The organism is Flavobacteriaceae bacterium, assembly GCA_014075215.1.
Classification (GTDB): Bacteria; Bacteroidota; Bacteroidia; order Flavobacteriales; family Flavobacteriaceae; genus Polaribacter.
On record CP046177.1, the window covers coordinates 2,592,912 to 2,708,254 of the forward strand.

Below are 115,343 nucleotides of genomic sequence, written 5' to 3' on the forward strand. Positions count from 1 at the left end.
TTTTCAGTAATGTGTACTTCCACATAATCACCTATGTCTACATAAGACGTGCTTTTGTCGCTAAAAACAATGCATGTATCATCAAAATTACTATCAATAAGCGTGTTGACTTCTTCTTTTTTATGAGTATCCAAAACTTTCATTTTAAAATAACGACATTGTTTGGATTGTTTCCCAGTCTTTAAATCTTCTAAAGGTACAGACTCTGCCATTACCGCTACGTTAGATTGTTTTTGACTGCCTCTGCCTCTTTTAAGCTTTTGTCTGTCGGATTCTTTTGTTGCCACAGTAAAGTAATCTTGATCAAACTCAATCATATCTTCAAGGTCGTATAAATTATCTCGTTTTCCCATAGCCGAACGTATTCTGTGCATAAGAGACCATATAGTGGTATAACGTGTATGGTTGAGCTGACGTTGTAATTCGGCAGCAGAAATACCTTTTTTACTAAAAGTCATAAATGCCATAGCGAGATACCAAGTACGAATAGGTAAATTGGAGTTCTCCATCATAGTACCGCTGCGTAGAGTAGTTCTAAAACCACAATAAGAACATTGCCACATCCATTTAGACTTTAACCAATAGTGCTTTTTTGATTGACATTTTTTGCAAATGACTCCTTCTTTTGAACGAGCCAACTTCATATGTGATTTACAGGAAAACTCATCTGGAAATTGTTCAATAAAATGTAGTAAATTCATAATTCTAAACTTTATATTAAGATACGAATTTTTAAATTAGTGGCATAATTAAGTGTAATCAATTAAATTTATAATTATCAAAAAGCCGGTAGTAAAGCTCTCAAAGTTAAAAATATAAACTTTTACACTTTCCAACTTTTACACTTTCTAACTTTTTTGTTATGAATATTTGAAACATTCACTTAGTTTTGGATTTATAAAGATTTTTTATGAAAAGCCGACAACTATATAAAATAAAATTCCTATGAAAAAGAAATCAGCATTGGTTTTGGGAGCCGGCGGGTTTATAGGCAGCCATATGGTAAAGCGGCTGAAACATGAGGATTATTGGGTGAGAGGAGTCGATTTGAAATACCCCGAATATTCTGGTAATATTGCGGATGAATTTTTGATTGAAGATCTTAGAAACCCTTTTCGGATCAAAGAAATACTCGCCTACGAATCAAAGAAAGGAAAACAGGTTTTTGATGATATCTACCAATTTGCAGCTGATATGGGAGGTGCAGCGTACATTTTTACGGGAGACAACGATGCGGATATCATGCACAATTCGGTGGTGATCAATCTCAATATTTTAAACGGACAGAAGGAGCTAAGCCGGATACATCAAAAAAATAACACTACGATTTTTTATTCCTCTTCGGCTTGCATATATCCTCAGCAGAATCAAATGGATCCTGCCCGTCCGAATTGTGCCGAAGATACTGCATATCCTGCCCATCCGGACTCGGAATACGGGTGGGAAAAGATATTTTCCGAACGTTTGTATCTGACGTATGCCCGTAATTATAAAATACCCGTCAGAATTGCCCAATATCATAATATTTTTGGCCCTGAAGGTACCTGGAAAGACGGAAAAGAAAAAGTACCGGCTGCTATTTGCAGAAAAATCGGTCTTTTGCCCAAAGAAGGAGGAACCATTGAGATTTGGGGAGACGGACATCAAACGCGCTCTTTTTTATTCATCGATGAGTGTATAGAGGCTACCCGAAAGTTAATGAATTCCGATTTTCAAGGTCCGGTGAATATCGGATCGGAAGAAAAGGTATCTATTAGAGAACTGGTTCGGATTGTTGCCAAAATTGCGGGAAAAAAGATAGTTATCAAACCTGTTTTAAATGGCCCGGTTGGCGTAAAGGGAAGAAATTCCAATAACGACCTTATACGTGAAAAATTACAATGGGATTATACTCAAACCCTGGAAGAAGGGATAAGAAAGACATATGATTGGATCATTCAACAGATTGATTCGGTAACTAAACCACTATGGCCTTCAAGTCCATAGGTTTCTTAAAAGAATGAAATTCTTATTCCAAAATAATATTATCCATATCAGTATTCGAAGAATCTCGATGATGCTCAAGATATTCTTGTACCATCTCATCAGTAATGTTTCCTGTACTCCAAACGCCATAACCAATAGCCCAAAAATGTCTACCCCAATAACGTTTACTCAATTCTGGATATTCTGCTTGAAGTCGTCGAGATGTTCTTCCCTTCAAGCGTTTAACAATATCACTAATATTTTGAGACGGTCGGTATTCGATGTGAATATGTACGTGATCCTTGCTTATCACCCCTTTAAGAATTCGTACACCCTCAGAATCGCAAACTTGTTTAACCAAATCTCGGCAACGTTTCTGAATGTCACCTTTGAGAACATGATAACGATATTTTGTAACCCAAACTATGTGCGCAGTAAGCCAAGATACAGTATGTCCAAGTCGCATTTGTTCTTTCACAATTCAAAGATACAAAAGTGTGTAGCAACTGAAAGTCTTGCACTGAAAGTGCATAGTTTCAACTAACGATTGAGACCAATGAATGAGGTAATCTGCAAAGCGGTTTTTGCATGATAAAAACCGGTTGATTTTGCCAGTCTGTTTTATCTTTCGTATAATTTACTTTGGTCGCTCCGTATGGGTAGGCTACTATATCCAGTATTTTGAATAAATGATTTTCTATATATTCCTTTGAATATGCTCTATGTCCGTTTCCAACCAACACATTATTTACGGCTACAGGAACTCCAATTACAGCAATGCCCTCGGTTACTAAAACATTAAAAATTTCATTCATCGTGTTAAGATCTCCTTCCGGATCAATGGGATCTCCATACCTTCCCAGTCCATTGTGTTCAATACTGGAAAAAGAGCATACAATATCATATGTTTCCGGTGGAGGAAGTGGTTGTTTTAGCCGATCTAATACCTTAATATCCTTACCGTCATAGGAAATAGTTCCGTACTCTATTGTCAGTATTTCTTTTGCTTTGTATGCCAGAAGGATACACTCAAGCCAGGGACTTACACTGCCAATAACCATTGTTTTTTTTCCTTCGACTTGAATTTTGTCAAATGCAGCGTAATGTTGAAGTACTGAACCGCGATACCCTTCACAGCTATAATCATTTTTGCTCTTTGCCAATGCTCTTAATTCTTTCACCATTTCCTGAGTCCAAACTCTTTGGTATAAACCATACTCGTTTCGGGGCATATATTTACAACAAACCAAAGGTAGCTGTAAAGGGTGTATACCATAGCAGTCATCACACAAACTTTCAGCGTTTATCACTTCAAATTTTTTATAGAATTGGTTTTTGAGTTGTCTGGGAAGATGATCTATACGAACAGGCACTTCTATTATATCTCCCTCTTTATAATCTATTGAACGGATACATGAAATTATTTGTGCTTTCACTTTATCAAGTAGTTTCGCTGTCTTTTGTTGAAGTGATTTTTTCAGCAAAACAGGGTTTTTAAAAATCACCCGTGGTTGTATTGCAATGGCTCTTATACGGAAAAGTATGATTCGCAATCGTTGGTATTTTCTTGGGAAAACGTCAATTTCTGCTTCCAATTGTGAACAAACCGTCGTATCATGATAATAAAAATGAGGTTTATCAACTTTTCCGGTTTGAATTTGAAAAGCATAAAGATCGATTCCTGTTTCTACAAAAACACGAAATTCAACTTTGTAGCCGATATATGTACTACTGTCAAAATACAAAGTTGCTTTTTTGATTTTTGTATCTGTAAACTCCAAAAAACACTCTTCGGCTTTGATAAAATCAAATGTATTATCTTCTTTTCTTTTTGATAAATTGATATCGAATTTCCCGGCATATGTTCCTTTTTTATTTGTAGTTATATATGAAAGTTCAACGGCATAAGTCATTGCTTCCATGATTTCAATATAGGGCCCGTAGACAAGAAAACCGGAAAACCCTTTGGATTTAACGCCTGTCAGACTGTTGGAGAAAGCTGTATCATGGGGCATGTCTTTACAAAAAAAGTATAGTTTTTCATATCTGTATACCGACTTATTACCTCACTGCCGGACTGCATGAATCGGGCAGCCAAAGCCCTCAATTTTACATGTATAAAAAGTTTACTCTTTTTTAAAAACACTGTCCTGTTTTTTATAAAAATAATTGTTGATAATCTTTTTTAAAGAACTCGTTTCTTTTTTTACTTCAGGGGTTTTGATATTGAACTCATTTAAACTTTTTCAATTTGCTAAAAAATGAGTGTTTTTAGCTCTGTTTTTATCTTTTTTTCCTTCCGTAGCGGCTGCTATGCAACTCAAAAAAGCTTTCAACATATCTAAAAACTTCTAATGTTCGCTTAAATCCAAAAAGTTTAAATGAGTTCATTGTTTGTTTCTTTTGTCCTGATATGAAATGCATTTAATTGATATCCTTTTTCTACCCTCACTCTAAATTCTGCTTTGTAGCCTATATAATCCCGGGTGTCAAATTGTAATGCGACACTTCTGATTTCTTTCTTTGTGGTTGTTAGATCACACGTATCGATCTCAACAAATATTACTTTGCCGTTTTTACCTTCTTTTGAAAGACATATATCAAACTCTCCTGCTTTTGCTCCCGTACTTTCCATGGTTAAATAAGAAAGTGTTACGGAAAGCTTCATGCTTTCTTTGATAGCTATATAAGGGCCATAGACCAGGGTTCCTTTACTTCCCGTAGATTTTTTCCCATATTCATAAGAGAAGGGAATATCGTGCTGTAAGCGGTCGCAATGAAAAATATGGTTTCGTAAATTGGGTTTGTTTTCGATAAAAGCATCGGTATAGTTTGACAGGATTTTAGTTAAAGTCGGCAACTCGGGATAGGAGTTTTCCGTATCAATAACTAACAAGAGGTTTAAAAATTCCTGGGAGTGAAACCACGTTGTCTCGGAGCAAGCCAGACCTAAAAAAATATTTTCCCCTTCTTTAAAAAAACAGGTAGGATCTATAATACCAAATCCTTTTTGACTGATCTGATTGAAAAAATCTAAAAAATGAAAGGTAGGAGCCTGACCATTTTGATTGGCCCATAAAAAAGGCAGGTGCTTATATGGTTGCGCAGAAGCCCTGCCCATTCCTAACAATGTTTTTCCTTCTACAATAGCATTGGAACCTCCTCTAAACATGGTATGATTGGTATAATGAGCAGAAAGTTGAAAATCAGTATGTACACGATCTACAGGAATTAACCGATACGTTTTATATCTATTTCATAAATACTGAAAGGGCTTAGCTCATGTACTATAAAGAATCAACCTTCTTTTAGAAAAGGTCGCCGGTTTTCCCCCATTCAAATCCGTCATCTGCTTTTAAAGGATGTAACGAGTCGTCTTTTTCTACATATAAAAAAGCAGGGTGTTTGGCTTCTCCATAGCCGATCACATAAGCATAAGCCCGGACGCCGTCACTTACCATTCTGGGATCGGCTCCCAAACCAATGTATTTTTTTTGAGTTCTTCTGAGACCTTGCGGAGTGAGTTCGTACTCACATTTGTATAGTCTGGCAATTTTAGATGCTTTTAACCTTCGTTTGTGAAAGGTTTCTATATACATTTCACCATGAAGAGAGATATATTTGCTTCCTACTTTGCAGAAAGCATAAAAGATGTCAAAAAGCTCGTTGTATGCTCCCCAATATGAATTTTTCCAAAGTACTTTTGCGGGAACATTTTTCAGTCGATCTATCATTTCCGCAACTGTCAGATGTTTTTTTTCATCTTTAGTATACGAACTTATTCCGTTTTCGATTTCCTCGATTTCCACCTGGATTCCCAGTGTTCTGGGATCATTCGAATGGAAGTGTTTCTTTGCAGAAAATGTCTTTTCCGTAAACACATAAACGGAAGTATATTCTTCTTGATGAAAAGTATACCGGCGTGAAACCGGTTTCCTGTCAAGGGTAATCTCCTCCGAATGATTATTGGAAAAGATCATTATCGTATTGGTTTTGTGAGGACCTGAGTTCTTAAAAGTAAGTTGTAATTTAACGGTTTTTTGATTTTTGACTTGAAGAAAAAAATCATGCCCGAAACACCAATTATCGGGAAAGTGAGATAACGAATTTATAATACCTGTACGATCTTTTGTTTCCTTGGTTCCGGATCCATGATAACAAGTGTATGTATTTGTCATACAATAGGGCTGTATGTAATCTAAAAATCCGGAATCGTTAAAGCACAGGAGATCTTCTACAAAATGTCCTGCCTCGCAAATCACTGTAACTCTTTATTGGAATTAATGAGTGCGACAATCTTTCTATCAAAAAAAGGTATTCAAATAAAGCATCGATTTCATCAAAAAGTGCTTTCCCTCTCTTTTCTACGGTCAATGTTCTCTCTTGTACATTTAACTCAATAAAAACTACAGGCCGGTGCTTTTCTATGGTTTTGCGGGCTCCTCTGAGTACGAATGTTTCCCAGCCTTCAACATCCACTTTCAGGATTTTGATAGCTATATTTGGGTTATTTTTTGCCAGGTATGTATCCAGAGAAATGGTTGCTACTTTTTCGGTATGAGATGCATTTTTTACTTTTTCAGAACTCACAAAAGAGCCTCCCACATTATCGCCAAAAGGAACATGGATCGTTTTTAATTGATTGTCAACATATCCTACAATTTGTCTCTCGGTAATAATGTTGATGAATTTATTTTTTTGTACGTTTTGGACCAGATGTTCGTACATCACAGATAATGCTTCAAAGGCAATTACGATACCTTTGCTTTGAAGATGTGCTAATACTACAGTGATTATCCCCACATTTGCTCCGATATCGATAGCAACTTTGTCGGAGCTGTAGTATGTAGAAGCCAGTTCCATATATTTTGTGAGCCAGGGCTCGTATTTGCCGTCTTTCGGAACCAATGAATTCATGTTCATGTCGTCAGTGCCTAAAGAAAGCTGAAAACGCTTATTTTTGAAGCTAATTTTTCGGATATTTCTCTTATTCAAAATAGGTTTTGGTTTTTATTTCGTGATTTGTACAGGATCTTTTAGCATATATTCTAAATAGCTATCCACCACTTTATGACTGTTGTCTTGTTTGATAACTCTACCATGTTCTATCCAAATGACCCTGTCAGAGACATCTCTTACAAGGTTGGGATCGTGGGTGACCAAAACCACTGTTTGGTCAGAGTTCATTTTTTCTTTGATCAACTGTTCGGATTTTAATTGAAAATCAATATCACCCACTCCTAAAATTTCATCAATTAACAAAATATCCGGTTCAAGGTGATAAGCAATGGAGAATCCCAATCTTGCCCTCATTCCCGAAGAGTATGTAATGAGTGTATTGTGAACCGCATCACCAATACCTGACATTTCTATAATGGCATCCGTTTTTTTGATGATCTCTTTTTTGGAAAAACCATTAAAAAGACCACTCAAAACAATATTCTGAATCCCGCTCAACTGCTCTGAGAACCCAAGTTCTATAGACAGTAAATTTATACTTTTACAGTTTCGTATGATGCTTGCCTCATCAGGCGTTATAATATCGGATAACAACCTCAGTAAGGTACTTTTACCGGCTCCGTTTCTACCAATAATTCCAAGTGTTTCTCCTTTGCGAACGTTAAAAGAAATACGGTCAAGTACGCTTTTCTTTTTTTTAGAAAAAAATACTTTCCCGGTTCTGTATGAGAAAGAAATGTCTTGTAATACCAGATGATGTTCCATATTATTATCTGAAGAGTACTTTGGGTACTTCTTTGTCTAAGCGCCTGTGCGCAATAAATCCCAGTATACCAAAAAAAATGATAAATAGGAAAATATAAAGAATACTTTGCATATGAAGCGGTTTGTTATATATTAAAATATCTCGATACAGATTTATAAGCAGTGCAAAAGGGTTTAATAAAAAAATGTCCTGATAGGCTTCCGGCATCGTTTTAAAATCATAAAAAGTTCCGGAGCCAAACATGATAACTTGCAATAGCGTGGTGATGATGTGTTTTAGATCTAAAAAATAAGGGACAATAATAGCTACCAGATACACAATCGATGCAATGAGCAAAAACTGGAGTAAAAGCAAGATAGGTAAGAACATCCACATAATATTGGGATATGATTCGCTTACCAACAGAACAAGTATCAAAACAACCCAGACAAAAAGCTCTTTAACTGCATCCTGAATAATGGAAACTGTGGGAAAAAAATATTTGGGAATATAGGTATCTCTTATTATCTGCCTGCCCTTTATAATAGATTCCATTCCGTTGCTGACAGATTTGCTAAACCAAAACCAAGGGATAATGCCACAGAATAAGAAAGGAATATAATCAGGTGTGTTGTTTCCTCCGGAGAATACCCCAAAAACTGCGTATAAAATAAAGAAATGCAGTGCCGGTTCCATAATCCACCACAAATAACTTAATGCGTATTTATGTACTTCGGCTTTTAAGTTAGACCTCACACTGTAGAAAACAAGTTCTGTAAATGGTTTGTTTTTATCATCTCTTTAAGAATTTTAAAAATCGAAGCGCAAGATTATAGAACATGCTTGCTCTTATTTTTATGACTTTATCATTAAATAAACTCAAACATAGGAAAATAGCGGTAGCTATAAAATATAATCTGTGGTGTATCCTGTAGAGCCTCACCAATACATATCCTGCATTTTGTTCTATATCATTAGATTTTTGAGGGCTTTCGGCATCGTGAATTACACACATCATTTTTAAAACTTTGTCAGATTGTTTTTTCCAAACAGATGGTCCCGCTAACATATAATCCCGGGCATTTTGACCTATTTTTTTACCGGAACGGATGATTTCGAAAGCTTCTTTAATTTGTTGCTTTATCAAGTTTATATCTCTTGATTCAAAGTCAATTAAAAATCCGTTGTGGCCATGATAAATATATTGATCGTGTGTTGAGTTTCTGTTGGCAAATACGATACAACCTAAGCTCATCGCTTCTAAAAAAGCCATTCCAATCCCTTCGGACTCTCTTGGGGCCAGATAATATCTGGAAGAAGCAATTAGTTTTTTTAAATCTTCTTTATGATCAAACCTATGGATGTTGAGATAAAACCGTCCGGAATCCTGAAAACATCCTTATTCATATCATAGGCATCCTGTCTGTCGTGTACGTGAATTTTTTCTACATAAGGAGAAAAAACATCTGCAATGGTGGCTTCGGCTAACGAACTTTCCGGACGGCGAAGCCAATAAAAAAGAGTGTTCTTTTTTTTGTTCTCCTTATCAAATTCAGGTACTTCCGGATAGTAGTTAAGCTGATATGAAACAATGCCGATATCAATGCATATTTTGTGAAGTTTTTTAGAAAAATTGAAAAGATAGGTTTTGTCGAGTATTTTAAAATAACTTTTCGGAGCGGTTCCGCAACCGTCATACATGGGGAATACAACGACTCTCAACCCTTTTGAAATCAACCAAGGAGCCAGCTGTTCCATTTGCCATAATACAAAAACAGAGCGGGAGTGTATTTCAAATAGCGATCTGATATGTTGTAAGCTTACATTATCTGTAATGACATCTACAGTAAAAATTTTTTCAAAAAGATGCTTCATGAAGTTTACCGATCCCGAAACAATATGATCTTTATGACAAATTAAAATGATATGCTTCATCAAAACTGCGTTTGTAATTTGTAAAAGCTTTTTCCATTTTATTTCTTCTGTCATCAGGATTCATTGCCAGTATTTTTTCGAGACATTGTAATACATCTTGTTTGGTCTCATATAGCCAACCGGAAGACCAGTTATTGATCTCTTCGGCAAAACCCGCTCCTTTTTTAGCTAGTACCGGAATTTTGTTTTCAATGGCTTCATAATGAATTCCGGATCCTCTAAAATGATAGACATTAGGATCATAAGGCAACAGGATTAAATCTGCCCGACTGTAAAGTGCTTCTATCATTTGCCTGGATAAAACAGCTTCCGTCAACTCAATATTCGCCAATTGTTTTAATTTCTTCCTGTATTTTCCGTTATAGTATTTGTTTTGTTTTTTCATATCCTGAACCACTATTTTTACGGTTGGAAATTCAAATAAAATTTCTTTCGCCAAATGAAAAATATCGAAATATCCTTTATCTGCTCTGTTAGACCCCGGAAGTAAAATAGTAAATCCCTGTTCGGTATTTTTACGGATCAGTCACAAAAGTTGTGTGTGAGTTCAGATGAAGATTAATTGTTAATTGAAGATTGAATGAAGTGTGTCTTTGCGAGTGAAACGAAGCAATTAGGGATCAGGGTCAAAAGTTTTGTGTGGATTGAATTAAAGTTTTGATCTTTGTAAAAAAAAACAGAGATTGGAATTATCCTTAGACCTTTTAAAATTCATCTTACCTGAGATGCTCGTAGAACATTTTGATTTGGTAAGACACACTCATCGAAATGAGGAACTTCATTTGTATTTTGAAGAGCGTAATGTTGTTCCTAAAGAAGTCATAAATCCTAATGTAATTGCTCATGGTTTCCACAAAGAGATTACTATTGAAGACTTTCCTTTGCGTGGAAACACTGTGTATCTTCACGTAAGGCGACGTAGATGGTTAGATAAAGAGACTAGGCAAATCATTCAAAGAGATTGGAATCTAGTAGCTCAGGGAACTCGCATGACAGGTGAGTTTGCTGCTTTTTTAAAAGAGATTAGTCGATACTGAGAAGAGTGATTGCAAAACCATTGCAAGAATCTATGGCGTGAATGGGAAGAAGTTCCAAAGGCAGTATCGAGATTATTTGAGTGAGTTTAAACAGTGGAAGGAAAAGTCTCATGCCAAAGAGTGGTTGATCTTCCCTGAGAATATAGGAACTCGATTATCTATCGACGAAGTAGCCTTATCAAAAGGAGAACTCTACACCATCGTTACCAATAAAAAAGCTAAAGGAAAGAAAGGAAGTATTGTGGCGATCATAGCTACTACCAAAGCAGAACCTATTATCAAACACCTATTTAAAATCTCATCTGCGAAAAGAAACAAGGTCAGAGAAATTACCCTAGATATGGCGAACTCCATGAAGCTGATTGCCAAACGGTGTTTCCCCAAAGCCATACAAGTAACCGATAGATTCCATGTACAGAAACTAGCTCTAGAAGCACTTCAAGAAATTAGGATCAAACATCGATGGGAAGCCATAGATACAGAAAATGAACGGATCAAACTTGCCAAAACCAATAACAAAGAATATTACCCTGAAATATTAGAAAATGGAGATACCATAAAGCAACTCTTGGCTAGAAGCAGATACTTACTCTACAAAGCACCAAGTAATTGGACAGAAGATCAAAGAGTAAGAGCTAACATCCTCTTTAAAAGATATCCTGATATCAAAACAGCTTTTAAGCTCGTACAAGGACTTAGAAATATCTTCAACACAGCAAACTCAATACAAGTCGCTTATACAAAACTAGCGCATTGGTATAAAGATGTAGAACAAACAGCATACAAGGCTTTTAATACCATAGCAAACTCTATCAGGCTTAACTATAGATCAATATTGAATTACTTCATTAATAGAAGTACTAATGCAGCGGCAGAATCTTTCAATGCCAAAATCAAAGCCTTTAGATTACAATTTAGAGGGGTCAAAAACACAGAATTCTTCCTCTATAGATTAACTACAATTTTTGCATAAACACAACAATTAGTCTTGATCCATTTTTACGCTTTCTTTTTTTAGGGCGAGTTTTTTCTTCCAGAGGAAAAGGTTCAGCTTCCTAATGTTACGGAGAAAGTTCTCTTTTCGGGAAGAAAAGTAAGGAGGTATGGTGTTTTTGAATGTAGTGCTCCTTGGGATACTACATATGCTTTTTTTCCATCACTGACCACACGGGGATCATTGCCCGAACAGAGTATTTCCTCAGATACTATTTTCTTTGTGTCATTGCCCTGATATTTTGTGAGAATGATTTGACTTATCGTATCGGATTCATTTTTTGGCCAGTCATCATAAGAAAAAAGCTGATGCCTTCTATGAACCGAATACAGGTGTTCTTCCATAAAGAAAAACGAATAAAAGCAATCTGTAAGCTCTCCAACTTGCGAAAAAGATTCGTTAATTTTTATTAACCTCATTAATGTGTCCGGATCAAAAAAGCCTTATACGTACCGGTTTCTAATTTATGAAATACTGAATATCATTAACACCCGAAATTTTAAACGCTGGATCGTTTCACTACCAGAGTAAAGACGATAGACAAATTGAAAATCAAATCGCCTTGATCCTTATGTCTAAAAACACGGTGGCCTCATGTTCAGCTTTCGGACGATTACGACTGAGTATATAATTATTTAATCGACTAGTTGCCTTTTACTTTTATGCTAAATGACATCTCCACTAAGTCATTAATAATTTTATCTTCTAAAGAAGGAAAAAATCTCTTGGATCCGTATTTTACATTAAAATCAGCTCTGTCTATGGCAAATGTATCGCTTTTAAATATTTTGGCTCCTTCTTCTGTTAATGTAGCCGGAATGGTAATGCTTTTTGTTACGTCTTTGATCGTCAGATTTCCCGTAACTGCCAAGGTGTCTTCTTTTTGTTCTACAGAGGTAATGATAAACCTGGCCGTAGGAAATTTTTCAATATCAAAAAAGTCATCGGAACTCAAGTGTTTTACTAATTTTGCTCCGTAGTCAGGACTTAAATCTTCGTTTTTAATAGAAGCCATATCTATGACAAAATCACCTGATGTGATTGCTCCGTCTTTTATGATAAGGGAACCTTGTTTTAAAGATACGGTTCCATGATGCGACCCTCCGGATTTGGAACCTTTCCACGTTACTAATGAGGCTGTTATATCTACATTATTAACAGTCTCTGTTTTTTCAACTTTTACTTCTTCTTTTGCTTCAATTTTGCCCTTTTTCTCTCCTTTACAGGCAGAAAATAAGATAAAAATTACGATAACGGTAGCGATTGCTTTTTTCATTTTAATTGTGTTTATTTAGGTTATTATTTTTATTTTTTTCAATGTTTTAAACAAGTTAAGAACCTTTCCAACTTTGTAACTTTTTTACTTTCCAACTTTAAACCATATCATATACCTTTTAATCGTTTCCAAAAATCTTTAAGACCATCATTGTCCGTTTTATTACCTCCAAAAGGTATCACATCATATCTTTCATTTTCTCTTTTTACTAAAGGAAAAGTAAAGATTGCAGAATCAGAATTCTTAGGATCTAAAAAAGGATATCGCAAATCCGTATATATGATTTGGGATAGCGAATCCATATCAGATAACCTGTAATATTCATTGCTAAACCATCGCATGGTTTTAATATCCGGATGATTGACATCCAACAGGTGGTGATTCTTGGAAATGGTAAGAATAGTATCTGCCCTGGTACGGGTATCCAATAAAGAATAAAACCCTACATGGTAAGCATCTTCACTTTCGGCAATGCCATACCATAAAATAGCATTTGCAATAGTAGGTTGTACACTAAACCTGTGAAAAGCAATATTTGCTTCCTGAAAAGATTTTTTAAAAACAGTATCTATATATAATTTGTTACCTATGGTAAATAGCATGTAAAAAGAACTGATGTAGATACCGGCTTTTGCCCATTTCCTTCTTTTAGGGTTTATTCTTCTAAAGAATAAGGTAGCTACAATGCAAATCAAGAGAGGGAAAGTATACAAAGGGTCAACAACAGAGATTGTATTAAATGCCACTCTATAGTCAGAAAACGGTAAGAACAACTGCGTGCCGTAAGGCGTAAAACAATCTAAGACAGGATGTGTAAAAATAGACAAAAAGAACAGCCAAATCCAATCTTTAAGAGTGGTCGTATTTTTCCTCTTCCCGGAATTATAAGATTCGTAAACGATAAATCCGATAATCAAAGAAGCAATAACAGCAAATACAATAGAATGCGTAAAACCCCTGTGAAAAGCAATTTTATCTATCTCGTTGGTATAAAATACATTGCCAATGATCACATCCAGATCAGGTATAGTGCCCCCAATAGCACCAAATAAAACAGCTTTATTGCCTATTTTTTTACCGAGTGCTACTTCTCCGCAAGTGGCGCCTAACACTACCTGAGTTAACGAATCCATCTACGCAAAATTAAGAAATCTATTTGTATAACTAACCGTAAAATTGTAACATTACGGAATTAAAACAAGTACTATGCAAGACGATAAGAACGTGTCGGAGATCAAAATAGAAGATCAAAAAATAATCATACATAAAGAGCTTTCCATATGGGAGGTCTTGATTCCCGTTATTGCTTTGGTGGGGATGCTTGCATATAATGTCCTTTTTGTCTTCAAAGATGACGCGCTAAGTGGCAGTAACCAATTTATTTTATTGTTAGGAGGGGCAGTAGCCGCTATAGTAGGTCTCAAAAATAAAGTTTCTTTTTCCGGGATGATGGAAGAAGTTGCGGAGAATATAAAATCTACATCCAGTGCCATTTTGATATTATTAATGGTGGGTGCTTTGGCAGGAACCTGGTTAATCAGCGGTATTATACCGGCCATGATTTATTATGGATTACAGCTATTGAATCCGACTTTTTTTTTAACAGCGTGTTTAATTATCTGTGCGGTAATATCAATCGCTACAGGGAGTTCCTGGACAACTGCAGCCACTGTGGGTATTGCGCTGGTTGGTATTGGTGAAGCCCTGGGAATTTCTTTGGGCATGACAGCAGGCGCAGTATTATCAGGTGCTTATTTTGGAGATAAAATGTCTCCGATGTCCGATACTACCAATTTGGCACCTGCGATGGCAGGAACAGACTTATTTACACATATCAGATATATGGCATATACAACGGTTCCTACTTTTATCATCACCGTTTTGGTTTTTATCCTTATAGGGTTTACCGTAGATCCCATAGGCCAGGCCGATACAAATCTGATGTTACATGATATTGATAAGGCATTTCATATTACTCCGTGGTTGTTTGTAGTTCCTGTAATCGTCGTTTTTTTGATCGTGAAAAAAACACCGCCGTTAATTGCATTATTAGCAGGTACTTTATTGGCAGGAATTTTTGCTTTACTGTTCCAATCTCACGTAGTTGCTCAAATTACGGGGGCTACGGAACTCACTTTTAATACAGCATACAAGGGAATTATGCAAGCCATTACGGTAAAAACCACAGTAGCTACTGATAATGCTACTTTACAAGGGTTATTTACAGCCGGAGGAATGGTAAAAATGCTGAATACTATCTGGTTAATTTTATGCGCTATGGTTTTTGGAGGTATAATGGATGCGATTGGGGCATTAGCAAAAATAAGTAGTTTTATGTTGCACCTGTTCAATTCCATATTTGGACTGTTTGCCAGTACGGTATTTACCTGTATAGGATTAAATATCACAGCTTCTGACCAGTATTTGGCTATTGTCGTTCCGGGGAAGATGTATGCAAAAGCGTATAAAGCTAAAGGCTTGGCTCCGGAAAATCTGAGCAGAACCCTGGAAGACTCAGGAACGGTGACCTCGGTATTGGTTCCCTGGAATACCTGTGGGGCTTACCATTCGGGGGTATTAGGAGTAAATGTAGGCGAATATTTTGTATATGCCATATTTAATTGGTTATCACCATTTATGACTTTACTAGTTGCAGCATTTAGAATTAAGATAAAACAGTTAACAACTAAATAAACCAATTCCAGACCAATCCGAATCGAATGACAAAATCGCGATAGGGGTAATTAGGCGCAGAGAAATAGTTCTTTTTACTAAAATTTGAGGTGACATTATCTATTTTAAAATAAATGCGTGTTCTCCGCACCTGCGAATTAAAAAACAGATCGAAAGTGGGGTATCCAATGTCAGTTGTGTTCTGTAACGTAAACTCTGCTAACAGAGGATTGTAAGCATTTGCTTTGTATTTCGTGAAATAATTAAGTGTAACTCCAATTTGCATTTTTACCGGTTTTCCTTTAAACCAATAATCCGTATAATAAAGCGTATTTCGGGTCACAAAACCGGGAACTCTAAATACGGCACTGCCGGTACTTACATTTTGATACATCAACGTATTGTGTAAGGCAAATTTTCCGTATTTAAATTCATTAGACGCCTTTACTTTGAGGTAGCTGATATTTTCCGAAGATTGCTGAGGCATATTCTGATCATCAAAATACGTATAGTTTTCTATATTAGCAAAATTTACCGAAGCATTGACCCACTTGGAGGCTATGGAAAAACCAATATTTCGGGTATTCACGTCATTGAAGTTATTTTTCCAATTATAATCGTTATAAGTACTGTGATGTAATAAGAAATTAAAATCAGGAGACTTGGAATTGACTAAAAATGATACTTTGACAGTAAATATACTATCCTTTTTATATTTGGCTTCTCCAAACAAATGACTTCCCCCTAATTTGCTGTTGCCGGGAGTTGTCGAAGCATTTGCATTTAAACTGAAATTTTTGATTTTTGCCCGCCAATCAGCCCCGAAACCTACGGCACTTCCTTTTAATTTTAGATCATTAAAGGTAGCAGTAGCATTATAATTTATATCATATCCGTAGTCAAAACCGGCATAATTAGATTGTATTCTAAATTTCCCAAGTATATATTTGGAATTGAATTCTAAAAAAAATTGATTGTACAAAAACGTATGTTTAACCGTTTCGTCAACAGCTGTTGTTGTACTTGCGGTTCCAAAAAAGGAAGTAGGAGTATTTTCCGTAAACCGGTACGATTTATTTTCGCTCTTGAAAATATGCCCTAGTTTTAGATTCGAAAAATCTTTCTTCCCGAGCGTATCTTTTGATGAAAGCAATTTAAAATCATGCTCCAGGTAAAACCGGTTACCTTCAAATAGGTTCTCCGTATTATTGAGGTTCACATCCAATCTACCTCTTTCCGAGAAATTAGGGTCATTAGAAATAAAAGCATTCAGTGATGTTTCGGTTAGACCACCGCTTTCTTGATTTAGTAAATCCTGAGAAGTAACATGTGCTCTAACAGTATATTGACTCTCTTTGGACTCATAATGAAAAGTGGATCTGAAATTTCCTTGACTTGCCAGAGAGCGCCTGTACTGTCCTAATGACCGAATACCTTTGTAAGCTATTGAAACATTGAATCTTTTTGAGAAATTTAGGGTAAAAAGAGCATCTAAAACCTGCCCTTGTTGTAGCCCTGTTCTATACAAAATTTCAGTTGTAGGGGTAGGAACCTGATAATATGTAATTTCTTTATCCCGAATATAAAAAAACTGTTTTGCGCTTCGGCCAATATCCGGATAAGGAGATATGGTGTTGAAATGATATCCCAACGTATTAAAAGTTTGCCCTTGATTGTGAAATGGCAGTAACTCAAAATGATCTTTTCTTAAAAAGTTAAACCTGTATTCTTTTTTGATAGTTAAGGTAGTATCCACATAAGTGGTATCATTGTGAAAAGAAACTATTTTATAATCAGTATACTTTGTTTTGCCACTTAAAGTAACTTTAGTTTCATTAGAAAAAGTAGAATCTCTTTGATTAAATATAGCATCTTCTTTATTGTTGATCTTTACACCAGGCCCCAATTTTTTTTGTGCATGGCTATCGTGATAGGATGCTAAAAAAAATGAGATACTAAAAACAATTAAACATCTTTTCATTCCAATAATTCATTGAAGCAAATGTAAACTTTTCACATGTTAAATTTTTCCGAAAACTATATTTTTTATATTTGAAAATGTTAAAAACTAATTTTAGTGGTTTTAAAAACGAAGCAGGAACAGATGAAGCAGGAAGGGGTTGTTTGTGTGGGCCTGTAGTAGCTGCTGCTGTTATTTTACCTGAAAATTTCAGGCATGAATATTTAAACGATTCAAAGCAATTATCGGAGCAAAAAAGAGAGGAGCTAAGAACTGTTATAGAAAAAAATGCAACTGCCTTCGGAGTTTCTTTTATCCATCATGAAGAAGTAGATGAATTGAATGTACTGCAAGCTTCCATAACAGGTATGCATCGAGCTATGGAATCGTTAAAAATAATTCCGGATTTTATCATCGTAGATGGAAATAAATTTAAGCCTTTTAAGAGGATTCCTTATCAAACTATTGTAAAAGGAGATGCCAAATATGTAAGTATTGCTGCAGCGTCAATACTGGCAAAAACCTATAGGGATGAGTTTATGAAAAAAATTGACAAAGAGTTTCCTGTATATAACTGGAAAAAAAATAAAGGATACCCTACACAGGAACACCGGAACGCTATCTTAAAATACGGTATCACAAACTACCATAGGAAATCTTTTAGACTATTGCCGAACCAGTTACAATTAGATCTCTAGTTTGTATAAGAACTTACCTCAAAAATATCTTTAAAATGAAATATCATTTTTTCTTTTACCTCATACAAATCAATTTTTTTTCCTAGTTCCATTGCTAAAGAAGTCACTGCTTTACCCTGTATTCCGCATGGGACAATATGATCAAAATAACCAAGATCCGTATTTACATTTAGAGCAAATCCATGCATGGTTACCCACCTGCTGCTGCTAATACCCATAGCGCATATTTTTCTGGCAAAAGGAGTTTCCACATCTATCCAAACACCTGTTTCTCCTTTACTCCTGTCTGCCACAATATCATATGCTGCTAGTGTTCTTATGATAACCTCTTCCAAAAGGCGCAGATATTGGTGAATATCAGTAAAAAAGTTCTCTAAATCTAAAATAGGATACCCTACGATTTGTCCCGGGCCGTGATAAGTAATATCACCTCCTCTGTTTATTCTATAAAAGGCAGCACCCTTTTCTTTTAATTGATTTTCGCTTACAAGTAAATTTGAAAAATCCCCGCTTTTTCCTAATGTGTACACATGAGGATGTTCCACAAATAAAAAATAATTTGGAGTGGTATTTTTAACTTTATTTTTTCGGTTATCTTTCTTTATGGAAATGATATGGTCTAAAAGTTGAGTTTGATACTCCCAAACACGGTGGTAATCTTTTAAGCCTAAATCTTTTAGCTGTACTTTTTTATTCATAAGCGTATTGCAAAAATAACGATTAATTGTGCCTGGAAATATACAGTTTAAAGTTAAAAAGTTCCAAGTTTGTACGTTGAGGATTTAACATGCCTGAATAAGGTTGCCTTTTATGTTTTCAATTTTTTACTGACAATACTTAATATAAAGTACAATAGCCCCAATTTTGGAGCTATTGTATTTATAAATCGTTATTTTACTGTTAGTTGCATTCCGGTTCAACAGTGAAAGTGTAATTTTTATCGTTCACTTTTGTAATACTTGGTTCTCCTCTGTGATCGGGTTTATAAGCAGCACCGGTTCCCAAATCAACACCTATCCCTATAATCCCCCAAGATATCACACTTAAGATGAAATTTCCTGTTCTAAATATCTTGTGGTAAGTTTTGGTGTATTCTTTACAATTTCCATCTTTTACTTTAACTTCCAGAGGTCTGTTTCTATGGTATGTTCCTGTTGCAGTACCTTTACCTGTTTTCTCTCCGTTTACATAAATATCAGCATTAGGATGGTTTTTGGCAATAATGGTAGCATTGTACTTGCTTCCTCCAAATATAACACCGCAACTCGAAGCTGTAACAGAGATTAAAATTGAACATAAAAGAATGGTAAGTTTTGTTTTCATAATGGTTAAAATGTTTAGTTATAGTTTTTAAATTAACAATAAATGTAAAAAAAGAGTGCTTCATGAGATAATCCTCTTTTTGTATAAACCTCTTATTTTACTAGGAAAATAGCAAATCTTTTAGGCTCCTTTAAGAACTTTTATTTCCTTGTACATTTAATTTGTTTTCGCTTTCAAATGTATTCAATTTTTACTTTACATCAAAGTAATTTTGATAAAATCTAACGACTCAGGTAATTGAAAAAAAAAAAAAAGCTGTTTTTAGATAGTTCTAAAAAGAATTTAGTTATATTTGAGATTTATATAAAAATTAAAATTACCTTCTTATGAGATTAAAATTACCCTTTTTACTGTTTATACTACTTATATCAAGTGTTGTATATGCACAGAAAAACGCATGGAAGAAAAGTACTTCCGAAGGATATCTGAATACGATATCGATAGATAGATTACATCAAGATAAATCCGAAGTATTTGTTTTGAATGATACTGAATTTAAAAGTCAGTTAACAGGTTCTCCGTTAAGAGGTAATACATCAAACAGGACATCATCTAATTATGTATTGATTCCTGAAGAGCAGGGTCATTTTCTTAGGTTTCAAGTGTATGAGGCTCCTGTTTTTTCACTTTCCTTAGCAGCTAAATACCCGGATATCAAATCGTATGTGGGTTATAATGAACAAGGTGCTTTATTGCGGATGAGTATCTCTCCCAAAGGAGTACACACAATGATTACTTATAAAGACCGTCCGGCTACCTTTATGCAACCTGTCAAAGGAGAATTAAATACCTATATCGTTTATAACAGGGAGTCAAAACACGGATTGGAGACAGATCGTTTTATCTGTTCGACAAAGGATGAGATTGATAGAGATGCATCGAGGGAGGTTTTAACATCCCGTGAAGCCAATGATCAAACGTTAAGGAAGTTTAGAATGGCAGTATCGGTAAACGGAGAATATACGACTTATCACGGAGGGACAATAGCGGGTGCTTTGGCCGCAATTAATGTAACGTTGGCCAGGGTAAATGCGGTTTTTGAAGCAGATATGGCAGTTACCTTTGAGCTGGTAGATGCAGATGAACTGATATACACGGATGCGGCGACAGACCCCTATTCTGATAATTTAGCTAACTGGAATGCAGAATTGCAAAATACCTTAAATAATACCATTGGTAATGCAGCTTATGATATTGGTCATATGTTTGGAGCTTCCGGAGGAGGAGGTAGTGCAGGTTGCATCGGATGTGTTTGTGTAGATGGGCAAAAAGGAAGTGGAAAAACATCTCCTGCAGACGGAGTTCCTGAGGGAGATACTTTTGATATTGACTATGTGGCTCATGAGATAGGCCATCAAATGGGAGCGAATCATACTTATTCACATAGTACGGAAGGAACAGGGGTCAATGTAGAGCCCGGTTCGGGGTCTACCATTATGGGTTATGCAGGTATTACTTCCTCGAATGTACAGCAAAATAGTGATGCCTATTTTCATTATGTAAGTATTAAGCAGATACTGGACAATCTGGTAACGCAGACTTGTTGGCAAGCCAATTCACCTTTAAGTTTAACAAATAATCCTCCCGTAGCGAATGCGGGTTCGGATTATACGATTCCTCAAGGAACAGCTTATGTATTAAGAGGTGCTGCAACGGATGCGGATAGTGGAGATAATCTGACTTACAATTGGGAACAGAATGACAGTGGTCAGGTAACCAGAGGTCAATTTGGCCCTACCCGTACCATAGGCGCACAGGTACGTTCGTTGCCTTCTTCGGGTAGTCCTGACAGATATATTCCAAAGTTGAGCAGGGTGATAGCGGGTCAACTGACAGAGACGAATCCTAATTCGGGAGATGCCTGGGAGACGGTTTCCACAGTAGCAAGAGATTTAAACTTCGCATTAACGGTACGAGACAGAGCTCCTACGGCTACGGGATTACACGGTCAGTCGAGTTATGATTTAATGGCCATTACGGTAGATGCTTCGAGTGGCCCTTTTACGGTAACGGCACCCAATACAGCTGTTACCTGGGAACGGGTACTACACAGACCATTACCTGGGATGTGGCAAATACAACGAGTACTTCCGGGCCTGATTGCCAGAATGTAAATATAAAATTGTCTACGGATGGCGGAGTGACATTCCCGGTTACGTTGGCATCTGATACTCCAAATGACGGGACACATTCGGTAGTGATTCCGGAGATTCCGACCACTACTCAAGCAAGAATTATGGTAGAAGCAGCAGACAATATTTTCCTTGCCGTAAGCACCACTAATTTTACTATTAACTTAGCATCGCCAACCTTTTTTATAACCAATACAACAGGAGATCTATCCGGATGTAATTCGGGAGGAGGATCTGTAGTGTATACCTTGAATCTTAATTTTGTCAATGGTTTTTCGGAAACGGTTACTTTTTCAACAACAGATCAACCAAGTGGTTCAACAGTTACGTTTAATCCCGCATCTGTAAATGCAGATGGAAATGTAACGATGACGGTAAGTAATCTGGACGGAGTAGCTGGACAAGACTATACGATAGTTGTCACTGCTACATCGACATCCGTAACCAGGAATTTGAATGCGGATTTAAAAGTTTTTTCAAGTACATTTTCAGCACTTAATTTGACATCACCGGCAGACGGACAAATGGGAGTTCCATTAGATCCGACGTACATCTGGAATGCTGATTCCAATGCTACATCTTATGATGTAGAAGTAGCAACAAATATGGGCTTTACCAACATAGTGAGTAGTGGAACCGTGACAACAAATTCCTATTGGGGAACTTCATTAAATCAGGCAATAACCTACTATTGGAGGGTAAAACCTAAAAACAGTTGCGGTGAAGGAAATTTTTCGTCCGGAAATACGTTTACAACTCAGAATTGCCTTCCATGTACATCTGTGGCCAATGGAGCAACACCAACGAGTACAACAAGAGTGATTTTTAACACCATAGATCAATCTTCCGGAAAAGATAACGGAGGCTATAGTGATTATAGTAATATTAGTACCGATGTAAGAGCCAACGAAACACATAATGTATCTGTTTATGTGAATACAGGAGGGGAATTTACAGTAAAAACAAAGGTATGGATTGATTGGAATCAGGATTGTGATTTTGACGATGCAAATGAAGAATACAATCTGGGCAGAGCCAGTAATGTAACCGATGGACTAACGACTTTTAGCCCGGTAAGTATGACAATACCCGGTGACGCTTTAATTGGTCATACGGTTATGAGAGTTTCTACCAAGGCCAGTTCTAACCCTCCGACATCTTGCGAAAACGGAGCCAATGGAGAAGTAGAGGATTATACAATTAATGTTGTGGATGCTACGGCATCTTTGGAAGATGTTACTTTTGAAGGATTTAATTTATATCCAAACCCATCCAATGGAAACTTTACCTTAGTATTTGATACGGTTTCCTCTGAAAATGTTCAATTACAGTTGTTTGATATCACCGGCAGATTAGTGAGAGAAATACCATATGAGAATGTAGGTGCCAGATTTTCCGAAAATATATTCTTTGGCAATACATCTAAAGGATTGTATTTACTGAAAATCAAAAACGGATCGAAACAAACGACTAGAAAATTAGTGATAGAATAAATGTTATAGAAACATTCAGAGACCTTTGCAGAATTGATTTGACAAAAAAGTTCGACGCCCGAAGAACATTTTCAACCGGAATAACCTATTGGTTTTGAGGATTTAAAATTTTCGGGAAGGAAGAAATTTGAAGCCAAATCAATTTCAATACGGAATATATCACTATTTTGCAAAGGTCTCATTATTTTATTGCTCTTGTTGGTATTGAATTAATAATTATTTTTTGAAATGTCTATAGAAGTTACAAAAGTTTCCAAGAGATATGGTACTCAAGTAGCCTTAAATGAAGTTAGCTTTTCGTTAAAAAAAGGAGAGATTGTTGGTTTTTTAGGTCCTAACGGAGCCGGAAAATCTACCATGATGAAAATTTTAGCAGGATTTTTAAAATCTTTTGAAGGGAACATATCTGTAAATGAAATAGATATAACAAATGAACCTATCAGGGCACAGAAATATATTGGATACCTTCCGGAACACAATCCGCTATATTTAGATCTGTATGTAAGAGAGTACTTAGCGTTTCAGGCGCGTATTTATAAAGTACCTCAAAAAAAAATAGCACATGTTGTTGAACAAGTTGGTTTAAATCCGGAAGCTCATAAAAAAATAGGACAACTTTCTAAAGGGTATCAGCAAAGAGTAGGTTTGGCAGCGGCCATAATACATGATCCTGATGTGTTGATTTTGGACGAACCTACAACCGGACTGGATCCTAATCAACTAATGGAAATTAGAGCATTGCTAAAAAAACTGGGAAAGAAAAAAACAATTTTATTTTCCACGCATATTATGCAGGAAGTAGAAGCTATCTGTGATAGGGTTATTATTATAAAAAAAGGAACCATTTTAATGGACAATGTTATTTCGGATTTGAAAGAAAGTAATCAACAAGCTATAGAGGTAACATTCGACTATAAAGTAGAAAAACAACTTATTCAAAAATTACCCAATCTCATATCATGTGAAAATGATTTTAATACTACCTGGCAACTATCTTTTGAATCGGGAGAAGATATGCGTCCTGTTATTTTTGATTTCACCCGGAAAAACGGGTTAAAAATATTAGAATTAAGCTCTAAAAATCAAAACCTGGAAAATATATTTACCGAGCTAACTGCTTAACGAATTATTTTTTATTGTAAACCTGAGTTCGATTTAACGTATGTTCATGAGCAGCTAGGTCTTTTGAGGTCTTGATTTGCTGACTATTTTTGGTTGATAAATAGATTATACAATGAACCGATATAGTAAAGAAGAGAAGCAGACTCATATTTCCTTGTGGCAAGAGAGTGGACTATCCAAGTTACAATACGGTAAAGAATTAGGCATTACCTACAAGACCTTTTTGCATTGGTATAGCAAGTCCACTTTGTGAAATACAAATCCGTAGTACACAAAACTGAACTCAAAAAATTAAACCCCACCAAAATAGCCCTCCTCTGAATTAGTAGCTGCAATGTGGGTTAACAGAAATGTTAAAACCGTATTTTTTTATCTAACCCTATTTGTACTTAATTTGGATCAAGCAAAAAATCTAGAAGTAAATAAATTTCATCGCTCTACCGTTCAAATTTTTGAACAATAACAATCTGTATCTTCTTGTGAAGTTGATTCTTTATTTCGTAATGGCCCTGCTTCCCAAAGAAAACTTATAACCAAATTGAAATTGATAAAACGCAGAATTGTCCGAATTTCCCATGTAACCATAGGTATTGAGTCTTACAAAGATCGCTTGATTGGGATTTTTATTAGGATGATAGGAAATTTCCGCTTGATTATGAAACACGGGAATTCTTTCTTCAGGAAAATCACTAATTGATTCAAACGTATTAAAATCCTTAAAATTATGCCAAGTCCAATCCATCTTGTAGACAAAACTAAAGTTATTGTATCTTTTTAATTCGATACCCCACCCAAAACCAAGAGCTAATGATTTAGCGGTAGATGTCATCGTGTCATTTACCTGTAGCCCTGTAATCTGATAATCTGCCAAACCTCGAATGTTGAGTTTTAAGGGGTTATTTTTATAACTAAACGAGAGCATATTTGCCTCAATTCCCATCGTTAAAAAACGTTTTTCAATCAACTCAAAAGAATTTTGCGAATCTAGTTGTACATTTTGAATGTGATCTTAAAAACGAGAATACTGAACATTGGTGTGAATATTGGGTAGTACCTGAAATTGTGTATCTTTTAACCCAAACAGATTGAAAGGAAATATACGAGGGAACCTATATGGGAAAGGAAATACATAAAACTTTGCGCTCCCCTCGATTTGTACCAAACCGTTTTCAGACTCTCCAAAAGTAGATAAAAAATCGGTATAGGCTCTTAGCTCGACAATCTTATCCAAATAGGTCTTTTCTTTAATTTTATATCGAACTGAATTATTTTTATTAGTGGGAATTTTTTTTTCATCTAATTCTGGAAATTTTAAAACCAAATCGTGAGGGATGTAATTATTTCCGATTCCATAATGATATGTAAAAACATCTCCCATAAGAATAACCCGTTCAAAGAATCTATCTCCAAAAAGGGATTTTTTACTCTGAAGTTTACTTTTTTCAGTTTGTCTGTAGTAAAGAAGCCTTTTGTTAGCTTTTTTATGAAAATTCAAAATACTTACCCCCACAACACTCTGAAAAACATGAACCTCTCCTAAATATTTTATATAGGCTTTGACATCTATAAAAACCCCGTCCCTGATTTCCAACTCTACTTTTTGCAGTTTATAGGTCGCTACATCTCGTTCTTTGTTTTTTATAATTTCTTTAAACCTTCTTTTAGGGATTTTATAAAAATAAAATTCTTGGTTGTATTTGGGGATAACAATATTCCCGATATAACTATCTTTCCCTTTATTTTTAAGCACTTCATTTAGTATTTGACCTTGAATCGTTGTCTGATCAAAAAGGGTATCTTTAATGATCTTTCCACGTCCAAAATAACTATAAGTAACTTCCTTTTTTTCTTCATTCTCAAAGGGCTTCTGATACTGAAACCACTTTTTTATCGAATCTTTTTCTAGATATTGGCTACAATAGCTTTCGTTTTTTTCAAAATCCTTAAAAATACTGAGCAACTTATCAAAATTAGCCTTTTTATTTTTCTCTAGTGCACTTAATAGTGAATCCTTCTTCTTTTTATCAGACCTTTCAAGTTGTTCTATCTTATACAAATCTTTTGTGTAAATGCCCAACTGCTTCTCATATTTTTTTGCAATGGATTTGATAGAATTTTCACAGACTTTTTTCTGTAATAATGCGATTGTATCGATTTCTATTTTTATTTCCTGCGCGAAAGAAACCATAGAGAATGATACTAAAAAAAGGAGAACAAATTGTTGTTTTTTCATGACTAGGGGATTATCAATTAATAAAAAAGGTAACTCAAATCTTGAGCCATTCAAATATATATATTTTTTCACTAGCGTCCAAAAGTTTGATACAAGACCGCTGCGCTTCAAGACATAAGAATTAAGACGCATTGATTTTCAACCAGTTAAAATAATAATTGGCTCTAGTTTAAAATTGCGTTGATATTAATTTTTGATACTTCAATCCAATATTTTGATATTTTTGATACGCATTAATATGTTCTGACACTTTATTTACAAAGGCATTGAGTTTATCGTTTCTATATTTTAATTTTTCTTTGATGCGATACCAGTTCAAATATTGTTGCAAGTATTTGGTAGATACTCCCCAAAACTTGTTATCTATCCATTTCTTAACTCTGTTATGAGTTGAGTTGACATGTTGTATATGATACACTTTGTTTTTGACACGTTGTTTTATGACGCCTTTTAGAGTGTGATGCTCTATTTTATTGTCTATTGCAAATCCTTTGTAGCTTAGATGTGTGTCCCTACATAAAATGGCTTTACTTGCCTTTATTCTGCTGCCAATAGCATTTACAATATCTATTTTCTTTAATCTTCCCATAGTGGCTACAGTAATATCTGGATTAGATGTTCTATCTTGGGTTACAATAACAGCTACTTGATCATTACTGATGCCTTTGGTTTTAGAGCTACCACCACGTTTTCTTGATTCCCGATGATTTACTGGTCGCCCTTTTTCTGAATTTAAAAAGAAGGTCTCATCACTTTCTGTAATGCCTGTAAAATCATCTTTATCGTTTTCTGATAATGGGACTAATATCTTATGAGGCCAGTCAAAAGCCGTTTTCTTGTTTATCGATAAGGCTACTTTTATCTTATCTAAGCTCTTTTCTTCTAGCATTAATTCAAGGTAGTCATCAATCTTGTCCTTATGTTGCAAACCTGCCATCCAAGTACCTGTGTATTCTGTAAAACTGCGTTTGCAGGATTTACACTTATAGCGCTGAGAGCCTTTGTCAATACCAAATTTTACATACTTTGGATGCCAGCAATGGGCGCAACAACCTAACTTATTGTCTAATAAAAAACGCCTAGATTCTTGGCTTCTTACCGTTGGAACTGAATCTTTTGGTGATGTTGACAATTCTTTTAACAATTCCTGCTAAGTACATGACAAAAATTTAGTCAAGTTCATATTGTTTTGATTTACAGGGTTTAATAGCACAGAAGCGATATAATCTAATCCATATTTGAATATGCTTTTAGCCATTCTTCCATGCTTTTTTATTTTGATAGGCTTAATCTGATGTAAATATATACCAACTTTGTAACACCATACGAAAGCCATCATTACAAGCAGTACTAATTTTTCAATACGCTTAATATCTTGCAGGTGTGTGTTTTCAATATCAAAGCCACTGGCTTTCATTGCTTTAAAACACATCTCTATCTGCCATCGTTCTTTGTATTGTTCAAAGGCCTTATCAGGAGCGTTGAACGATACAATGATTAAGAAATCAGGCTTTCCATTTTTTGGGTACAACTTGCATCCGGAAAGGAAACAAAGCTGACCATTAACACGTACAATTTTAGGATAATACACAAACTCATTGATCTTATGTGGATTAAACAAGTGAAATACTTTGATGGTTTTGTTCTTATCAGGAAGCTCTACCTTAAAGTTGTTTCGAATGCGGATATAATATTTGATTCCATTTGTATTCAAGAAATCCAACCAATGATTACCTACAAACTCTCTATCGGCTACAATGGATTTAATAACATCTTTGCCAAAAAGTCTTATGAAACGATTCACAAGATCAATACGCTCCTGACTGTTAGAGTTCCCTGGCTTATCTAACATAGTAAATAACAATGGGAAGGCAACACCTTTATAGACAACTCCCAACACGGCACCGTCAATTAATAAGCGTGTAATAAATGGGAAGGCAACACCTTTATAGACAACTCCCAACATAAAAATGTTGATGTTGGTCTGACCAAACTTCCAATTGGTCCTATCAATACTCAAGATCAATCCCTCTTGCTTAGGAAGGAGACTAAATATAAGACGAGCGATCAAATCTCCATCCAACGAATAATCAGCAATAAATCTTTGAATACGTCTGAGTGATGACTTCGAATCTACTGAGGTCTCAAAAGCGTTGGCTACCTTTTCAAAGGTAACTGTCTGTACCTTACAGAGGGCGATAATGAAATGTGATATGAGTTTGATTCTTGCCAAATTGATCTTACCTTGGAAATGAGAACTTAAAACTGAATTTAATTCACTACTTTTAGTGGAAGCATTGGTTTTTTTCATTAGAAAAATGAGTGATGTTATTCTTCTAATATACTGAAAATCAATGCTTTATTTTAATTATTTAACATTTAATTTACTGATAATCAATTAATTATATTTTTTGTCATGTACTAAAGTTTTTAACTATAAATAATATACTTAAGCAATAAATTAAGGTTTTATAGATTTTATCCGGTACAACAAATGACCCTTTACTTTAGTCTTCTTTGGTTTAACCCCGGTTTTTAACATACCCTTAACAATTTCTTTATTTAAAAAAGCCAATGAAACCTGTCTTTTGCTGCCTGTTTTTAAAAGGTTTTGCCATTTCTGTTACATTATTTTCAAACAAACTAAAAAAACCTTGCTGATTTGTTAAAAATAGGGCTCTTTCTTGCAGGGTAGCTATATATGGCCTATCTTTGGATCAAGCAAAAAGTTTGTGGAGTAGGTTAATTTTTTAGAGTTTTGGTTTAAAAACTCAAATGCATACACAAGAGCTCCTGAAGCATTTTTTACCCGAAGGTATTTTAGATTACTTTGAACTTAAAGAGGTAAAAGATTCAACGAACAAACTTACTTTGGTTTTAGAAGAAAAACCTATACAACCAGATGAGTTATCTCATCGTAAATTACATTCCAAAGGATTTTACCCAGTAGTAGATATTCAAGATTTTCCAGTACGTAACAAGGCTTGTTTTTTACAAGTAAAACGTAGACGATGGTTAGATGTTGATACCTCAGAAGTATTCTCAAGAGATTGGAATTTGGTAGCAAAGGGCACCACCATTAATTTTTCAAATCCTTGATAATCAATATTTTATCAAGGATTTTTTATTTAAGGACGGAAAGTGAGTCGAAAAATATTGGATCAAGACTAATTGTTGTGTTTTAGGCAAAAATTTGTGTTAATCTGAACAGGAAGAATTCTACATTTTTAACACCTCTAAACTGCGCTCTAAAGGCTTTAATCTTAGCATTAAAAGATTCAGCAGAAGCATTTGTACTCCGATTGATAAAATAATTGAGTATTGACCGATAATTTATAGAAATTGTATTTGCTATTGTATTAAAAGCTTTAAAACCAGATTTTTCTACATCATTATACCAATGTGCTAGTTTTGTATATGCAATTTGTATTGATTTAGCTGTATTGAATATATTTCTAAGGCTCTGATTTAAGTTAAAAGCCTTTTGAATATCAGGATATTTTTCAAAAAGTATTTTGCTTCTTAGATATTGATTTTGTGTCCATTTTTCAGGAGATTTATAGAGTAAATATCTACTTCTAGCTAAGAGTTGTTTTCTAGTGTCCCCATTGTCAAATATCTCAGGTTGATACTCTTTACCTTTTGTTTTTGCTAACTTGATTAGGTCATTTTCTAGGTCTATTGCATTCCATCGATGTTTTATTCTAATATCTTGTAGCGCTTCTAGAGCTAGTTTTTGCACATGGAATCTATCAGTTACTTGTATGGCCTTAGGGAAACATGTTTTGGCTATATTTTTCATAGAGTTCGCCATATCTAGTGTAATTTCTTTGACTTTGTTTCTTTTTTTAGAGGATATTTTAAGTAACTGTTCTATAATGGGTTCTATCTTAGTGCCTGCAAAAACCCCTACAATAGCTCCTTTTTTACCTTTGGCTTTTTTATTGGTAATAATGGTGTAGAGTTCTCCTTTAGACAATGCTGTTTCATCAATAGATAAATAAGCACCTATATTTTCAGGAAAAACATGCCACTCTTTAGCATGTTTTTTTTGTTTCCATTGTTTAAACTCACTTAAATAATCACGATATTGACGTCCAAGTTTTTTACCATCAACTCCGTAAAATCTACCTATAGTTCTACAATCACTGGTTTCTCTATCTACTAATTTCTTTTAAAAAAGCAGCGAACTGCTCTGTCATTCGAGTCCCCTGTGCTACTAAATTCCAATCTCTTTGTACAATTTGTTTGGTCTTCCTATCTAACCATCTACGACGTTTAATGTGAAGATATACTGTGTTGCCTCGTAATGGAAAGTCTTGAATGGTAAGCTCTTTATGAAATCCGTGAGCTATCAAGATACGTTCTGATTCTTCTTTGGGAACTATGTTACGTTCTTCAAAATACAAATGCATCACTTCATTTTCAACACTATGTTTTGACAAATCAAAATGTTCAACTAACAACTCTGGTAAAATTAATTTTAGTAAATCTATATAAGTATCCAACCTCCTTTTTTTACAAAGATCACAATACTATTTTAAATTCACACACAACTTTTGAGATTGATCCAAAATATTGATGTTATTTCTGTCTATTTGGCTTTATTTGATGCTATTATCACTTTCAACTACTCACTCATATGGGCTTATTGAAATAGAATAACTCTTTCGAGTTATTTCCAGTTCAACAAGCATTTCATCACCAATACTCCCTAAAATGAGCCGATTAAATTTGTTTTATCGCTCAAAATATGATTAAATTTGAGCGATACTCATTAAAAATACAGCTCAAATGACAAACATCCTCTGGAATTGGCTACTTAAAAATTGGCCTCAATTCACCTATGACAAGAAAGTTCTTGTGGAATTAGAACAGGTATTTATCCAAAATAGTGGAACAGTAGTAGGTGCATTAAAGCATATTGCTGATGATTCTAAAGATGATTTGTTAGTAGAAATATTGAGTGACGAGGCTATGAAGACTTCGGAAATTGAAGGCGAATTTCTAAATAGAGATAGTGTCCAATCTTCAATAAAAAAGAAATTAGGATTATCCTTTGATAATCGAAAAGTTCCTCCCGCAGAATTTGGTATTGCAGAAATGATGGTCGATTTATATCAAAATTACGACAAATCATTATCACATAATCAACTCTTTGAATGGCACAAAATGATTACCAACGGGAGACGTGATTTAACAAATATCGGAGCATACAGAACACATACTGAACCTATGCAAGTTGTCTCTGGAAGTTACAACAAACCCAACATACATTTTGAAGCACCTCCTTCATCTCAAATTCCGCGAGAAATGGAGCAATTCATTAGATGGTTTAATGATGTACATACGAAGAAAAATGAGTTAGATATGTTTCCACTTATTAAATCGGGAATTGCACATCTTTATTTTGTAAGTATTCATCCTTTTGAAGATGGAAACGGACGTATTGGGCGTGCTATTGCTGAAAAATCTATTGCGTTAAGTACCAAGAAGCCAACGTTAATTTCACTTTCTCATACCATAGAAGCCAACAAAAAAGATTACTATACTTTTTTGGAGAATAACAATAAAACCTTAGAAATTACGGATTGGCTCACATATTTTGGAAAAACGATTGTAGATGCTCAAAAAAATACATTAAAACAAATTGATTTTCTCATTGAAAAAACCAAGTTTTTTGACCGCCATACAACTCAATTAAACGACAGACAATTAAAAGTCGTTAAACGCCTTTTTGAGGCAGGATATAGAGGTTTTAAAGGCGGGTTAAGTGCTAAAAATTATGTAAAAATCGCCAAAACGTCTGAATCTACTGCAACCAGAGATTTACTAGATTTAGTTAAAAAAGGAATTTTGATTAAAACAGGAACGTTTAAAAGCACTCGTTATTCATTAAATATCAAAAAAGTTTGATAATTGAATCTAGGGAAAGTTATTACTGTTTTTAGAACAAAAACCAAATACTGATAAGAACATTAATAACTCCTATCTCCTATAATTATAAGCATCTGTCACATCCCCGTCTAAATCACAATCATCATCAAAATAGGCATCAAAACTAACTGTAAATGAAATATCGTACATATAGCCTTTAGAATAAATATCTACTACTAAATCATCACCATCCATTCCGTAATCTCGCACTTCAAAATCACCTTTACTTGAAACAGTAAAACTTGCTGCACTACGAATATCAGACCAATTATGCCTGACCAGTTTACGCACTTTTGAAGTAGAAGGTTTACAGCTAGGTGTTGGAGCTACATAAGTAGTATTTGAAGATTCTTTGGATGATTTTTTGCAAGAATTGAAACTAATAAAAAAAAGTACTAATAGGATTGAATATATTGATTTCATAAGATGTTGTTTGATTAGTTTTTAATTAAGCGTTTTACAGAAGATCCTCGATTGCCATATATTTTTAAAAGATATATACCTGATGAAAAATGGTTTAATGAGATATCTATACTATTTGATTCTATGCTTTTTATGGTTTGCACTTTTGCCCCTAACAATGTATAGATTTCAATACTCTTAAGAATTTCATCTGCTTGTATAGATACTATATTGCTTGTTGGGTTTGGGTAGATTGAAAGATTTGATAGTTCTTGTTCTTCTATACTCAAAGTCACAGCATTACTTGCTGGACTTAAACTATTAGACCATCTTTCATACACTCTAACCACATAATTATTATTAGGCAAATTTGTTATGATTTGACCTAATGTAATTGGACCAGCAATTTGAGCACCTGAATTTGAATTAGTTGCTTCATAAACATAAACTTCATAATCTCCTTTAGTAAAATATAAGTTTTGATAAGTAGCACTTGTTGTATTTGGAAATTGCATATTATAATCAGATAGGTTAGTTACGTTTATTTTTCCATTTATCACAGTAATTTGTGGTATTGCTGGCACTCCTCCAGTGCTTTCTTCACGCAAATAATTCATATGATTTTGATAATGTGTAAATATTCCTGTAGAGGTATTATCAAAACTCATATTAGTTCTTCGAGACAAACTATGTTCTACAACACCACATCCAAAAGTGGCTTCTTGCGTTGCTGGCAATATATGTCGTGAGTTTGAATTAATAGTGCCTATACGATTTACTAAATCATTAGTGTTATCCATCTTTTTAACAGGGATATCATAATGTGCCGAAAAATTATCATTGGTGTCAAATTGATTTATTGTTAAAAAACCACTTCCGCCATTTGCAATATCATAACCATTATGCGCAATTGGTATTGAAAAAAACGGTGCTGCATTATTGGCAAAACCCCAGCCTGTTGAAGTTGTAATTCTTTGTGTAAAAAGACCATCAGCTATATCAACGACCTGTAGAGCATCAAAATGAGAAATACCTTGTGAATGGTCTCCTTCCAAAGCACCTACAGAGTGTGCCCACTCGTGAGCAAGTACTATATCCTCTCTTGGTCCATTGAATAGAGAAAAAACACTATATCCTGACACTAAATCACCAAATGCTACTCCAGCATATTGAGCAGCAGAACCTGGCAATGTACCCCCACCAAATCCTGTTGTAAATGCTTGCATATCTCTAACATCACAGTTATTAGAAGTGTCTAAAACCCAACTACTAAAATTTGATAGTGTTTGATTGGCATCATTAGGAACACCTGAAATATTAGTTACATATTCATTATCTGCTCTCGGTATTATATATAGATTCCTTATTCTAAGGTCAGCCAGTAAAATCGTTTTTAAAAGATTAATACTTTTATTATGCTTTTCTTCAATTACAGATTCCCCTATGTTTGTAGCTTCTTGGTCAATTACATAGTGGATATTCTGATATCTAACAGTATTCTCAGGTCTATTAGAATCAATTTGTGCACTTAAAGAGCTTAATGTAAAAAGACAATAAATGAGTGATAAATATTTAAAGTATAATTTTTTCATATTTTTATTTTATAAGTGTTATTCAGAAAAATTAGTGTTAGTATCTTTAATCCAAGATGACAAATATGAGCCATTAGGGTCATCAACTAAAATATTCGCTAAACCACTGTTTCCACTAGAATCAAAAAGGGTGACATATATTTGGTTTCCATTTCTAACATCTAAAGAAGTTAACTGATTATTTTTACAGAGTAGAACCGAAAGATTAGGTAAACTACTTACATCTAAATTTGATAATTGATTGTCCGATAGATAGATGTAAGAAAGATTTGTGTTGTTGCTTAAATCTATTGAGCTTATATTATTATCAATTGCTTCTAATGTATATAACCGTGAAAGCTGACTAACATCTATTGTTGACAAATTATTTCCTTTACAAAACAAATGTGTTAGATTTTGGTTATTGCCTAGTGTAATACTTGTTAGGTTATTATAATGACACGCTAAAACCTCTAAGTTTGTATTATTTACTATATTCAAGGAATTAATCTCATTAATAAAGCAGTATAGTTCCTTTAAATCGGTATTGTTGCTAACATCTAAGTTAGCCAAATCGTTGTCGTAGCAGTTCAGAAAAGTGAGAGCCGTATTATTATTTAAATTAAGAGAACTGATGAATTTGTTTTCCTTACAATCTAAATATTTGAGTGCTGTGTTATTACTAACATCAAGGTTTGTTAATCTATTTCCACCACATTTTAACACCTCTAACGCAATAAATCCTTCAATTCCTGTAAGGTCAGTTATACCTTGACCATTAATGTTATTTCCGCTTACATCTAATTCAACTACGGAACTTATATTAGCCGTTAAAACAAAATCATCTAAAACATTATCATAGCCCAACACTATAAGTTTCTGCTCAAAATTATCATCTGGAACAAATGTTTGTTGAGCAATGGTATTAGTAATGGAAAGAATGAACAATATTAGTATGTAGATTTTCTTCATATCCGTTTTAGTTTTAATAGTTGGTACAAACTTAGCTTCACTTTACAAACCCTAACCTAACCACATTAGGATAATCTATAAATTTCATTTCCATACCTTTGAGACTTAACCATAAAAGGACTTATGAAGAAAATAATTGCCGTATTTTTTTTGATTTTTATACAACTTATGTATTGCCAAAGTCAAAAGAAAATAGATAGTCTAGAAAACTTATTGTTGAATAAAACAGATGATATTTCCCAAATAAAAATCTTAAATACATTATCAAGGCACTATACAAAAGTTGGCTCATCTCAAAAAGGACAAGAGCAATTAGATAAAGCACTTTCGATTTTGACAAAAAAACCAGATTCGTTACTACTAGCAGAAACATATTTTAATCAAGGTTATGTTTTGCAATATGTCGGTGATTATGAAAATGCTACGAAAAAAATATTGAAAGCTCAGGATATATTTAAGGTGTTAGACAAGAAAAGAGCCATACAAGCCTTGAATTTATTGGGCATTATTAATGTTAGGTTGAAAAATAATGAAAAGGCATATGAATTTTCAGAAAGTTCAATGAAGTTGGCTTATAAGATTGGTGATTCTGGGGGGTATTATAAGACCAAAAAAACGTTAGCAATCATCAATAAAAATCTTAAAAATTTTGAAGAAGCTCTACAATTCAATAAGGACGTTGCCGATTTTGAAGCAAGAACCAAAAACTATTTTAGTTTAGGAAAAACATACAACAATATTGCCATAGTATATGATAAAACAAAAAAATATGATTCATCGCTTGTTTATTATAAAAAGGCACTGCGTCTAAAGGAACAATATGGTAGTAAGCGGGACATTATAAATTCTTATCACGGCTTTGGTAATTTATATAGCAAGATGAATGACCTTTCAAAATCTGAGTTCCATATTTTAAAAGCACGTGACCTAGCTAAAAGTAGCAACTTTCCATATGAATTGATGCATATACTACAATCATTAGCAGAGATTAATTACCAACAGGGAAAATATAAGCAGGCTTTTGATGCTCTTGAAGAATCGAAAGTAATATCGGATAGCCTTCGAAGCGTAAAAATGAAAACGAATATTGCTGAGTTGGAAACCAAATATGAAACTCAGCAAAAGGAAAACGAAATCTTAAAACTCACTAACGAGAACATTCAAAAAGAAGCCTCTTTAACGCAATCAAAATACACCATTTTTGCCGTCTTGGGAGCATTATTATTGATTGTAAGCTTTGGCTATTTTTATTGGAACAAACGCAAACAACAGCACCAATTAGCCTTATTGGAAAATTCAGTAAAATCTAGTGAAGCTGAGAAAAGCAGAATTGGTAAAGAATTGCACGATAATATTGCAGGAACATTGATGAAATTGGTACACGATAGCGAATCTGCTCAAATTAAACTATCACACAGACTGTTACAAACCTATAACGAAGTACGAGACATTTCACATCAATTAGACAATACACCAATGCACAACGAAATGTTTTTTGATAGAGTCTTGGACATTATTCCAGACAACACCGAAACACAAGAGTTTACTTTTGAAATCACACCACGCCATTTGCAAATCAAAGAACCGCACGGCACTCATATTTTTAGAATCATACAAGAACTCATTGCCAATAACCTAAAATATGCCAAGGCTTCACAAACACAAATACAGATAGTTTCCAATGATGATACTTTAGTGTTTATGTATAAGGATAATGGTATAGGAACAACAACTTTTAAAAAAGGGAACGGTTATAAAAATATAGAAGACAGAATTACCTTAATGAATGGCACTTTAAATATAGTACATCAAAACGGTTTTTCGGTTACAGCTAACATTCCTTATTCATCTTAATATGAATATTCTCATTATAGACGACCACGCTCTAGTAAAAGAAGGAATTGAAGGGCGAATAAAAAAAGTAAAACCCAAAGCAAAGTGTTATTTTACAAGTACCGCACGATTGGCAATTTCTAAAATTCGCGAAATTTCCATCGACCTCATTTTTTGTGATTTGGAATTTTCTGGAGAAACCGAAATTGACGGTTTTTATATAATCAAAAGCGTTTTGGAATTTGAACCAAGAGTAAAAGTTATTGCGTTGACTAATTACAATTCCTATCGCATTATGAAAAAAGCTACGGCGAGCGGTTTTCATAGTTTTTTAGACAAAGGTTGTTCGTTTAAAGAATTTTCTGAAACCTTAATCAATGTAATCGCAAATGGAGCGTATGAATCTCCAACAATGAAACGGTTATTAAAAAAACGAAATGAGTTTTTATGTACAATTTTTTCCGAGTCGCTCTATGGAATTTCTGATTTAAGTCCTCGTGAACGAGAACTTACATTACTATCAGCCGAAACTACTGATAGACAACTATTAGCCAAAAAAATGAATGTCAAACCTTACACTATTGATACTTATTTTAAATATGCTTTATCTAAATTGAACTTAAAACATAGGCAAGAACTTTCTCTGTTTAGTTTGGAGTTTAAGGATGAATTACTGAAGAACTTTGATGAAAAGTAATTATATGTTAGAATTAAGAAAAATTGACAGCCATTTTCCTAGTCTTTATAATTAGCCCGACAATCGTTAAAAAGTGAATAATTTTTTTACCAAAAAACGTATTGTCTCACTCTGGAAGCGAGTTTATCCATTTCAAAAATCTATGGACTTGCTCATAACCCGAAGGTCGCAGGTTCGAATCCTGCCTCCGCAACCAGAATGAGACTATAACAACCACAAAGTGGCGTTTGCATAAAAAAAGTATTCGTCTAACGACTGTCAGGTTTTACCCGATAGTCACAATGAATAACATTCTCCAACGGCATCAAGAGTTCTGTCAGTATCAAATTGTTTTTAAAAACAACACACCAAGAACCATTAAATGGTTCAAAGAGGTTATTAATTATTTTGTGAAACATACGGAAGTTTATCACATCGAAGAAGTTACTCAAAATGTGATTGAACAATGGCTTATTCACGGAAAATGCGAGAAAAATTGGTCAGCTAAAACCATCCGCACTCGATTAGGTAATGTGCGCTTGTTTTTCAAATGGTGTGTTACAAAGGGTTATATGCAAAAGAACCCTGCTGATGATATTCCTGTTCCTAAATTAGAATCAAAAATCCCTAAACATTTAACCAAAGAACAATCCACCCTTATTTTAGATTGGGCGAAATGTTATCCCTATCATCATTATTACGAAAAACCACGAGCGGTAGCTATTCTTGCTGTTTTTCTTTTTACAGGAATTAGATTACAAGAATTACTTAATCTAAAAATCAACGATGTGAATATTAAAGAAAGTATTTTATTTGTTCAGGCAGGAAAAGGCAAAAAAGACCGAATGATTCCGATAAATGCTCAATTAAAAAAGTATTTAGAAAAATACCTTGCTGTACGTTCCAAAATTAATGATAGAAGTGTTTATTTTTTTGTTTCGCTTATTTGCACAGCACAAATGAGTGCAGAAGTTATTCCTCGACTACTTAGGAAAATTGGCAAAAAGTCTGGCATACATATTCACGCTCATTTGCTTCGTCACACCTTTGCCGTTCTAATGCTTGAGGCAGGCTGTAACCTTTTTAGCGTTTCTCGATTATTGGGTCATAGTGATATTAAAACAACTACCATTTATTTGTCTGCAACGGTGCATCATTTGCAAGACCAAGTGAGTAAACATCCATTACAATAACACCGTTTTCTGAAAACTCTCTTTAAGGTTGTTATCGCTCACATACACATAAATTTGCGTAGTCTCTATACTAGAATGACCCATAATCTTTTGTAATTTAAACGGATTGAGATTGCCTTCAATAGAAAGTTTGCCAAAGGTATGTCGTAGCTGATGCGGAGAGAAGTGAAATTTGGTTTTACTTCGTATTTTTTTGATGATTCTGTATAGATTGTTTTCTGTAAGTGGTTTATCTGAACGAATACTGGAAAAGAAGTATTCTGTAGAAATTTTCTTTACATCTTGATACGCTTTGAGATAAGGCATTAAGTCTGGGTGAATAGGAATTACCCTGTCCTTACTCCCCTTTCCTTGATAGATGATAATTTCTGAGGCTTCAAAATTTATAGAAGTTGTTTTTAATTTCAAAAGTTCATTTAATCGAACACCCGTAAATAAGAATGTACGAATGATAGCTTTGTTTCTTTTGGCTTCTAAATCATTGAACCACGAATAACCATCTAAGTGCAATAATAGATTTTCGATTTGATTTTTGTCAAGACATCGAGGAATACGTTTAGGCAGTTTTGGTTTATCAATTTTTTCAACAGGATTCACTTTTATATAATCTTCTCGAACACAGAAATCAAAAAAGGTTTTTAGGTACTGGCGATAATTTCTAAAGGTTTTATTCGTCCACATACGTTCTAGTTTTCTTTGATACATAAATTCACGGACTTTTGCAGTTGTAATGACTGAAATCGAGGGATTTGAAAGTTCTTTTGATAGTGCAGAGACTATGGCGATAATTTCTTTAATAGTTTTTGATTTCATTCCTTTTTCGTGTAATGCAAAGCGTTTAAAAAGAGGAAGAATAAGAGGTATTTTCATAAAAATAGGGTAAAAATATATTGAGGATAAAATGAAAATTTTGATTTATTCTCTTTTTACAGAGTTTTGGTTTGCTTTGTCTGCATTGCGTTTTAGACCGTAATGCTTCAAATACAGTTTCTGAAAGGCGGTAATGTCTTTTGATTTCCATTTTTTCATTAAAGGGGAATAGCAAATAATAATGAGGAGATACGTTATACCATACTCAATAGGAATGTGCATAACTCCAATGTGGAAAACTTTTGTTGACGTCTACCATTGCGTCCAAAAGATTTTTGAGCAATCGAAATTACAATCAGATTTTAAAATTGTGTGTTAGAAATCTTCGCACGAAAAAAGTGCTTTTCATTCTGAAAAGTCTTTTTTTCTATTTTCTAACCCCTTTTTCTTATGAAAAACCTCAATGTTATCAAGGTCAATCGCCGATTGGTCAGTTCAGTTCCTGATTTCGACATCCACAAAGGAGCAATCTTTAACCTCGAAGAACTCCGTCACAATCCACTTTTGGTAAAATTCTTATGTGATGAGCATTTCAATAATCCGTACTCAATCGTTGGTCATATCGGAGAATTGTATCGCATTCGTAATCAAATCCTATTCCTCGAAAAATATGGCGACATGACGTACCGTGAATATTTACAGGAAATGATACGGAAAGGTTTGTATTCATTACCACAACAGAACAGATAACAATTCTAAATAATGTAAACGTCATTATACATTTCTGAGATTTCTTTATTGCAATCTTATTATTAAAACCTCTTTTTACTTTTTCACTTTATTATTAATGAATACCCCTAAAAAATCATCACTAAATTATCTTCACAAACCCTTTGAGCCTACTAAAGAAGAATTACAAACTAAGTTTAGATCCAGAGTTCTAGAACAGATTCCAGTTGCGGAAATTAAACTCCATTATCACAAAGAAGTTGCTACCGATGACCGCATTAAAATACTCGACAGCCGACAAGCATCTGAAATCCTAAGAGCATTCTGGGATAACGATTCTCTGGAATTGCAAGAACAATTTAAAATACTGTATCTCAATAATTACAACCAAGTCATTGGATTATATCCACATAGTCAAGGTGGTATTACTGGTACACTCGTAGATATTCGTTTGATTTTGGTAGGAGCATTACAATGCGGAGCTGTAGGGATGATTGCTTGTCATAATCATCCGAGTTCCAATACCAAGCCATCACAAGCAGACAAAGAACTTACCGCAAAAATACAACAAGCCTCTGATTTAATAGACATCAAACTGCTCGACCATATTATTCTAACTAAAGACAATTATTATTCTTTTGCCGATGAAGGAGATATTTAATAAAAGTTTAATTAATTCAAAAAATCGCTTAATTATCTCATTATAAATATCGTGTCAATTACTCAAAAGAGATTAAACAAAATCTGCCAAAAGTAGTTGAACTGCCAAAATGCACAAGGAATGCTTTTGCAAATTCCTCCTTGTGCTTTTTGTCGTTTGTTCAACTTGTGAAAGGGCATATTTAATTTTTAATTTCTTTTCACAATGAGCAAAACAAAACACGTACCTCATAATTTTAAAAACTTTAACAATATGTTTCAGACCTTATATCGTCGTAATGGATATTATTACGTTTTTGAAGACTTTCTCGACCTCTATATCAATGCGTGGTGTTTTGATTATGAGTTCAATCGAGAATTGATACAGAAACGTTATAAATTAGAAGAACGCCAAAAGTTTACTTTGATGATGTATGAAGTTATCAAAATACTCGATAAAGAGATACAGAGTGATTCTGATTGGTATGATTTCTTTGGAACATTTTACGAAAGTGCAGCTTTATCCAAACAAAAGGGATTTGCACAATTCTTTACTCCTGCACCGATTTGTAATTTTATGGCTCAAATTGTTGCACCTACAAAGAGCGAAACATTTAGCGACCCTTGTTGCGGAAGTGGTCGTTTTTCCTTAGCATCAAATTCAGTTTCTTTAGGAGGATTTCACTTCTTAGTTGACCTTGATTTTACGTGTGCAAAAATGGCAACCCTTAATTTAATGCACCACGGTATTCACGGAATTGTCATTTCGGATAACGGATTATTCCCTGGCAATGATTTCAAGGGTGCGTTTGTAGTTAATAGAAAGCTACACGAAACAGGCATCCCACAAATTGAATATATCGACAATGTTCAACAAGCCTATAATTATGTCCGTTATACTATCAATCCTTTTGATATGGTGAGAGATTTGTTTCCAAAAACAAACAAAACTCAAAAAGCATCACAAAAAACAGATGATAATTATGAGGATATAAAAGAAATTCTTAACAACAAAACAGGGCAGTTTTCTATGTTTTAAAAAAGAATCATTTAGCTTAATAATTTTGAATTTTAAAGTACTGAAAGGAAATTATAGAAGACTGAATAGGTTTCTAAATCAGGATTATTTTTAGTCTTGGTTTTATTCAATATTAGCACTTAATAATTCGTCCATATAATTCAGAAATAAATCTTGATTTTCAGATTTCAAAGGTAAAACAGCTTTAGAATTTACAATGACTTTGTAGCCTCTAATTCTCAATTCGTAAACTGCAAACAAAATACAAATATCTGTACACACCCCAGTTACTTCTATTTCCGTGATGTTTAAGTCTTCTAATCTTTCAATAAGTTTCGTATTATGAGTTATACTAAGCGTATTTTTAGTTAAAGTATTTTCTTCGTTTGCATAATTTTCAAGAGTGTCGATGATTTTTGCTTCATCTGTCCCTTTCATACAATGTGATGGATAAGGTTTATTTATTTCTGGGTCACTAGAGGTATGAGAGTCACATATAAAAAAATATTTATCTCCTCTACTTCTGTATGCTTTAATCTTAGATTCAATTTCTTTTTCAATACTATCTGTCCAATCCGACAAACTAAGTGGATTTCCGTTTCTACAAAATCCATTAAGCATATCTATTATGATAAGAATTTTCATAATTCAATAGTTTCAACTTTGACCTTACCACTAATATCATACTCTAATCGGTTAGGTGATGTTTCATTCCAAGCATTATCGAATAACAAATTTTGAGCATTAATCAGCTCAAGAGACTTCAAAAACCTATCCAAGGTTTGTTCAGAGAAATATTTAACGACATCTTTTTCTGTATAAAATTTAGAATCTTGCATTTTTGGTCGAACAGTTATTGTTTTTAATCCATTTAATGTGTCTTCTTCTTTTACTTTCCAACTCCTATACTTAAATGTAGATATAGTATATATGTATTTACTGTTTATATCGGTTACTTTTGGTTTTAAAACATCTAATAAATCATAAAAAGAATTGCCATATCCAAAAATTAGCAAAACACCCGAGTTATGCACTTTATCATTAATGAATTTTGGATGACTTAAGTCAAAACTACTTTGGTTAATAAACTCATAAGAGTTTTCTTTTTTGCTAATGTGCTTGTCTTTAGATTTTATTTCATTCCATTTTTCAATAAAATAATCTCTACATTCTCTGGTATATTTTGAATTGAAATTATAAATAAATGGATTTTCTAGGTTTCTACTTTCTATACAGTCAATAATAGCATCTACTTCACTAATTGAGGTAGGGTAGAAATTATATATTCTATTCTTGACTTCCTTTATTGCAGTCGTTCCACTAATAGTATTAATTAGAATGGCTTCGTCAGAAAGTTTCAAAAATTCATCAGATAAATCTGTTGAAAAGCTACTTAATGTACTAATGAAGTATTTGGTGCCAAATTCAATTTCTTCTTTTACCTTTTTTAAAGCTAGTTCAAAGTTCTTACTATCTATCAATACTATTTCATAACTTTCGGATAGCTTATAATTAGTTTTGAATGCGAAATCACTAATTCCTTCTCCAAACCCTTCGAGCATAAGTTTTAAATCTTCGCTTTCGTAATATTCACTGCACGAAACTGGAATTAAAATTGCTATCCTTGACTTAGAATTATATTTTGGGATATTTATCATACGGATCTTTTTCCCAGTCAACAAATTTGTTAAAAATGCCATTAATAATCCCCAATACAATATCGTTAATGTCTTGTTTTTAGATAAATAGCACAAAAATTTATCATATTCTTGGGAATCGGGATTGCAATCAGAGCTTAAAAATATAATTGATATAAGTACTCCTACAAATAATCCAATAGTTAGAGGATATATTACTTTTTTATCACGATGCCATTTTAATAAATCTGAATTCTTATCTCCCATATTTTTTAGATATTAATTTGTCAAGAAGTAGATTGAGTAAATATCCAATCAATCCAACAATAATTATTATCGAATACACTCTCTCATAATTGAGTTGTTCCATTTCATCATATACTAACCTACCCAAACCAATCTCATTTCCCATTTGCATAAACTCTAAGACAGTTACAATTACAATTGCATACGATAAAGCAACTTTAAATCCGCTCATAAAATGTGGCAGAATTTCATAAATTTTCACTTTTATGAATGATTCCCATTTGCCTTTCTTTCCAGAAAGTAATTGATACTGATGTAGTCTATTTTGTTTATCTGATTTTTCAAGTTCTTTGATACCATAGGCGACGTTTACTATAATTATTAGAGCACTTGGGATAACTGCTAATATCCAAATAATGTTGGGTGACGAAACTCCAAGAATTACCGCAAAAGCAGGTATGAAAAAAGTAATAGGTACAGACCTTAAAAAGTCAACTGTCGGCTCTATAGCAGACCAAACCTTTTTGTTTAAATTAAGAATAAAACTTAATGTAACTCCAAATATAATAGATACAAAAACACTAATTATCACATATTTTGAAGTAGATAGAAGTGCTTTGAGAACTTCCATATCAAATAATGAAGAGATAAAATCTTGATAGATTTCAATAACAGTAGGAAATTTTATTGTGGATGGACTAAAGAATCTTAGAATTGTAAAAAACAATCCTATCAAAATAGGCAGAAATAATATTCCCACTAAAGCTGATTTGAAATTATTTTTCTTAGACTGCTTCATTAATTTTATTGTATGCTTTTAGTGTTTCTATTTTCAACTCATTAAATTCATTTGATGATATTGCTTTAGCTATGTTCTTTTTATTTATTCCTTTTGTATCAATTACTATGTCGTCAATCTTCTTATTAGGGTTCAAAAAAACAATTTTGTCAGCTAATAACAGAGCTTCATCGAAATCGTGAGTAACAATTATAGCCTCTGCTTTTAGCTTTTCAATTTCGGTTCTCAGGAAAGCCCACAACTCCCATTTAAGAGAAAAGTCTATACCAGTAAATGCTTCATCAAGAAGAATTAATTTTGGCGAATAACTTAAACCACAAGAGAAAGAAAGTCGCTTTTTTTCACCTCCAGATAATTCGCTTGGGTATTGTTTTTTCTTATCGTCAAGCTTTAAAATTTTTAAGAGCTCCGCATTTCTTTTTTTATTAGATTCCGTAAATTGATTTCTCTCAATTAAAGAAAAATCAACATTTTCTTGAACATTTTTCCAAGGAAACAACATTTCTATAGCAGACTGACGTATGTAGGTAATGTCTTTTGAGATTATTCCGTTTAGTTCAATTTCTCCAGTTAAAGGATAATAGAAATTCGATATAATATTTAGTAATGTTGACTTTCCAGCACCACTTTTCCCCAATATTGCTATTGTTTCATTTTCCTTGATATCTAAATTGACATTTTCTAGAATTTTTGAATTCCCATTTTCATATTTGAATGATATGTTATTAATTGAAATAGGCATCCTTTTTTATTGTTTAATAGATATTGAAGAGGCAGAAGGAACTATAGTTATTTCATTTAATTCTTTTAGTAAAGTTAAATATTTATCCAAGTTTGTTAAGTCAATTTCATTAGATTTAGAAAGAGGTAAGGTATTCATATTTTGTGCTATATTAGAATCAATATTTGTAGCCTTAGCAAGTATATTCTTTGCTTTGATAGGATTATCTTCAATGAATTGAATAGCCTCGTCAATTGCTTTGAAAAAAGCTTTAGCAGTTTCAGGGTTTTCTTCAAGCCATTTTTGATTTACTGCACCAACACCAATTGGATTTGGTGTAAATTGTGTTCCATAAATGGAAGGAAATATTGTTCTAAAATTATGGTTTACTATTCCTGTACTCAGTACTGGTTCGTATGCAAACAAGGCATCAATATCACCAGTTTTCAATGATTGAATATGTAAATTTGGTGTCAATTGGATAAATTCAGGTTGTTCCAATTCTGAAAATTTCTCTTTAAATAATTGAAGAAATGAAACCTTAGCAGTTGTTCCAGGGAAACCACCAATTTTTTTACCTGCTAAATCCTGAAGGTTTTGAATTGACGAATTTTGTTTAACCACAACAGCATCAAATCCATTTTCAGTAGTTATGTTACTGGTAGAGAAAACTTTAATTGAGTTCGGCGATTGTTCAAGTTGTTTTAGAGCTGGAGTTATTGCAAGTTCAATACCTACATCAATATGCCCTGCTACTAGTTCTTGAGCAATGAGGTTACTTGTTTTTACAGGGTTTCCAATCACTTCGAGATTTTGTTCTGTGTAATATCCTTTTTCTATAGCGACAAAATGAGTAAGACTTGACACCATATTAAGGTAGCCAACAGTTACTTTTTCCTTTTTCTGCTTATTTTTACAAGCAGAAAAAAGTATTAGACCAATGAGAATTATCAATGTTATTTTTTTCATATTTTAGATGTTTTTACTTCTTTTTATTTTTGTATTTAACTTCAAATATGGCGAATCAATTATTGCTTTAAATTTATCCTTCATATTATCTGGTTTATTTAGTATTTCCAAATCTTTGCTTACAGTAATTTTATATCCAACAAATGAAATAGATTCATTTTCCTTATTTGAAACTGAATATACCGAACCATTTATTAAGTTAGGTGATGAAAAATAATTATTTGAAGAGTTTTGAAATTTATATATCGCCAATCCATTGTGTTCTTCTTTTATTTCATTGGAAAAAAAAGTTGACTTATAAATTAACTTAAGAGAATTCATTTCGTATTTAGAAGCCTCTGTCCTCCAAGTCTGTTGAGGAATGCAATCTGGAGTATATCTTGTACCACTACTTAAGTATTGACCATCTTTTAATTTTATTGTAAAAATCCCATAATGAATAGTGTTTTGAAAAGGCACTGCTGTTATCCAAGTTCCCTCGATATAATCATCTCTAAGTATTATTTTTTTAAGCCAATCCCAATTATTAATAATTTGACTTAAAATGTAATTTACAACCTCAAAGGATGCTATTAGAAAAATTCCTGTAACTACGATTAAAATTCCAGAAAACTCATTGCTAGAATCTTTTAAAAATCCGAATATTTCATTCTGAATCATTATTAATGACAACAATATAATAGAGCTTAAAATCCTCTGAAAATTCTTAAGTTTATTCATTTCTCTCTAATTAAAAACTGCTACTTGTGCAATACCAAAGATATTAATTTAATAATTGTAAAGTATTAGACTTCTTTATTTTCAGGTTGTTACATATAAAGAATAAAAAACTATGGTTTAGGTTTTTCTAGTTAGAAAACGGATAAACGCATTCCAAATATTCTTTCATTCCACTACTTTACATTCAAGAATCTTTAAAAAGAGTTTAGACTTATATGGATTTTGAGAAATGTACCTTTTCACTTATTTCTGCCAGCACCTCAAAGACACAAAGAACTCAAAAAAAAGAAATGAAACATTTCTAAGCAAGTACGCCAAATCAATAGTGAATCTATATAGATGGATGATTTGGCACACTTGATTAAAGGGCAAGCCCCTTAATAATCCCCTAAAAAAGAATTACAGTTATTTTTAATATATTTACTTCTCTAAAAACTAACTATATGGATTTTTTAAATCTGAATACTGCCAAAGGTTTGAATAAGACTTTTATTTTCCCTGCTATTGCTGGGTTAATATTTTTGTTTTTTTCTTTGGAGCCACCAGCATTAATTTTTGGTATTATTATTCAAATTATCGTTATTATATTATTTATCTCTGGTGCATCCACAAGTGATTTCAGCAAGCAAAAAACTTACGGAATTATTTCAATGGTTTTGGAGTTTGTATTAGTTGTTACTGGTTTGATATTATCATTTACCGAGGGGGCTGACCCCACAGGTTTAGGAGCAGGTTTATTTGTGGCTTTATTCGGGATTATCAAGTTTGCAACAGTTAAAGAATAGTAGCTACTGAAACCTTAAATAATTTTTTTACTAACACCTTCCAAATCCATCCACAACACAAACGATTCCTGATGCAATTCTTCAAGAGATTTTGCCAAAAAATAAGGGCGTATAAATTCAAAAGACGGTTCATTTTGTATACGTTGTAATAGCGCATTTTTCGCCAATAAAAACTCAAATAGCAGTATGGTTTTATACGCTTTCTTAGTATCTAAATTATACGTTTTGTGCGTATAGCGATACGTGAGAGCTTCTGCGTGTTTGTGGAGTTGTTCTATGACACGCCCTGTATCTTTACCGTTGTACATTTCAAATAAGAAAAATTGGTCGTCAACTTTAAAAACACCATCAGGGATAAAAAAATCGTTGCCTGTAAAATCAATTCTTGTTTTGGCTCTCAAATTTTTTCCTGTTCTGTTGTTGCCTGTTTTATCAAAATAGGTATCAAAAAATTCAACAGTCTTGTTATTTTCATTCGCCCACGTATCAAGCTGTATTTGAAAATCAATCGTATATTTTCTGTGAAAATAATCTTTGTAGGCGATTGTTTTTCCTATCGGTATTTTGATGGTTTCTTCAGAAGACATAAATCCATTCTGTAAAATTTGTCTTTTGCCTTCTTTCGTCAAAAAATACATTGATTCGACCCGTCCTTTTCTGGGGTTAGGTGCAGGGAAATTATGACATTGTACCAATGGCTTGTTACGGTCACGCAAGGAGACTAACTGTTTCCACAAATACGGATAGTGTTTTGTGCCAACATTTAATGATAGCATTTGGCTAGACGTGAGAAATTTATAGCGTGCCAGTCCTACCAAGATATTTTCTTGAATATTGGTTATCGTATGCGCCCAGAGAATGTTTTTTGCAGTCATAATTAATCTTCAAAATTTGGATTGTAAATAGTTGATGTCACTGAATCGTTTGGTGTCGGTTCTGTTTGAGCAACTTTCTGTTTAATGGTTTTGTTCTTTTTCACGTAATAGCCACTTTCATACACCAACCACAAAAAGAACTCCTTTAATTCTTCTTTGTTCTGATACATTGGTGGTTGTATATTTACGAGGGTATCAGGAACATTGATAACATTTGCCGTCGCTTGTGCGCCTGTATTGTCATAACATAGAAAATTGTATTTTTCGAGTTTATGGAAGTCATTTGGTGTGATATTTCGCATTTGTTGTGCCATTGCTTTGACACTATCTTCATCATTATGCCCTGCAATTTTTATAGCGGTATTACTTATAATAAGCCGTTGTAGTTCCCTGTCCATTCCCTGACCAAGAATTTGGTTTGCCATAATCAGGTGCAATCCGTATTTTCTACTCTCTGCTAAAATTTCTTTAATGGTTTTGGTAATATAGTTTTGCATCTCATCAATAAAAAAGAACGTTGGCACTCTATCCTTAATGTTCTTATTTTGCCGTTTACGCACCGCTCCTTGCATAAGTGCCACAATCAGCTTGCCGAGCAAGGTGGATGATTCTACACCTAAAAATCCTTTGGAAAGATTAAACAAGACCACTTTTCCGTTATTGATTTCCTGTTCTATATTCACCGTACTTTTTCCCTGTAAGATGTTTCGTAAGTCGGTATTATCAATGATATTTTGTAACCTAAAATAAATACCCGATTTGGTGGGATTCACTCTGTCCTCTGTAAATTTTTTGGTAATAAGGTTTCTGCGTTCTGGGTTGAGATTGGTTCTACCTAGTTTGATTAAATCGTGGTTTTCTTCATCATCCATAAACCGTTTTAAGTCTGTAATATCGGTATCATTGGCACGTAACAGCACATCAATACAAGCTTGTATAATGGAGTTCATTTGTGGCGTAGCTTCACTTCTGAGGATTTCAAAAAAGGCACTTGCCAATTCTTGGGTCGTATAATTGATATCCCGTTCGGTGGGGTTTTCAATATGGAACGGATTGAGTACAAACGTATAATCGTCTGTAAAAATATCTTCTCCTAATAGTTTTTTGGCTGTTTCCCTAATAAACGGGTCAAGATACACCACTCGTTGTTTGTTCTTGCCTGTATTCAGATAGAACTGTAAAATTTGCGTGGCAAGGTCGCCATTGGGTTCGAGTAGGCATAAGGATTTTTGTCTCCGTGTATCGTTCTTATATAACGTATAAAACAGATATTTCAAAAGTTCGGATTTACCACTTCCAGAACGTCCTAAAATGTAAGCGTGTCTATAGAGTGACGTTATGGGAATAAGGTGCGTAATAGGCGTAAATAACACCATTTTAAGTACAGGGGTTTCGGTATCTATTCGCTCTTTGAGTAACGCTAGAAAAATATCATCTAAGGATTCGCCGTCACGATTATATTTAGCGATAAAATAGTTTTGTGCTTCTTTGTCTATAATGGTAAAATAATCAAAGACACGATAATACTTGTAATTTTCTGGCAAGGTTTTATTGGAAAATATGAGTTGTAATTCTTCTCGCTTAAAACCACGTAAGGCGGTGATAGATGCCAATTCCAATACATCTCCAAAACTACTTTTTTTCTCATATAGATTATCGTAGTAATCCACCCATTTTTCCATAAAAAAGACAACAAATTCTGTATTACTAAAAGGAGTGATTTGTCCTAGTTCAACAAATTCAGTAGCCGAAGAACTGCTTTGATAAAAATATTCATCAAGCCAGTTTTGCACCCTTGGGTGTGCAATTTCTGATGCGTATTTTTGTGGTAATTGTTCCATAATTCTCTAGTATTTGCCCTATAATTTGGTCTATTATTTAGTCTATCTACCTCTTTTTTGCTAAAGCCCTATATCTATTGGGCTTACAAGGTGTCGTAGTATTCAATTTATTCCTCTTACTCTTTAATTTTACTAGAGTAGAAAACCAAGCTTACTATACGGTCATTGTTTGGCTCTCTCTTTCGCTCGTTCTCTCACCTCATTCACGTATCATTCCATTACCGTTCTTTTGTTCGTTCACTCACTCACTCACTCGCTCACCTCCAATGCACACCTCACGTATCCGCTCACTTCGTTTCCACCATTCAGAAAACCCAAAGCCTCATCGTCATAATCCACACTCAAAAAAACTATTGGTTTCGGGAAAGCGAAAACAGATCAAAATTGTGAGGCTTTTGGTTTTGAAAAATTTCGGCGAAATTTTGCAGAAAAAAATTAAAAAATACGCATCCGATTTTTATTCTCCTTTTTTCTCTTTTTCTTCTAATTGATTCAACAAGTTATCTCGTTCTTCTCTCAGGCGAGAAGATTCTTCTCTATATGGACTGTCAACTTCAAATCCTAACGCTCGATAAGAACGTTTAATGTCATACGGATTCTCATTGAGATACTTGTCTTGAAATCCTGTCAGAACATCTCTTTTTAGGTTCAACTCTCTCTCTGTTAAGGCTAGATTCTTTTCTTTGGAGAATTGCTCGATTTCTGTTTTGGTAAATCTCGCCGATGTTACTTCATTTTTAACCGCCTGCATTGCCTTGTCGATTTCCAAAAGACGTTTGTTATTTTCATTCATATTTTTACCTCTATTGATATCGAGGTATAATAATTGTCGTTCGTTTTCTAATTTAGATTTCATCAGATTTATTTGAGATTCAGCTACGGCGTTAAACGCTTGAAGTTCTCGTTTATCAATCTCAAAAAGTCGTTTGTCTTTGGCAAAATCTTCTGCTTCGATGTCATGTTCCAATTCGGTGCGTTCTTGTTTGATATCAAAACTTTGTTCCATAAGCTGAAACATTGTTTGCCGTTTTTCAATAGCAAACTCTTTTTCTATCAGTTTAAAGAGATTGACCTTTTGATGATGCACCGCTTCTTTTTCTTTTAATGAAAATTCCGATTCCCGATGTGAAAGCTGTAATTCGGTTTCTCTTTTTTTAACATCAAAAGCTTTTTCTACAATTTCATTCAAAACATTTTTTCGGTCAATTTGTAGTTCTTTTTGTAACAGCGTTACAAATTTTTCTCGCCTCTGTACATCAAAATCTTTGGTATCAAGCTGTAGATTCACTTCTTTTTGGAACAGTTGTATTTGTTTTGTAGAAATTTCATTGTAGGCGGTTTGTTTAGCGACTTCAAAACGCTTTTCTTTTAGGTTGAGTAAATCTTCTCGTTTTTCTAGCCCCCATTTTTTGCGCTCTATAGATAAATTTTCCATGAATTTATTAAGTGCATTAAAATTCTTCTCTATCTCATAATCTTGCCTCTCTATCCTAAATGATAATTGCAAGTCTTTAGTTTCCAGAGCCTGTTCTTTGCTTTCTAATGTTTTTTCATTAACACCTTGCATCATTTGCGCTATTTTGAGCATTTGTTCGCCCTCTTTGAGTTCGATAGTTTTTCGCTTTTGTAGTTCGGTAATGTAACGAGGTATCAAATACGGTTGCTTTAACAGTCTGATAGCGGTGCTATCAGCTTTTTCTTTAACCTTGGTATCAAAGTTTTGCACGAGTTCTGTTTTCTCCTTACTCACCACTTTTAATATCCGTTGTCCTTTTTCTTTTTCTAAGGTTAGGTCAGTTATTTGCTCATTCAGAGTTTTAATGGTTTTGTCTTTGTTGTCGATTTCCAAATCTGCATTTTCCAGTTGTTCAGTTAATACCGTTATCTGCTTTAAAAGTTCTGTGATTCGTTGCTGTTTTGATGTAATGGTTTCATCTTTGGCGGAACTTTCTGTAAAGGCTTTTTCTTTGGCTTCGCTTAAGGTTGTGATTTGCTGTGTAAGCGTTGCTATTTCTGCTTCTTTTTTTTGTAATTCTGCCTTGTATAGTGCAATGATGTTCTTGATTTTCCCAAAAGATTGTATCTCGTTTTCCATATCGTTTCTACTCTTTTTTCTCGTTTTCCAAACTGTGTAATTTCAAAAACTCTTGTTCTAATTCTGTGGAGAATGCTTTTATCTGTTGTTTAAGATTCTCTATTTCTTTGTCTTTTTTAGATACAATTTGATTAAAAGGCTCTATGCTTTTAATAGCTGTTTCTGTGTTAGTTATTTCCTCTCGTAGAAATTTAATAGCTAAATTCAATATTTTACAATGCCTTTCTTCTTTTGATCTTTCATTTTCTACTTTTTTACTTGCTTCCTTTATTTTTGTTTCCTCTTCACTATTATGTTCTTTCAATTTGCTTAAATGATACTTCTTTTCATCGTACAATTCTAAAAGTTCATATATATCATAATCCGAATAACTCATTTGTTTTCTATTTTAATTTTTTCATATCTGAGAATTAAAAGCTTCTCAAAATGGCTTTGAATACTATGTATTTTGATATTATTATGACCTTCCAAAACTTTTTTAACTATTGATAAAAATGCTTCTATCCATAGAAAATCTATTTTAAAATTATCATCTGAATTATTGTGATTAATGTTGATGCTATTAAAAATACCCTGTAAAATTTTATTTCTGTAAATTCTCTCTGAATCAGAAAAAATAAAGAACAATTGTTCCTCTATACTTTTTCTTTTTAAAACTAGACTGTCTTTTCTTTTTTCTAAACCTAGAATCTTTTTATCTAGAAATTTTATTCTATTTATTAATTTTTTTCTTTCAAATTCTTCATCCATAATTCAAGCATTTTTCCTATTGCTATTATTTTTCATTAATTTGTGTTTTGTAATTTTGAAAATTCCTGTTCTATCTCTTTTGAGAAAGTTCTTATCTGTGTTTTAAGGTTTTCGATTTCTTTGTCTTTTTCAGCACTTTGTAAAAGGGCTTTATCTCTTTGTTTAACAATTTTCCTTCTTTTCTCTATTTCTAATTTTGAATTAAGGTCATTTTTCTTTTTCCTTATCGTTTCTTTGATACGCTGTTTTTCTAATTTTAATTGCTCAATAGAGCTTGTTGTTTCTTTTATTTGACCTAATAGAAATTCAATAGCAGAATCCAATGATTTTTCTACAAGTTTTTTACCTTCTCTTAATTCCAGTAAATCCGTTTCTTCCTCATAAAGTCTTATTTCTTCCTGTATTTCTTGCATACTGGTTAGTTTTTCAAAAAAAATCTCTCGTTTAATCAACTCATCCTGGAGCCAATCCTCACTTTTATTTGAATATTTATTCATTGGTTTGTAATTTTTTTATACTTTCTTTTAATTCTTCTTTCTTCTCTAACAGCTTATTAAGCTTTTCAAAATACATTATGATGATTTCGTCTTTTTTACTATCTTCTGTGTAATTTCCTAATCGTTCTAAATATGTTTCTATCCAGAGATAATCTATTTTTCTAGGAAGAATTTCAAAAAGCTCTTTTCTTCTGGTGTTATCTGTTGGATACCCCCTTTCATAGAAGTATTCACTGTGCAAGGCTTCATATTCAAAAAATAGTTTTGTCTCTTTTTTTTTCAGAGTTTTTTCCAAATTTTCGGTATAATTAATTTCTTTTTTTAAACGAGCAATTTTTTTGTCAAAGCGGTCTATTTTCTTTTTAAGTTCTTGTAATTCCATTTTCTGTTATTTTGTGTTGTGCTTGTTTCGTAATTTCATTCGTAACCAAAAATTCTTGTACCACGGAATCATTTTGAGTAATGCAACTTGTTGATTTCCGCTAAGTAGTAATCCAAACCCGTTTTTAAGAGTTCTGATAGCTTCGGGTGACATTAAAGGAATCTTATGCCCTCTTTTTTTATTGGTTGGGAAATAAGTACTTTCAAAGCCCTCGTAGATATAGCCAATTTTCTGACTAATCTGTTGGCAGGTTTCCAACGATAAGCCAGGGAAATAAATATGATTTTTGGTGTTCTCAATGATAGTATCTGCATCATCATTATATAGAGTTCGTAATTGCCTCATTGATTGCAATATCAAACTCGTACTTACCCTACGTTTCCTGCAAATAGTTATGAAATTTGGTAGCTTGTGACAATAGAAATTACCCGCTTCATCTAATAATAGATATTGCGTTAAATCACTTTTTTTAGGCATTACAGAAAACGTTTCTGTGATTTCTCTTAGCAATAGGGAAACAAATAAACCAAACTCCTTAAAACGATTTTCAGCAATATTAATGAACAACACCGTTGGCTTTTTTCTCAAACTGGCAATATCAATATCGTTACCGTTTGACACGGTTTTGAGGGTTTGGGTTGCCATTGGTGCAAGAACGGTACGACAGGTGGCAATGACATTTCCTACCAATTTTTCTGGCTGACTCATAATAGCTTTGTAGATAAGCCATGTTTCAGTATCTAAATGTTCCGATAATTCTTTGGTTAGTTCTGCTTTGTCGTTCTCATTAAAACGGTTAAGCATTGAGTAGATATAACACAAATTTTTCTGTTCTGGGCGATGCAGAACACTTATAAGTAGTACTCCAATGAGATTTTTAGCCGATTCGCTCCAAAAAAGAGTACTAACCGATTCCTTTTTAAATACACTTGATACAATCGCATCTGCAATCATGCGCATATCTTCTTTTGTTTTGGCTATATAAAGAACTTGCCATTGGTTGCTTTTTTCTGGCTCAATTAAATCAATACATTTGACCTCAAAATGTTTTTCCAAATATTTGTGAGTGAGATTATAAAGCTCTTTTGATGGATCAATTACGACCATACTCGCATTTTTAATTGTCATTAAATTACAGACACTAAAAACGGTGGATTTTCCGTAACCTGTAGAACCTAATATGAGTGTTCCTTGCAAAGAATCCTTTTCAGAAATACGAGCCTTGCCGTCAATCACTAAACCTTTTTTAAAACGATTGAGAAGAAAAAAACGTCGGAATCCTGTTAAAAATTTCGCGGAATACTGAGAATATGAATACCTGAAAAATGACATATAGTTTTTGTTTTTAGTAATGAAATAGATTTTACCGTTCTCGTTCTTGTGAGTGTTCACGGTTATTAATGCGTTCCAATTCCTGCATTCTCTTTAACACAAGGAAATTTTCATGATAAAGTGGAATCAAGTTTTTTAGGCGATACTTTTTATTGTTGTGTACCACGCCTGTGAACTGTCCATTTCTGCTATAAGTAGCATATTCTGGCTCGTTATTGATACGAGTTTCAAATTGTTCTAGAGTGTTGCTTTTTGCTAGTAATCCTTTGATACGTTCCGCCACTTTGTCTTTCGTATAATTCCTGTTTTTTTGCGATTTTTCCAGTTGCATTAATCGGCGTTCACTTCGATATTTTTCTGGTAATAATTGTTCGATTTCTTTTTCTTCAAGATAAACCGTGCTTCTATGAAGTTCTGGAAATTCCTGTAGCATCCATCTTTCTATACCGCGCCGTAAATTGTAATAGTGTTCGTTAGACATACGCATATCGCCAGAGCGAGAACTTTCTATGAAATTGGAACTTAATAAAATGTGAATGTGGTAATGACTTCCCTTGTCTAAATGCGGAACACACAACGCTTTACTTAAGCCCTGTGGATCTCGTAATTTGAGATATTTGTTAGCAATACGTTGTAATTTTTCACGAGATAAATCCTGCGAATTAGAGTTAGAATAACTAAACGCCAATACTTCGTGATAGCGGTAGCACCGCTTGCGATTTTTTGCCTTAGTCAGATATTGAGCGTTACTATTGAACTCTTGTATGATGGAATGACGGTCAAATCCAGTCGTGATATTTTGGAATACTATCCATCTATTTTCTGGCTCATCAGAAACACCGTCAAAGACGTAATTCACGCTGTAATTGGATAAAAATTGAGTGTGTCTTAGGCTTTTAATAATCATAAGTGTAATTGGTTTAAAACGGTTTTGATTTCATCGGCATAACTTGGTGTTTTGATAAGAGTGTTTCTTATTAATTCAGACACACTTTGTGGCTTATCATAGATGGCAATAATTGCTTTTTGCAATTCGGAAAATTCTGTTTGTATTTTTTTGATAATTTCGATCGAAATTTTCTTTGTGGCGTTTGCTATATGTGCTATCTGATTAATGTTAGTACCTATCCGAACTAATAATATTTTCACCTCCTGGGTTTGTTCCTCCAATGGAAGTACATATTGATTTTTTGCCTGTGATAGAGCCAGTTCACGAACGAGTGTACTAAAAGGCTTGTGGTGTTTCTGTGCCAATTTCAAAAGCATATCGTATTGTTCCTGCGAAAAAATAATAATCCGATGTATGCGGTTTTTCCGATATTCTTTGTTGTATGCTTTTTTTTCTTCTGCTGTCATGGTCATTCTTAATAGGTTATGGGTTGTAAAAAAACCAATAGAGGTATTGATAAGTCGGCACATTGTGCTGAAATGATGTGTAATTTTTCGCGGTTTACTGTTATACCATACAATCTGGTGAAATCCAAATCCCACTATCTGCCTCATTTTTGAACATTTTAGAACGGCTTGTGACTATGCTTTTCTAAATATTCCAGAACCGATGCTTTTTTGTATAAAATCAGCTTTTTAAGTGGCTGACTAAACGTGATTTTTCCCGTATTTCTTAGCATTTGTAAAGTGGTGTCACTTTTTATAGAAAGCATATTTTTAGTCGTTTCTGCAGTAATCCAGACTTTTTCTTCTTTAAATTCTGCCATTACCTCTATGACCGTTAAGCGTAATTCTTCTTTTAAATCCTGTCGTTTTACAAAAAGAAACTCATTGCGTTTGTTTTCTTCTGTACTCATAATGCGTTTCTTTTTAACTGTTTATTACTAATTTTTTGGTTTCTGAAAAAAGCTGTGTGATTTTCTTTTCTGTTTCTAAATCATCCTGTACCGATACGGGCGTGTTTTCCATATAGTAAAGTGCATCATCCACTAACGTTTTGTGAAACTGTAGAAATTTTGAGATTTCATACGGCGACAAACTCTCTATATTAGGTTAAAAGGCTTTGTTTAATTTTCGTCATTGTTTCCATATCGTATTGTTTAATATCATTTGACAATACAAATTTGGCTTACAGAAGTTTCGTTAGAACGAAAATTTATGCGAAGATTCTTGCGAAGAAACCTTAACTATAATGTTCCAGTTTTAAAATTCAGGTCACTTAAATAACTACCCGATTTAATAGCATTATATATCTTAATATTTGAAGATGACTTCATAGAGTTTTGTACTTTTGGTCTAGGTTTTATTATAAAATCGTAATTACTGCTATCTGGGACTGCCTCTATCTGAATAAAAATGCGATTCCGCAAATCGAAGAAAAATTGTCGAAAAAATAAGCCATATTGCTCGGGAGAAGGAAGACTATACTCATCAAAGCAACCGTGCATTTCTTTTTTTGTGTCTATAAATTCTAATAACTTATTGACCATAAATTGCACATCATTTTCATTTACATATTTCCCTAATTCATCCAATGCTAAGTACTTTCCTTCAAAAGTGCTTGTTCCTGTTAATCTATTTGGAACATATAGAAGTCGCTTATCGATTGTATTGATTTCCATCGATTTACATTATATTTGATATTAAAGAAAAGTCAAGTACTGCGTTGCCAAAAATTGATAGACATACAAGCATTGAATACCTCAATACTCTTTTGGAGAAAGTTGCAAAAAAAAGAGCAATCAAGTCTCCTAAAATAGTAAGCGCAAGTGATATGGTAAGAGAATACGAGAAGCTTGCTAAAAAAAATAAAATTTGGCTAGATAATGGACAGTCCAAAAAGGAAATAATAGAGAAATATGTGTTGACTTCTAAGGTTAAAGAATACTACTTTAAACCTGAAAAAGATAAAGATAATTATTCTCTTATCACCTACTTTGTTGGAGATAGTGCAATAAGGACTATTCAAAAAGATTTTAACCTCTATAACAAAGGACAAAGCAGAAAAAATAAAGTTGATTTTCTAAAGCTGGAATTTTATGCTATTTATTTAGGATTTATTGGCTTTTGGGAAGCTGAAAAATATGAATTTGATATTAAGAAAAAGAAAACAAAAAGAAGTCAAAATGGTAATGAGAAAGTGGGGAAAATAGATGATTATAGAAATCAAAAAATAGATGACACCCATTCTGACACCAAGGAAATAAAAGGAATCGTAGAAATTATCCCGACTGATTTAAGAAAAATATTAGAAGATACACTTGAATCAAAAATAGAAGAATTAAAAAAGACCATAGTAGAAAATATTAATCATCTAAAGGAAAAGGGTTTTAATAATGAGAAGTTTGAAGGGTTTTTAGGGGAAATTAAGTCAGAAATTAACAACGATAAAAAGGTTATTGATTTAAAAGAATCTGCATTTTTGGCTTTTCAAGAAAAAGACTACTCAAAAACTATAAGCATTTTTGAAAAGATTGTTAATCTAGATAAATCAAATCCAAGATATTTATATTTTTTAGGAAGAATTTACAATAAAGAAAAGCAACTTTCTAATGCGATTGAAGTTTTCAAAAGAGCAACTCAAATTGATAAGGAAAATTCAATTTATTGGTTTCAATTGGGGGGATGTTATATATTAGATTTTAATTATTTAGATGCAATTTCATCTATTGAAAAAGCAGTTCAATTCGATGAAGAAAATTCAGCGTATTGGTTTCAACTGGGGAGTTTATATTTTTTAGAATTTAGATATAATGAAGCAACCTTTGCTTTCGAAAAAGCAACTCAATTTGATGAAGAAAATTCAGAATATTGGCGTTACTTAGGTGTGTCGTACCAAAAAATGAACGAGTATACTAAATCAATTGTTTTTTTCAAAAAGGCAACTAGTTTGGAGAACAAGGATTTTTTGAATTGGGGCAGTTTAGGTAGATCTTATTATGAAATTAAAAAATATAAAAATGCTATTTCCTCATTTAAAAATGCTATTAAACTATATAAAGGAGACTCACAATATTGGTATCTTTTAGGAAGGTCATATTTTGATATGACAAATTTTAAAAAGGCTATTACTCCATTAAAAAAAGCTACAGAAATAGATTCTAAGAACGTAAGGTATTGGGCTGTGTTAGGTTTAACATACTCTGCTTTGAAAAAACACCAGGAAGCAATTGAACCTTTGAAAAAAGGAATTGAATACTTTAAGGAAGATTCAGCATATTGGTTTTATTTGGGGAAGTCCTTATACGGAGTAAGGAAGTATGAGAAAGCTATTACTTATTTAAAAAAAGCCATTAATATTGAAAATGGAAATCCATTTTTTTGGAGAATTTTAGCTGCATCACAATTGGCTTCAAAAAAAAATAAAAAAGCCAAAATAAGTTATGAAAAAAGTTTAAGGCTTTCGGAACATTCTGAAGAATTTTTTAAAGAGATTGACAAAGAAATTGAATCGCAAGGAATATTATTTGAATTTAAATAGTTTTAACAAGCTCTAGAATAAGTGCTAAAATAATACCGCGAAAGAAATAAAGAGGAAAGATAAGTCCCAATTTGTTTTAGGCATGTTTTAGGAAAAGAAAAAGCCAAGTTATAAAAACTCGGCTTTTCTAGTACAGAAGGCGGGACTTGAACCCGCACGGACATTACTGTCCACTGGATTTTAAGTCTGACGTCTCTACCAATTTTACCACTTCGACAAATAGTATTTTAAGTTCAAACGTCGTATCTTGATAAATCTTATTAAAAATTATAAACAGTCGAATTACTTCCCTCAACTTCAACTAAAAAATTCTCCGCCTTATCAATCAAATCTGCCTTGTTGTAAAGAGCCATCATATCCTTGTTGTCTATTCTTTTAGGGTGTGTGATGTACTTGATTTTTTCGCCACTTACGTTGTTAGCAAGAAGATTGGTAATAAAAGAACGCCTACAATCATGAGTAGTTACTAATTCATGTTTTGGAATATCCGTAGTAACGATTTTACCCTGATTAAAACTCACTTTAGTTCGTTTTTCTGGCGAGTTTATTTCTAGCACTTTACACACTCGCTTTAAATTGACATTAACGGGGCGTTCTCTAAAAACAGGAAACTTGCCATTAGTTGTTTCCAAAATATCCCTCACAGGCTTTAAAAGAGGTATTATCGTCTCCGATTTTGTTTTCTTGATATTCACTTTTACACCAACAAAGGTTTTCTTTTTGCCTTTAAAGGTTTCTGGTTTCAGTTTATGGAGTTGCTCCATATCCTCAATGCGTAATCCCATTTGTGAAGCCATAATCAAATAATGACGTGCATTTTCCAGTTCAGCATTTCCAATCGGCGTATCAATGGCGGATAGTATTTCGGTTTCATTGAGGTAAATTTCTTTTTCGGCAGGAGGGTTTTGTAAAAACAAACCTTTATCTTCAAAATCTAATGTTATGTTATATCCCGCTTTTTTTCCTAATCGTAAAATCTGTAGTAGAAGTTTGATATACTTATTGATTGATTTTATTCCATAACCTGTTGGGTCTCTGCGTTGTTTTTTAGATTGGTTCGGATTATCTACTTCTATTTCTCCACGATAAATGGCATCAACTACTTTAAAAAAATTCCAGTAAAACGTACTACTATTGAAATCAGAGAACTTAACTTTGGTTTTAGTTGCTATTTGATAATTCTCAAACATACGGGAAAGTGAGACAAACGTTTTAATATGGTTTTCAGAAATAGCATCTTTCTTTTTCATAATGATAGCCTTTCTGTCATTCTCAATTTTATCGTATAAAAACTCTACAACGGTTTTCTCTTTCACTATTTCTTTCTTTTGACGCCCTAATTTGATTTCTAACGCATCTTTGAATTCTTTAGGTGTTGGAGTAATCTCAATATTGAAATAGTGATTAGTGACTGCATTAACGGCACTCATAATCTTCTCTAGTTTAGTTCTTATTGAGCGATTGATTTTGGAGTACTGAAAGAACACTTTTTCATCATACGCAAAAACAGTACGAGAACCTTTTTGAGTATAAGAACCAAAATGCTCTGGCTTAATTCTACAAAGCGTGGAAATCATAATAGGTTTATAAGTTTTCCTATCAGAGTTAAATTTTTTAATTTGCTTTGTAGAATCAAATTCAGCATACCCAATGCTAATGTCTAGAAATATTTTGCGTTCACCGTTTTTATTTGGTTCTCCTTTTAGGTAAAATCTCAAAGATGGTTGTTTCATAATTAGGACGGAAAGTGAGCCGTAAAATTATGAAATTATATGGAATAATATGATGTTTTATGTAACTTTATTTCAAACAACACTACACACAAACCCTTTATTTACAATACTTTTAATGTTATTTGAAAAAATATGAAGTGATATGAAATATTGTGGTGCTAGTTCTGGAGGAACTCGAATGACAGAAGAGTTCTCTCTTTTTTTAAAGAGGCTTGTTAGATAGTATTCCAGTAAGTTGTAAAAGTTTATCTACCTACTATCACCTTAACGGCAAGCGATTAGAAGAACAATATCGCAATCATTTAAGTAACTTTTTGACTTGGGATCAATTAGCTCATGCCGACCAATGGCTGCTTTTTAAGAAGAATATAGGAACTCATTTAAGTATTGATGAAGTAGCATACTCAAGGCGAGCTCTATACAGTGATTACCAACAAAGCAGGTAAAGGAAAACGAGGCAGTTTAGTAGCCATAGTAGCTACCACACAAAGTGAACGAGTCATAGAAGTGTTAAGGAAAATTCCAAGTAAAGACCGATATTTAGTAGAAGAAATCACTTTGGATATGGCACCTACTATGGAAAAGATTGCTAAAAAAGCCTTTCCTAAAGCTACTCAGGTCACAGACCGATTTCATGTACAAAAACGAGCTTATGATGCCTTGCAAGAAATTCGAATACAGTATAGATGGAAAACCATAGAACAAGAAAATAATGAAATAGCATTGGCTAAAGAAACAGGAAAAAACTTTAAACCGAATATCCTTGACAATGGAGATACTCCCAAACAACTACTAGCTAGAAGTAGGTATTTACTCTTTAAAGCCCCTAACAAATGGACAGCCAAACAAAAATTTAGAGCAGAATTACTCTTTGAAAGATACCCCAACTTGGAACGAGCTTATGAGCTTACTAGAGAACTGGCAACGATTTATCAAAAGACAAAAGACAAGGCGGTAGCATATACAAAACTAGCTAGATGGTATGATAAGGTAGAAAAATCAGAGTTCAGTAAAAGTTTTGGAACAGTAGCTAGATCAATACAAAGTCATTATCGAAGCATCTTAAATTTCTTTGATAATAGAAGTACCAATGCTTCTGCTGAATCTTTTAATGCTAAAATAAAAACTTTTAGACTACAATTTAGAGGCGTAAGATCTGTTCCTTTCTTCCTATTCAGACTATCTAAAATTTATGCGTAAAAATCTAAATCCCACAACTTTTTTGCTTGACCCATACTTTGATGGTTTTGTTCTTATCAGGAAGCTCTACCTTAAAGTTGTTTCGAATGCGGATATAATATTTGATTCCATTTGTATTCAAGAAATCCAACCAATGATTACCTACAAACTCTCTATCGGCTACAATGGATTTAATAACATCTTTGCCAAAAAGTCTTATGAAACGATTCACAAGATCAATACGCTCCTGACTGTTAGAGTTCCCTGGCTTATCTAACATAGTAAATAACAATGGGAAGGCAACACCTTTATAGACAACTCCCAACACGGCACCGTCAATTAATAAGCGTGTAATAAATGGGAAGGCAACACCTTTATAGACAACTCCCAACATAAAAATGTTGATGTTGGTCTGACCAAACTTCCAATTGGTCCTATCAATACTCAAGATCAATCCCTCTTGCTTAGGAAGGAGACTAAATATAAGACGAGCGATCAAATCTCCATCCAACGAATAATCAGCAATAAATCTTTGAATACGTCTGAGTGATGACTTCGAATCTACTGAGGTCTCAAAAGCGTTGGCTACCTTTTCAAAGGTAACTGTCTGTACCTTACAGAGGGCGATAATGAAATGTGATATGAGTTTGATTCTTGCCAAATTGATCTTACCTTGGAAATGAGAACTTAAAACTGAATTTAATTCACTACTTTTAGTGGAAGCATTGGTTTTTTTCATTAGAAAAATGAGTGATGTTATTCTTCTAATATACTGAAAATCAATGCTTTATTTTAATTATTTAACATTTAATTTACTGATAATCAATTAATTATATTTTTTGTCATGTACTAAACAATTCCTGCCTTTCAGATTGGGAAAGCATGGAAATTCCTCGCTTTATTTCTTGTAAATTCATGTATTAAATATACAAATAATAGCTGTTATAAACTAGAGCCTTATTATTCTCAATTTATTTCGGGATCCCCTAGAATCATTTATCTTTGTTCAGTTAATAAAAATACATGACATTAATCAAATCAATTTCAGGGATTAGAGGGACTATTGGAGGAAAAGTTTCAGATAATCTTACACCTGTTGATGCTGTGAAATTCGCATCTGCCTATGGAATATTTATCAAAAACAGAAATCCTGATAAACAAAAAATTACTGTTGTGATAGGAAGAGATGCCCGTATTTCCGGAAAGATGGTTAGTAGTTTGGTATCTAATACTTTAGTAGGGTTAGGTATGAATGTAATTGATCTGGGATTGTCAACCACTCCAACCGTAGAAATTGCAGTTCCATTAGAAAAAGCCGATGGCGGTATTATTTTAACGGCGAGTCATAATCCTAAACAATGGAATGCTTTAAAATTACTCAATGAAAAAGGGGAGTTTTTGAGCGAAACAGATGGAAGAACCCTATTGAAAATTGCTGAGAACAATGACTTCAATTTTGCCGGAGTAGATGATTTAGGAACCTATACCAGGAATAAAAATTACCTGAAAAAACATATTCAAGAAGTACTGAGCATAGATTTAGCGGACATCCATGCAATACGAAATGCTCATTTTAAAGTAGTCGTTGACGGTGTAAATTCTACAGGAGGGATTTTTATTCCCGCACTGCTAAAGGAACTGAATGTTTCGTGTATCTCACTCTATTGTGAACCCAACGGAGATTTTCCTCATAACCCGGAACCTTTGGAGAGGCATCTGACAGCTATTTCTGAATTAGTCGTTAAAGAAAATGCTGATTTAGGTATTGTTGTAGATCCTGACGTAGACAGATTGGCATTAATTTGTGAAGATGGTTCCATGTTTGGGGAAGAGTATACATTAGTGGCTTGTGCCGATTATGTATTGAGTAAGTTAGGAGGCGGAAATACAGTTTCCAATTTATCTTCATCGAGGGCATTAAGAGATATTACGGAAAAACATGGAGGATCATACACAGCAAGTGCAGTAGGTGAAGTAAATGTTGTACAGATGATGAAAGAGGTTGATGCAGTTATTGGTGGTGAGGGAAATGGCGGGATCATCTATCCTGAATTTCATTACGGGAGAGATGCATTGGCAGGAATTGTACTGTTTTTATCCCACTTAGCTCAACAAAACATATCGTGTAAGGCTTTACGAAATAGTTATCCCGGTTATTTTATGAGTAAAAATAAAATTCAATTAACAGGAGCGATCAATGTGGATGAAGTTTTGAAAACAATTGCTTCCAAATATACTCATGGGAATATAAATACTATTGATGGTGTTAAAATTGATTTTGATAAAGAATGGATACATTTACGTAAGTCGAATACCGAGCCTATTATTAGGATTTATACGGAAAGTATTTCTCAGGGTGCTGCAAATGCTCTGGCAGAACATTTTATATATGAAATTGAACAAATGATATCATAATGATGGCTTTTTCATTAGAAAAATATTTTCAACCTTTTAGAGATCAAATCATCGGTGTGGATCAGATATTTATTTCGCCTTACGGAGAGCAAAAATTAATCTATGCTGATTGGACTGCTAGTGGCAGGTTATATAGATCTATAGAGGAAAAAATGATGAATGATTTTGGCCCCTTCGTTGCCAACACACATACGGAAACTTCTACTTCGGGGGCGGCAATGACACTCGCATACCATGAAGCCAGAAATATCATTAAGCGGCACGTAAATGCAAATGAAAACGATATATTAATTACCGAAGGATCGGGAATGACCGGGGTGGTAAATAAATTTCAGCGAATTTTAGGACTTAAAGTTTCTGAAAATTTAGTACCCTATACACAAATACCTGAAGACAACAGACCCATTGTTTTTGTATCACATATGGAACATCATTCCAATCAAACCTCATGGTTAGAGACGATTGCAGATGTAGAAGTAGTTCCTTGTAATGATGCCGGCTTGGTATGTTTGAACAAATTTGAAGAGTATATCCAAAAACATAAACACAGAAAATTAAAAATAGCTTCTATCACTTCTTGTTCTAATGTAACGGGCATAAAAACAGCTTATCACAAGGTTGCAAAATTGATTCACAAATACAACGGGGTATGTTTTGTAGATTTTGCATGTTCGGGACCATATATTGATATAGATATGCACCCGGAAGCTGAAGATGAATATCTGGATGCTATTTTCTTTTCTCCGCATAAATTTTTGGGAGGACCGGGAAGTTCCGGAGTATTGATCTTTAATAAAAACTTATATACGAATGCGGTTCCCGATAACCCGGGAGGCGGAACCGTATCTTATACAAATCCTTGGGGAGAGCATAGTTATTTCGAAGATATCGAAACCAAAGAAGATGGCGGAACTCCGGCTTTTTTACAGACGATAAGAATTGCGTTATCGATCCAGTTGAAAGAGCAAATGGGAACTGATAAAATACGGAAAAGGGAGGACGAATTAAATAAACAATTATTTAAAACCCTGGAAACTATTCCAAATATCCGGGTGTTAGCCCCTAACCATAAAGACAGGTTGAGTATTTTTTCTTTTTATGTAGAGGGTGTGCATTTTAATTTGGTAGTAAAATTACTGAATGATCGTTTTGGTATTCAAACTCGCGGAGGTTGTTCATGTGCCGGTACTTACGGACATTTTTTATTGAACGTAAACCAAGAAACATCAAATAAAATTAAAGCGCAAATCTTAGATGGCTGTCTTACGGAAAAACCGGGGTGGGTACGGTTGTCTCTACACCCTACTATCAGTGATGAAGAAGTTGACTTCATTTGTAATTCATTAAATGTATTGTGCGAAAACATAGAAGCGTGGTCTTCGGATTATCAGTATAACAGCTTGAAAAATGACTATGTACACAAATCTGCACAATCTATAGAAAAGCAGCTGGTTTCCAATTGGTTTTCAGTAAGTTAAATAGGTATTGAAATATTAAAAGATTCAAAAATTCAAAAAAATACAGTTGAAAAGGTGTAAAAGGCAATCTTATTCAGGTATGCTCAATCCCTGAACTTGAAACTTGAAGCTTTTTAACTTTAAACTTAGAATTTTTACAGATTTTGAAAATCCGTATTGATTTTTAAATAATCCAAAAATTCTTGTTTTACTTCTTTATTTTTGAATTTTCCTCCAAACTCGGAAGTAACCGTGCTACTTTCTATGTCTTTAATTCCGCGGGAATTTACGCATAAATGTTTTGCATCTATAATACAGGCAACATCCTGAGTTTCCAGAGCTTCTTGCATGGCTTGTACCACTTGCATGGTCAAACGTTCCTGTACTTGAGGTCTTTTTGCATAGTATTCTACAATTCGGTTCATCTTGGATAAACCAATCACTTTTCCATTAGAAATATAAGCCAAATGTGCCCTCCCAACAATAGGAAGTAAGTGATGTTCGCAAGTAGAATAGATCACAATATTTTTTTCTACGAGCATTTCGCCATAATCATAATTATTGTTAAAAGTAGACATATTGGGTTTGTTTTTTGGGTCCAAACCCATAAAAATTTCGTTGACAAAAGCTTTGGCAACCCTTTTTGGTGTACCTTTTAAGCTATCATCATCCAAATCCATTCCCAACGTAGTTAAAATATCTTTTACATTTTCCTGAATGCGTGCAATTTTTTCTGCATCAGTCATATCAAAAGCATCATCTCTTATAGGCGTTTTTGCCGAGGTCCCGACGTGATTTTCTCCCATTTCCTCCATCCTGTCTTCATGTATTTTCATCTTCACAAATCTGTATAATTAAAAAATTTAAGGTGCAAATTTACGATTTTATCTGTGAGTTGGTTTTGTTTTAACAATCAATTCTTCTAAAGTATGATAAAATGCTTCACCTTTTATCATATCTTTAACAATAAATTTGTCGTCTTCCATACCGGAAATTACAAACTCAATTTCTCGATTGGCTGCATATTTCCATTGTTTTTTTTGCTGTTTATGATTCTTAGCAGTATCCGGGTATATTTCTGATTTGATCCCCTGAGCTCTCAGTGCCTGAATTGCTCTTAATTGTGTTATCGTATCTAATTCATTGAAGCTTAGAAATAGTACTTTGGGTTTTGATAGCGCTAATGAATCAAATAAATCCAGTGCTTCCAATACCAGATAAATCCTATCCAGACCAAAGGAAATTCCAACACCGCTTATATTCTTTAATCCAAATATACCTGTCAAATCATCATATCTCCCCCCTCCTCCGATAGATCCCATTTGTATTCCGGGGGCAATTACTTCAAAAATAGCACCTGTATAGTAGTTTAGCCCTCTTGCTAATGTTACATCCAGTACTAAATTAGCAGATTGTAAGCCCACATTATCAATAGCATCTATCACAAATCGCAGCTCTTCCACGCCTTTTAATCCTTCTTCCGAAGAAGCTAACATGGTGGCTAATGCGCTTAGACTCTCCTGATTGGTTCCCGAGAAATCAAATAATGTATGTACACTATTGATCGCCTCTTGAGAAATTCCTTTTGATAGCATTTCATCAATCACACCTTCTTTTCCAATCTTATCGAGTTTGTCCAAAGCAACTGTAAAATCAATGAGTTTATCTTTTACATTCATTACCTCTGCAATTCCGGCTAAAATTTTTCTGTTGTTGATCTTAATTGTAATTTCTGGTAGCTTTAGATGAGTAAAAACAGTATCGTATAGCTGTATAAAATCTATTTCCTGCAATAAGGATGAACTTCCTACAACATCTGCATCGCATTGGTAAAATTCTCTATATCTTCCTTTTTGCGGGCGATCTGCTCTCCAAACAGGTTGAATCTGATATCTTTTAAAAGGAAATGTAATATCATTCTGATGTTGGACCACATATCGGGCAAAAGGAACAGTTAAATCATAGCGAAGTGCTTTTTCGGAAATCAGGCTCCTAATCTTATTACTTTCCTTGGAAATAAGTAATTGTTCATCTACTTTAGAGAGGTAATCACCGGAGTTTAAAATTTTAAAAATCAATCGATCTCCTTCTGCTCCGTATTTTCCCATCAGAGTAGAAGCATTTTCAAAACTAGGGGTTTCTATGGGTTGAAATCCAAAAGTTTCAAAAGCAGTTTTGATGGTATCTATAATATAAGTACGTTTTGCTACTTCTACGGAAGAAAAGTCTCTAGTTCCTTTTGGAATACCTGGCTTCATTGTTATTTATAAATTATGAATCAACACTTTTTTAAACAAACTCGTAGTTTGTAATTAATTAGCAAATATCTGAAATATTTAATCAATGGGTTAATGTAGCAATGGGGATAATGTAATAATGAAAAATGGAATGATGAAACAATTAACTATCGGGTTGTTTATTTTTGAGTTGTAAGGAATGAATACTTGCATTTAGTTCGAAGCCTAATAAAAGAATAATGGCGTTTAACCAAATAAACAGCATTAAAATCAATAGTGTTCCGATAGATCCGTATAGCTGGTTGTATTTTGCAAATTCTGTTACATAATAACTAAACAAATAAAAAGTAAGTATGGATAATATGGTTGTAAATATTGCTCCGGGAGAGAAAAACCGTGAATGCTTTCCTGTTTTTGTTCCAAATCTATACAGCATGGAAACAGTGGTAAAAATCATTAATACAAATAAAAACCCTCTTCCTATTTTCAACCAAAAAAGCTCATCTTCTACCCATCCTTTTTCAAATAAAACATCCAATCCAATTTTATAAAAGACAGTTAACGCAACTGTAATGACTAAAAATAATGCCATTACCAACGACACTGCTAAAGAGATTATATATGCTTTAATAATACTTCTCGTTTCTTTAATATGATATGAATATTCAAAGCCTCCAAAAACAGCATTTACTCCATTTGTCATCAAAAAAATAGAGGCGATAAAACCAAAAGATAGTAAACCGCCATACTGATTTTTTAAGATATCTACTAATACGGAATCTACGGCATCGAATGTTTTTGGTGGCAAAATCTCTGAAATAAAAGATAATAACCCTTCCTGAAAACCATCTATGGGAACGTAAGGTATGACCGTAAGTATAAATAACATAAAAGGAAAAATTGCCATAAAGAAACTATAAGCAATTCCGCCTGCTCTTGTGGTAAGGGCTCCTTTTACTATTCCTATACTATACATTTTCAACACATCATACAGAGACATCCCTTGTAATCCGGGAATTTTTACCTTTTTTCCAAAGCGTACCAAGACATTTAAAATGGGTATTTTATCCAGCTTAGCTTCTATTTCTTTATTCATTTTAAAAATGTTTTGTTGTCAAGATGAGTTCTGTATTTAAATTATACCTTAGTTTTAATCAATCTTATTGATTGCTTTCAAACTCAAGTCCATATTATAGATCGAATGTGTCAGGGCTCCTGAAGATATATAATCTACACCACATTCAGCGTATTTCCGTATCGTATTTTCATTAATGCCTCCTGACGATTCCGTTAAACATTTTCCACCGATCAGCGCAACTGCTTTTCTGGTATCTTCAAAAGAAAAATTGTCGATTAAAATTCTGTGTATTCCTTCTAACGTCAGTATTTCTTTAATCTCTGCTAAATTTCTAGCTTCAATAATGATCTTTAAATGTAAGCCATTTTTTACTAAATAGTCTTTTGTTTTGTTAACGGCTTCTTTAATTCCTCCGGCAAAATCAATATGGTTGTCTTTTATCATAATCATATCATACAGGGCAAAACGATGATTTTCTCCCCCTCCGATTTTTACTGCCCATTTTTCAATTGCTCTTATCCCCGGAGTGGTTTTTCTTGTGTCTAGTATTTTTGTTTTTGTTCCTTCAAGCAAGTTCACAAATAAGCGTGTTTTTGTAGCAATTGCACTCATGCGCTGCATGGCATTTAAAACCAACCGTTCCGCTTTTAAAATTGAGTGTGTATTTCCGGAAACATAAAATACGGTATCTCCGTATTTAACAGGGTTCCCATCTTGTATTATAGTGATCACTTCAAGAGTAGTATCGACATAATTGAAAATCATTTTAGCAAATGCTACACCGGCAATGATTCCTTCGTCTTTTACCAGTAATTTTGCTTTTCCGACAGTATCTTTTGGAATGCAGGATAGCGAACTGTGATCTCCACTTCCTATATCCTCTCTGATTGCATTAGAAATAATAATTTCGAGTTCTTGTTGAAATTGTCTTTGTGTGATCATTTTTTATTAGCTAAAGTAGTGATCAATTACTAATTTTACACATTGTTACATTAATTCCATGAGAATTAAGTTATTGCTAATAGGAAAAACCGATGATAAAAACCTTCGGGAATTGATTTCGAAATATCAGAATCGGTTGCAGCATTATGTCAAATTCGAATTAGAAGTTATTCCGGAGCTTAAAAATATAAAGAATTTTACCCGGTTTCAACAAAAAGAGAAAGAAGGCGCATTTATTTTAAATAAGCTACGAGCTACGGATCATCTTGTCTTATTTGATGAAAAAGGAAAAGCATTTCGCTCTTTGGAATTTGCAAACTGGTTACAAAAAAAGATGAATTCCGGAGTCAAACAATTGGTTTTTGCTATTGGCGGACCTTACGGTTTTTCCGAAAGTGTTTACAAAAAAACAATGGAAAAAATAGCATTGTCAAAAATGACATTTTCTCATCAAATGATTCGTTTATTTGCTATAGAACAATTTTACAGAGGGTTTACCATACTAAATAAAGAACCTTATCATCACGAATAAAACACGAATTTCCAATAATCACCCTCAAACTACTTTCCCGATCTTTTATACCGAAAAGAGCTTAGTTAATTTTTGACGGAACTTTCAAACTTTAAAGGGTATTATTATATTTCTTCTGTAAAAAACTACATTTTGATTAAAAAATACAAAATTTAGTTTCACTTCAGTAACCACTTTATTAGTGCATAATTTTTTTTCATTTGTTTTTGTGAATTTTCAAATGAAAAAATTCATGTACTTTTGGCTATAAAAAAATGAAATTAGTATTTGCAACTAATAATATTCACAAGTTAAAAGAGGTACAGGCAATTCTTCCCGAACATATCCGGCTATTGTCTCTTAAAGATATCAGTTGTACGGAAAAAATTGAAGAAACAGCAACTACTTTAATAGGCAATGCAAAATTAAAAGCAGATCATATTGCTAAAAAATATAACTGTAATTGTTTTGCGGACGACACCGGTTTAGAAGTAGAAAGTTTAGAAGGTAAGCCGGGAGTATATTCCGCCCGATATAGCGGTAAATATGGAGATTCCGAAAGGAATATGTTAAAAGTATTATCGGAATTAGACGGAAAATCAAACAGGAAAGCACAATTTAGAACTGTAATTGCTTTACATATAAAAGGACAGGATTATTTTTTTGAAGGTATATGTAAAGGCGTCGTTCAAGAAAACAAAACCGGTAAAGACGGATTTGGATACGATCCTATTTTTAGACCGGAAGGGTATTCCGTTTCATTTGCAGAGATGAGTACCGAAGAAAAAAATAAAATAAGCCATCCTTTAGATTAGCAAATAGAAATAATTACTTAAAATAAAAACATAATAGTTATGATGAAATTTCTTTTTTTGCTTCTTTTTTTCTTTGTTAATAACTCTTATTTTGTTGATAACCAAAAACACAAAAGAACGGAGTGAACTTTAGCGGCCAGCTAGCTTTTTAGAGCCATCCCCCGTATTAGTCTCCGTTCTTTTTAAAAGTTACTTAGAACCATATAGAATTTCAGTTTCTGCCCTTATTAAAGGTCTTAGTTTAAGTAACTATTATTAATATCTAATTACAAAATTATGAAAACAAATGAAATTATCGGAATCGATGTCAGTAAATTATTAATTGATGTTTGTATCTATTCTAAACAAATTGTTCAACAGTTTGAGAACAGTAAATCTGGATTTAAATTAATGCTAAAGTGGAGTTTTAAAAATTCGTCTTTCTCTAAAGAAGAAACCATGTTTGTATTTGAACATACAGGAATGTACTCTCATTTATTATCTGTGTCTTTAACTGAACAAAAATTATCTTTTTTCATAGCTTCTGGTTTAGAAATTAAAAGATCTATTGGTATTGCTCGTGGAAAGGATGACCAAATTGATGCCAAACGCATTGCTCTATATGGGTATCGATTAAAAGAAGAACTTAAACCCAGTAAGCTACCTAAAAGAAGTATATTACAACTAAAAAGTCTCTTATCTTTAAGGACAAAACTTAACAAACAAAGAGCTGGTTTTAAAGTTACTTTGAAAGAACAAAAAAGAATTTATAAAGCAAAAGAGTATAAAATAATCTTTGACGTTCAACAAAAAATGATTGCAGAACTAACCAAACAAATACACAAGATTAATACTCAAATGCAAGCTATTATTGACCAAAATATAATGTTAAAAGAAACCTATAAACTTGTTACTAGTGTTAAAGGTATAGGAATGCAAACTGCTATAATGATGATTGTGTTTACTGACAATTTTTCAAAATTTGAAAACTGGAGAAAGTTTGCCTCTTATTGTGGTGTTGCTCCTTTTCCTTACCAATCTGGAACTAGTATTAAAGGACGTACAAAAGTCTCTCATTTGGCTAATAAAAAATTGAAAGCAATTATTAATATGTGCGCTATTTCTGCTATACAACATAACCCAGAAATGAAATTATACTATCATAAAAGAATAAAACAAGGCAAAAGTAAAATGAGTACCGTTAACATTATTAGAAACAAATTAATAGCAAGAGTGTTTGCCGTTGTCAAACGACAAACACCCTATGTAGATACTTTTAAATTTGCTGCATAAATTAGTAAAAATAATATCTCAACTTTTACTTGTTTTTATCATAGAATACAGGGAGTAGCCATTCAAAAACTGATTTCATTTTTACGAAAGTATAAATAGTAGTATCTTAGTCAGTATTGTAAGGCCTTCCATCCGAATAATGAGAGGTACTGCAGCATGTTATATTTTCAAAAATAACAAGAGTTTGAACATAACCAAATCGTATAAAAAGCAGTTTTTATTATTACTCGCACTGTTGATAGTTGTCGTTTTTATCAATATAAGTTTTGGCTCTGTTTCCATTCCTTTTAAAGATACTTTTTCTGTTTTAATTGGGGATGGGTCTTTAAAAAATAGCTGGAGAGTCATTATTCTTAACTTTAGGATTCCAAAAGCGATTACTGCAATATTAGTAGGTTCGGGACTTTCAATTTCAGGACTATTAATGCAAACGTTATTTCGCAATCCGTTGGCAGGGCCTTTTGTTTTAGGGATTTCATCAGGTGCGGGTTTAGGGGTAGCTATTTTAATCTTAGGAGGGAGTTTTTTCGGGGCTTTTTTTGATGATCTATTGATTTCTAACTGGATGTTGATGATTACCGCCAGCCTAGGAGCCGGTATGGTTTTATTTGCGGTTTTGTTAACTGCAAATAGAGTACGTAATACCATGTCTGTTTTAATTATCGGGTTAATGTTCGGCAGTTTATCTGCTGCATTGATAAGTGTGCTTTCTTATTTTAGCGAAGCTTCTAAAATTCAACAATATATTTTTTGGGGATTTGGAAGCTTGGGTAATTTAACCTGGGAGCAAATTTCTCTGTTTGTCTTTATTTTTATTATAAGTATTGGTGGAGTATTGTTTACAATCAAACCTCTAAATGGATTTCTATTAGGTGAAAATTACGCAAAAAGCGTAGGGATTCATATTAAAAAAAGCAGAACTGTTATTCTGGTAATTACAAGTATTCTTACAGGTGTGATTACTGCTTTTGCAGGCCCGATAGCATTTATTGGATTGGCTGTTCCCCATATCACCAAGTTACTATTCAAAACATCTAATCATAAAATATTGATTCCTGCGGTTGCTATTACCGGTGCTATTATTTTATTGGTTTGTGATCTTATAGCACAATTGCCAACCAGCGAATATACGTTGCCTATCAATGCCATTACTTCTTTATTTGGAGCACCTGTAGTTATCTGGCTGTTGATCAGAAAAAAAAGGATATATGTTTAGTAGTTAGAAAGTGTAAAAGTTGGAAAGTTTCAAACCGCTTACAGAATTAATACCATTTATCTCTTTCAAAAAAAGATGTTGTTTTCACAGTATTTTTATGGGAGCTTTTTGAACTTTTACATTTTCCAACTTTTCTACTGTTTCACCTTATACACAATCCCTTCTTGTTTGAATTTAGAGAATCCTATCTTCGCAGAAAAGTGATAAGAACTGTCAGTTACCTTGGTAATCCGAACATAAATAGGATCTTTGTCTAATGCTGTTTTAGGAGATTTCATTTTTAACGTATAGGAAAAGTTATTTTTCCAGGTTATATATAAGGTATCTATTCGTTTAACTGTTTTTTTTACAAGAGTACTATCTGTAGTGATAGTCATAAATTTGGTATATTCTTCAATTTGAATACTGTCTTTTCTCGTAACTATTGTTTTGCTATAATTCTCGCCCGCAGGAATCTCGAAAACACCATGTAAAAAAGGGTTGTTTTTTTTGTAACCCTGATCGTTTTTACACGATAAAAAGGAGAATATTACAAAAGAAAAGAATACTGTTTTTTTCATTTAAATTCCTGTATAATTTGAAGGTGTAATGGTTTTTAACTCCTCTTTGATAGCCGTAGAAACTTCTAATGTATCAATAAAGTCGGTAATTGATTGTCGGTTGATTTTTTCATTTGTTCTTGTCAACCCTTTTAAAGTTTCATATGGGTTTGAGTATCCTTCTCTTCTTAAAACTGTCTGGATGGCTTCGGCAACAACTGCCCAGTTATTTTCCAGGTCTGTTTTGATTTTTTCGTTGTTTAGCAATAATTTGCCCAAACCTTTTAAAGTAGCTAAAAACCCGATAAGCGTATGGGCAATCGGTACCCCAACATTTCTCAAAACCGTACTATCTGTTAAATCTCTTTGCAAACGAGATAGCGGAAGTTTGGCCGCCAAGTGCTCGAAAACAGCATTGGCCATTCCCAGATTCCCTTCTGAGTTTTCAAAATCTATAGGGTTTACTTTATGGGGCATCACAGAAGAACCTACTTCACCGGATTTTATTTTTTGTTTGAAATAATCCATAGAAATATACGTCCACATATCCCTGTCTAAGTCTATGATAATAGTGTTGATACGTTTTAGACAATCAAACAAAGAAGCCATATGATCATAGTGCTCTATCTGAGTGGTTGGAAATGAGTGATGTAAACCTAGCTGATGGTTGACAAAATGGTTGCCAAATACTTTCCAATCTATATCCGGATAGGCTACTTTATGTGCATTGTAATTTCCCGTAGCTCCACCAAATTTAGCTGCATTAGGAATGGTCTTTAAGGTTTTAAATTGCACTTCCAAACGTACTATAAATACCTCCATTTCTTTTCCTAATCTTGTAGGAGAAGCAGGTTGCCCGTGTGTTCTTGCAAGCATGGAAATCGATGACCATTTTGAAGCCAGTGATTTTAGTTTTGCTATGAGAGCCTTAAGAGCAGGTATATATACATTGACTACGGCATCTTTTACAGACAGAGGAATTGCTGTATTATTAATATCCTGAGAAGTCAGTCCGAAGTGTATAAATTCTTTATAAGACGACAAATTTAGCAGATCAAATTTCTCTTTGATAAAATATTCAACGGCTTTTACATCGTGGTTCGTTACTTTTTCAATATTTTTTATTTTTTGGGCATCTTCCGGTAAAAAATTCTTGTAAATGGCTCTTAAATCAGCGAATGTAGTATGATGAAAACCTTTTAATTGAGGAAGCGGAATTTCACATAGTGCAATAAAATATTCTATTTCAACATGTACTCTGTATTTTATGAGTGCTTCCTCGGAGAAATAGTCGGCTAACCCGGAAACTTTATCGCGATAACGGCCATCTAAGGGAGAGATGACATTTAGCTGTGAAATATTCATTTTTTTTACGGTTGTATTGAAAGTGCAAAAGTACAGAAATACAAAAATGATTCAATAGCAAATACGCAAATTTTACCTAAAAACTTTTCTTCGTATCATTTGAATCTCTTTTTTAGTGTTTAAATTTTTTTATAGCATATTGATATTCAAATTAGTCAAGCCAATAATACCTCTGCCGGTATTTTTAATTCCTTATACAAAGATTTTATCATTTTTAAAGTCAAGCTCCTTTTTCTATTCAGAATTTCGCTTACTCTACTTTGGCTACCTAAATATTGAACCATATCTGCTTTTGTCATTTCCATTTGTTCCATACGAAATTTTATTGCATCAATCGGATCAGGTGGCAAAATTGGATAATGCTTCATTTCATATGACTCAACTAAGGTAACCAGCAAATCCAACTCGTCTCCTTCCGGGGTATCTTTTTTAGCTCCCCATAATTCCTCAATTCTGCTAATAGCAGTATCATAATCTTGCGTTGTTTTAATTAATCGAATATCCATAATCAAATCGTTTTAGCATCAATTTTGTCATACTGTTTATGTGTTTCTATAAATCTTATGAAAATGATCTGAAATTCATAATCTATCGCAACTACCAATCTGTAATCATTACCTTTAATATTAAAAACTACCCTTCCATCTCCTACAATACTGGCGTTTTTAAATTGCTGTTTCAGTTCATTTGAGTTTTTCCATTCAGCTATTTTAACATCATGATACCAAGCCTTTAATGAAATCTCAGCATCCGAATATGCTGGTTTTTCAAAAAACCTTCTTAGCGTTTTAAATGCAATAACCCTCACACTGCAAATTTACAAAAAATAATTTGTATTTCCCCAATTGGGATATTTTGCGTTTACTCACTGTCATTGTTGCCCGATTAAAAAATGTCAGTCACTTCTTAAGTCTTTTTATGTAATGAACTCATTTAAACTTTTTGGATTTAAGCGAGAATTAGAAGTTTTTAGATATGTTGAAAGCTTTTTTGAGTTGCATAGTAGCGCTACGGAAGGAAAAAAAAGATAAAAACAGAGTTAAAAACAGCAATTTTTTAGCAAATTGAAAAAGTTTAAATGAGTTCAATGACTAATAAGGGATATCCGAAAATCAGCTCAATTTTTTTCTTTCATCTAAATTACCGGTATCTATTAACTCCAACACCTTTTTCCCCCTGGCTTTGCAACCTTTGCTTTCATGGATGATTTTTGTACGAATTAAATACGCTAATTCGGGATGAACCCAATCGTACTTTTTTCCTAACAAAAATAAACTACTCATTGTATAAGCCCTTACGGCAATTTTCTGATCCGTAATGAGCCAGTCAAATCCAACTTCAACTATCCTTTGCATATGTTCATCTGTTAGATTTTTAACAAAAAGTTCATCTTCTTTAAAATAAGCTATGGTAATATGTTCGCATATCTTGGCACAGGGACGGATAGCACTGTCAAACTTAAGATATTTTAAACCGGAAGTAAATTCATCCAGATAAGGAACAATTGCATGTAAATCATGATGCGAACAAATCCATTCCAGGATCCACGCTGCTTTGACAGATATTTTGTTTGAAACATCAAAAGTAATTTTTACCAGAGGTTCCAATAATTCTTTTTGCTTGCAAACAATATTTGCAACCCTTTGCCTGTTTTCTCTTTTAGCATTTTCTATGTTGAGAAGTTCGGATGTTAAATAATCAGCAGACATAGTAACGGTACGAAATATGTATATTTACTTAAAATTTTAATGATGTCAAAGATAAAAAGCCTTGTTTTTTATGTTGTGCTTTCTTTTTTTTCAGCGTATGCTGTAAGTGCACAAAAGATCAATCAATTTGATGAAAATAAGAAAAGAACCGGAATATGGAAAAAATTTTATAAAAATAAACGTATTCGCTATGTAGGAAAGTTTAAAAACGGCAAAGAAGTAGGAACATTTAAATATTACGATATCAGAACTTCCAAATTTCCTGTAATTATAAAGGAATTTAAACCGGAAACAGATTCTGCCTATGTAAAATTTTATACAATAAAAGAGAAACTGCGAAGTAAAGGGTGGATGGTATTGCGAAACAGGGTAGGGAAATGGGTATATTATTTTCCGAATGGGAAACTATTTTCCGAAGAATTATATAAAAACGGAAAATTGGAAGGCATTGTAAAAAATTATTACAGAAGTGGAAAATTATTAGAAAAAACTCATTATAAAAACGGAAAAAAGAACGGAAGTAGCAAACAATATTCGGACGAAGGAATTTTGATTGAAGAGGTATACTATAAAGAGGATGTACTGGACGGAGAAGCAAAATATTTTGAACTGAATGGAAAATTAAGAGAAAGAGGTGTTTATAAAGAAGGGAAGCGTTATGGTAAATGGGAGTTTTTTATAAATGGTGAAATCGTAGATGAGAAAAAACAACAGGAACTCAAAAAATTTAGTCCCGATAAAAGCAAGAAAAGGAATTAGCACTTTTTATATTAATGTAAAAATGTAGAAATGTGGAAAAGTGAAACAATCTTTAGTACATGACAAAAAATATAATTAATTGATTATCAGTAAATTAAATGTTAAATAATTAAAATAAAGCATTGATTTTCAGTATATTAGAAGAATAACATCACTCATTTTTCTAATGAAAAAAACCAATGCTTCCACTAAAAGTAGTGAATTAAATTCAGTTTTAAGTTCTCATTTCCAAGGTAAGATCAATTTGGCAAGAATCAAACTCATATCACATTTCATTATCGCCCTCTGTAAGGTACAGACAGTTACCTTTGAAAAGGTAGCCAACGCTTTTGAGACCTCAGTAGATTCGAAGTCATCACTCAGACGTATTCAAAGATTTATTGCTGATTATTCGTTGGATGGAGATTTGATCGCTCGTCTTATATTTAGTCTCCTTCCTAAGCAAGAGGGATTGATCTTGAGTATTGATAGGACCAATTGGAAGTTTGGTCAGACCAACATCAACATTTTTATGTTGGGAGTTGTCTATAAAGGTGTTGCCTTCCCATTGTTATTTACTATGTTAGATAAGCCAGGGAACTCTAACAGTCAGGAGCGTATTGATCTTGTGAATCGTTTCATAAGACTTTTTGGCAAAGATGTTATTAAATCCATTGTAGCCGATAGAGAGTTTGTAGGTAATCATTGGTTGGATTTCTTGAATACAAATGGAATCAAATATTATATCCGCATTCGAAACAACTTTAAGGTAGAGCTTCCTGATAAGAACAAAACCATCAAAGTATTTCACTTGTTTAATCCACATAAGATCAATGAGTTTGTGTATTATCCTAAAATTGTACGTGTTAATGGTCAGCTTTGTTTCCTTTCCGGATGCAAGTTGTACCCAAAAAATGGAAAGCCTGATTTCTTAATCATTGTATCGTTCAACGCTCCTGATAAGGCCTTTGAACAATACAAAGAACGATGGCAGATAGAGATGTGTTTTAAAGCAATGAAAGCCAGTGGCTTTGATATTGAAAACACACACCTGCAAGATATTAAGCGTATTGAAAAATTAGTACTGCTTGTAATGATGGCTTTCGTATGGTGTTACAAAGTTGGTATATATTTACATCAGATTAAGCCTATCAAAATAAAAAAGCATGGAAGAATGGCTAAAAGCATATTCAAATATGGATTAGATTATATCGCTTCTGTGCTATTAAACCCTGTAAATCAAAACAATATGAACTTGACTAAATTTTTGTCATGTACTTAGGAAACAATCTTAAAAAAAACCAGAAAAATAAAAGGTGAATAATATCGGATACATGAAAAGAGTAGTTGTCGGGCTTTCCGGCGGAGTTGATAGCAGTGTAGCTGCATACCTGCTGAAAGAACAAGGATATGAGGTGATCGGACTGTTTATGAAGAACTGGCACGACGATTCCGTAACCATTTCCAATGAATGCCCGTGGTTAGAAGACAGCAATGACGCCATGATTGTAGCAGAGAAATTAGGCATTCCTTTTCAGGTGGTGGATTTAAGCGAACAGTACAAAGAACGTATTGTAGATTATATGTTCAACGAGTATGAAAAAGGTAGAACACCTAATCCGGATATACTGTGCAACAGGGAAATTAAGTTTGATGTTTTTATGAATATTGCTGTGAATCTGGGAGCTGATTATGTAGCTACGGGCCACTATTGCCGTAAAGCCGAAGAAAACAGCAATGGTAAAGTAATCTACAAACTATTGTCGGGAAAAGATATCCGTAAAGATCAATCGTATTTTTTATGTCAATTGTCACAACAGCAGTTAGCAAAAGCATTATTTCCGATAGGAGTGCTTACAAAGCCGGAAGTACGTGAGATTGCCAAAAAAGCAAACCTGATTACGGCAGATAAAAAAGATTCTCAGGGTTTGTGCTTTATTGGAAAAGTAAGACTTCCTGAGTTTTTACAACAAAAACTGAAACCTAAAGAAGGAGTTATTATCCGGGTGAGTGATGATGCAAAGCTTTTTCAAAGAGAGCTGCCGGATTTTGCAAATAAGTATGAAGAGTTAGATTTTTTTGCAACCAAATATGAATATTTTCAAGAAGACGGGGAAGTAGTAGGAAAACACCGGGGAGCACATTATTTTACAAAAGGTCAACGGAAAGGTTTGGCTGTCGGGGGCACAAAAGAACCTTTGTTTGTTATAGAAACCGATGTGGATGAAAATGTGATCTATACGGGAGAAGGAAAACATCACAAAGGACTATATAGAAATGTATTATTTGTTTCGGAAGATGAATTGCACTGGATTCGCGAAGATATAGCTTTGCAACCTCACGAAAATATGAAAGTATTGGCAAGAATACGTTATCGGCAGACTCTGCAAGAAGCTACTTTATATAAAGTTGAAAACGGCATGTTTGTAGCATTTCGAAATGCACAATCTGCCATCCAGGAAGGGCAATTTGTCGCCTGGTATCAAGGGGAGGAATTACTAGGATCCGGAGTGATTTCTTAAATTGATTTGTATCTTAAAAATCAGAATCCCGACTATGAATATACGATAATTTTTTTAACTCGTTAAAAAAGAAACAATGAATAAAATAACGAATCTTTTTGGAATCCGTTACCCGATTATACAAGGAGGTATGATCTGGGTAAGTGGTTGGAAACTGGCCTCTTCGGTTAGTAATGCTGGTGGTTTAGGGCTTATCGGTTCCGGTTCTATGTACCCTGAAGTGTTGAAAATGCATATTCGGAAATGTAAAAAAGCAACTGATAAACCTTTTGGAGTGAACGTCCCGATGCTATATCCGCAAATAGAAGAAATCATGGATATTATTGTGGAAGAAGACATAAAAATTGTGTTTACTTCCGCAGGAAATCCCAATACATGGACTTCTTTTTTAAAAGAAAAAGATATTACGGTAGTGCATGTAGTGAGTTCTGTAAAATTTGCATTAAAATCACAGTTAGCCGGTGTAGATGCCGTAGTTTGCGAAGGGTTTGAAGCCGGAGGTCACAATGGGAGGGAAGAAACTACGACATTTACTTTAATTCCGACGGTAAAAGAACAATTGAATATTCCGATAATAGCAGCAGGAGGTATTGGTTCCGGTAGAAGTATGCTGGCAGCAATGGTTCTGGGAGCGGACGGAGTGCAAATCGGAAGTCGTTTTGCAGCGACGAAAGAATCTTCTGCTCACGATAATTTTAAGCAAATGATTGTCAATGTCAAAGAAGGAGATACGGATTTGACACTCAAAGAACTTGCCCCGGTTCGTTTGATAAAAAACCATTTTTATAACCAGGTACAAACCTTGTATCAAAAACATCCGACAGTAGAAGAAATTAAAGAATTACTGGGAAAAGCCAGGGCAAAAAAAGGAATGTTTGAAGGAGATTTGGATAATGGCGAGTTAGAAATTGGCCAGGTAGCTGGTTTGATACATGAAATAAAATCAGCAAAAGAAATATTGGAAGATATTATAGCTGAGTTTGAAAAAGTAAAAAGAGCACTATGATAGATAGCATTTTAATTTTAAGATTAATAATTTAAATATAAATAAAAGAAAATTAATCCTCTCTCATAAAATTAACGTACTTTTGCCATTTAATATAATGTTGCATCTAACCTAAACGTGTAACATCTTAAAACATTATTTATGAGTAAAGGCACCGTAAAATTTTTCAACGAATCCAAAGGATTCGGGTTTATTGTAGAAGAAGGAAGCAACAAAGAACATTTTGTACATGTATCAGGGTTACTTGATAGAATTCGTGAAAACGATGAGGTTGAATTTGACCTGCAAAATGGAAGAAAAGGATTAAACGCAGTAAATGTAAAAGTAATTTAATATATACTTCTGTTAATTTTTTAAGAGAGCCTTTCAATTTTTGAGAGGCTTTTTTTGTACACTTAAATAATGAACTCGTTTAGACTTTTTGAATTTGCTAAAAAATTGCTGTTTTTCGCTTAAATCCAAAAAGTCTAAACGAGTTTAATATAATCCAAAACAAAATGTCATCAAATACGGAATATATCCTATTTTGCAAAGGTTTTGTCAAATTATTTTGATTTAATTCTAACTGTATAGTATTCGTATAGGTCTGCTATTTTAAGATTGCTACAAATTATAATACCTTACGCCAAATTTCCGAATACATGCATATACCCAAAAAGATTAAGATAATATTTACGCTTTTTATAGTGCTGTTCATTCATTTTAACGGAGCTACCCAATATACAACTGTCGGGCAAGGAAGCTATACCAATGCATTTCCGGGAACCGATTCGGCAGGAAGAAATTCGTTTCCTTCGGGAACTCCGCAAATAAGCGGCAATGCTTTAGGAAAACCGGTACCTACAAATGACTGGTGGTCAGCTTTACTAAAAAATGACCACGCCAATAACTTATTTAATTACCCTATGGGATTGCGTACGGTTAATGAGGGTCTTGTAGTAAATTATGTGGTTCCTGCTTCCACACCTAATGGTAGTAGCCAACCTATGGGTCCGGAACTCCCTGTTGTTGTTGGAGTTTCAGGGTTAAATACGAACCGGGCTACTGTTTCCGATTATTCGGATTGGACAGTTACCATAAACTGGAATGATAACACGCACCATTTTGAAGCAATTGCAGGTATTGGAATGCCATTTATCTATTTTACAAAATCGTCTTCTGACGAAGCTAAAATAGTAGTTACCGACGGAAATGTTGTGATCGATAATGAAATGCTAATCATTACAGATTCAGCGCAAGGCTCTGATTATGCAGTGTATGCACCTGTAGGAAGCTCTTGGTCTCAAAGCGGAACTACCTATACTTCCGATTTAAACGGAAAAAATTATTGGTCAATGGCATTTCTTCCACCATCGGCAAGTGCTGTTACCACAGTTGCAAATGAGTATAAAAAACACGCCTATGTTTTTCCAGGTAATACAACTACTACCTGGAGTTATAATGAAAGTAATGCTAAGTTAACAACCACCTTTACAGTAACTACCGATGTAAAAGAAGGAACAGCATCTACCGTTTTATTAGGATTGCTGCCTCATCAGTGGGTGCATTTGGCTACTACATCTGCGCAACCCAATGGATATACTTATAGTTCTATCAGAGGCGAAATAAAAACATTAGATGGTAATACATTTATTGTGGAGAATACATTTAAAGGGATATTACCAACATTACCCTATCTGGACAATTATAGCTCCGGATTCAGTCCGGCAGCCTTAGACGATAAAATCTCCCAAATTGAAAATGAAGGGCTGGCTACATGGACAGATTCTTACAATGAAGGGCAGGTGATGAATCGAATGATACAAACAGCCCGGATAGCAGATGAAACAGGAGATATAGTGGCAAGAGATAAAATGATTCTCACCATAAAAGAACGATTGGAAGATTGGTTGAAAGCTGAACCCGGAGAGGTCGCTTTCCTATTCTACTATAATGATACTTGGTCCGCAATGCTAGGGTATCCGGCAGGCCATGGCCAAGATAATAATATCAATGACCACCACTTCCACTGGGGGTATTTTATTCATGCAGCGGCATTTATGGAACAATTTGAGCCCGGATGGGCAGACCAATGGGGAGAGATGATAAACCTACTCATTCGGGATGCGGCTTCGGACGACAGAAATGATACGCAGTTTCCTTTTTTAAGAAACTTTAGCCCCTATGCAGGACACAGTTGGGCAAATGGTTTTGCAACTTTTCCTTTTGGAAATGATCAGGAATCTACTTCGGAGAGTATGCAGTTCGCGTCCTCTTTAATTCATTGGGGCACTCTTACGGAAAATGATGCCATTCGGGATTTGGGAATTTACATATATACTACGGAACAAACAGCTATCGAAGAATATTGGTTTGACATGCACCAAAGAACCTTTAAACCGGGTTATGGATATAGCCTGGCATCGAGAATTTGGGGAAACGGATATGACAATCAAACGTTCTTTACTTCGGATATTGCCGCAGCATACGGAATAGAGATGTATCCCATTCACGGAGGGTCTTTATATTTAGGTCATAATACGACATACGCACAATCTTTATGGGCAGAAATTTCATCACATACAGGTATTTTAAGTAATGAGGCAAACCCTCATTTATGGCATGATACCTATTGGAAATATTTATCCTTTACCGATCCGCAGGCAGCCATTGATTTGTACGATTCTTATCCGGATCGCTCTTTGAAATTCGGAATATCAGATGCACAGACCTATCACTGGTTACACGCAATGAATGCACTGGGTACGGTAAATGCAACCATTACTGCTGATTATCCCATAGCAGCCTCATTTACTAAAAATGGTGAAATGACATATGTTGCTCATAATTATTCGGATGCGCCTATTACCGTTACATTTTCCGACGGTTATGCACTGGATGTTCCTGCCAATGAGATGGTCACCAGTAGAGATATAGATGTTACCGGAGTTTTATCGTCTGATTTTAATCAGGCTTACCCAGGCGGAAGTGTTCGCCTCACTGCTGCAATTACAGGAACGGGAGTTACCAAAATAGAATTCTTTGACGGGAGCACATCTATAAGAGAAGACACATCCGCACCCTATGAAATAGAAGCCGAAAATCTAACGCTTGGTATTCATGGAATGTATGCCAAAGTGTTTGTGAATGATGCATTTAATATAACAAATATTGTGAATGTACAAGTTGGAGAACAAGTCCCTTATTTGACAACGGCATATCAAATTCCGGGAATTATTGAAGCAGGTAATTATGATAGATTTGAAGGCGGAGTTGGGCAAAACATCGCTTATGTAGATACTTCACAGGATAACCAGGGAAATTATAGGACAGACGAATACGTTGATGCTGTTTCGGAGACAGTTGAAGGAAAAACAGTAGGATGGATCACAGCCGGAGAATGGTTGGAATATAGTATCGATGTGCAAACAGCAGGTTTTTATAATGTTATCATACGATATGCTTCAGGGAATTCCAACGGTGGCGGGCCTTTTCATTTTGAAATAGACGGAACTGTCATTAGCTCCGGTACAACATTGACTACCACTAATGATTGGAGCACTTGGGTCGATAAAGTGGTAACAAATGTTGAATTAACGGAGGGATCACATATATTGCGATTAGTAGTGACAAATGGTGAATTTAATATAGGAAAAATGGACTTTTCCTATGTAAGTTCTTTAAATTATGTACCGCCTATTGCGAATGCAGGCACTAATGTAGTAGTGATTTTGCCGGAAACTACAGCAAGTTTAGACGGTTCTTTGAGTAATGACCCGGAAGGTCAAACCATTACATACAATTGGGAACAGATTTACGGGCCTTCCATTATAAATTTTGATAATAATACGTCCGTATCGCCTGCCATTTCTAATTTGGAAGAAGGTGTATATAAATGTAAACTGACAGTAAGTGATGGTACATATTCAGCGAGTAGTTTTGTTCTGGTAATTGTACAGGCTAATGCCAATGCGAATCCCACCGCCACCATTACCGCTCCGGCAGACAATTCGTCATTTGCAGAGGGAACAGATATCATGCTATCTGCCACGGCAAGTGATTTGGACGGAACCGTTTCATTAGTTGAGTTTTACAATGGAGCGGTGAAAATAGGAGAAGATACCATAGCTCCTTTTAGTTTTACCTGGACAGGAGCAAGCCCCGGAACACACCAAATTACTGCGGTAGCTACAGATAACGAAGGTACTCAGGGAACTTCACAGATAATTCATATAACGGTAAACGAAGTAGTATCATGCAGTGAAACATCAAATGAGCATATAGACGGGAACCCGTTTTCAGTTGGATATACCGCAACTTTTGAAACGATAGGAAGTAACGTAACCATTACATTTGAATTATTAGATACGGACAGGACAGGGGTGGTTGCTTATTTGTGGCAGCAATCACCTTTTTCGGAAACACAGATGGATCATGTTTCGGGATTAACATTTTCAAAAATAATAGGAGGGCTGACCACCGGTGCTACGATCTCCTATGCTTGTAAGTTTGCATATGCAGGAGGGTTATCGGTAACGAAATATATAAGTTATGTGGTCGGCGATAATTGTAATGGCAACCCTGATGATACTGAAGCTCCAACGAATTTTTCGGCTGCTATTGGAACTATTACATCAAGATCAGTTGAACTTTTATTAACCGGGACCGATGATTCCGGAACTGTTATTTACGATATTTCTTATGGTTCGGAAACTATGTCAACAACCGGTGATTCGGGAGTTCAAAAATCATTCATCATTAATGGTTTAACTCCTGAAACAGTATACGATTTTAGTATTGAAGGAAGAGATATAACAGGCAATACGGCTGCAAATAATCCAATTGCCCTACAGGCAACCACTACAGAAGATACAAATACGGCATGTTCGGGAACCAGTTCGGAAGCTCAGCAGGGTACTTTTGATATAGGTTATACTTATCATTTTGAGACTAGTGGAAACGCTGTTACATTTACCTTTGAATTACTCGATAATAAAACCGGGGTCATTGCTTATTTGTGGCAGGAATCTCCTTTTACGGAAACACTGATGGATCATGTTTCAGGCTTGACTTTTTCTAAAACCATAAGCGGGCAAACTATTGGGTCAACCATAAGCTATGCTTGCAAATTTGCTTTTGCCGGTGGATTGGCAGTAACTAAGTACTTTTCTTATGAAGTTGGTAATAATTGTACTTTAAGTATAGCAGGTGAGTTGTGGAATCGAACCATTAAGGTATATCCCAATCCGGTAACAGATGTATTGTATACAACCTCCTTTCAATCAGACATCACAAAAATTGAACTGTTTTCTTTGCTGGGAACTAAAATAAAAGAAATGAGCAGAAACCTACATACAATCCATGTAGAAGAACTATCCAGCGGATTGTATTTCATCAAAATACATACGGCAAGAGGTTTTGTGACCAAAAAGATATTGAAAAGATGATATTATAAAGTGAGACCTTTGCAAAATCAATTCAAATATGGAATATATTCCTATTTTGCAAAGGTCTCAAAGTTTTAAAAGTTGAAAGTTCTAAGTTAAAAGTTCGTTCATTTTAAAGGGATTTTAACCTCATATAATTTCCGACTTTTATTATTCAGTTTATTTTCCCGTAACCAGGGGTTGTGTAATTTGAGTTCTTTATAATTTGTTCCGAAACGCTTTGCAAAAGCAGCAATATTTGTAATAACCGTATCTACTTTTACAACAGTGGTTTCGGGCAATATATACAAATCTTCTTGTGTGAACTCAAAACCATATTTTTTGGGGTTTGATATGATTTCTTTTAAAGCGACAATTCGAAATATATAGCGGGAGGTTTCCGAGTTTAGCAAAACATCGTAAAAATTAGAAACCTGCTGCACCTCCAGACGTTTTGCTATTCTTGCATTTCCCGCATTGTATGCAGCGGCGGCTAGTGTCCAACTGCCAAAGCGTTCTTTTGCTTTTTTCAAATAGTCGGCAGCTACTTTGGTGGCTTTTTCCAAATGGTATCGTTCATCCACATTTTTATTTACCTCCAAACCATATTCTCTTGCTGAATGTTTTAAAAAATGCCAGAAACCGGCAGCACCGGCAGGAGACGAATTGTTTTGCAAACCACTTTCCGCAACTGCTAAATATTTGAAATCGTCCGGGATTCCGTTGGCTTTTAAAATAGGCTCGATAATAGGAAAATATTTGTGTGCTCTTTTAATCATTAGCAAACCATTAGACTGCCAATAGGTATTTACCAACAACTCACGGTCCATACGTTCTCTGACATCATGCCGTTCCGTAGGAACTTTTTCACCGGCAAAATGTAATCCTTTTGGAATTTCCAATGCTTTTATAATGTAATTTTCCGCAGTATTTTTGGGATCAACATCAGCAATATACACACCATTAATAAAGAATATTACCACCAGTACAACCATTAAAAAGCGCATTGATTTTTTCATATATTTCTTCTTTGCTTTAAGAATTTCTTTAAAGATAACTCTAAAAGTAAAGAATTGTTATAGATTTTTCAAGTTAAAGCATTACAAATTATTAGTGAGATGACCTTTGCTTTCATCAAAATCATCACGTGTGTTCCATTTTTTACGGGAATGAAACCCTTGATATACCTTACGGGAAATACATTATCTTCCAAGCCTTGAATATGAGTAAGGTTTTCCGGAGGATGTTCTTGCTTCCAATGCAATACATTGTATATTGCCCATTCCATATATCGCTTATTTCTTACAGATAAATACATATGGTATAACTCGGCGCGTTTTTTCAGGAAATCTCCAAAGAAATATTTTGTATACTCTTCAAGGTTTTCCACAAGCCGTGTAGGAAATAATTTATATGCTTTTGTCACTTTTGCGAGTTTTAACCGGTTAGGAAGTTCGCGGTGTGTTTTGATACTGGAAATAATGATAACGTTTTTTGTATCGATAAGTTTACTCATTTCCTGTACTAACACCCCTCCAAAAGAAACGCCAATCAGTACAGGGCATTTATGAACGATGTCTTTACACATTCTTGCAGCATACTCTTGAATACTTTCATTTGTAGACAATGGAATTTTCCACGATAAAAGATGAATTTCAAATTGTGTTTCGGGCAATTTTACATGCTCAAAAATTCGGGGGCTTGCAGCTAAGCCAGGCATACAATAAATATGGATTTTTGACATCTATGCTAACATTTTTTCTTTTACAAAATCAAAACGCATTAGGCCATCTTCATCAATTTTTGTCATTATTATTTTATGTAAAGTATTTACTAATTCCGGATTCCAGGGCGTTTTTACTTTTACATAGTTTTCTGTAAATCCGTGAATATAACCTTCTTTATTTTCGCTTTCAAATAAAACTGTTGTGGTATTTCCTATTTGTGTTTCGTAAAATGCCCTACGTTTTTTAACCGATAAACCGCGTAGCATTTTACTACGCTTTGTACGAATATTTTTAGGAACTACATGATTCATAAAAGCAGCTTCCGTATTTGGACGTTCGGAATATGTAAATACATGCAAATAAGAAATATCCAACTCCTGCAAATAGTGATAGGTCTCTAAAAAAAGCGCGTCTGTTTCTCCCGGAAATCCAACAATAACATCCACGCCAATGCACGCATTAGGCAACACCTTTTTGATCTTTGCAACCCTTCTTGTATAAACCTCTCGCAAATAACGGCGTTTCATTTTCTTAAGCAAAATATCATTCCCGCTTTGCAAAGGGATATGAAAATGCGGTACAAATACATTTGATTTGGCTACAAAATCTATCATTTCGTCTGTCAAGAGATTAGGTTCTATGGAAGATATTCGCAAACGATCGATTCCGTTAACACTATCCAGGGCTTGTATCAATTCCAAAAAAGTATGTTCATGTTTTTTATTGCCAAACTCACCTTTTCCGTAATCCCCGATATTCACTCCTGTCAACACAATTTCTTTGATGCCTTTTTTAGAGATTTCCTCAGCATTTTGCAATATGTTTTTTAATGTATCACTCCTGGAAATACCACGCGCCAGAGGAATCGTACAGTAAGTACATTTATAATCGCAACCATCCTGAACTTTTAGAAATGCCCGGGTTCTGTCGTCAATAGAGTAAGAGCCTATATAAGAATTGGCGTGGGTAATTTCACAAGAATGTATTTGGGCAGTATCATTTTTAGTCAACTCATTGATATAACTGGTTACATTAAATTTTTCTGTTGCTCCCAAAACCAGATCAACACCGTCTATGGCTGCTAATTCTTCTGGTTTTAATTGGGCATAACAACCTATAGCAATTAAAAAAGCATTTTCATTTTTTCTCAATGCATTTCTAACAACGGTTTTAAATTTTTTGTCGGCATTGTCAGTTACGGAACAGGTATTGATTACATAAATATCCGCTTTATTGTCAAAAGGAACACGAATAAAACCTTCATTTGTAAAACTACGTGCAATAGTGGCCGTTTCGGAAAAATTAAGTTTACAACCTAAAGTATAAAAAGCTACTTTTTTATCTGTATTCATTCTTGTACATTTGAGCAAGACAAATTTACAATAATTATCAGGAAAGAAATGAGGAAGAAAACGACTTTTGAAACCGATAGATTATTAGTTAGAGGGCTTTTAATAAATGACTTATACCCTTTTCATGAAATGCAGAGTAACCCGTTGGTGATGCAATATGTAACAGGCATTATAAAACCTTTGGCGGAAAATAAAAAAGAATTAATTGATTTAATTGCCAAATATGACCATCCGGAAAATGACTTCTTTATTTATGCAATAGAAAGAAAATGTGATGCCGAATTTATTGGAAGTGTAGCGTTGATAAAAGACGATCAGAATGACGATGAATTAGGTTATCGCTTTTTACAAAAGTACTGGGGAAACGGATACGGTTTTGAAGTATGTAAAGGGTTGGTAAAGTACTGTCAGTCCTCAGGGTTTCCTAAATTAGTGGGATATGTAGTAGATGCTAATATAGCATCCGCTAGGATTTTAGAAAAATGTAATTTCAGGGTAGTGTCCAAAGGAATGGCGCCCGATCTACAGTTACCCGAAACCAAATACGAATTGATATTATGATTGTCAGTCATTTACAACCACCATATTATGCTGTAATTTTCACCACGCTACTGACTGATGATTTAGTTGATTATCAGGAAACTGCCGAAAGAATGGAAATACTGGCAAAACAACAAAAAGGATATTTAGGTATTGAATCGGCCAGAGATGAGGTAGGGATCACGGTTTCGTACTGGAAAGATTTGGATGCCATTTTACAATGGAAAACACATGTTGAGCATACGGAAGCCAGAAACAGGGGAAGAGCACAGTGGTACAAACAATATCAATTGCGTATTTGTAAGGTAGAACGTGAATATGGGTTTAAACGCTGATAGGTATTTATACGGTTTCAAGTTGGAAAGTGTAAAAGTTGAAAGTTCTTTTTTTTCATTCAAAAATGTCAATCAAACCGGAATAGCTCCGATAGAGAAATTCCGAAGGCATTTGCTATTTTTAATAACGTTTTTATGGTTGGAGACGTATGCCCGTTTTCAAGGCGTTGAATTTGACGTTCATCAATTTCGGATTTTACGGCCAGGTCGAGTTGAGTCATATTAGACTCTTTACGCAGATGATAAATCCGTTTACCTATTTTTTGTATCAGATCCTTAATACTTAAACTACTCATACATCTGTTTTCACAGGAAGGTAGAAGTAATAGGGTAAAAATAACACGACAAAATTGTCGTATTGTTAATTTTTTTACTATATTTGGGTTTAATTATTTAACATAATTTTTTATGAAAAAACCAGGTTCTTTAAAATTTATTCATATATTGGCAATGAAAATAGAATTAGTAGTAAAGAATTGCTGCCTGACGAAATTGCTGCTTAACGAAATTGTTACTCAATTTTTTTTCAAATGAATTAAAAGAATGAACATATTCTTTGCAAAGAAGAGTCATAGAACTATGAGTGACTTTAAGCAATTCATAGCATTGTTTACCCCGGTGATGCTCACTAAAATGAGAAAAAATTATAGTAATTTTAATGATCATTACCATAAAAAAGTTTTATTATTATGAAACAGTTAGAATTAAATCAGATGGAAAACATTTCAGGAGATGGCTGTGGTGCGTCGACAGCTTTTGCTCTTACGGGGGTGTATTTGTTGCAGCAGCGGCAGGTGGACCATTTACTTGGTGGCTAGCTGTTGGTTTAGCCGTGGACACCATATCTTGGGCGTATTCATGTGGAAATTCCACAGAATGGTAAAATTAATTTATAAGGGAAGTTCTTAAAACTAGAACCCTTTTTATAAATACTAGGGTTTTGAGGCCAAATTATCCCGAAATTTTCTCAAGATGGTTTTAAAAGTAATCCATTTTGAGCATTGAAACTTAATTTTCGATAGAGATTATGTATTACGGATACGGACACAGAAAAGAAATAAGTTTTGATTTTCGAATAATTAATATTTTTCAGTTTTCAAAATTTAGTGACCTTGAGACTTTTTCGAATTTCCCTTATAAAGCAGTGCCGATAATGTCATTATTAGTAATGCTTTCAAATATTAAATAATTAATAAAACTTTGATAATGAGAAAAACTATATCTTTAATATTAAGCATTATACTTATACTTATTTATTTTTTATTATATAGAAATGACAATATGTCTAGAGTTCAGGGCAAACGCATTAAACTTTCATAAGATTTAGCACTTTAATGAGGTAATGATTATCCCATCCAGCCTTTAATCTTCTACTTTTGACACCAACCTTAGATGCTTTTTCATTTTTAAGAAGATTAAGCGCAATTTTGTTTAGAATAGAAAAGTTTTGCGCAGCATTATCTTTTCTTTTTCTAGAAGCATCTTCTTCGAATGCAACATCTAAGGTCCAATGCAGTTTATTTTCAATACCCCAATGTGAACGTATGGTTTTTTGAAAATCTTTAGGCTTAGCCTTTGTGTTAGATATATAATAGCGTGTAGCTGTTTCTATTGGTTTATCAGAGTTTTTAAATTCACGCTTGCTTTCTATTTTAACAATAGCAGTAAGACTATCCCATTTATTATCCGGTGTAATACATTGAAAGTTTGTCATAACACTGCATTTTCGGGTTTCTATCCTTCCATGGTCTAGTTCTTCACTTATAGAGGTTGCTATATTTTCACCAAATCTAAATTCATCTTCAATATTTTGATATAATTGTGCTTGATTTTGTTTTACAGCTAAAATATAGTCCGCTTGTTTGTCAACAATGGCAGTAGCTATATCTGTCTGACATCCCATAGCATCAATAGTTACAATAGTATCTTTAATGATAACACTTTTAGTAATTCTGGAATTGCAGTAATTTCATTAGATTTTTCATGGGTCTTTACCTGCCCTAAAACTAAGTTGTTTTCATTTGCCCAAGCGCTTACCATATGTACAGGGGATTTTTTACCAGATGCCTTAGCCCCTCTAATGGTTTTACCATCAATAGCAATTACTTCTTTGGGTTGCAGTTCAGCTAGCGTACTAACCCATTGTATAAAACATGTTTCAAATTCTACACTATCAATATTAGAGAATACACGATTAAAAGTGTCGTGAGAAGGTATGCCATTGGGTAGATCTAAAAAAGAGCGTAAAAAATCTTCTTTTGAATAGGCATAGTCTTCCTTTTCATTCCATGAATTTGCACCACAAATAACTGAAATTATCCCGATAAGAAGGATGCTCTCTAAATCGTAAAGTTGCTTGTGGGTGCGTCTAAAATCAGGAATTTGACCGAATATGGTCTTTAGTTTGTTTGTTGTTTTCAAAACTATTAAATTATTGATTATCAGTATAATATACAAACAATCAATAACATAAACAACTAATAACTAACTGAATCTCAATGAATTAAGAACATTACATATCAATAGGGTTTTTAAAAAGTTTAATGCGTTTGCCCTGAGCTCAGTGCAATTAATGAGCCGATTTTGAAAATAATACTGTATTTTTGATTTTAAACAATCGTCAATTTGACGAGTAAGATATAGATTTAAATTTATGAATTATGAACAAAGACATTGAACTATGGAAACCAATCAGATTTGATGATGAATGGAATAAAACAGACACTTCAAAATTAGATGACATTCTTCCTTCTTGGTATCGAAAAAGGGAAATATTACAATCAGGTTCTAAAGAATATGAAGATTTCTTAAATAGATTAAAAAGACAACACGCAATTGAAACTGGAATTGTTGAGCGACTTTATGATTTAAAAGAAGGAATCACTGAAACTTTTATCAAGGAAGGATTTGTAGAATCATATTTACAGCATGGTGATACAAATATCTCCCCAAATAAACTTATTGGCTATTTATCTGACCACTTTGAAGCAATTGACTTTATCTTCGATGTAGTTAAAAATGAAAGACCTATATCGAAAAACTTTATTTTACAGTTGCACCAATTGATAACTAAAAATCAAGACTTTTCAGAGGCAATTGACACATTAGGCAGACAAGTTAGAGTGCCATTGCTTAAAGGAAAATTTAAAGAACATGAGAATAACCCTCGCAGGAGTGATGGTACAAAGTTTATCTATTGTCCCCCGATACATGTTGAGAACGAAATTGATAAGTTAATCAATATATACGAAGGATTAGAAGACGGAGAAGCTTCTCCTATTGTTATATCGGCTTGGTTTCATCATGCATTTTCAATTATTCATCCATTTCAAGATGGAAATGGAAGACTTGCGCGATTACTTGCAAGTCTGATACTAATTAAGCATGGCTTGTTTCCTTTTACAGTTAAACGAACTGAAAAGAAAAGATACATAGAAGCTCTTGAAAATGCAGATACTGAAAAGCCTAATGAACTGGTTGTTTTCTTTAGTGAAGTACAAAAAAGAAATATTGAGGTTGTATTAAATTTAAAACTGGAAACCGTTTCAACAACATCTATTTCGGATATTGCATCAGCACTTTCGAAAAAAGTAAACACATGGAAAGACTCTCTTAAGGAAGCAAGAATTAAACAAATTAGTGATAACCGAAATCTAATTTTTAATTATTGCAATGAAATTACTGAGAAAGTATATGAGGAATTACGAGGACAGATTCCAGAAGAAACTGCGGGGATTTATTTAGAAGTTGCCAATACCTCAAATGATAAGTATTATTATTTTACGCACCAGATAGTTGAGTATGCTAAGGAGCATGATTATTTTTTCAATAGGTCATTACCGAGAGATTGGTTTAAATTGTCAGTTGTTCTATCAGAAAAAAGACAATATCAGATAATACTTTCAATGCACCATTATGGATATGACGACACAACTATGGCAGTTGGAGCATTTCTTGAGTTTATTGAGCCAAAAACATTGAATCCAAAGAATAGAATCAAAGGATATAAAAGGACGGGGAACAAGGATAATATCATTACAAGTTTGCCTCTTAATATTAAACCTCATACTATTTCATTAGAAGGGAATGTTGAACGTGTTAAGCATAACCTTCAAACTTTTGTAAGAGATACACTCGCAATTTCCTTAGCCCAGATAATGAATGAGATAAATTAACGGCTTACAACATTTTGTATAAATAATGGCAGGCAAAGTGCATAATTTCAAGGTTTGTAGCCAGCTCTAGCGGCGTAGCAGTTTGATAAAGAAGAGCTACGCAGTCTGCCACTACTCATACAATTTACCGTTATCAGCACACGTGACCCGTCCTGAAATATGTATACAAAAAACAACAAGTATATGTATAAAAATGATGGATATGTAAGACGTTATAGTGAGAGTTTTAAACTCAAAGTATTAGCAGAACTTACCAAAGGAAACCATTCCAAAAGACAAATTGCCTTAACTTACGGCATACAATCTAGTACGATAAACGTATGGATTAAAAAATATGACCGTAAAGATTTAATGAACACCCGTGTAACCGTGCAAACAGACGACGAATTATCCCGTATTAAAGCCCTTCAAAAAGAGCTAAAACAACTCAAAGATCTTCTTATTAAAAAGGATCTAGATAAACTTGTGAATGATAGTTATCTTGAAGTAGCTGCTGAAAATCTTGGCTATAAAAATGTTGAAGAATTAAAAAAAAACTTAAACATAAAGCCTTAATGAAAATAGCACCGATTAATAGAAAAAAAAGAAGGTACGCCATCGCTACTATTTGTAATGCTTTCGAGTTAAAAAGAGATGCTTATTACAAATATCAAAAAAGGTTTGTTCTTAAAAAACAAATAGAACAAAATGTAATAATGCTTGTTAAAAAAAGCAGGAAAACATTACCCAGAGAAGGTACTAGAAAGCTAATGAAATCCTTACATAATGATTTTAGGAAACAGAATATAAATATAGGTAGAGACCAGTTATTTAGAATCTTAAAAGAAAATAATTTGTTAATTAGAAGGAAAAAATATTCTTCTAAAACAACCAACTCTTACCATCGTTTTTATAAATATAAAAATATCATAAAAGACCTGATCATTAATAGACCTAACCAAGTTTGGGCTTCGGATATTACCTATATAAGAACTATAAATGGATTTTGTTATTTAGCACTTATTACTGATATGTATTCAAGAAAAATAGTAGGCTATGATATTAGTGATAGTTTAGAACTTAAAGGCTGTGTTAGAGCTTTAAATAAAGCTATTTATCAAACTAAAAATACCGAAGAAATCATACATCATTCTGATAGAGGAATACAATATTGTAGCAATGTTTATACTCAAATTTTGAAAAGAAAAAAGATACAAATCAGTATGACCCAAGAAAATCACCGCTACCGCTAGCATTTGCTAGTGGCGTTTGTGAGTAAAACAACGAAAAAAAGGAGTTTAAGAAATTAAGATATTTTTTTCGTTGTTTTTAGCAAATTACAGTTTACAAAAACGCTTGCAATACCTGTTCTAAAGCGGTTATTTTATTTTGGTTTTAAAACCTGCTCCGTTCACACCCCAAAATTTACCGAAAACAAAAAAGTTATTAACATTCCTTTTTTTCTTCTCTACCCCTTTATACGCCTATCTTTCTTCCGTTTTTTCTTTGTTTTTGTTTTCCGCCCCATTCCGCCCTCATTTCAGGGGTTTTTGTGGGGCTTTTTTGTGTTTTTCGTTTGGGTTTTTAGGTTTTTTTGGTGGTGGTTTTTCTTGGGCTTTTTTTCGTTTCGTTTTTGGTCTTTTAAAACGTTTTTTATCTTAAATTTCATTTTTTTATTGCCGTAAGGCAAAAGGGCTTTTTTTTGACTGAAACAGTCATTTATTTGTTATTTTTTTGAGCCGATTATTCGGCTTCATCACGCCAAAGACAAACTGTTTTTTTGGGCTTTTTTTACCGCTTTGCGGTGGGGCTTTTTGTGGTAATCAACCACAAACATTTTTTTTGTTTTTTCTTCTTCTTTTACACTGCTTTGCAGGGCAATTTTTGAACTTTTTTAGTGAGCCGACACAGGTTTTTTTTGCGATTTTCCGCAATTATTTTGACAAATCTTGCGCCTAATTTAAGATTTTATGACCTAAATTTTTGTTCTTATTTTAAGGCTGAATTATTTTTTGGTTTTAGGCGTTTTACTTCTCATTTCTCTCTAAATATTGACTGTTTTTTGACTTTGAGTTATTAACAATTACGCCATTTTGTCGGTGTTGGTTGGTTGTGGTTCTGCAACCCATTTTATAAGCTGATTTTTGTCAATTTATTAGCAAAATTGATTTTTATGCTCCGAAAATCGGAGTATTTTTTTGGGCTTTTTTTCCGCCAAAGGCGGTGGGGCTTTTTTTATTACTGCCGTAGGTAGTAAAGGATTTTTTATTTTTCTTTTTTTGCTCTGCTCCGCAGTGCAATTTTTGGGGCTTTTTTTTTGGGTTTTCAACCCATTTTTTTAGTTTTTAAACAAACTATTTTTGATATTTTGGCAAACTCAATACAAGTTTTAGGCGGTTCTTATTTGTTCACTTTTTTGTCAATTTAGTATTTGATTTTTAAAAGCAATTTTAAGCCTGTTTTTTGCTCTTTTTTAGCCGTTTTTCGGCTCTCAGATTTAGGGTTTTGTTTCTGTTCTTTTTTGTACTTTTTCTTCTCTTTTTTGCTTTGGTTTTGAGCTGTTTTTGGTTTCGTTTTTCTGTGTTTTTCGCCCCCACAAAAACCCCTGAAATGAGGGCGGAATGGGGCGGAAAACAAAAACAAAGAAAAAACGGAAGAAAGATAGGCGTATAAAGGGGTAGAGAAGAAAAAAAGGAATGTTAATAACTTTTTTGTTTTCGGTAAATTTTGGGGTGTGAACGGAGCAGGTTTTAAAACCAAAATAAAATAACCGCTTTAGAACAGGTATTGCAAGCGTTTTTGTAAACTGTAATTTGCTAAAAACAACGAAAAAAATATCTTAATTTCTTAAACTCCTTTTTTTCGTTGTTTTACTCACAAACGCCACTAGCAAATGCTAGCGGTAGCGGTTGCGTGACATACTAGGACGAGCCTTTAGATTAGCAAATAGAAATAATTACTTAAAATAAAAACATAATAGTTATGATGAAATTTCTTTTTTTGCTTCTTTTTTTCTTTGTTAATAACTCTTATTTTGTTGATAACCAAAAACACAAAAGAACGGAGTGAACTTTAGCGGCCAGCTAGCTTTTTAGAGCCATCCCCCGTATTAGTCTCCGTTCTTTTTAAAAGTTACTTAGAACCATATAGAATTTCAGTTTCTGCCCTTATTAAAGGTCTTAGTTTAAGTAACTATTATTAATATCTAATTACAAAATTATGAAAACAAATGAAATTATCGGAATCGATGTCAGTAAATTATTAATTGATGTTTGTATCTATTCTAAACAAATTGTTCAACAGTTTGAGAACAGTAAATCTGGATTTAAATTAATGCTAAAGTGGAGTTTTAAAAATTCGTCTTTCTCTAAAGAAGAAACCATGTTTGTATTTGAACATACAGGAATGTACTCTCATTTATTATCTGTGTCTTTAACTGAACAAAAATTATCTTTTTTCATAGCTTCTGGTTTAGAAATTAAAAGATCTATTGGTATTGCTCGTGGAAAGGATGACCAAATTGATGCCAAACGCATTGCTCTATATGGGTATCGATTAAAAGAAGAACTTAAACCCAGTAAGCTACCTAAAAGAAGTATATTACAACTAAAAAGTCTCTTATCTTTAAGGACAAAACTTAACAAACAAAGAGCTGGTTTTAAAGTTACTTTGAAAGAACAAAAAAGAATTTATAAAGCAAAAGAGTATAAAATAATCTTTGACGTTCAACAAAAAATGATTGCAGAACTAACCAAACAAATACACAAGATTAATACTCAAATGCAAGCTATTATTGACCAAAATATAATGTTAAAAGAAACCTATAAACTTGTTACTAGTGTTAAAGGTATAGGAATGCAAACTGCTATAATGATGATTGTGTTTACTGACAATTTTTCAAAATTTGAAAACTGGAGAAAGTTTGCCTCTTATTGTGGTGTTGCTCCTTTTCCTTACCAATCTGGAACTAGTATTAAAGGACGTACAAAAGTCTCTCATTTGGCTAATAAAAAATTGAAAGCAATTATTAATATGTGCGCTATTTCTGCTATACAACATAACCCAGAAATGAAATTATACTATCATAAAAGAATAAAACAAGGCAAAAGTAAAATGAGTACCGTTAACATTATTAGAAACAAATTAATAGCAAGAGTGTTTGCCGTTGTCAAACGACAAAAACCCTATGTAGATACTTTTAAATTTGCTGCATAAATTAGTAAAAATAATATCTCAACTTTTACTTGTTTTTATCATAGAATACGGGGGAGATAAAATAATCGTATTCGGGGGAGATAAAATAATCGTATTCAAACAGGTATTCATCTGTTTTTTCAATGGCGTTATTTAAAGTGATTCTGCGAAGTTTTACGCCTCCCTGGATTCTTCTCTGGGAATATTTTGAAAATCTACCGTAAAGGTATCAGAACTGATATGGCTTATCTTTTTTGCATATAATTTGTAGTTTGTTTTTGCACCGCTCGTATTGTTCAGTACATCTTTGTATGCCCACTGATCTTCACTTACATTACTATCTTCACATTGTTCAGTATCGCATATTTTTCCCATTACGGCATTCCGAATTTCGTATGTAAGCGTTTCATCCTGATACTGAAAATGCATTGTTCTGCTATTGGGTGCGGTAACAGATGTGAGATGCCACGAAGAAGAATAATCAATTTCTCTTTGTCTTAATGATCTGCTGTTGATGTAGCTCCAGGCAATTCCTCCTTCATATTCTGTCTCAGAGTATTCTCGTTCAGAAAAAACATATTGGACTCCCTGAGTATCTGTAATAGTGAATGATAATAGGGTATCATCATCGCTATCCAACGAGTAACTGTACTTGAAGTTATCATTATTTAAACTGACAATCTTTTTGCTTTTGTCAAATACAAATTTTCCTTGAATTCCAAAAACATTGAAATAGAAAATATCCGGCTGTGTATCATTTCTTGTACCGTCCTGTAAGGATTCGTTTACCTTTGTTTTAAAAAAATTACTTGAAACATCTTCATTATAGCCTTCTGAAGTAATACTTTGTTCCAAAAGCTCAATATCTTGTAGCATATCATTATGGAGAATCCCATTTCCATGAAGGTCACTCACCATGTCATCGGGTAAATTAATCACAGAACGAGTGATAACGCCTCCGGCGGATAAATTCCACCCTAAACCTACATAGGATGGTAACTCCTCAACCTTTATCCCCGAAGAGCTGTAGAAAAGTTGAATAGGGAAGTTATAACTTCCGAGATTAAGATGTAACAACGGAATACTTTGGGCAATCCGTCGGAGTTATTTACCGAATCTTTTTCTACTGTTACAAGAGAGGCCACCGTTGGCTCAGGGGGTATTCCTTCATTCTCTTGAGCATATATGCAATTGATAAAAAGACAAACCAATAAAAGAGCAGTGTTTGACAATACATTTTTCATACGAATAATTTATGTTTAAAGTTTTTATTATCAATGTTTTAGGTTAAACTGTTAAGAATACCATTTAGGTAAAATTTTCATACACATGCTCTATGGCAATACTCTTTTGTGCTTAACAGTTTGAGGTCAGTTTCATGTCCGTGGTTTTCTCAACAGTAAAAATCGACCTTTATTTGTTTTTAGGCTACTTGAATAACTTCTTCACCAAGATTAGCCAATTGTTTTTTGTAATAGGCTACAAGTTTGTCTCTTCTAAAATTGTTGAGATGGTCTGGGCCTAATTCTTTGAACTCTGCTTTCTCTTTTATGATATGGTAGGCGGAAATGAGGATCTTATGTCCTAAAGCGATTATGGTTTTCTTTTTGCCTCGTCTACCCAACATGGATTTGAATTTGGATTCAAAGTAGGTGTTCTTTGTTCTTGATGCTACCCAACCTAATTCTACTAAAGTTGAACGCAGATATTTATTACCATAGGTAATTCTACCACTTTTGTTTTTTCCTGCACTTTGATACTGCCTGGACACATTCCTGCCCAAGAGGCCAAATGCTTATGGTCTGGAAACTGAATCATATCTGCACCTATTTCTGAGATGATACCGATAGCACCTTTTTTTACCTACACCTGGGATTTGTTCTAATAAATCTAGCTCAATCTGTAAAGATTTTATGGCTTTTTCTATAGAACGATCTACTTCTGATAGTGTGGTTTCTAATCGGTGCATATTTTTCCATATCTTTTTTAGCATTAAGCGATGATGAGCAGTAACATATCCTGTTAAAGATTCTTCTATGGCTTTTCGATTTGCTTTTACGCATCCATGTACCATACTTAACAATTGCTTGGGATTATAAATCGGTTTCCAATAAACCCCTGTACTCTCCATAGCTATATGGGTAATCTTATGCTTTTTTAACCAATCTCTCAATTTTATCAAAGAACTTGTATAGGTATGAAAACTCTTTGTCATGGTTTTTATACCTTTACCTTGGATGGTTACTACTACAATCTCTTTGTGGACGTCCAGCCCACATCCACGAGATACTAATTGCTCAAAGGCAACGGTGTCTTTTTTCATCATCCGTCTGTTTTTAATTGTTAATTGTTAAAAAACAAATAGACGGATTTTTTTTATATCTACTTATTCATCCCCTTTTGTGACGGATTCCTCTAAAATTATTTTGCGCCGTAATCAAGGTTTCATATGGGTAAATTTTTAGGCTAGCAATTTGCTAGGGGTTAATTACTTTGTAAATGTGGAAAATAGAGCAACTTTTGCTTCTTTTTTCATAACTATGTCCGGTAAAGGTAGAAAAAAATTTATTAGTAACGTATTGTTAATCAAAATTTAACAATATATAGCTTTTAGCTATTAGAACTCATTTAAACTTTTTGGATGTAAGCGAAAATTAGAAGTTTTTAGATATGTTGAAAGCTTTTTTGAGTTGCATAGCGCTACGGAAGGAAAAAAAGATAAAAACAGAGCTAAAAACAGCAATTTTTTAGCAAATTGAAAAAGTTTAAATGAGTTCAGTTTAAAGCTTTTAAAACGATAGGAAAACAGCATTCTTTTTTTGAGAAAAATAAAAGTTTACATGAGTTCAATAAAAAACAATTAATCTTTAGGCAGATACCCGTGAATTTTTTCAAAAAGAGCATCAAAATTTTTACGCAAGTAGGCATTTAATTTTTTGTGATAATCCTCTTTTAACCAGGTCAAGAAATTATGAGTACTCTTACTAATGCACTTGGCGTATTTTTGGATTCTGTGATCAATATCATCATTTAATAATTTAGTGAGTGCTAAGGCATCATAGACATCCTCACTGTTTTCGGTACATATTTTTGCGTGTTGTTCAATAGATTTTTCCAGCACTGTTTTTGAGGATTCCCCTTTTGCAATGGCTGCTTTATATGTAGCAATAACGTCAAAATAGACTTCTTCGGATTTTTTAAATTGTACACGTACTGCATCAGGCATTTGATACTTAAAATTCCTTTCCAGCGCTTCGTCATCCAACAGGCGATCTATGTAAAAATCGGGCGATCTAAAAATCATTTGCCAGTCTAAATTGGCTCCCCAAGGGCCAAATCTGTGTACGTTATTTCCCAAATCTACTACAGTAAATGTCGATTTATTATTCAGAATCCTGGAACCGCGTCCTACCATTTGATAATATAATGTTAACGACCGGGTAGCCCTGTTCAAGATAATAGCATCTATGGTAGGTTCGTCAAATCCCGTCGTCAGAATACTTACCGAAGTAAGAATAGCATCCGGAGTTTCCTTAAACCATTTCAAGATATCTCTCCGTTGTTTTTTACTGGTTGTATTATCCAAATGCGCTATGGGGTATCCGACAGTTTTAAAGGTATGATAGACCTGAATTGAAGTATTGATACCATTATTAAAGATCAATGTTTTTTTACCCTTGACACAACTTGTATATGCATTTAACAATTGATCTAACATACCATTTGTCGTATAGAGCTCTTCAGATGATTTTACGGTATAGTCTCCGTTAGACCCCACCTCCAGGGAAGTTAAACTCATATCGTACCGAAAGATCTCAGCACGTGCTAAAAATTCATTTTTAATCAATTCCTCGATAGATTCCCCAATAATAAGCTCATCATAATTATCTTTCATAGGCAAGTTCCTATTCGAACTTAACGGAGTGGCGGTAACCCCCAGTATAAAAGATTTTTCGAAAAATTTAAATAATTTGGTAAACGAATTATAATGTGCCTCATCAATAATGACCAATCCGATATCGGAAATATCCAACTTATTGTCATTCAGACGGTTATTTAAAGTTTCTACCATTGCCACAAAGCAGCTATAATTTGCCTGGTCGTCCAGATTGGCTGTGCTATTGACCACTTTATTACGTACATCAAAACTGGTAAGCATTTCGGATGTCTGCCTGCATAGCTCGACCCTGTGTGTCATTACCAGTACTTTCCTGAAATGATGCTTTAAATATTGACGTACAATTTCAGAGAAAATAACCGTTTTACCACCGCCTGTTGGTAATTGATATAACAAATGATAGTCTTTCGGAGCATTTTCAAATTTTTCAAATATTTGCCCTATTGCTCCTTTCTGATAACTATATAATTCTTTACCTGTTTTCTTTTCCTGGATTTCTAATGCAATTTCAGCCATGTAATTATTTTTAATAAATTGCAAAAGTACTTTCTTTTTACACTTAATCTGTTTTTTATTGTATAAAATTTTACCAAATATTAAAATTTACTGTCTTATAGCACAGAATATTTCATTCCATACCTTTGCCTTCCAAAAATCCGGCTAAAAGTTGCTATATTTTTAGACATCATACAGTTTAAAGTTTGAAAGTTCCAAGTTTAAAGTTTCATGGCCAAAGAGCATCGCTGACCCGAAGTGAAACTTTGAGTTTTTAATTATTATTAGGCAACATTTTTATTTTCAAATTTCTCTATTCCTTCTAACTCTGCTTTTTTCTCCATCTGTTCTTGTTCAATATCATAGTCATTTTGAAGTCCTAGCCAAAACTTTGCCTAATTTCCAAAATACTTACTCAACCGAAGAGCTGTGTCTGCTGTGATCCTACGCTTACCTTTTATGATCTCCGAAATCCTTGTTTGAGGTATTCTCAAAGCTTTTGAAAGTCGGTAGGCCGTGATTTCAAGAGGTTCAAGAAATTCATAATAAAGAATTTCTCCCGGATGTACATTTGATAGCTTTTTCATTTTATATATTTTTCATTTTATATATTTTTCAATGATAATCTAGTATTTTAACTTCGCTCGCGTTTCCGTTGTTCCATTTAAAAATAATTCGCCATTGTTTATTAATTTGAATACTATAAAACTCCTTTATAGTGCCAGTGAGCTTTTCAAGCCGGTTTGAAAGCGGTATTCTTAAGTCCAGTAAATCTTGTGAGTTATTCAAAACTCTCAATTTCCGTCGTCCTATAGTCTGAATCTCAATCGGCATTTTCCTGACTCGGATATCCTTCCAAATCATTTCGGTTTGTTTCGAACCAAAGGAAACGATCATATGTCTATCTTGCGTTATTAACGCCAAAGGTATGTAATACTTTTGCTTTTTCCAAATGTTACTTAACTTGTTTTTCAGTATATCTATTATCTTTGCCCTGTAGTGAACTGATCTTATCTCAAAAATTCCGGGTATCGGTCTACATTTAAACAATGGACATTTATGAACATTATTTGTTTGCTTTTCTTAAGTTTACACAAATTTTTTTATGAGAAACTTATACTTTTTGCTTTTTATACCGGTGTTTTTATTTGCTGTCAAAGGGAATACGCAACACAGTGTGGCCAGAGATTGGAATGAACAGTTATTGGAAGCGATAAGAAAGGATTTTGCCCGTCCTACTATCCATGCCAGAAACTTATTTCACAGTGCAGCAATCATGTATGATTCCTGGGCAGTTTTCAACGATGCAGCCGAAACGGTTTTTTTAGGCAAAACTTTTGGAGGTTTCACCATAAACTTTGACGGCATTGCAACTTCCGGTAATCCCGATGCAGCCATTCATGAAATCATGAGTTATGCCATGTATCGCTTACTGAATCACCGATTTGCAAACTCCCCTAATGCTACTACTACTTTAGCTTCTTTTACTGCATTATTTGAATCGTATAATTACGATATGCATTTTACATCAACCGATTATTCGTCGGGTTCTTATGCCGCCCTGGGAAATTATATTGCTGAAAAAATGATTGCATACGGCCTTCAAGACGGAGCTAACGAACATAACGGGTATGATAATTTGTATTATACTGCATCTAACAACCCATTGATATTAGAGCTTTATCAGAATAATACGGATATAGACCCTGACAAGTGGCAACCTTTGGCTTTTGATCTGTACATAGATCAAAGTGGAAATATATACCCTCAGAATACCCCGGAGTTTTTAAGTCCGGAATGGGGTCAGGTAACCCCTTTCGCTCTAAAAAATGATGATTTGAATATTTTAAATAATGGATTTGATAGCTATATATATAATGATCCGGGGCATCCGGTGTTTATACAAAATTCCATAGGTAACGGAATTGACGACCCCTATAAATGGCATTTTGCAATGGTAATAGCCTGGTCTGCTCATTTAGATCCGGCAAATGATACTATGACGGATATCTCACCCGGAGGGATTGGCAATGTGGCTTTTAGTAGTTTCCCTACTACCTTTTCCGAGTACAAATCTTTCTACAATTTTACGGAAGGTGGTGATATGGGAACCGGCCACGCTATCAACCCGTTTACAAACGCTCCGTATACTCCTCAGATGGTTAAAAGGGCTGACTACGCAAGAGTTTTAGCAGAGTTTTGGGCAGATGGACCCGATTCCGAAACCCCACCCGGACACTGGTTTACCCTATTGAACTATGTAAGTGATCATCCTGAAACTGTTAAAAAAATGGGTGGACAAGGTGCAATTTTGAGCGATTTGGAATGGGATGTAAAATCGTACCTGATTTTGGGAGGAGCCATGCACGATGCTGCTGTAAACACCTGGGGAGTTAAAGGATATTACGACTATATCCGCCCTATTTCCGCAATACGATATATGGCAGGAAAAGGACAAAGTACGTATGCGAATCTTCCAAGTTTCGATCCTCATGGTTTACCGATAATACCGGGTATTATTGAAATCATAAAACCCGGAGACCCGCTGGCAGGGAATAGCGGCCAAAACCTGGGAAAAATAAAAGTAATGTCATGGAAAGGCCCCGACTATATTACGGACCCCGACGAGGATGTTGCCGGTGTTGATTGGATTTTGGGAACCAGGTGGTGGCCCTACCAACGACCAACATTTGTGACACCTCCGTTTGCAGGATATGTTTCCGGACATTCCGCTTTTTCCAGAGCAGCGGCCGAGGTACTGACATTGCTTACGGGAGATGCGTTTTTCCCCGGAGGAATGGGTACTTTTGATATCACTCAAAATCAATTTCTGGTTTTTGAAGAAGGTCCTTCAGAGAGCTTTACTTTGCAATGGGCAACGTACAGAGATGCTTCCGATCAAACAAGCTTATCCAGAATTTGGGGAGGTATCCACCCTCCTATTGATGATATTCCCGGAAGGATTATCGGCGATAAAATCGGAAAAGAAGTTTTTGCCTTGGCGGAGCAGTATTTCGCAGGAACACTGAGTATAGATGAAGTTACTATTTCTGATGAAACAACCATCTACCCTATTCCTGTTAATACTAACATACTTACGATTCAGACGACGTACCCGGAAGAAATAGATATTCAATTGTTTTCATTGACCGGTAGCATGATTTTTTCTCAAAAGAGATCACCTCAAAACGGACAAATACGTATTGAAACAGAAAACATGACAAACGGAATCTATATCCTGAAAGGAGTTTCCAAAGGAAACCGGGTTTTATTTCGGAAAAAGCTTATCAAAAGCTGATTAAATATCCATGTTTAAAAGTTACAAAGTTTGCTCAATTCTTTTAAAACACTATGAAAGCAGTACTGTTTTTTTGACAAAAAAATGAATATTAATCTTCATTTTCCAATTCAAAAAAATCATTTACGGGGATTTCAAAAACTTTGGAAAGTTTTAACGCCAAAACTGTTGAAGGTACATACCTGTTTTTTTCTATCGAGTTGATAGTTTGACGCGACACTCCTATCTTTTTTGCCAAATCTTCTTGTGTCAAATCCTTGATGGCACGTTGTACTTTTATACTATTTTTCATCTACTTGTTCCATCTTTTCAATTGATTAAAAAAGAGCAATTGTACAATGAGCATAAAGAATAATACTTGAAAATAACTGAACTCATTTGCTCCTGTTTCTTTTCCTAAAAGAACAGTTACCACATAATTTATTCCGGGCTGAATTAGGGAATATATGATGGCAAATACAAATGCCAGTCGATAAGACTGTGAGCGTAAACTATCTATATACTCATCCTCTATTTTTTCTTTAGAAACCGATATGATAAGCATTCCCAGTAACAGGATATTAGATAAGATGGGCTTTATCCACAGTGGCTCATCAACAAATTTTTTAGCTATCATTAGTAAAAAAGCAAAAATGGCAATTGTGATACCAACCTTCTTATATTTATGTGCCAGTTGAAATTTGTGGAGTTTTTCTAGTCTGTTTCGTTCTTTTTCACAATAAGATTTTCTCATGATTCTATATTTTGACAAGTTTACTTATTATAATAACAAATATACTTTACATTTTGTAAACTACAGAATATTTTTTAAAAAATATTTTATACATTAGAAATCTATTAATCAAAACTATATTTTATGATGTCTAGAGATTCCGGTAAACCAAACGTTGCTTTTTGGATAATAGTGGACTTGCTACATTTAGAGTGACAAAGAGTTAAGCTAATTTTATCTAAAATAACTTAACCATATGAAACGAAGAAAATACAGTAAAGAGTTTAAAATTAAAGCAGTAGAATTAAGCAATGTACGAGGTAACACAAAGCAGATTGCCATGGAATTGGGAATCAGTGCAGATCTTATTTACAGATGGCGTAGAGAATTAGAACAGCGTCCTGATTTAGCTTTTAGCGGTAATGGCGTCAAACAACTCACAGAAGATCAGAAAGAGTTAGAGCGATTACGTAAACAGCTCAAGGATGTTACCATGGAGCGGGATATCTTAAAAAAGGCCGTGAGCATCTTCTCCAAGAGCGATCGGAAGTATTGAAATTTATCAAAGATTACAGTAGAGAATATCCGGTTGGGAAGATGTGTAAAATTTTTAAAATTAGTAGAAACAGTTATTACAGGAGTAAGAATTATGTTCCATCAGATAGAGATGGAAAAAATCGTATGCTACTCTCTGAGATTCACCGTATCTGTGAGCGAAGTAAATCTACTTATGGAAGTCCTAGAATTACAGAGGAACTCAAAGCTAAAGGGTTTAAAGTATATAGGTCTAGGGTAGCACGATTGATGAAAAAACACGGGATTAAAGCAGTTCGTAAAAAGAAATTTGTTGTCACGACAGATTCTAAGCATCAATATCCAGTAGCTGATAATGTATTGGATAGAGATTTTAAAGCTACCGCTGCTGCACAGAAATGGGTTTCTGATATTACCTATTTAAAGACTGCACAAGGATGGCTGTACTTAACGGTAATTATTGACCTGTTTGATCGTAAAGTCATTGGTTGGTCTTTGAGCAATGGACTCAAAGCAAGACAAACTATCATTGCTGCATGGAGAATGGCTGTAAACAACAGAATGCCTTGTGAAGGTATGATTTTTCATTCTGATCGAGGTGTACAATACGCATCTCATGCGTTTGTTAATATCCTTAAAAGTTATCATGTAACACCCAGTATGAGTAGAAAAGGAAACTGTTGGGATAATGCAGTAGCTGAATCTTTTTTTAAAACAATCAAAACAGAACTAATGATAGACAATAAGTTTATATCCAACAAAAGTCTTCAAATTAAAGTCTTTGAATACATAGAAACTTGGTACAACAGATACAGAAGACATTCTGCTCTTGGTTACAAAAATATCATCGAATTTGAAAAATTATATCAAATCAAAAATGTAGCTTAACTTTTTGTACCATTTTTTGTTGCATATCCATAGGTATTATTGCTCTTATTTGGAACGGAATAGGAGTAAATGCTTATATACAGCAAGCATATCAAACAGATTCTTTTAAAGCTACATACACGGAAGAACAACTTGAAACCATATACAACATGCCTGCCTGGGCAACTGCTGCTTTTGCAATAGCTGTATTTGGAGGATTTTTGGGAGCCTTACTATTATTGCTCAAACGAAAACTAGCTACACCTATCTTTATATTATCTTTTGTAGGGATTATAGTACAAATGATTTATAACCTTTTCATAGCTAAGGCAATAGAGGTATATGGCCCGGGTGCTATTGTCATGCTTATATTGGTTGTTTTGATTGGGGTATTTTTAATTTGGTACTCTAAAAAAGCAACTGCTAATGGGTGGTTGTCTTAATTAATTAACCTAAAAGCTATTAAATAAGATTTGTAGATACACTTTAAAATAAGATCGCTACGCTACCAGAATTAAGAATCAAGACAGTCATGATGCTTGGCTCTGGAGTCAATAGGGCTTTAAATGATGATATTTTATATTGTTCCGGCTATATTTTAGCTTTATTTTATTCAAAAAATAGTGCTACTTTTTCGACGTTTTAAGAAAAAAATCGCTAATAATTCCGATCATACTTTAATTGTACAAGATTTATAGATATCTTCATATACCGGTAAGATATTCTTTAGCGAAAATTGTCTTGCGTGTTCTTTTGCATTTGCTTTAAACCTGTTCAGAGTATGGTCATCTTTTAAAATTGTAAGTGCATTAGCAGCCATATCTTCTACATCTCCGATAGTGCTCAAAAACCCTGTTTTTCCATGAATGTTCACTTCAGGTAAACCGCCCGTATTTGTAGATATCACCGCTGTATCTGCTGCCATAGCTTCCAAAGCGGCCAATCCGAAACTCTCACTGACAGACGGCAATAAAAAAACATCCGAATAGCATAGAATCTTAGCTATTTCATAACTATTGCCCAGGAAAATAACTTTGCCCGAAAGTTGCAATTCCTCTACTAATGCTTCTGCTTTTATCCTATCCGGCCCCTCTCCTACCATAAGCAGTTTTGATGGTACTTCTTTCTGAATTAAATCAAATACTTTAATAACATCGGTTATTCTCTTTACAGGCCTGAAGTTGCTTACATGTGTCAGAATTCTTTCATCGGGTTTTGCCAGCGCAATTCGTTTACATTCATTTTGATGTTCCTTATCATATTTATCTATATCTATAAAATTATAGACTACTTCTATAGGATTCGTAATCGTAAATAATCGCTGTGTATCTTTTTTTAAACTCTTAGAAACTGCCGTTACCACGTCTGAGTTATTAATGCTAAATGCTACTGCTGTTTTATAGGTAGGATGGCTTCCTACCAGGGTAATATCCGTTCCGTGTAATGTAGTGACTACTTTTACGGTAATGCCTTTTTGTTTCAACATTTGTTTTGCCATATAAGCAGCATAAGCATGCGGAATAGCATAATGTACGTGTAACACTTCCAGTCGATGCTTTTCAACAATTTCCACCATTTTACTCGACAATGCCAATTCGTAAGGTTGGTGTTGAAAGAGCGGATATTCTTCTAGCAATACTTCATGAAAATGTAAATTACGAGAAATGAAATCCAGGCGGACAGGCTGATTATAAGTAATAAAATGTACTTCATATCCTTTGTTGGCAAGAGCCATTCCTAACTCGGTTGCCACCACTCCGCTTCCTCCAAATGTAGGATAACATACAATACCTATCTTCATATTTTTTGTTGAAGTATTAAATAATACGGTCTCAAATTTAAAAGTTTTAAGTTTGAAAGTCAATGAACTTTAAATACTCGGAAAATAAGCTTCATTTTTTGAGTAAATACCATTCAATATAACATTATTTCAACTTGCAGATACAAAGATAATAGTATTTCCAAGCAATTTTTCTAAACAAAAGCATAAAAAATTGTCTCAACTCTAATAGTCTCCCAAAGTAACAGGGTTTTGAGCCAAAGCCATTTCCAATTGCTCATCATTGGGTGCTTTTCCGTGCCAAGCATGTGTATACATCATAAAATCAACACCGTTTCCCATTTCCGTATGTAATAATACACAAATAGGTTTTCCTTTTCCTAATTTCAATTTTGCTTCTGTTAACCCATTTTTGATAGCATCAATATCATTTCCTTGTTTTATTTCCAGCACTTCCCAATCAAAAGCATCAAATTTTGCTTTAATATCTCCCATAGGCAATACATCATCTGTAGCACCATCTATTTGTTTTCCGTTTACATCTATAGTAACTATAAGGTTATCTGTCTTTCTTGCCGCAGCATACATAACTGATTCCCAAATCTGGCCTTCCTGTAGTTCTCCGTCTCCGTGTAAGCTATATACCGTTTTATTGTCTCTATTTAATTTTTTGGATTCGGCTGCTCCAATAGCTACAGACATCCCCTGTCCTAAAGACCCGGAAGCAATTCTAACGCCTGGTAAGCCTTCATGTGTTGTGGGGTGTCCCTGCAAGCGAGAGTTTAATTTTCTAAATGTTGCTAACTCTGCTACGGGAAAAAAGCTACTACGCGCCAAAACACTGTAAAAAACAGGAGAGATATGACCGTTAGATAAAAAGAAAATATCCTCATCTTTACCATCCATGGTAAAATCTTTACGATAGTCCATTACTCCCCGGTACAAAACCGTAAAAAATTCCGCACATCCCAAAGAGCCTCCCGGATGACCGGAATTTACAGCATGCACCATTCGTAAAATGTCTCTTCTTACCTGTTGTGTAAAGTCTTGCAGATACTGTGTAGTAGCCATAAATAAAATTGTTTGAGCAAAAGTAATTTTTTTAGTTTCAACGGACAAGATTATTTATGTCATATATTTTCAGATTTTAATTTTTTAACTATATAACAATTCATTACGTTTTTTGTTTTTTCTTTTTGGCTGCGGGGAATAGTACATTGTTTAGTATCAATCTGTAGCCCGGCGAATTGAGGTGCAGGTCTAATTCCGTTTTGGGATCTCCTACCCTGTGTGAATAATCCTCAGGATCATGCCCTCCGTAAAATGTAAACATGCCCTTTCCTTTGATTCCATGAATATAGCGCGCTTCTCTATTGACTTTATTTTCTCCCATGACCAATACATTTGGCTTTACCGTATTTCTGTCAAAAGACGTTGTTTGCCCCATAAAGCCCTTTACCAACTGTGTGTGATTTTGGCATAACATGGTGGGTACCTGATCCCATTTTGCTGAAAATTCTGTTAATGTAAAATAATCGGATGTTTTTGGGATTCTCCTTTTGCTAGTCATATCTATAGAAGAAAATTCATAAATTATCGGGTTTTTGACTAATGTAAAATCTTTAAATGCAAACGTTCTGTTATAATCTATTTTCGACTGATATCCGGGCTCCGACGGATCTCCGTCAAACATCGATTCTGCTATATCTACTCCTTCGGCAGCCAAGGCAATATCAAAACTATCCGTAGCCGAACACATGGCAAACATAAATCCACCACCAATTACATAATCTCTGATTTTTTTACTTACTGCTAATTTTAATTCCGACACTTTGCCGTATCCTAATGATTTAGATAGTTTTTCGGCATTTTGTTTCCCTTCTATATACCAGGGAGCGGTTCTGAAAGCTCCGTAAAAGCGCCCATATTGGCCTGTAAAATCTTCATGGTGCAAATGCAACCATTCGTATAACAGTAATTTGTCATTTAACACTTCTTCATCGTATACGACATCAAACGGAATTTCCGCATAGGTCAGAACCAGTGTAACGGCGTCATCCCACGGCATTTTATCTTTTGGGGAATACACCGCAATTTTAGGAGCTTTTTCCAGTGTAACGGCTTCCTGATTTTTTGAGGGCGATCCTATTTCCTGTAAAATCAATTGCGATTTTGTATCGGAAATGACCTGATAAGAAACTCCCCGGATCTTACACTCATTCTCCACAATACTGCTATTTTCAATTAAGAAAGCACCGCCGTCATAGTTGAGCAACCATTTTGATTTTAATCCGTTTTCCAGAGAAAAGTAAACAATTCCATAGGCTTTTAAATGGTTTTTCTGATTGTCATGGCTCATAGGAATATAGATGAAAGACGCCGAGGTTATACTTGAAATTAAGAAGAATATGGATAGTAGTATGGTTTTTTTCAAAAAAAATTAAAGTTTAGAAAACTAAGGTACAATTTTTGTTTGGCGTTCGCTTGTCAATTTACTTTTTTATGAATTGTTTAAGAATTAGAAACTCTTTTTTGGAGTTTGTTCACGCATTTTAAAATTTAAAAGTTTCAACCTCTCGACTCTTTTAAACACCGGAAAAATGACATTGTTTTTTTCTAAAAAGGCATATCGTCTTCTTCACTCGAACCAAAAGCATTTTTAGGCTCTATACGCTGATCGGGGGAAATACCTTCTCCAAAATCGTTATTCATACTGGAGTGAAATTCGCTGCTAAACCCTTCTTCCAAATCTGAGAATTGCGCCAAATGTCCCGTAAATTTTAATCGAATCGTATCCAGGCCTCCATTTCTGTGTTTGGCAACAATAAACTCTCCTTGCCCTTCACAGGGAGTATGCTCTTCATCGTCCCACTCGGTAATTCCATAATATTCCGGACGGTAAATAAACGAAACGA

The 115,343-nt window shown here is 34.0% G+C and carries 112 protein-coding genes and 3 pseudogenes (2 of these 115 cut by a window edge); 40 read left to right on the forward strand and 75 right to left on the reverse strand.

Going from position 1 to position 115,343, the window contains the following annotated elements:
* Positions 1-701, reverse strand: the 5' portion of a protein-coding gene (locus GKR88_12730; GenBank protein QMU65067.1) for an IS1595 family transposase. The gene continues 223 nt to the left of window position 1, outside the view; the window shows 701 of its 924 coding nt (coding positions 1-701); its start codon is at positions 699-701; the stop codon falls past the left edge of the window.
* Positions 702-945: 244 nt separating this feature from the next.
* On the opposite strand from GKR88_12730, the gene GKR88_12735 reads away from it, so the two are divergent.
* Positions 946-1,986 carry an NAD-dependent epimerase/dehydratase family protein gene (locus GKR88_12735; GenBank protein QMU65068.1) on the forward strand — a complete coding sequence of 347 codons (1,041 nt, stop codon included), beginning with the start codon at positions 946-948 and terminating at the stop codon, positions 1,984-1,986.
* 22 nt (positions 1,987-2,008) lie between these two features.
* Here the strand turns inward: GKR88_12735 and tnpA are convergent, their stop codons facing one another.
* The 10 genes from tnpA to GKR88_12785 form a co-directional block, all read right to left on the reverse strand.
* Positions 2,009-2,431 (reverse strand): IS200/IS605 family transposase, encoded by a 423-nt coding sequence (gene tnpA / locus GKR88_12740; GenBank protein QMU66713.1) that lies wholly within the window; start codon positions 2,429-2,431, stop codon positions 2,009-2,011.
* Positions 2,432-2,501: 70 nt separating this feature from the next.
* Positions 2,502-3,980, reverse strand: coding sequence for a DUF268 domain-containing protein (locus GKR88_12745; GenBank protein QMU65069.1), 1,479 nt, complete (start codon positions 3,978-3,980; stop codon positions 2,502-2,504).
* A gap of 362 nt (positions 3,981-4,342) precedes the next feature.
* Entirely contained in the window at positions 4,343-5,137 is a 795-nt protein-coding gene (locus GKR88_12750) for a hypothetical protein (GenBank protein ID QMU65070.1), read from the reverse strand.
* 136 nt (positions 5,138-5,273) lie between these two features.
* Entirely contained in the window at positions 5,274-6,143 is an 870-nt protein-coding gene (locus tag GKR88_12755) for a hypothetical protein (GenBank protein ID QMU65071.1), read from the reverse strand.
* A 37-nt stretch (positions 6,144-6,180) separates the two neighbouring features.
* The gene (locus GKR88_12760) at positions 6,181-6,960 is read right to left on the reverse strand and encodes an FkbM family methyltransferase (protein QMU65072.1); all 780 of its coding nucleotides are present in this window, start codon (positions 6,958-6,960) and stop codon (positions 6,181-6,183) included.
* A 15-nt stretch (positions 6,961-6,975) separates the two neighbouring features.
* On the reverse strand, positions 6,976-7,689 hold the full coding sequence (locus GKR88_12765; GenBank protein ID QMU65073.1) for an ATP-binding cassette domain-containing protein: 714 nt from the start codon (positions 7,687-7,689) through the stop codon (positions 6,976-6,978).
* A 4-nt stretch (positions 7,690-7,693) separates the two neighbouring features.
* A complete protein-coding gene (locus tag GKR88_12770; protein QMU65074.1) occupies positions 7,694-8,425 on the reverse strand; it encodes a hypothetical protein in 732 nt (243 codons plus the stop codon).
* Between the two features lie 37 nt (positions 8,426-8,462).
* On the reverse strand, positions 8,463-9,032 hold the full coding sequence (locus GKR88_12775; GenBank protein QMU65075.1) for a glycosyltransferase: 570 nt from the start codon (positions 9,030-9,032) through the stop codon (positions 8,463-8,465).
* Positions 9,002-9,604 carry a hypothetical protein gene (locus GKR88_12780; protein QMU65076.1) on the reverse strand — a complete coding sequence of 201 codons (603 nt, stop codon included), beginning with the start codon at positions 9,602-9,604 and terminating at the stop codon, positions 9,002-9,004. Before GKR88_12780 ends, GKR88_12775 begins: the two co-directional genes overlap by 31 nt.
* Positions 9,576-10,130 carry a glycosyltransferase gene (locus GKR88_12785; protein QMU65077.1) on the reverse strand — a complete coding sequence of 185 codons (555 nt, stop codon included), beginning with the start codon at positions 10,128-10,130 and terminating at the stop codon, positions 9,576-9,578. Before GKR88_12785 ends, GKR88_12780 begins: the two co-directional genes overlap by 29 nt.
* A 157-nt stretch (positions 10,131-10,287) precedes the next feature.
* On the opposite strand from GKR88_12785, the gene GKR88_12790 reads away from it, so the two are divergent.
* Positions 10,288-10,641 (forward strand): transposase, encoded by a 354-nt coding sequence (locus GKR88_12790; protein QMU65078.1) that lies wholly within the window; start codon positions 10,288-10,290, stop codon positions 10,639-10,641.
* A 19-nt stretch (positions 10,642-10,660) separates the two neighbouring features.
* The gene (locus tag GKR88_12795) at positions 10,661-11,614 is read left to right on the forward strand and encodes a DDE transposase (GenBank protein QMU65079.1); all 954 of its coding nucleotides are present in this window, start codon (positions 10,661-10,663) and stop codon (positions 11,612-11,614) included.
* A gap of 74 nt (positions 11,615-11,688) precedes the next feature.
* Here the strand turns inward: GKR88_12795 and GKR88_12800 are convergent, their stop codons facing one another.
* The 3 genes from GKR88_12800 to GKR88_12810 form a co-directional block, all read right to left on the reverse strand.
* The gene (locus GKR88_12800; GenBank protein ID QMU65080.1) at positions 11,689-12,054 is read right to left on the reverse strand and encodes a hypothetical protein; all 366 of its coding nucleotides are present in this window, start codon (positions 12,052-12,054) and stop codon (positions 11,689-11,691) included.
* Positions 12,055-12,278: 224 nt separating this feature from the next.
* The gene (locus GKR88_12805) at positions 12,279-12,911 is read right to left on the reverse strand and encodes a YceI family protein (protein QMU65081.1); all 633 of its coding nucleotides are present in this window, start codon (positions 12,909-12,911) and stop codon (positions 12,279-12,281) included.
* Between the two features lie 107 nt (positions 12,912-13,018).
* Positions 13,019-14,044, reverse strand: coding sequence for a metal-dependent hydrolase (locus tag GKR88_12810; protein ID QMU65082.1), 1,026 nt, complete (start codon positions 14,042-14,044; stop codon positions 13,019-13,021).
* Between the two features lie 73 nt (positions 14,045-14,117).
* On the opposite strand from GKR88_12810, the gene nhaC reads away from it, so the two are divergent.
* Positions 14,118-15,605 (forward strand): Na+/H+ antiporter NhaC, encoded by a 1,488-nt coding sequence (nhaC, locus tag GKR88_12815; protein ID QMU65083.1) that lies wholly within the window; start codon positions 14,118-14,120, stop codon positions 15,603-15,605.
* Here nhaC and GKR88_12820 read toward each other — a convergent pair.
* Positions 15,598-17,565, reverse strand: a complete 1,968-nt coding sequence (locus tag GKR88_12820) for a hypothetical protein (GenBank protein ID QMU65084.1) — start codon at positions 17,563-17,565, stop codon at positions 15,598-15,600. The two genes, nhaC and GKR88_12820, sit on opposite strands and share 8 nt — an antisense overlap.
* 77 nt (positions 17,566-17,642) lie before the next feature.
* Between GKR88_12820 and GKR88_12825 the strand changes: the two genes are divergently transcribed.
* Positions 17,643-18,242 carry a ribonuclease HII gene (locus GKR88_12825; protein QMU66714.1) on the forward strand — a complete coding sequence of 200 codons (600 nt, stop codon included), beginning with the start codon at positions 17,643-17,645 and terminating at the stop codon, positions 18,240-18,242.
* Here the strand turns inward: GKR88_12825 and lipB are convergent.
* Entirely contained in the window at positions 18,239-18,940 is a 702-nt protein-coding gene (gene lipB, locus GKR88_12830; GenBank protein QMU65085.1) for a lipoyl(octanoyl) transferase LipB, read from the reverse strand. The genes GKR88_12825 and lipB overlap by 4 nt on opposite strands.
* Before the next feature lie 202 nt (positions 18,941-19,142).
* Positions 19,143-19,565, reverse strand: coding sequence for a hypothetical protein (locus GKR88_12835; protein ID QMU65086.1), 423 nt, complete (start codon positions 19,563-19,565; stop codon positions 19,143-19,145).
* A gap of 326 nt (positions 19,566-19,891) precedes the next feature.
* Between GKR88_12835 and GKR88_12840 the strand changes: the two genes are divergently transcribed.
* From GKR88_12840 to gldA, 3 genes are all read left to right on the forward strand, one after another.
* Entirely contained in the window at positions 19,892-21,679 is a 1,788-nt protein-coding gene (locus GKR88_12840; GenBank protein ID QMU65087.1) for a hypothetical protein, read from the forward strand.
* Positions 21,634-23,190 (forward strand): T9SS type A sorting domain-containing protein, encoded by a 1,557-nt coding sequence (locus tag GKR88_12845; protein ID QMU65088.1) that lies wholly within the window; start codon positions 21,634-21,636, stop codon positions 23,188-23,190. The genes GKR88_12840 and GKR88_12845 overlap by 46 nt, the downstream gene beginning before the upstream one ends.
* A 228-nt stretch (positions 23,191-23,418) precedes the next feature.
* A complete protein-coding gene (gene gldA / locus GKR88_12850) occupies positions 23,419-24,312 on the forward strand; it encodes a gliding motility-associated ABC transporter ATP-binding subunit GldA (GenBank protein ID QMU65089.1) in 894 nt (297 codons plus the stop codon).
* 493 nt (positions 24,313-24,805) lie between these two features.
* Here gldA and GKR88_12855 read toward each other — a convergent pair whose 3' ends face one another.
* The 4 genes from GKR88_12855 to GKR88_12870 all read right to left on the reverse strand — a co-directional run bounded on the left by GKR88_12855 (position 24,806) and on the right by GKR88_12870 (position 28,856).
* Positions 24,806-25,252, reverse strand: a complete 447-nt coding sequence (locus GKR88_12855) for a hypothetical protein (protein ID QMU65090.1) — start codon at positions 25,250-25,252, stop codon at positions 24,806-24,808.
* Between the two features lie 69 nt (positions 25,253-25,321).
* Positions 25,322-26,545 (reverse strand): hypothetical protein, encoded by a 1,224-nt coding sequence (locus tag GKR88_12860; protein QMU65091.1) that lies wholly within the window; start codon positions 26,543-26,545, stop codon positions 25,322-25,324.
* A gap of 169 nt (positions 26,546-26,714) precedes the next feature.
* Positions 26,715-27,689, reverse strand: coding sequence for an IS1595 family transposase (locus GKR88_12865; GenBank protein QMU65092.1), 975 nt, complete (start codon positions 27,687-27,689; stop codon positions 26,715-26,717).
* A 6-nt stretch (positions 27,690-27,695) separates the two neighbouring features.
* Positions 27,696-28,856 carry an IS4 family transposase gene (locus tag GKR88_12870; GenBank protein ID QMU65093.1) on the reverse strand — a complete coding sequence of 387 codons (1,161 nt, stop codon included), beginning with the start codon at positions 28,854-28,856 and terminating at the stop codon, positions 27,696-27,698.
* A 464-nt stretch (positions 28,857-29,320) separates the two neighbouring features.
* Between GKR88_12870 and GKR88_12875 the strand changes: the two genes are divergently transcribed.
* Positions 29,321-29,644: a transposase gene (locus GKR88_12875; GenBank protein QMU65094.1), complete on the forward strand. Its 324-nt coding sequence runs from the start codon at positions 29,321-29,323 to the stop codon at positions 29,642-29,644.
* Positions 29,645-29,726: 82 nt separating this feature from the next.
* On the opposite strand, the gene GKR88_12880 is transcribed toward GKR88_12875, so the two are convergent.
* Positions 29,727-30,680, reverse strand: a complete 954-nt coding sequence (locus GKR88_12880; protein ID QMU65095.1) for a DDE transposase — start codon at positions 30,678-30,680, stop codon at positions 29,727-29,729.
* Between the two features lie 22 nt (positions 30,681-30,702).
* A complete protein-coding gene (locus GKR88_12885; protein ID QMU65096.1) occupies positions 30,703-31,053 on the reverse strand; it encodes a transposase in 351 nt (116 codons plus the stop codon).
* A gap of 295 nt (positions 31,054-31,348) precedes the next feature.
* Between GKR88_12885 and GKR88_12890 the strand changes: the two genes are divergently transcribed.
* Positions 31,349-32,461, forward strand: a complete 1,113-nt coding sequence (locus GKR88_12890) for a DUF4172 domain-containing protein (protein ID QMU66715.1) — start codon at positions 31,349-31,351, stop codon at positions 32,459-32,461.
* Positions 32,462-32,533: 72 nt separating this feature from the next.
* On the opposite strand, the gene GKR88_12895 is transcribed toward GKR88_12890, so the two are convergent.
* The 3 genes from GKR88_12895 to GKR88_12905 all read right to left on the reverse strand — a co-directional run bounded on the left by GKR88_12895 (position 32,534) and on the right by GKR88_12905 (position 35,427).
* The gene (locus GKR88_12895; GenBank protein QMU65097.1) at positions 32,534-32,773 is read right to left on the reverse strand and encodes a hypothetical protein; all 240 of its coding nucleotides are present in this window, start codon (positions 32,771-32,773) and stop codon (positions 32,534-32,536) included.
* 146 nt (positions 32,774-32,919) lie between these two features.
* Positions 32,920-34,476: a T9SS type A sorting domain-containing protein gene (locus tag GKR88_12900; GenBank protein ID QMU65098.1), complete on the reverse strand. Its 1,557-nt coding sequence runs from the start codon at positions 34,474-34,476 to the stop codon at positions 32,920-32,922.
* A gap of 18 nt (positions 34,477-34,494) precedes the next feature.
* Positions 34,495-35,427 carry a hypothetical protein gene (locus GKR88_12905; protein ID QMU65099.1) on the reverse strand — a complete coding sequence of 311 codons (933 nt, stop codon included), beginning with the start codon at positions 35,425-35,427 and terminating at the stop codon, positions 34,495-34,497.
* Between the two features lie 123 nt (positions 35,428-35,550).
* Here GKR88_12905 and GKR88_12910 point away from each other — a divergent pair, with 123 nt between their 5' ends.
* The 3 genes from GKR88_12910 (at position 35,551) to GKR88_12920 (ending at position 39,129) form a co-directional block, all read left to right on the forward strand.
* Positions 35,551-37,281, forward strand: coding sequence for a tetratricopeptide repeat protein (locus GKR88_12910; protein QMU65100.1), 1,731 nt, complete (start codon positions 35,551-35,553; stop codon positions 37,279-37,281).
* A gap of 1 nt (position 37,282) precedes the next feature.
* Entirely contained in the window at positions 37,283-37,957 is a 675-nt protein-coding gene (locus GKR88_12915; GenBank protein QMU65101.1) for a response regulator, read from the forward strand.
* A gap of 281 nt (positions 37,958-38,238) precedes the next feature.
* On the forward strand, positions 38,239-39,129 hold the full coding sequence (locus GKR88_12920; protein QMU65102.1) for a tyrosine-type recombinase/integrase: 891 nt from the start codon (positions 38,239-38,241) through the stop codon (positions 39,127-39,129).
* Here GKR88_12920 and GKR88_12925 read toward each other — a convergent pair.
* Entirely contained in the window at positions 39,121-39,999 is an 879-nt protein-coding gene (locus GKR88_12925; protein QMU65103.1) for a tyrosine-type recombinase/integrase, read from the reverse strand. The two genes, GKR88_12920 and GKR88_12925, sit on opposite strands and share 9 nt — an antisense overlap.
* A gap of 390 nt (positions 40,000-40,389) precedes the next feature.
* Between GKR88_12925 and GKR88_12930 the strand changes: the two genes are divergently transcribed.
* From GKR88_12930 to GKR88_12940, 3 genes are all read left to right on the forward strand, one after another.
* Positions 40,390-40,689: a hypothetical protein gene (locus GKR88_12930; GenBank protein QMU65104.1), complete on the forward strand. Its 300-nt coding sequence runs from the start codon at positions 40,390-40,392 to the stop codon at positions 40,687-40,689.
* A 97-nt stretch (positions 40,690-40,786) separates the two neighbouring features.
* The gene (locus tag GKR88_12935) at positions 40,787-41,329 is read left to right on the forward strand and encodes a DNA repair protein (protein QMU65105.1); all 543 of its coding nucleotides are present in this window, start codon (positions 40,787-40,789) and stop codon (positions 41,327-41,329) included.
* A 204-nt stretch (positions 41,330-41,533) separates the two neighbouring features.
* Entirely contained in the window at positions 41,534-42,346 is an 813-nt protein-coding gene (locus tag GKR88_12940; protein QMU65106.1) for an N-6 DNA methylase, read from the forward strand.
* A gap of 102 nt (positions 42,347-42,448) precedes the next feature.
* On the opposite strand, the gene GKR88_12945 is transcribed toward GKR88_12940, so the two are convergent.
* The 6 genes from GKR88_12945 to GKR88_12970 are packed head-to-tail and all read right to left on the reverse strand — an operon-like array spanning position 42,449 to position 47,357.
* The gene (locus GKR88_12945; GenBank protein QMU65107.1) at positions 42,449-42,970 is read right to left on the reverse strand and encodes an isochorismatase family protein; all 522 of its coding nucleotides are present in this window, start codon (positions 42,968-42,970) and stop codon (positions 42,449-42,451) included.
* A complete protein-coding gene (locus tag GKR88_12950) occupies positions 42,967-44,229 on the reverse strand; it encodes a hypothetical protein (protein ID QMU65108.1) in 1,263 nt (420 codons plus the stop codon). The genes GKR88_12945 and GKR88_12950 overlap by 4 nt, the downstream gene beginning before the upstream one ends.
* Complete coding sequence (locus GKR88_12955) at positions 44,219-45,007, reverse strand: ABC transporter permease subunit (protein QMU65109.1); 789 nt, start codon at positions 45,005-45,007, stop codon at positions 44,219-44,221. The genes GKR88_12950 and GKR88_12955 overlap by 11 nt, the downstream gene beginning before the upstream one ends.
* Positions 44,994-45,749, reverse strand: a complete 756-nt coding sequence (locus tag GKR88_12960) for an ATP-binding cassette domain-containing protein (GenBank protein ID QMU65110.1) — start codon at positions 45,747-45,749, stop codon at positions 44,994-44,996. Before GKR88_12960 ends, GKR88_12955 begins: the two co-directional genes overlap by 14 nt.
* Before the next feature lie 6 nt (positions 45,750-45,755).
* Positions 45,756-46,697, reverse strand: a complete 942-nt coding sequence (locus tag GKR88_12965; protein QMU65111.1) for a transporter substrate-binding domain-containing protein — start codon at positions 46,695-46,697, stop codon at positions 45,756-45,758.
* 3 nt (positions 46,698-46,700) lie between these two features.
* Positions 46,701-47,357 carry a hypothetical protein gene (locus GKR88_12970; GenBank protein QMU65112.1) on the reverse strand — a complete coding sequence of 219 codons (657 nt, stop codon included), beginning with the start codon at positions 47,355-47,357 and terminating at the stop codon, positions 46,701-46,703.
* Positions 47,358-47,860: 503 nt separating this feature from the next.
* On the opposite strand from GKR88_12970, the gene GKR88_12975 reads away from it, so the two are divergent.
* Complete coding sequence (locus GKR88_12975) at positions 47,861-48,202, forward strand: hypothetical protein (protein QMU65113.1); 342 nt, start codon at positions 47,861-47,863, stop codon at positions 48,200-48,202.
* 14 nt (positions 48,203-48,216) lie between these two features.
* On the opposite strand, the gene GKR88_12980 is transcribed toward GKR88_12975, so the two are convergent.
* The 12 genes from GKR88_12980 to GKR88_13035 form a co-directional block, all read right to left on the reverse strand.
* Positions 48,217-49,077, reverse strand: coding sequence for a hypothetical protein (locus tag GKR88_12980; GenBank protein ID QMU65114.1), 861 nt, complete (start codon positions 49,075-49,077; stop codon positions 48,217-48,219).
* A gap of 2 nt (positions 49,078-49,079) precedes the next feature.
* Positions 49,080-50,918: a TraM recognition domain-containing protein gene (locus GKR88_12985; GenBank protein ID QMU65115.1), complete on the reverse strand. Its 1,839-nt coding sequence runs from the start codon at positions 50,916-50,918 to the stop codon at positions 49,080-49,082.
* Between the two features lie 457 nt (positions 50,919-51,375).
* Positions 51,376-53,013 (reverse strand): hypothetical protein, encoded by a 1,638-nt coding sequence (locus GKR88_12990; GenBank protein QMU65116.1) that lies wholly within the window; start codon positions 53,011-53,013, stop codon positions 51,376-51,378.
* A gap of 7 nt (positions 53,014-53,020) precedes the next feature.
* Positions 53,021-53,389: a hypothetical protein gene (locus tag GKR88_12995; GenBank protein ID QMU65117.1), complete on the reverse strand. Its 369-nt coding sequence runs from the start codon at positions 53,387-53,389 to the stop codon at positions 53,021-53,023.
* A complete protein-coding gene (locus GKR88_13000) occupies positions 53,386-53,763 on the reverse strand; it encodes a hypothetical protein (GenBank protein QMU65118.1) in 378 nt (125 codons plus the stop codon). The genes GKR88_12995 and GKR88_13000 overlap by 4 nt, the downstream gene beginning before the upstream one ends.
* 35 nt (positions 53,764-53,798) lie before the next feature.
* Positions 53,799-54,260 carry a hypothetical protein gene (locus tag GKR88_13005; GenBank protein ID QMU65119.1) on the reverse strand — a complete coding sequence of 154 codons (462 nt, stop codon included), beginning with the start codon at positions 54,258-54,260 and terminating at the stop codon, positions 53,799-53,801.
* Complete coding sequence (locus GKR88_13010; protein QMU65120.1) at positions 54,253-54,642, reverse strand: hypothetical protein; 390 nt, start codon at positions 54,640-54,642, stop codon at positions 54,253-54,255. Before GKR88_13010 ends, GKR88_13005 begins: the two co-directional genes overlap by 8 nt.
* A gap of 6 nt (positions 54,643-54,648) precedes the next feature.
* Positions 54,649-55,974 (reverse strand): TraM recognition domain-containing protein, encoded by a 1,326-nt coding sequence (locus GKR88_13015; GenBank protein ID QMU65121.1) that lies wholly within the window; start codon positions 55,972-55,974, stop codon positions 54,649-54,651.
* Between the two features lie 31 nt (positions 55,975-56,005).
* Positions 56,006-56,881, reverse strand: a complete 876-nt coding sequence (locus GKR88_13020; GenBank protein QMU65122.1) for a relaxase/mobilization nuclease domain-containing protein — start codon at positions 56,879-56,881, stop codon at positions 56,006-56,008.
* Positions 56,878-57,477 (reverse strand): plasmid mobilization relaxosome protein MobC, encoded by a 600-nt coding sequence (mobC, locus tag GKR88_13025; GenBank protein ID QMU65123.1) that lies wholly within the window; start codon positions 57,475-57,477, stop codon positions 56,878-56,880. Before mobC ends, GKR88_13020 begins: the two co-directional genes overlap by 4 nt.
* An 11-nt stretch (positions 57,478-57,488) precedes the next feature.
* Complete coding sequence (locus GKR88_13030) at positions 57,489-57,779, reverse strand: DNA-binding protein (protein ID QMU65124.1); 291 nt, start codon at positions 57,777-57,779, stop codon at positions 57,489-57,491.
* 330 nt (positions 57,780-58,109) lie between these two features.
* On the reverse strand, positions 58,110-58,544 hold the full coding sequence (locus GKR88_13035; protein ID QMU65125.1) for a hypothetical protein: 435 nt from the start codon (positions 58,542-58,544) through the stop codon (positions 58,110-58,112).
* A 44-nt stretch (positions 58,545-58,588) separates the two neighbouring features.
* Here GKR88_13035 and GKR88_13040 point away from each other — a divergent pair, with 44 nt between their 5' ends.
* On the forward strand, positions 58,589-60,403 hold the full coding sequence (locus GKR88_13040; protein QMU65126.1) for a tetratricopeptide repeat protein: 1,815 nt from the start codon (positions 58,589-58,591) through the stop codon (positions 60,401-60,403).
* 260 nt (positions 60,404-60,663) lie between these two features.
* Here the strand turns inward: GKR88_13040 and GKR88_13045 are convergent, their stop codons facing one another.
* A complete protein-coding gene (locus GKR88_13045) occupies positions 60,664-62,121 on the reverse strand; it encodes a hypothetical protein (GenBank protein QMU65127.1) in 1,458 nt (485 codons plus the stop codon).
* Positions 62,122-62,348: 227 nt separating this feature from the next.
* Here GKR88_13045 and GKR88_13050 point away from each other — a divergent pair.
* A pseudogene (locus tag GKR88_13050) lies at positions 62,349-63,336 on the forward strand (DDE transposase).
* Between the two features lie 37 nt (positions 63,337-63,373).
* On the opposite strand, the pseudogene GKR88_13055 reads toward GKR88_13050, so the two are convergent.
* Positions 63,374-64,054, reverse strand: a pseudogene (locus GKR88_13055) (transposase).
* A 284-nt stretch (positions 64,055-64,338) separates the two neighbouring features.
* Between GKR88_13055 and glmM the strand changes: the two are divergent.
* Positions 64,339-65,730 carry a phosphoglucosamine mutase gene (gene glmM / locus GKR88_13060; protein QMU65128.1) on the forward strand — a complete coding sequence of 464 codons (1,392 nt, stop codon included), beginning with the start codon at positions 64,339-64,341 and terminating at the stop codon, positions 65,728-65,730.
* On the forward strand, positions 65,730-67,208 hold the full coding sequence (locus tag GKR88_13065; GenBank protein ID QMU65129.1) for an aminotransferase class V-fold PLP-dependent enzyme: 1,479 nt from the start codon (positions 65,730-65,732) through the stop codon (positions 67,206-67,208). Before glmM ends, GKR88_13065 begins: the two co-directional genes overlap by 1 nt.
* Before the next feature lie 134 nt (positions 67,209-67,342).
* Here GKR88_13065 and folE read toward each other — a convergent pair whose 3' ends face one another.
* The 4 genes from folE to nadC form a co-directional block, all read right to left on the reverse strand.
* Positions 67,343-68,023 (reverse strand): GTP cyclohydrolase I FolE, encoded by a 681-nt coding sequence (gene folE, locus GKR88_13070; GenBank protein ID QMU65130.1) that lies wholly within the window; start codon positions 68,021-68,023, stop codon positions 67,343-67,345.
* Positions 68,024-68,071: 48 nt separating this feature from the next.
* On the reverse strand, positions 68,072-69,445 hold the full coding sequence (locus GKR88_13075) for a histidine--tRNA ligase (GenBank protein QMU65131.1): 1,374 nt from the start codon (positions 69,443-69,445) through the stop codon (positions 68,072-68,074).
* Between the two features lie 142 nt (positions 69,446-69,587).
* Positions 69,588-70,520, reverse strand: a complete 933-nt coding sequence (locus GKR88_13080) for a YihY family inner membrane protein (GenBank protein QMU65132.1) — start codon at positions 70,518-70,520, stop codon at positions 69,588-69,590.
* 54 nt (positions 70,521-70,574) lie between these two features.
* Positions 70,575-71,444 carry a carboxylating nicotinate-nucleotide diphosphorylase gene (nadC, locus tag GKR88_13085; protein ID QMU65133.1) on the reverse strand — a complete coding sequence of 290 codons (870 nt, stop codon included), beginning with the start codon at positions 71,442-71,444 and terminating at the stop codon, positions 70,575-70,577.
* 58 nt (positions 71,445-71,502) lie between these two features.
* Between nadC and rlmH the strand changes: the two genes are divergently transcribed.
* The 4 genes from rlmH (at position 71,503) to GKR88_13105 (ending at position 75,258) form a co-directional block, all read left to right on the forward strand.
* A complete protein-coding gene (rlmH, locus tag GKR88_13090; GenBank protein QMU65134.1) occupies positions 71,503-71,976 on the forward strand; it encodes a 23S rRNA (pseudouridine(1915)-N(3))-methyltransferase RlmH in 474 nt (157 codons plus the stop codon).
* Between the two features lie 254 nt (positions 71,977-72,230).
* Positions 72,231-72,770 (forward strand): non-canonical purine NTP diphosphatase, encoded by a 540-nt coding sequence (locus GKR88_13095; GenBank protein ID QMU65135.1) that lies wholly within the window; start codon positions 72,231-72,233, stop codon positions 72,768-72,770.
* Between the two features lie 276 nt (positions 72,771-73,046).
* Positions 73,047-74,042: a transposase gene (locus GKR88_13100; protein ID QMU65136.1), complete on the forward strand. Its 996-nt coding sequence runs from the start codon at positions 73,047-73,049 to the stop codon at positions 74,040-74,042.
* A gap of 139 nt (positions 74,043-74,181) precedes the next feature.
* Positions 74,182-75,258, forward strand: coding sequence for an iron chelate uptake ABC transporter family permease subunit (locus GKR88_13105; protein ID QMU65137.1), 1,077 nt, complete (start codon positions 74,182-74,184; stop codon positions 75,256-75,258).
* A gap of 134 nt (positions 75,259-75,392) precedes the next feature.
* Here the strand turns inward: GKR88_13105 and GKR88_13110 are convergent, their stop codons facing one another.
* The 5 genes from GKR88_13110 to GKR88_13130 form a co-directional block, all read right to left on the reverse strand.
* Positions 75,393-75,818: a hypothetical protein gene (locus GKR88_13110; protein ID QMU65138.1), complete on the reverse strand. Its 426-nt coding sequence runs from the start codon at positions 75,816-75,818 to the stop codon at positions 75,393-75,395.
* The gene (gene purB, locus GKR88_13115) at positions 75,819-77,162 is read right to left on the reverse strand and encodes an adenylosuccinate lyase (GenBank protein QMU65139.1); all 1,344 of its coding nucleotides are present in this window, start codon (positions 77,160-77,162) and stop codon (positions 75,819-75,821) included.
* Positions 77,163-77,317: 155 nt separating this feature from the next.
* Complete coding sequence (locus GKR88_13120) at positions 77,318-77,668, reverse strand: transcriptional regulator (GenBank protein ID QMU65140.1); 351 nt, start codon at positions 77,666-77,668, stop codon at positions 77,318-77,320.
* Positions 77,669-77,670: 2 nt separating this feature from the next.
* The gene (locus tag GKR88_13125; GenBank protein ID QMU65141.1) at positions 77,671-77,970 is read right to left on the reverse strand and encodes a type II toxin-antitoxin system HigB family toxin; all 300 of its coding nucleotides are present in this window, start codon (positions 77,968-77,970) and stop codon (positions 77,671-77,673) included.
* A 304-nt stretch (positions 77,971-78,274) separates the two neighbouring features.
* A complete protein-coding gene (locus tag GKR88_13130; GenBank protein QMU65142.1) occupies positions 78,275-78,871 on the reverse strand; it encodes an adenylosuccinate lyase in 597 nt (198 codons plus the stop codon).
* A gap of 39 nt (positions 78,872-78,910) precedes the next feature.
* Here GKR88_13130 and GKR88_13135 point away from each other — a divergent pair, with 39 nt between their 5' ends.
* The 6 genes from GKR88_13135 (at position 78,911) to GKR88_13160 (ending at position 88,563) form a co-directional block, all read left to right on the forward strand.
* On the forward strand, positions 78,911-79,630 hold the full coding sequence (locus tag GKR88_13135; GenBank protein QMU65143.1) for a toxin-antitoxin system YwqK family antitoxin: 720 nt from the start codon (positions 78,911-78,913) through the stop codon (positions 79,628-79,630).
* A gap of 166 nt (positions 79,631-79,796) precedes the next feature.
* The gene (locus tag GKR88_13140) at positions 79,797-80,891 is read left to right on the forward strand and encodes an IS4 family transposase (GenBank protein QMU65144.1); all 1,095 of its coding nucleotides are present in this window, start codon (positions 79,797-79,799) and stop codon (positions 80,889-80,891) included.
* Positions 80,892-80,943: 52 nt separating this feature from the next.
* The gene (mnmA, locus tag GKR88_13145; GenBank protein ID QMU66716.1) at positions 80,944-82,131 is read left to right on the forward strand and encodes a tRNA 2-thiouridine(34) synthase MnmA; all 1,188 of its coding nucleotides are present in this window, start codon (positions 80,944-80,946) and stop codon (positions 82,129-82,131) included.
* Positions 82,132-82,207: 76 nt separating this feature from the next.
* Positions 82,208-83,137 carry a nitronate monooxygenase gene (locus tag GKR88_13150; GenBank protein QMU65145.1) on the forward strand — a complete coding sequence of 310 codons (930 nt, stop codon included), beginning with the start codon at positions 82,208-82,210 and terminating at the stop codon, positions 83,135-83,137.
* A gap of 141 nt (positions 83,138-83,278) precedes the next feature.
* On the forward strand, positions 83,279-83,470 hold the full coding sequence (locus GKR88_13155) for a cold-shock protein (protein ID QMU65146.1): 192 nt from the start codon (positions 83,279-83,281) through the stop codon (positions 83,468-83,470).
* Between the two features lie 314 nt (positions 83,471-83,784).
* Positions 83,785-88,563: a carbohydrate-binding protein gene (locus tag GKR88_13160; GenBank protein ID QMU66717.1), complete on the forward strand. Its 4,779-nt coding sequence runs from the start codon at positions 83,785-83,787 to the stop codon at positions 88,561-88,563.
* Positions 88,564-88,670: 107 nt separating this feature from the next.
* Here the strand turns inward: GKR88_13160 and GKR88_13165 are convergent, their stop codons facing one another.
* From GKR88_13165 to mtaB, 3 genes are all read right to left on the reverse strand, one after another.
* The gene (locus GKR88_13165; protein ID QMU65147.1) at positions 88,671-89,561 is read right to left on the reverse strand and encodes a transglycosylase SLT domain-containing protein; all 891 of its coding nucleotides are present in this window, start codon (positions 89,559-89,561) and stop codon (positions 88,671-88,673) included.
* Positions 89,562-89,629: 68 nt separating this feature from the next.
* The gene (locus GKR88_13170) at positions 89,630-90,286 is read right to left on the reverse strand and encodes an alpha/beta hydrolase (GenBank protein QMU65148.1); all 657 of its coding nucleotides are present in this window, start codon (positions 90,284-90,286) and stop codon (positions 89,630-89,632) included.
* The gene (gene mtaB, locus GKR88_13175; protein QMU65149.1) at positions 90,287-91,621 is read right to left on the reverse strand and encodes a tRNA (N(6)-L-threonylcarbamoyladenosine(37)-C(2))-methylthiotransferase MtaB; all 1,335 of its coding nucleotides are present in this window, start codon (positions 91,619-91,621) and stop codon (positions 90,287-90,289) included.
* 48 nt (positions 91,622-91,669) lie between these two features.
* On the opposite strand from mtaB, the gene GKR88_13180 reads away from it, so the two are divergent.
* Both GKR88_13180 and GKR88_13185 read left to right on the forward strand, forming a co-directional pair.
* Positions 91,670-92,182 carry a GNAT family N-acetyltransferase gene (locus GKR88_13180; GenBank protein ID QMU65150.1) on the forward strand — a complete coding sequence of 171 codons (513 nt, stop codon included), beginning with the start codon at positions 91,670-91,672 and terminating at the stop codon, positions 92,180-92,182.
* Positions 92,179-92,496, forward strand: a complete 318-nt coding sequence (locus GKR88_13185; protein ID QMU65151.1) for an antibiotic biosynthesis monooxygenase — start codon at positions 92,179-92,181, stop codon at positions 92,494-92,496. The genes GKR88_13180 and GKR88_13185 overlap by 4 nt, the downstream gene beginning before the upstream one ends.
* A gap of 68 nt (positions 92,497-92,564) precedes the next feature.
* On the opposite strand, the gene GKR88_13190 is transcribed toward GKR88_13185, so the two are convergent.
* Entirely contained in the window at positions 92,565-92,792 is a 228-nt protein-coding gene (locus GKR88_13190; GenBank protein QMU65152.1) for a helix-turn-helix domain-containing protein, read from the reverse strand.
* Between the two features lie 1,010 nt (positions 92,793-93,802).
* A pseudogene (locus GKR88_13195) lies at positions 93,803-94,917 on the reverse strand (ISAs1 family transposase).
* 239 nt (positions 94,918-95,156) lie between these two features.
* Here GKR88_13195 and GKR88_13200 point away from each other — a divergent pair.
* The 3 genes from GKR88_13200 to GKR88_13210 all read left to right on the forward strand — a co-directional run bounded on the left by GKR88_13200 (position 95,157) and on the right by GKR88_13210 (position 97,903).
* Positions 95,157-96,671, forward strand: coding sequence for a Fic family protein (locus GKR88_13200; protein QMU65153.1), 1,515 nt, complete (start codon positions 95,157-95,159; stop codon positions 96,669-96,671).
* A gap of 183 nt (positions 96,672-96,854) precedes the next feature.
* Complete coding sequence (locus tag GKR88_13205) at positions 96,855-97,226, forward strand: transposase (protein QMU65154.1); 372 nt, start codon at positions 96,855-96,857, stop codon at positions 97,224-97,226.
* Positions 97,226-97,903 carry an IS3 family transposase gene (locus GKR88_13210; GenBank protein ID QMU65155.1) on the forward strand — a complete coding sequence of 226 codons (678 nt, stop codon included), beginning with the start codon at positions 97,226-97,228 and terminating at the stop codon, positions 97,901-97,903. Before GKR88_13205 ends, GKR88_13210 begins: the two co-directional genes overlap by 1 nt.
* Positions 97,904-99,074: 1,171 nt before the next feature.
* Here the strand turns inward: GKR88_13210 and GKR88_13215 are convergent.
* The gene (locus GKR88_13215) at positions 99,075-99,410 is read right to left on the reverse strand and encodes a hypothetical protein (protein QMU65156.1); all 336 of its coding nucleotides are present in this window, start codon (positions 99,408-99,410) and stop codon (positions 99,075-99,077) included.
* Positions 99,411-99,869: 459 nt separating this feature from the next.
* Here GKR88_13215 and GKR88_13220 point away from each other — a divergent pair, with 459 nt between their 5' ends.
* Positions 99,870-100,865: a transposase gene (locus GKR88_13220; protein ID QMU65157.1), complete on the forward strand. Its 996-nt coding sequence runs from the start codon at positions 99,870-99,872 to the stop codon at positions 100,863-100,865.
* A gap of 153 nt (positions 100,866-101,018) precedes the next feature.
* Here GKR88_13220 and GKR88_13225 read toward each other — a convergent pair whose 3' ends face one another.
* The 7 genes from GKR88_13225 to GKR88_13255 form a co-directional block, all read right to left on the reverse strand.
* The gene (locus GKR88_13225; protein ID QMU65158.1) at positions 101,019-101,921 is read right to left on the reverse strand and encodes a hypothetical protein; all 903 of its coding nucleotides are present in this window, start codon (positions 101,919-101,921) and stop codon (positions 101,019-101,021) included.
* A 346-nt stretch (positions 101,922-102,267) separates the two neighbouring features.
* Entirely contained in the window at positions 102,268-102,627 is a 360-nt protein-coding gene (locus GKR88_13230; GenBank protein QMU65159.1) for a transposase, read from the reverse strand.
* A complete protein-coding gene (locus tag GKR88_13235; GenBank protein ID QMU66718.1) occupies positions 102,534-102,692 on the reverse strand; it encodes a transposase in 159 nt (52 codons plus the stop codon). The genes GKR88_13230 and GKR88_13235 overlap by 94 nt, the downstream gene beginning before the upstream one ends.
* Complete coding sequence (locus GKR88_13240; GenBank protein QMU65160.1) at positions 102,640-103,170, reverse strand: hypothetical protein; 531 nt, start codon at positions 103,168-103,170, stop codon at positions 102,640-102,642. The genes GKR88_13235 and GKR88_13240 overlap by 53 nt, the downstream gene beginning before the upstream one ends.
* Before the next feature lie 534 nt (positions 103,171-103,704).
* Positions 103,705-105,258, reverse strand: coding sequence for a DEAD/DEAH box helicase (locus tag GKR88_13245; protein ID QMU65161.1), 1,554 nt, complete (start codon positions 105,256-105,258; stop codon positions 103,705-103,707).
* A gap of 374 nt (positions 105,259-105,632) precedes the next feature.
* Positions 105,633-105,824 carry a HigA family addiction module antidote protein gene (locus GKR88_13250; GenBank protein QMU65162.1) on the reverse strand — a complete coding sequence of 64 codons (192 nt, stop codon included), beginning with the start codon at positions 105,822-105,824 and terminating at the stop codon, positions 105,633-105,635.
* A gap of 28 nt (positions 105,825-105,852) precedes the next feature.
* On the reverse strand, positions 105,853-106,134 hold the full coding sequence (locus GKR88_13255) for a plasmid maintenance system killer family protein (protein QMU65163.1): 282 nt from the start codon (positions 106,132-106,134) through the stop codon (positions 105,853-105,855).
* 208 nt (positions 106,135-106,342) lie between these two features.
* On the opposite strand from GKR88_13255, the gene GKR88_13260 reads away from it, so the two are divergent.
* The gene (locus tag GKR88_13260) at positions 106,343-108,535 is read left to right on the forward strand and encodes a T9SS type A sorting domain-containing protein (GenBank protein QMU65164.1); all 2,193 of its coding nucleotides are present in this window, start codon (positions 106,343-106,345) and stop codon (positions 108,533-108,535) included.
* A gap of 91 nt (positions 108,536-108,626) precedes the next feature.
* On the opposite strand, the gene GKR88_13265 is transcribed toward GKR88_13260, so the two are convergent.
* Together GKR88_13265 and GKR88_13270 are read right to left on the reverse strand one after the other, a co-directional pair.
* Positions 108,627-108,827 (reverse strand): helix-turn-helix domain-containing protein, encoded by a 201-nt coding sequence (locus tag GKR88_13265; protein ID QMU65165.1) that lies wholly within the window; start codon positions 108,825-108,827, stop codon positions 108,627-108,629.
* Positions 108,828-109,268 (reverse strand): hypothetical protein, encoded by a 441-nt coding sequence (locus GKR88_13270; GenBank protein QMU65166.1) that lies wholly within the window; start codon positions 109,266-109,268, stop codon positions 108,828-108,830.
* Positions 109,269-109,503: 235 nt separating this feature from the next.
* Here GKR88_13270 and GKR88_13275 point away from each other — a divergent pair.
* Positions 109,504-110,669, forward strand: a protein-coding gene (locus GKR88_13275) for an IS3 family transposase (protein QMU65167.1) whose coding sequence is annotated in 2 segments (ribosomal slippage) — positions 109,504-109,753 and positions 109,753-110,669 — 1,167 coding nt in all. Because the reading frame shifts where the segments join, the coding sequence is not laid out codon by codon here.
* A gap of 11 nt (positions 110,670-110,680) precedes the next feature.
* Complete coding sequence (locus tag GKR88_13280; GenBank protein QMU65168.1) at positions 110,681-111,091, forward strand: hypothetical protein; 411 nt, start codon at positions 110,681-110,683, stop codon at positions 111,089-111,091.
* Between the two features lie 227 nt (positions 111,092-111,318).
* Here GKR88_13280 and bshA read toward each other — a convergent pair whose 3' ends face one another.
* The 4 genes from bshA to dnaB all read right to left on the reverse strand — a co-directional run.
* A complete protein-coding gene (bshA, locus tag GKR88_13285) occupies positions 111,319-112,449 on the reverse strand; it encodes an N-acetyl-alpha-D-glucosaminyl L-malate synthase BshA (protein QMU65169.1) in 1,131 nt (376 codons plus the stop codon).
* Positions 112,450-112,653: 204 nt separating this feature from the next.
* Positions 112,654-113,499, reverse strand: coding sequence for a transketolase (locus tag GKR88_13290; protein ID QMU65170.1), 846 nt, complete (start codon positions 113,497-113,499; stop codon positions 112,654-112,656).
* A 103-nt stretch (positions 113,500-113,602) separates the two neighbouring features.
* Positions 113,603-114,787, reverse strand: coding sequence for an asparagine synthetase B (locus tag GKR88_13295; protein QMU66719.1), 1,185 nt, complete (start codon positions 114,785-114,787; stop codon positions 113,603-113,605).
* Positions 114,788-115,044: 257 nt separating this feature from the next.
* On the reverse strand, positions 115,045-115,343 hold the 3' portion of the coding sequence (gene dnaB / locus GKR88_13300; protein QMU65171.1) for a replicative DNA helicase. The gene runs 1,228 nt beyond the window's last position; only the last 299 of its 1,527 coding nucleotides appear in the window; the start codon falls outside the window, past its right edge; the stop codon is at positions 115,045-115,047.

Coding starts and splice junctions, on each gene's coding strand:
- GKR88_12735 (QMU65068.1), top strand. CDS start 946: ATGAAAAAGAAATCAGCATTGGTTTTGGGAGCCGGCGGGTTTATAGGC.
- tnpA (QMU66713.1), bottom strand. CDS start 2,431: ATGCGACTTGGACATACTGTATCTTGGCTTACTGCGCACATAGTTTGG.
- GKR88_12745 (QMU65069.1), bottom strand. CDS start 3,980: ATGCCCCATGATACAGCTTTCTCCAACAGTCTGACAGGCGTTAAATCC.
- GKR88_12750 (QMU65070.1), bottom strand. CDS start 5,137: ATGTTTAGAGGAGGTTCCAATGCTATTGTAGAAGGAAAAACATTGTTA.
- GKR88_12755 (QMU65071.1), bottom strand. CDS start 6,143: ATGACAAATACATACACTTGTTATCATGGATCCGGAACCAAGGAAACA.
- GKR88_12765 (QMU65073.1), bottom strand. CDS start 7,689: ATGGAACATCATCTGGTATTACAAGACATTTCTTTCTCATACAGAACC.
- GKR88_12780 (QMU65076.1), bottom strand. CDS start 9,604: ATGAAGCATATCATTTTAATTTGTCATAAAGATCATATTGTTTCGGGA.
- GKR88_12800 (QMU65080.1), bottom strand. CDS start 12,054: ATGAGGTTAATAAAAATTAACGAATCTTTTTCGCAAGTTGGAGAGCTT.
- GKR88_12805 (QMU65081.1), bottom strand. CDS start 12,911: ATGAAAAAAGCAATCGCTACCGTTATCGTAATTTTTATCTTATTTTCT.
- GKR88_12810 (QMU65082.1), bottom strand. CDS start 14,044: ATGGATTCGTTAACTCAGGTAGTGTTAGGCGCCACTTGCGGAGAAGTA.
- nhaC (QMU65083.1), top strand. CDS start 14,118: ATGCAAGACGATAAGAACGTGTCGGAGATCAAAATAGAAGATCAAAAA.
- GKR88_12820 (QMU65084.1), bottom strand. CDS start 17,565: ATGAAAAGATGTTTAATTGTTTTTAGTATCTCATTTTTTTTAGCATCC.
- GKR88_12825 (QMU66714.1), top strand. CDS start 17,643: ATGTTAAAAACTAATTTTAGTGGTTTTAAAAACGAAGCAGGAACAGAT.
- lipB (QMU65085.1), bottom strand. CDS start 18,940: ATGAATAAAAAAGTACAGCTAAAAGATTTAGGCTTAAAAGATTACCAC.
- GKR88_12835 (QMU65086.1), bottom strand. CDS start 19,565: ATGAAAACAAAACTTACCATTCTTTTATGTTCAATTTTAATCTCTGTT.
- GKR88_12840 (QMU65087.1), top strand. CDS start 19,892: ATGAGATTAAAATTACCCTTTTTACTGTTTATACTACTTATATCAAGT.
- gldA (QMU65089.1), top strand. CDS start 23,419: ATGTCTATAGAAGTTACAAAAGTTTCCAAGAGATATGGTACTCAAGTA.
- GKR88_12855 (QMU65090.1), bottom strand. CDS start 25,252: ATGGGAATTGAGGCAAATATGCTCTCGTTTAGTTATAAAAATAACCCC.
- GKR88_12860 (QMU65091.1), bottom strand. CDS start 26,545: ATGAAAAAACAACAATTTGTTCTCCTTTTTTTAGTATCATTCTCTATG.
- GKR88_12870 (QMU65093.1), bottom strand. CDS start 28,856: ATGAAAAAAACCAATGCTTCCACTAAAAGTAGTGAATTAAATTCAGTT.
- GKR88_12875 (QMU65094.1), top strand. CDS start 29,321: ATGCATACACAAGAGCTCCTGAAGCATTTTTTACCCGAAGGTATTTTA.
- GKR88_12900 (QMU65098.1), bottom strand. CDS start 34,476: ATGAAAAAATTATACTTTAAATATTTATCACTCATTTATTGTCTTTTT.
- GKR88_12905 (QMU65099.1), bottom strand. CDS start 35,427: ATGAAGAAAATCTACATACTAATATTGTTCATTCTTTCCATTACTAAT.
- GKR88_12910 (QMU65100.1), top strand. CDS start 35,551: ATGAAGAAAATAATTGCCGTATTTTTTTTGATTTTTATACAACTTATG.
- GKR88_12915 (QMU65101.1), top strand. CDS start 37,283: ATGAATATTCTCATTATAGACGACCACGCTCTAGTAAAAGAAGGAATT.
- GKR88_12920 (QMU65102.1), top strand. CDS start 38,239: ATGAATAACATTCTCCAACGGCATCAAGAGTTCTGTCAGTATCAAATT.
- GKR88_12925 (QMU65103.1), bottom strand. CDS start 39,999: ATGAAAATACCTCTTATTCTTCCTCTTTTTAAACGCTTTGCATTACAC.
- GKR88_12930 (QMU65104.1), top strand. CDS start 40,390: ATGAAAAACCTCAATGTTATCAAGGTCAATCGCCGATTGGTCAGTTCA.
- GKR88_12935 (QMU65105.1), top strand. CDS start 40,787: ATGAATACCCCTAAAAAATCATCACTAAATTATCTTCACAAACCCTTT.
- GKR88_12940 (QMU65106.1), top strand. CDS start 41,534: ATGAGCAAAACAAAACACGTACCTCATAATTTTAAAAACTTTAACAAT.
- GKR88_12945 (QMU65107.1), bottom strand. CDS start 42,970: ATGAAAATTCTTATCATAATAGATATGCTTAATGGATTTTGTAGAAAC.
- GKR88_12950 (QMU65108.1), bottom strand. CDS start 44,229: ATGGGAGATAAGAATTCAGATTTATTAAAATGGCATCGTGATAAAAAA.
- GKR88_12955 (QMU65109.1), bottom strand. CDS start 45,007: ATGAAGCAGTCTAAGAAAAATAATTTCAAATCAGCTTTAGTGGGAATA.
- GKR88_12960 (QMU65110.1), bottom strand. CDS start 45,749: ATGCCTATTTCAATTAATAACATATCATTCAAATATGAAAATGGGAAT.
- GKR88_12965 (QMU65111.1), bottom strand. CDS start 46,697: ATGAAAAAAATAACATTGATAATTCTCATTGGTCTAATACTTTTTTCT.
- GKR88_12970 (QMU65112.1), bottom strand. CDS start 47,357: ATGATTCAGAATGAAATATTCGGATTTTTAAAAGATTCTAGCAATGAG.
- GKR88_12975 (QMU65113.1), top strand. CDS start 47,861: ATGGATTTTTTAAATCTGAATACTGCCAAAGGTTTGAATAAGACTTTT.
- GKR88_12980 (QMU65114.1), bottom strand. CDS start 49,077: ATGACTGCAAAAAACATTCTCTGGGCGCATACGATAACCAATATTCAA.
- GKR88_12985 (QMU65115.1), bottom strand. CDS start 50,918: ATGGAACAATTACCACAAAAATACGCATCAGAAATTGCACACCCAAGG.
- GKR88_12990 (QMU65116.1), bottom strand. CDS start 53,013: ATGGAAAACGAGATACAATCTTTTGGGAAAATCAAGAACATCATTGCA.
- GKR88_12995 (QMU65117.1), bottom strand. CDS start 53,389: ATGAGTTATTCGGATTATGATATATATGAACTTTTAGAATTGTACGAT.
- GKR88_13000 (QMU65118.1), bottom strand. CDS start 53,763: ATGGATGAAGAATTTGAAAGAAAAAAATTAATAAATAGAATAAAATTT.
- GKR88_13005 (QMU65119.1), bottom strand. CDS start 54,260: ATGAATAAATATTCAAATAAAAGTGAGGATTGGCTCCAGGATGAGTTG.
- GKR88_13010 (QMU65120.1), bottom strand. CDS start 54,642: ATGGAATTACAAGAACTTAAAAAGAAAATAGACCGCTTTGACAAAAAA.
- GKR88_13015 (QMU65121.1), bottom strand. CDS start 55,974: ATGTCATTTTTCAGGTATTCATATTCTCAGTATTCCGCGAAATTTTTA.
- GKR88_13020 (QMU65122.1), bottom strand. CDS start 56,881: ATGATTATTAAAAGCCTAAGACACACTCAATTTTTATCCAATTACAGC.
- mobC (QMU65123.1), bottom strand. CDS start 57,477: ATGAGGCAGATAGTGGGATTTGGATTTCACCAGATTGTATGGTATAAC.
- GKR88_13030 (QMU65124.1), bottom strand. CDS start 57,779: ATGAGTACAGAAGAAAACAAACGCAATGAGTTTCTTTTTGTAAAACGA.
- GKR88_13035 (QMU65125.1), bottom strand. CDS start 58,544: ATGGAAATCAATACAATCGATAAGCGACTTCTATATGTTCCAAATAGA.
- glmM (QMU65128.1), top strand. CDS start 64,339: ATGACATTAATCAAATCAATTTCAGGGATTAGAGGGACTATTGGAGGA.
- GKR88_13065 (QMU65129.1), top strand. CDS start 65,730: ATGATGGCTTTTTCATTAGAAAAATATTTTCAACCTTTTAGAGATCAA.
- folE (QMU65130.1), bottom strand. CDS start 68,023: ATGAAAATACATGAAGACAGGATGGAGGAAATGGGAGAAAATCACGTC.
- GKR88_13075 (QMU65131.1), bottom strand. CDS start 69,445: ATGAAGCCAGGTATTCCAAAAGGAACTAGAGACTTTTCTTCCGTAGAA.
- GKR88_13080 (QMU65132.1), bottom strand. CDS start 70,520: ATGAATAAAGAAATAGAAGCTAAGCTGGATAAAATACCCATTTTAAAT.
- nadC (QMU65133.1), bottom strand. CDS start 71,444: ATGATCACACAAAGACAATTTCAACAAGAACTCGAAATTATTATTTCT.
- rlmH (QMU65134.1), top strand. CDS start 71,503: ATGAGAATTAAGTTATTGCTAATAGGAAAAACCGATGATAAAAACCTT.
- GKR88_13095 (QMU65135.1), top strand. CDS start 72,231: ATGAAATTAGTATTTGCAACTAATAATATTCACAAGTTAAAAGAGGTA.
- GKR88_13100 (QMU65136.1), top strand. CDS start 73,047: ATGAAAACAAATGAAATTATCGGAATCGATGTCAGTAAATTATTAATT.
- GKR88_13105 (QMU65137.1), top strand. CDS start 74,182: ATGAGAGGTACTGCAGCATGTTATATTTTCAAAAATAACAAGAGTTTG.
- GKR88_13110 (QMU65138.1), bottom strand. CDS start 75,818: ATGAAAAAAACAGTATTCTTTTCTTTTGTAATATTCTCCTTTTTATCG.
- purB (QMU65139.1), bottom strand. CDS start 77,162: ATGAATATTTCACAGCTAAATGTCATCTCTCCCTTAGATGGCCGTTAT.
- GKR88_13120 (QMU65140.1), bottom strand. CDS start 77,668: ATGGATATTCGATTAATTAAAACAACGCAAGATTATGATACTGCTATT.
- GKR88_13130 (QMU65142.1), bottom strand. CDS start 78,871: ATGTCTGCTGATTATTTAACATCCGAACTTCTCAACATAGAAAATGCT.
- GKR88_13135 (QMU65143.1), top strand. CDS start 78,911: ATGATGTCAAAGATAAAAAGCCTTGTTTTTTATGTTGTGCTTTCTTTT.
- GKR88_13140 (QMU65144.1), top strand. CDS start 79,797: ATGAAAAAAACCAATGCTTCCACTAAAAGTAGTGAATTAAATTCAGTT.
- mnmA (QMU66716.1), top strand. CDS start 80,944: ATGAAAAGAGTAGTTGTCGGGCTTTCCGGCGGAGTTGATAGCAGTGTA.
- GKR88_13150 (QMU65145.1), top strand. CDS start 82,208: ATGAATAAAATAACGAATCTTTTTGGAATCCGTTACCCGATTATACAA.
- GKR88_13155 (QMU65146.1), top strand. CDS start 83,279: ATGAGTAAAGGCACCGTAAAATTTTTCAACGAATCCAAAGGATTCGGG.
- GKR88_13165 (QMU65147.1), bottom strand. CDS start 89,561: ATGAAAAAATCAATGCGCTTTTTAATGGTTGTACTGGTGGTAATATTC.
- GKR88_13170 (QMU65148.1), bottom strand. CDS start 90,286: ATGTCAAAAATCCATATTTATTGTATGCCTGGCTTAGCTGCAAGCCCC.
- mtaB (QMU65149.1), bottom strand. CDS start 91,621: ATGAATACAGATAAAAAAGTAGCTTTTTATACTTTAGGTTGTAAACTT.
- GKR88_13180 (QMU65150.1), top strand. CDS start 91,670: ATGAGGAAGAAAACGACTTTTGAAACCGATAGATTATTAGTTAGAGGG.
- GKR88_13185 (QMU65151.1), top strand. CDS start 92,179: ATGATTGTCAGTCATTTACAACCACCATATTATGCTGTAATTTTCACC.
- GKR88_13190 (QMU65152.1), bottom strand. CDS start 92,792: ATGAGTAGTTTAAGTATTAAGGATCTGATACAAAAAATAGGTAAACGG.
- GKR88_13200 (QMU65153.1), top strand. CDS start 95,157: ATGAACAAAGACATTGAACTATGGAAACCAATCAGATTTGATGATGAA.
- GKR88_13205 (QMU65154.1), top strand. CDS start 96,855: ATGTATAAAAATGATGGATATGTAAGACGTTATAGTGAGAGTTTTAAA.
- GKR88_13210 (QMU65155.1), top strand. CDS start 97,226: ATGAAAATAGCACCGATTAATAGAAAAAAAAGAAGGTACGCCATCGCT.
- GKR88_13220 (QMU65157.1), top strand. CDS start 99,870: ATGAAAACAAATGAAATTATCGGAATCGATGTCAGTAAATTATTAATT.
- GKR88_13240 (QMU65160.1), bottom strand. CDS start 103,170: ATGATGAAAAAAGACACCGTTGCCTTTGAGCAATTAGTATCTCGTGGA.
- GKR88_13245 (QMU65161.1), bottom strand. CDS start 105,258: ATGGCTGAAATTGCATTAGAAATCCAGGAAAAGAAAACAGGTAAAGAA.
- GKR88_13250 (QMU65162.1), bottom strand. CDS start 105,824: ATGAAAAAGCTATCAAATGTACATCCGGGAGAAATTCTTTATTATGAA.
- GKR88_13255 (QMU65163.1), bottom strand. CDS start 106,134: ATGATCGTTTCCTTTGGTTCGAAACAAACCGAAATGATTTGGAAGGAT.
- GKR88_13260 (QMU65164.1), top strand. CDS start 106,343: ATGAGAAACTTATACTTTTTGCTTTTTATACCGGTGTTTTTATTTGCT.
- GKR88_13265 (QMU65165.1), bottom strand. CDS start 108,827: ATGAAAAATAGTATAAAAGTACAACGTGCCATCAAGGATTTGACACAA.
- GKR88_13270 (QMU65166.1), bottom strand. CDS start 109,268: ATGAGAAAATCTTATTGTGAAAAAGAACGAAACAGACTAGAAAAACTC.
- bshA (QMU65169.1), bottom strand. CDS start 112,449: ATGAAGATAGGTATTGTATGTTATCCTACATTTGGAGGAAGCGGAGTG.
- GKR88_13290 (QMU65170.1), bottom strand. CDS start 113,499: ATGGCTACTACACAGTATCTGCAAGACTTTACACAACAGGTAAGAAGA.
- GKR88_13295 (QMU66719.1), bottom strand. CDS start 114,787: ATGAGCCATGACAATCAGAAAAACCATTTAAAAGCCTATGGAATTGTT.